Raw genomic sequence first — 106,264 nt, 5'->3', positions numbered from 1 at the left:
ATTAAAAAACCTTATCGCGGTGAAAAATTCCGCATCTTATTGAACCGATATCGGCTCGATATAGTGGCTCGCTTTCCCGCACGCACCGTCCGCGTGCGGCTGACACGCTGACAATCAGCAGGAGCCGCTTGATGACCACCGACGTCCGCTTCACCGCAATCGAGGATCTGATGCCCGCCGCCGGCGGGCTGCGCGAGATCCGTCACCACATCCATCACCATCCCGAACTCGCGTACGAAGAGCACGACACGGCCGCGCTCGTCGCGGACAAGCTCGAGCAATGGGGCTGGCAGGTGACGCGCGGGGTCGGCAAGACGGGCGTCGTCGGCACGCTGCGCGTGGGCGACGGCACGCGCAGCATCGGCATTCGCGCCGACATGGATGCGCTGCCGATCGTCGAGGCGACCGGCCTGCCGTATGCGAGCGGCACGCACGGCAAGATGCACGCGTGCGGCCACGACGGCCACACGACGATGCTGCTCGGCGCCGCGCAGCATCTCGCGAAGACGCGCAACTTCTCCGGCACCGTGCACCTGTATTTCCAGCCGGCGGAAGAGCACGGCGTCGACAGCGGCGCGAAGAAGATGATCGACGACGGCCTGTTCGAACGCTTCCCGTGTGACGCCGTGTTCGGCATGCACAACCATCCGGGCGCGGCGCCCGGCGTGTTCCTCACGCGGCGCGGCCCGTTCATGTCGGCCGGCGACAAGGCGATCATCACGATCGAAGGCGTCGGCGGCCACGCGGCGCGGCCGCACCTGACGGTCGATCCGGTCGTCGTCGCGGCGAGCATCGTGATGGCGCTGCAGACGATCGTCGCGCGCAACGTCGACCCCGCGCAGCCGGCGGTCGTCACGGTCGGCTCGATGCACGCGGGCACCGCGAACAACGTGATTCCGAACGGCGCGCGCCTCGAACTCAGCGTGCGCTCGTTCAGCCCCGAAGTCCGCGCGCTGCTCAAGCGCCGCATCGTCGAGTTGGCCGAGACGCAAGCCGCGAGCTATGGCGCAACCGCCAACGTCGAGTACATCGAAGGCTACCCGGTCGTCGTCAATTCGGATGCCGAAACGGATTTCGCCGCGCAGGTCGCACGCGAACTCGTCGGCGACGCGCATGTGGTCGAGCAGACCGACCTGCTGATGGGCAGCGAGGATTTCGCGTTCATGCTGCAGCAGCGGCCGGGCTCGTTCGTGCGGCTTGGCAACGGCGAAGGCGAGGATGGCTGCATGGTGCACAACCCGAAGTACGACTTCAACGATCGCAACCTGCCGATCGGCGCGGCGTACTGGACGCGTCTCGTGGAGCGTTACCTCGGGCAGTGAGCGTGGTGGCGGCGCGCGGCCGGCGCTTTCGGCCGCATTGAGAGGAGACGATAACGATGCAGAAAGACCATCTCGCGCTGCACTCCGCGTCGACGGGGGCCGCCGAAACCGGCGCGCCCGGCGCGCCTGCCGTCACGCGGCGCGGCGCGATCGCCGCGGCCGTGATCGGCAACTGGCTGGAGTTCTTCGATTTCACCGTGTACGGGTTCTTCGCGGTGCTGATCGGCAAGCTGTTCTTCCCGTCGAGCGACGCGACCACGTCGCTGCTGCTGTCGGTCGCGACGTTCGCCGCCGGCTTCTTCACGCGGCCGCTCGGCAGCGTCGTGCTGGGTGTCTACGCCGACCGCAAGGGACGCAAGGCCGCGCTGAACCTGACGATCATGCTGATGGCACTCGGCACGGGGCTGATCGCGATCGCGCCGACCTATGCGCAGGTCGGCGTGGCCGCGCCGCTGCTCGTCGTGTTCGCGCGGCTGCTGCAGGGCTTCTCGCAGGGCGGCGAATTCGGCGCGGCGACGACGACGCTGCTCGAACAGGGCGGCACGTCGCGCCGCGCGTTCCGCGCCAGCTGGCAGCTCGCGACGCAGGGCGGCGCCGCGCTGATGGGCTCGGGCTTCGCGGCGCTGCTGTCGAACACGATGACGAAGGACGCGCTGGAAAGCTGGGGCTGGCGGCTGCCGTTCCTCGTCGGCGTGCTGATCGCGCCGGTCGGCATGTATCTGCGCCGCCGGCTCGCGGACGACGCACCCGGCGAGAGCCATCACGGGATCGAGCGCGGTGTGCTGCATGAGCTGTTCTCGAAGCACACGCGCACGGTGCTGCTGCTGATGCTCACGGTGATGGGCGGCACGGTGTCGACCTATATCCTGACGTTCTACATGCCGACTTACGCGATCCACACGCTCGGCCTGCCGATGAAGCTGTCGATGTTCGTCGGCGTCGCGTCGGGTTGCGTGATGCTGGTCACATGCCCGCTGTTCGGCTGGCTGTCGGATACGCTCGGCAGCCGGCGCCTGCCGATCTTCGTCGGCCGCGGCGTGCTGGTCCTGCTGCTGTTCCCGGCATTCTGGCTGATGAACCATCACCCGACGCTGTCGGTGATCCTGCCGCTGACCGCGCTGATGCTGCTGTTCTATTCGCTCGGCTCGGCATCGGAAATGGCGCTGATGTGCGAGTCGCTGCCGCGCCACGTGCGGGCGACCGGCATCTCGATCGCGTATGCGCTCGCGGTGACGATCTTCGGCGGCACCGCGCAGCTGATCGCGACCTGGCTCGTGAAGACGACCGGCAGCAAGCTCGCGCCGGCCGGCTACGTGGCCGCGTGCGTGGTGCTGTCGCTGATCGCGGTCGCGATGCTGCGCGAGACGGCCCAGGAGTCGCTGGACTGACGTGTGAGGCGCGATGCGGGCGGCGGGGCGGCCCCGAGTGCTTACCGCCCGCGCACCATCCGCAGGTACGACGCGAGCATCGCTGCGAGTTCCTGCGCGGCCGGCGTCAGCGGCACGGCGGCGCGCTGCAGCAGGCAGATGTCCTGCGATTCGGCCTGCTCGCGCACGGGCACCTTCGCGAGCGCGCCGGCGAACGGCCCGTGGCGCGTGATGGCCTCGGTTTCGAGCGCGAGCGAATCGGTCTGCGTGACGAGCTGCAGCGTCTCGAACATCCCTTCGACGGTGGCGAGAACCTTCGGCGGCGGCTGGCCGTGTGCGTCGAAGTAGGCGAGCAGCCGGTTCACGACCGGGTCGGCGCTCAGGTTCGGCGAGCGCGTGGACACCCACGCGTAGCCGGCCAGCTCGGCGAGCGATTGCGCGTGCATCGCGGGATGCCCGTGGCGGCAGACGACCACCGGCGCCGATGCACGCAGCGGCGTGACCGCGAGATCGGTCGTGTCGGTCTGCTTCGCGACCAGCGCGATCGCGAAATCGACCGCGCTTTCGCGCAGCCAGCCGACCATCATCCGCGACGTACCGGTGCGCAGGTGCACGTCGACCTTGTCGAAGCGCGCGCGAAACGCGGTCAGCACCGGCGCGAACGCGTCGATCAGCGGCTCGGTCACGAGCCCGAGCGTGACGGTGCCCTCGTACGCGCCGCTCAGCTGACGGATTTCCCGCTCGACCTGTTCGCATTCACCGAGGATCGAACCGGAGCGCGCGAGCAGCCGCTGGCCGACGGCCGTCGGTACGATCCCGCGATTGGTGCGCGTGAGCAGCGTCGCGCCGAGCGTGGCCTCGAGGCTCTGCAACTGCTGCGTGACGCCGCTTTGCGCGAGATCGAGCGCGCGTGCGGCGGCGCGCAGGCTGCCGTGCTCGACGACGGCCTGGAAGATGCGGAGCTGGGACAGCGTGAACGCCATGGGCAAGCGGCGAGGCCGGTGATCGGAAATACCGATCATGATAAGGCAGTCGATGGTTCCGGCGGCGGCCGGTGCCGCCTACGATCGCAGGCAGTCCGGCTGATGCCGTTTGCCCTTCTTCCTGCCCTCCGTCGACCATGAAACGTTTTCTCGCCCCGCTCGTTTCCCTGTGCCTTGGCCTGGCTGCCACGTCCGCGTTTGCGCTCGACGCGCACGTCGTGCGGCTCGGCATCGACCCGACCTATCCGCCGATGGATGCGAAGGCACCCGACGGCAGCCTGAAGGGCTTCGACGTCGATCTCGGCAACGAGATCTGCCGCCGCGCACAGTTGCGCTGCCAGTGGGTCGAGCTCGAGTTTTCCGGGATGATCCCGGCGCTGCAGGCGCGCAAGATCGACGCGATCCTCTCGTCGATGGCGATCACCGAGAAGCGAGAGAAGCAGATCCTGTTCTCGTCGAAGCTGTTCCGCTTCAAGTCGCGGCTCGTCGCGCGGCCCGACCTCGGGCTCGGCAGCACGACCGCATCGCTGGCCGGCAAGCGCGTCGGCGTGCAGTCGGGCACGCAGTTCGAATCGTGGGCGCTCGCGCACTGGGCGACGGCCGGCGTGAGCGTGGTGCCGTACAAGAGCCAGGACGACGTGTTCGCCGATCTCGTGAACGGCCGCCTCGATGCCGCGCTGCTCGGCACGGTCGAAGCCGACTACGGGTTCCTGCGCCAGCCGCGCGGCAAGGGCTTCGCGTTCGTCGGTGCGCCGCTCGACATGGGCGATCGTGGCGTCGGCATCGGCATGCGGCAATCCGATACGGCGCTGAAGGCGTCGATCGACAGCGCGATCGCGTCGATGCTGAAGGACGGCACGTACGACCGGATCGCCAAGCGGTACTTCGATTTCAACCCGTACGGCGACTGAGCGCCGTGCAGGCCGATTCCTCCGATTCCCCTGTTTTCATCCGTTCGAGATCATCGATGCAGATTCGCACCACGCCGCTCCTGTCGCCGTCGATCGGCACGCAGCGCACGCTGACGAGCTTTCATTTCGGGCCGGCCGATTCCGGCCGCAAGATCTACCTGCAGGCCGCACTGCACGCGGACGAGACGCCCGCGATGCTCGCGGCGTTCGTGCTGAAGCAGCGCCTCGCGCAGCTCGATGCCGAAGGCCGGCTCGCGGCCGAGATCGTGCTCGTGCCGGTGTCGAATCCGGTCGGCCTCAATCATCATCTGCTCGGGCAGTTCATCGGCCGTTTCGACCTCGCAAGCGGCCGCAACTTCAATCGCGGCTTCCTGCCGCTCGCGGAGATCGCTGCGCGGGCGCGCGACCGGCTCGGCGACGACGGCGAACGCAATCGCGCGATCGTACGCGAATGCGTCGGCGCGGCGCTCGACGACATCGCGCCGCGTACCGAATTCGACGCGCTGCAGCTTGCACTGCTGAAGCTGTCGCACGACGCGGACGTCGTGATCGACCTGCATTGTTCGCTCGAAGCAGTGATGCACGTGTACACGAGCGATACCGCATGGCCGGACATCGAGCCGCTCGCGCGTTATCTCGGTGCGGAGGTGTCGCTGCTCGCCGAGGATTCGGGCGGACATGCGTTCGACGACGCGCATCACCTGCTGTGGTCGCAGTTGCGGCAGCATTTGCCGGAAGGCACGCCAATGGCGGCCGGCACGGTGGCCGTGACGGTCGAGTGCCGTGGTCAGCGCGACGTGACGTATGAATACGCTGAACGCGACGCCGGCGCGCTCGTCGACTATCTCGTGTGGCGCGGCGCGGTGCGCGGCGAACGCGCGCCGCTGCCGCCGCTGGCCGCACCGGCCACGCCGCTCGCGGGCAGCGAGCAGTTCTACGCGCCGGTGAGCGGGATCCTCGTGCATCGCGCGGCGATCGGCGCGACGATTCGTGCCGGCGATGCGCTGTTCGATATCGTCGATCCGCTGACGGATGCGATCACGACGATTTCGAGTGGTACAGATGGCGTGTTCTACATGCGCCGCGCGATACGTTTCGTGACGGCCGGCGCGCCGCTCGGCCGCGTGACGGGTACGGTGCCGGTGCGCAAGGGGATGTTGCTCGGGGCGTGACGAGCGGCGCGCGTGCCGAACCTGACCCGTACGAAAACGGCGAGGAATTCCGGATTCCTCAAATAATCACTCGCTGTTCGATGTCGGCTAGCGCCAGGTCGGCTGACTTTCCGCAGCCGGCGAGGTGGGCCGCATCGTTGGCGGAGGCAGTCATGACCCGCCGCGATGCCCCGCGGCACGCTTGCCGGACTTGCCGCGCGCCGTTGTCTTGCCGTTGCGTCCGCCCGCGTTCGAGAACATCTTCATGTCCCGCAGGATGCCGCGCAGCAACGTGTCGGCGGCCACGCCGAGCGTGCGTCCGGCCTTGACCAGCAGCCGCGCGTTGGCCGTTTCGAGCAATGGATGCACGACCGGCAGCGCGGCGAGTTCGCCGGCCTCCAGTTCGCGATACGCCGCGAAGGCGGCGAGCAGCGTGACGCCGTTGTTGCGCTTGACGAAGTGGCGCAGCACGGCAAGCGAGTTGGTGGTGAGTGTCGGGTGGATCTGGATGTTTTCCGCGTACGCGAGCATCTGCACGGCTTGTCCGAGACCGAACGCGGGCGGCATCAGCGCGAGCGGATACTCGGTCAGTTCGCGTACTTCGACGGCGCGGCCCCGCACGGCGAGCGGGTGCCCCGGATGCACGAGCGCCACCACCGGCTGCGGCGCGGTGGCGACGTATTCGATGTCCGGATGCGCCGGCGGATTGTAGGCAAGGCCGATATGCGCGCGGCTTTCGGCGACTTCCTGAAGCAGTGTGCTGACCGGAAGGATATCGACGGTAACGTCGAGCTTCGGATAGCGGGCGCAAAAATCGGTGAGCACCTCGTCCATCAGGCAGTCGATATAGCCTTCGCTGGTCGCGATGCGGATCTGGCCGTGTTGCAGTCCGTGCAATGCCTGAAGGCGGTCTTCGAACAGTTCCTGCTGGGAGCGGCAGCCGCGCCAGTATTCGAGCAGGTGCGCCGCGGCCTCGGTCGGCTGCACGCCGCGCGGCTGGCGTTCGAACAGCGGGGCCCCGATTTCTTCCTCGAGCAAGCGGATCTGCCGCGTGATGACGGATGGCGACGTATTGATGCTGTCGGCCGCACCGCGGATGGAGCCGTGCGTCAGGACTTCATGGAAATAGCGCAGGCGGCGCTGGTTCAGTTCGCGCATGGTGTCGGTCCGTTTGTCGGAGAAGTGTTGCTCATTGAGCAACAATAACTCGCTTAGGTTGCTCTTGCGCTGCTTTTTCGTCTCCTCGACGATTCGAACAGAGTCGAACATCGATGCGGGATTTGAAGCAATACGCCCTAAAGGAGAGCGCATGTCCGCCATTCCATCCCCTCAAGACCCGGTCGCGCCCGACAGCCCGGCCCGTCAGGCCCTGTACCGCAAACTGAACTGGCGCCTGCTGCCTTTTCTGCTGCTCTGCTACACGTTCGCCTATCTCGATCGCGTGAATATCGGGTTCGCCAAGCTCTCCATGCAGAGCGACCTCGGTATCTCCGATGCGGTGTACGGGCTGGGAGCGGGCATCTTCTTTCTCGGCTATGTCCTGTTCGAGATTCCGAGCAACCTGCTGCTGCCGCGGATCGGCGCACGCAAGACCATCAGCCGGATCATGGTGCTGTGGGGCCTGACCTCGGCGGGCATGATGTTCGTCCATGACGAGACCACGTTCTACGCGATGCGCTTCCTGCTCGGCGTGTTCGAGGCCGGCTTCGCGCCCGGGATGATCTTTTACCTGACCTACTGGTATGGCCAGCGCCGCATGGCCGGCGTGATGGCGGTCGTCATGCTCGCCGGCCCGATCGGCGGCGCCTTCGGGTCGCCGCTGTCGGCATGGCTGATGACCGGGTTGTCCGGTGCCCACGGCCTGGCAGGCTGGCAGTGGATGTTCGTCGTCGAAGGCCTGCCGTGCGTGTTGTTCGGCGTGCTCGCGCTCAAGGTGCTGTCCGACCGGCCGGCCGACGCGACGTGGCTGACCGACGACGAGAAGCGGATGCTCGCCGCCGAGCTGCACACACCCGGCGCCGGTCATCACTCGTTCAGGCAGGTGTTGCGCGACCCGCGCGTGTACCTGCTGGCGTTCGCCTATTTCACGATCATCTGCGGGATCTACGCGGTGAGTTTCTGGCTGCCGTCGATCCTCAAGGCCGACGGCGTGACCGATACCATGCAGATCGGGCTGTACTCGATGATCCCGTACGTCTGCGCCGCGATCGCGATGGTCGTCATCGGCCGCAGGTCGGACCGCCGCGGCGAGCGCCGTTTCCACAGCGCAGTGCCGGCCCTGATCGGCGCGATCGCGCTGGCCGTGGCGACGGCAGCCAACGGCAATCTCGTCATCTCGCTGATCGGCATGACGATCGCCACGTCGATGATCTGGGCCGCGTACACGGTGTTCTGGGCGATTCCGTCGCAATACCTGAAGGGCGACGCGGCCGCGGGCGGCATCGCGCTGATCAATACGATCGGCCTGATCGGCGGCTTCCTGAGCCCGACCATCATCGGTGCGATTCACTCGGCGACGGGCAGCATGGCAGCCGGCCTGCTGGTCATGGTCGCGCTGCTGGTCGCGGGTGCCGCGGTGCTCGTGGCGAACCGGCTTCCCGCACCGCACGACGCACTGGCGACGGCGTGAGATCGCGGGCGCGCAGGCGTCCGTGACACCTATCGCGGTGCGGGACTGACGGTGTTTCGTGCCGGTGCATTGACTCACTACTTCCGGAGACACGTTTTTGAACACGCGCATTTTGATCGCCGGCTTTCAGCATGAAACCAATACATTTGCGCCGTCGAAAGCCGCTTACGCAAACTTCGAGCGCGGCGAGGGCTTCCCGGCCATGGTGCGGGGCGACGACGTGCTTGCGCTGCGCGACGTCAATATTCCAGCGGGCGGATTCATCGTCGCGGCGGAACGGCGCGGCTGGACCCTGCTGCCGGTCATCTGGGCGGGCGCAAGCCCGTCGGCCCACGTGACCGAGGATGCGTTCGAGCGCATTGCCGGCGAAATCCTCGCGGCGGTTCGCAACGGCGGCTACGACGCGGTGTACCTCGACCTGCACGGCGCGATGGTTGCCGAGCATACCGACGACGGCGAAGGCACGTTGCTGGAGCGCGTGCGCGCCGCGGTCGGCCCGGACGTGCCCGTGGTCGCGTCGCTCGACCTGCATGCCAACGTCACCGGGAAGATGCTGCGCGAGGCCGACGCACTGGTCGCCTTCCGCACCTATCCGCATGTCGACATGGCCGAGACCGGCGAGCGCGCGGCCGAGCTGCTCGCGCGCCTGCTCGACCTGAAGGCGGCCGGCCGCCGCCCGCTGCATCGCGCGGCGCGCCGGCTGCCGTTCCTGATTCCGATCAATGGCATGTGCACGCTGCTCGAGCCCTCGCGCGGCATGTATGCGCAACTCGCGGCGCTGGAGACCGGGGCCGTGGCGTCGCTGTCGTTTGCGCCGGGATTTCCGGCGGCCGATTTTCCCGAATGCGGCCCGGTGATCTGGGGTTACGGCGATGACGCCGCGTCGGCCGAGGCCGCCGTGCAGGCACTCTACGACAAGATGCTGGCGGACGAGGCCGCGTGGCAGGTGCCGTTCCTGTCGCCCGATGCCGCCGTGCGCGAAGCCATGCGGCTTTCCGACGGGGCCGGCAAGCCGGTCGTCATCGCCGATACGCAGGACAATCCCGGCGCGGGCGGCGATTCGAACACGACGGGCATGCTGCGGGCGTTGCTGCGCAATGGCGCACGCGATGCGGCGATCGGCCTGATCTGGGATCCGGCGGCCGCGGCGGCGGCCCATCGCGCCGGTGTCGGTGCGTTCATCGACGTGGCGCTCGGCGGCGTCTCCGGCGTACCAGGCGACGAGCCGTATCACGCGCGTTTCGAGGTCGTGAAGCTGTCCGACGGCGTATGCCGGTACGACGGCCCGATGATGAACGGCATGCGCGCGGATATCGGGCCTGTTGCCTGCCTGCGGATCGATGGCGTGCTGATCGTGGTGAGCAGCGGCAAGGCGCAGATGCTCGACCGCAATCTCTATCGCGTGGGCGGCGTCGAGCCGGAAGCGATGCGCATCCTCGTCAACAAAAGCTCCGTGCACTTTCGCGCCGACTTCCAGGGGATCGCCGAGGCGGTGCTCGTTGCCGCGGCGCCGGGCCCGATGACGGCCGATCCGGCTGAGTTGCCCTGGACCCGGCTGGCCCCGGGCATCCGGATGAAGCCGGCGGGCGCGGCATTCACCGGCAACGGCTGAAGCACGGCACGCCGCCGACGCGCCGGTACGCCGGCGAGTGGGCGGCTGTTCCGGGCAATGCCGTCGCGGCGGCCAACACATGGCGCCGCGCGTCGTTTCACGCCGCGCGGCGTGGGCGTACCCGTACCCGGCACGGATCGGCGTTCACCCCCGCCGCGCCACCAGCTCCGACACCGTCTGCGCGGCCTGCTGCAGCGGCCCGAGAAACTCCTTCACCATCTGTTTCGCGGTGTGCCGCTGCGCGTTGCCGCTGATGTTCATCGCCGCGATGATCTGCCCGCGCCGGTTGCGGATCGGCGCGGACAGCGACATCAGGCCCACTTCGAGTTCCTGGTCGACCACGGCCCAGCCCTGCTGGCGCACCTGCGCGATCGTCGCCTTCAGTTCGCCGAGATCCGTGATCGTGCGCGGCGTATGCGCGCGGATGCCGCTCTGCGCGAGCGTTTCGTCGAGCGCAGCGTCGTCGAGCGCGGATAGCAGCACGCGGCCCATCGACGTACAGTACGCGGGCAGCCGGCTGCCGATCGACAGGTTGATCGTCATGATCTTGTGCGTCGGCACGCGCAGCACGTAGACGATCTCGGTGCGGTCGAGCACCGCGGCCGAGCAGCTTTCGTGGATCTGCGCGGACAGCTGCTCCATTACCGGATCGGCCAGATTCCAGAACGGCATCGACGTGAGATACGCGAAGCCGAGCTCGAGAATCTTCGGCGTGAGCCGGAACAGCCGGCCGTCGGCCTCGACATAGCCGAGCGTCTGCAGCGTGAGCAGGATCCGGCGCGCGCCCGCGCGCGTGAGCCCGGTGGCCGACGCGACTTCGGTGAGCGTCTGCTCGGGGCGTGTCGCGTCGAACGCGCGGATCACCGCGAGGCCGCGTGCGAACGACTGCACATAGGAGTCGCCGGGTTTCGTCTGAGTGTCTTCGGTTGTCATGAGCGCCAGGAATGTCGTGCAGCCGAGAAGATAGCGCATGGGGCCTGACACGCCAACCGCGCGGCGGACCGCGTGCTTGACAGGTCGTCCCTGCACTCCCTATGATGCGTTGAACGTTCGATACACGATCTTATGTTCGTATATAGAACATTTAAGCGCATCCCGGCGGGCAATGCAAGGGGCGCGCCCTGTTCATTTCCCAGCCTTCCTGGGACCGGAGACACTGATGACCGAAGCTTTTCTGTGTGATGCGATCCGTACGCCGATCGGGCGTTACGGCGGTGCACTGTCCGGCGTGCGCGCCGACGATCTGGGCGCCGTGCCGCTCAAGGCGCTCGTCGAGCGCAACCGCGACGTCGACTGGACGGCGATCGACGACGTGATCTACGGCTGCGCGAACCAGGCCGGCGAGGACAACCGCAACGTCGCGCGCATGTCGGCGCTGCTCGCGGGCCTGCCGCAGGGCGTGCCGGGTTCGACGATCAACCGCCTGTGCGGTTCCGGGATGGATGCGGTCGGCGTGGCCGCACGCGCGATCAAGTCGGGCGAAGCCGCGCTGATGGTCGCAGGCGGCGTCGAGAGCATGACGCGCGCGCCGTTCGTGATGGGCAAGGCCGCCAGCGCGTTCGCGCGCCAGGCCGACATCTTCGATACGACGATCGGCTGGCGCTTCGTCAATCCGCTGATGAAACAGCTGCACGGCGTCGATTCGATGCCGGAGACGGCCGAGAACGTCGCGGTCGACTACAACATCAGCCGCGCGGACCAGGATCTGTTCGCACTGCGCAGCCAGCAGAAGGCCGCGCGCGCGCAGCAGGACGGCACGCTCGCCGAGGAAATCGTCGCCGTCACGATTCCGCAGAAGAAGGGTGATCCGGTCGTCTTCTCGCGTGACGAGCATCCGCGTGAAACGTCGCTCGAAACGCTTGCGAAACTGAAGGGTGTCGTGCGTCCGGACGGCTCGGTGACGGCCGGCAACGCGTCGGGCGTCAACGACGGCGCCGCCGCGCTGCTTCTTGCGAACGAGGAAACGGCGAAGCGCTTCGGCCTGACGCCGCGTGCACGCGTGCTCGGCATCGCGACGGCTGGTGTGGCACCGCGCGTGATGGGCATCGGCCCGGCACCGGCCACGCAGAAGCTGCTCGCGCGGCTCGGGATGACGATCGACCAGTTCGACGTGATCGAGCTGAACGAGGCGTTCGCATCGCAGGGTCTCGCGGTGCTGCGCATGCTCGGCGTCGCCGATGACGATCCCCGCGTGAACCCGAACGGCGGTGCGATCGCGCTCGGCCATCCGCTCGGCGCATCGGGTGCGCGCCTCGTGACGACCGCGATGTACCAGCTGCATCGCACGAACGGCCGCTTCGCGCTGTGCACGATGTGCATCGGCGTCGGCCAAGGCATTGCGATCGCGATCGAACGCGTCTGATCGGCGTAACGTGGTGAAGCGGCCGGACATGTGCCGCTTCACCGCCGTTTTGCTTCGCAACGATGGGCGGCACGAGGAGTCTCGTGCCGCCCATCGTCGTTATCCGGATTCCGATAGCTGCCTGAGGCGCGCGTCGAGCGCATCGATCTCGGTGTCCGCGAACACCTCGATACCGTGCTCGCGCAGCAATGCCGCCGTCACCCCGGCGCCCGCATGCCGCCGGTTCGCGAAACTGCCGTCATAGATGAACGTGCTGCCGCACGACGGACTGCCGTCGGCGAGGATCGCGAAGCGGCAATCGTGCGCTTGCGCGAGTGCCAGCGCGGTGTGTGCGCCGGAGACGAACGGCGCCGTCACGTCGGTGCCGTTCACGTCGACGATGCGTGCGGCCCCCGACAACACCTGCTGCCCCGATTCGCCGCCGGCGATTTCGGCGGGCGGGCGCGGCACGCTGAAGCCGCCGGCCAGTTCCGGGCAGACGGGTACGAGACGCCCTTCGCGCTGCCACCGTTCGAGTGCGTCGTGCGCGGCGGTCTTGGCCGAGCCGTTGTAACGGACCGGATGGCCGACCACGCACATGCTGACGAGAATTTTCGGCGTGGCGTGCGGCTGCGAGTCGTTCTTCAATGTCGTGCTCCGTGATGGCTGACAACTGACGGCTGATGGCGGCTGCGGCAGAGCGGGAAATTCTACGCTTCATCCGCGCGCCGGACCGTCAGGCCGCCGGCCCTTCCAGATGAATGTCCTCGGGCTCGAGCGCGTAAAGCTCGGGGTCGGGCGAAGTGCTGACCGTGAAGCCGAGCCGCAGGTAGAAATCGATCGTGCGCTGCGACGGCGTGGCCGACACGTACAGGCGTTCGGCACCCATCGCGCGCGCCTGTGCCCGGGCTACGCTGTAGAGCTGCTCGCCGAGCCCGCAGCCGCGCCAGTCGTGGCTCACGTGCAGGAACTTCAGCTGCAGCATGTCGCGTTGTGGGCCGAGCGGCCGGCTGTCGATGATCACCGCCGCGACGAGCCGCGCCCCGTCGAACCTGCCGAGGAACCAGCCGCCGCGGTCGTGGCAGTCGAGCAGGAGCGGCGTGTAGTGGTCGGCTTCGCCGTCGGGCCAGCCGGCAACGTCGTAGAACTCGGGCACGAGGTGCAAAGCGCCGTCGCGCAGCACATACAGGTGCTCGATGATTTCGCGTCGGTCGATGGTCCACACGAGCGGCACATCGTCGCGCGCAAGCGGGCGGGCGGACAGCGCGTCGCGCTCGGCGGCGGTGCGGCGCGTCATGCAGCCACCCGGTGCGCGGCGATCGCGTACATCAGCGGCAGGCGCGGCATGCCGTCGGGCGGCACCATCCGGTGACCGTCCAGCTCGCGCATGCCGTCGAAGCCCTTCCAGCCGTTCGCGTACGGATATTCGTTCAGGCGGTCGATCGCGAGCCCGGCCGACACGAGCGCATTCACCACGTCGCCGATGCCCCACATGAATTCGTAGCTCGGATGCGGGTTCGCGAAAGCGACGACGCCCGGGTGGTCGTGCTGCGCGCCGAGCCCCGTGCCGGACGCCGCGACGTAATCGCCGACGCCGGTGGGCTCCTCGGTCGCATCGCGCCTGAAGTAGTCGTAGTGCGGCTGCCAGTGTTCATCGAAATACAGTGCGAACGGATGGAATTCGACCATCGCGAAGCGGCCGCCCGGTGCGAGCAGCGCGGCGATCCCGCGCGCCCACGCGTTCAGGTCGGACAGCCAGCAGATTGCGCCGTACGACGTGAACACGCGATCGAAGCGCTCGCCGCGCGCGGCCGCTTCCGGCATCCAGTCGAGCACGTCGGCGCGCTCGAACCGCGCGGGCAGACCCGCGTCGGCCGACAGTTGCCGTGCGAAGCCGATCGCCTCGTCGGAGATGTCGACGCCGGTGGCATCAGCGCCTTCGCGCACGAGGCTCAGCGTGTCCTGTCCCGCGTTGCATTGCAGGTGCAGGAGCCGCAGGCCCGCGAGATCGCCAAGCAGTTCCAGTTCTTCCGGAAACAGCGTCGAGCCGCCATCGCGGAAAAACGCAGCCTGATCGCCTTTATGGCTGTTATGCGCGACCGTCGCCGTATTCCACGACAGCCGGTTCAGTTCGTGCAATGCCTTTTTCATCGAATTCGAATTCCGGTGGAATGGAGCAGGATAGGTCAAATCGTTTCGCCGCGCGCAACGGATGCCGGCATTGGCACGCCGGACGGCGCGTCGTGACAGGCAGATAAACGCGCGCGGCGATTATCGCCGGTTTATTTGATCGAAATCATGGCAATGGCCGAGTTGCATATTTTATGCGCGGCGGAATTAAGGTTTTCCGCCGAATTGCCGACAGTAGGGACGAGAGTGTCGTAAAGCGATCAACCGTTTTTCGGCTACTGAGCGTGATTTCAGCGCGGCGCGGACAACAGATCCGCCTTTCGGAGCCTTGCATGCGCAATAACCAGCCCGTTACCCAACAGGAATTCGATTTTCCCGACGACGTCACGCTGATGTCGACGACCGATGCCGACAGCCATATCACCTACGCGAACACGACGTTCTCGCAGGTAAGCGGCTTCTCGAACGAGGAGCTCGTCGGCCAGCCGCACAATGCCGTACGCCACCCGGACATGCCGAAGGAGGCGTTCGCCGACATGTGGGCGACGCTCAAGCGCGGCGAGCCGTGGACCGCACTCGTGAAGAACCGTCGCAAGAACGGCGACCACTACTGGGTGCGCGCGAACGCGATTCCGGTGATGCGCAACGGCGAGCCGCAGGGCTACATGTCGGTGCGCACGAAGGCCCCGAGCGACGAGACCGCGGCCGCCGAAGCGCTGTATCGCGCGTTTCGCGAAGGCAAGGCCGGCCAGCGCCGCTTCCACAAGGGGCTCGTGATCCGCACGGGGCTGCTGCGCATCGCGTCGCTGCCGCAGACCATGTCGGTGCGCGCGCGCGTGCATTCGGCGCTGTGCGTGCTGGCGCCGGCCGTCGTCGGCGCGGGCTGGGCATGCGGGCTGACCGGCGGTGGGCTCGCGGCGTTCGCCGGTGCGACGGTCGGCGCGGCGGCCGCGGCCGGCTGGTGGCTCGATGCGCAGATCGTGCAACCGTTGAAGCGGTTGCACGAGCAGGCGCTGAACGTCGCGACCGGTGAAAGCCGGCGCGGCGTGCGGATGAACCGCGTCGACGAGATCGGCATGACGCTGCGCACGATCAACCAGCTCGGGCTGATGTTCCGCTGGCTCGTCGACGATGTCAGCGAGCAGGTGCACAACGTGCAGCGCGCGAGCAACGAGATCGCGCAGGGTAACAGCGACTTGAGCGCGCGCACCGAGCAGGCCGCGTCGAGCGTGCAGGAGACGGCCGCGTCGATGGCCGAGATGACGGCGACCGTGTCGAGCAATGCGGAGACGGCGCTGCAGGCGAATCAGCTGTCGGTGTCGGCGAGCGACGCGGCCGAGCGCGGCGGGCAGGCGGTCAGCGAGGTCGTCACGACGATGAGCGACATCACCGACAGCTCGCGCAGGATCGCCGACATCATCGGCGTGATCGACGGCATTGCATTCCAGACCAACATCCTCGCGTTGAACGCGGCAGTCGAAGCCGCGCGTGCGGGTGAACAGGGGCGCGGTTTCGCGGTGGTCGCCGGCGAGGTGCGTGCGCTCGCGCAGCGCAGCGCGAATGCAGCGAAGGAGATCAAGACGCTGATCGGCGCGAGCGTCGAGCGCGTCGAGTCGGGCGCACGGCGCGTGGACGAGGCCGGCAGGACGATGGAAGACATCGTCACCCAGGTGAAGCGCGTGTCGGACCTGATCGCGGAAATCAGTTCGTCGACGGCCGAACAGAGCACGGGCGTCGCGCAGGTCGACCAGGCGGTCGTGCATCTGGACAACATCACGCAGCAGAATGCGGCGCTCGTCGAACAAAGCTCGGCGGCATCGGAGAGCCTGAAGCAGCAGGCGACGCGGCTGGTGGATGCGGTGAACGTGTTCAGGTGATCGCTGCAAGCGTGCGCGACGGGCTGGCCCGATGGATGAATCCCGAACTGCGCGCGCAATACGCATTCTGATTTTTCGATTCAATTAAGTCTCGTCAAACGAGAAATATTCTTATTTATGATTTTCGTTTGTGCATTAAAACGAACCGACTGAATTGCAATCAATGGTCAGACGAATGTTCGTCAAACCGTTGTCCAGCATGGTGTTTCGTTTTATCCATAAACAAATAATTCGGTAAAGACAGGATGATGCATCTTTAATACATATTTTCCCGAATACACCATAATGTTTCCGGAAAATCTGCCGAAAGCGCAGGAGCCAGACCAGCGCGCATGCGGATCGACCGCCATGCGCGGGTCTCGAATCAATCGACAAGCGGACGCAAGATCCGTTACCCGGAGCTCCTCACCATGCGCAACAACCAGCCCGTCACACAACGCGAATTCGATTTTCCCGATGACGCGACGCTGATGTCGACGACCGATGCCAATAGCTACATCACGTATGCAAACGCGGCATTCATCCAGGTCAGCGGATTTTCTCCCGAGGAAATAGAAGGTCAGCCGCACAACGTCGTGCGCCACCCGGACATGCCGAAGGAGGCATTCGCCGACATGTGGGCGACGCTCAAGGGCGGCGAGCCGTGGACCGCGCTCGTGAAGAACCGCCGCAAGAACGGCGACCACTACTGGGTGCGCGCGAACGCGATTCCGGTGATGCGCAACGGCGAGCCGAAAGGCTATATGTCGGTGCGCACGAAGGCGACGCGCGACGAGATCGCGGCCGCCGAAGCGCTGTATCGCGAATTCCGCGAAGGCAAGGCCGGCAATCGCCGCTTCCACAAGGGGCTGATCGTCCGCACGGGCATGATGCGTGTCGCGTCGCTGTTCCAGACGATGTCGGTGCGGGCGCGCGTGCATTCGACGCTGTGCGTGCTGGCGCCGGCCGTCGTCGGCGCGGGCTGGGCATGCGGGCTGACCGGTGGCGCACTGGCCGCGTTTGCCGGCGCGGCGGCCGGCGTGACGGTGGCCGCCGGGTGGTGGCTCGACGCGCAGATCGTGCAGCCGCTTCGACAGTTGCGCGACGAGGCGCTGCGCGTCGCGACCGGCGAGAGCCGCAGCAGCGTGCGCATGAATCGCGTCGACGAGATCGGCATGACGCTGCGCACGATCAATCAGCTCGGGTTGATGTTCCGCTGGCTCGTCGACGATGTCAGCGAACAGGTGCTGAACGTGCAGCGCGCGAGCAACGAGATCGCGCAGGGCAACAACGACCTGAGTGCGCGCACCGAACAGGCATCGACGAGCGTGCAGCAGACGGCCGCGTCGATGGCCGAGATGACGGCGACCGTATCGAGCAACGCGGAGACGGCGCTGCAGGCGAACCAGTTGTCCGTTTCCGCGAGTGAAGCGGCCGGGCGCGGCGGGCAGGCGGTGAACGAAGTCGTCGCGACGATGAACGACATTACTGACAGCTCGCGCAAGATATCGGACATCATCGGCGTGATCGACGGCATCGCATTCCAGACCAACATCCTTGCGCTGAATGCGGCGGTGGAGGCGGCGCGGGCTGGCGATCAGGGGCGCGGCTTCGCGGTGGTCGCCGGCGAAGTGCGCGCGCTCGCGCAGCGCAGTGCAAACGCGGCGAAGGAGATCAAGACGCTGATCGGCGCGAGCGTCGAGCGGGTGGAGTCAGGCGCGCGGATCGTCGATGGCGCGGGCAAGACGATGGAGGACATCGTCACGCAGGTGAAGCGCGTGTCGGATTTGATCGCGGAGATCAGTTCGTCGACTGCAGAACAGAGCACGGGCGTGGCGCAGGTCGACCAGGCAGTCGTGCATCTGGACAACATCACGCAGCAGAACGCGGCGCTCGTCGAGCAGAGCACGGCGGCGTCAGAGAGCCTGAAGCAGCAGGCGACGCGGCTGGTGGAGGCGGTGAACGTGTTTCGGTGATCGGGGGACGTGCGAGGCAGGAGGAAGCCGGCCCGCATTGTGCGGGCCGGCGTGGGTGCGTCGCGCTACGTCATTGCGTTCTGGGTATGGGATTCAGGTTCGGGCAACAGTGGTTAGGGCATCCCGGACCGAATGTAATCTCGACGCGCCGCCCGTTGTCGTCGAACTCGCTCGCGGGAAACGGCAATTTGTAGATCCGCGCGATCATCGAATTACGTTCGCCCCGAATCAAGAATTGATCTAATGCGCCTTTAACGTTCACGGCACGTCGGTGCGCGAGCACTTGCGCGCTTCGTTCCGTCGGTTCGGCCAATCCGACAACTGACACCACATCGACAATGGGGAAGCGATTGCGCATGTCGTTCGACCATACGGAAAGCTTCGCCAGCTCGGAGGTGGATATGTCGCTTGAATTGTTGTCGAATCGAACATCAAAATCCCAGCCGGGCATGTTCGACGGACCGTCGCACGCGAACGCCGTATGTGCGCAGCTCAACGCGAGCGCGACGGCAGTGACGAGCCTATTCAATGTCGACGACGTACCCCGCGATGCTGTCGGCGTTGTTGATTGCCAAGTCGGGGTTTGACCGTCCCCAACCGGGGAGCAAGGGCGTAATCGTGTATTGATCATCGGTCGACGACATGGTGTCGTGAAAATGGGTGGCTTCGTGAATGATAGTTGACACGTGCGAATCAGCGTTCGCTGTCCACGGACGCATTGTGCAGAATCGCCCACTGATGGCGATCGTATGTGTTGCCGTGTCCGGCGCGCATACGTGGGCCGCTTCGTTTGTCGTTCCTCGTGGGTGAGGCGTGCAACCCGTCGCAAGATCGCCAGCGCTGCCGCTTCGAACCACATTGTTCTCGTTGAATGCTCGGACCACGGCAAGCACTTTCGTCAGGCCGGTGAGTAGGTGGATACGCGTGCGCTCGTCGTTTCGACCGAACCATTTGAATACCCGGACCTTGTCGACCTTCGACCACTTTTGCAAATCAGCAATGCGGATCGTCAATCGGTCAATCGCTCGCCCTTGCGCTACGGAAAAAACCTTGCGGAATTCCGAATTGGTCATGTTTTCGCAGATCGGTCGCAAATCAACATCCACGAATGTCTGAGATCCCGCGATGGTGTTTGTTGTCGTCTCGGCGACGGTAGTTCGGTTTCCCATCGTTCAGTCCTCGATCACAAGCGTCAATGTCTGCGCGCGTTCGGTTCGCACGCGCGCGGTACAACCGTGCCGATCACTCATGCCGGATGCAAGCACGCTCCCGGATCGATCCTTGATCCAATAGCGCACGTTGCTTAACGGTTGCTTCGTTCTCACGTCGCGGATCACAAATTGATCGTTGTGAATGTCAGATGCCGGTGCGTATCGTGTGGGTGCAAATGTCGAATATCCGGTGAAGGGGGGCGCCGAGCCATGGTCGCCGCTCCCAATGAAAAACGTGCAGTCGTTTCCCGCGATTAAAAGATTTTGCCCGCACGGACAAAGTACAGCGTCGCCTTCCACGGCTACGGCACGTCCGTTACCGACGACGGATACCGCGCTTCCTGCTATCGGAAACATTCCCTCGCAATTTCCACACGTCGCTTTGTCACCGTCCAAGGCAATGTGCTTGTTGTTCACGAATATGCTTGCAGTGCCAGCGATGACGATTCCGCCTGTCGTCGTTGCGTCACCGTTCCTGATTGCCCGTCGGCTCATGGCTATTTCCTCAATCCAAGTTGGCAAAGACCCAGTCGGCTCACTTCGGGCCATGAATCGCGTATTGATCGATCGTGACATCTTCAACTGCGATGATCGGCGGCGTTTGTGGTCGCTGCACCATCGCGCAAAGCCGGATCAACAAGTGAAGAAAGTAAGGGCAGGCGGCTTGTTCTTCTTTCATGGGCTCGGATGCCTCGTGTATGGACGAGCCATAGACAGTGGCCGGTACGATTTTCTCTGTCTATAGAACGAGTACGATTCTTGTTTTGGAGTCCAATGGAAGTGGGCGATGTGAGACGATCGTCGAGGCTGAAGCGAAGGGGGGCGAGCAGAACGTGGCTGAGCGGGGGCCCGCTCATACTTCATGCCGGCGATTGTTGCCGTGTGTCACGGCACCACCGGCTACAGCAGTGTCTGCGTGCGCCGACTCTGCACACACTGGGCCGTAGGCTGAAGTGTTCATGCGCGTGCAAACCGGATCGAGGCGAAACGCGCAATCTGGCGGCGTGCAGCGAAGTGAGAAACGAGACTTGACCGAGATTCGCGCGCGATATGGCGAATCGGCGGATACGGCGATCGAAATCGGCTACACAGAGCGGAACGATCTCGTGCGTATCAAGATGACGCGGGCACGACGGAGAGGGACGTCGGCCCGCGTCGGACCGCCCGGTTCCGGCCGGGCGGTCAGGGCCTGTCGCCGAAGCGGCAGGCCCTGAACCGTCAGACGGCGAGGCAGAGGTACTTGATCACGACGTAGTCGTCGATGCCGTAGTGCGAGCCTTCGCGGCCGAGGCCCGATTGCTTCACGCCACCGAACGGCGCGACTTCGTTCGAGATCAGGCCCGTATTCACGCCGACCATCCCGTATTCGAGCGCTTCGGCCACCTTCCACACGCGGCCGATGTCGCGGCTGTAGAAGTAGGCGGCGAGGCCGAATTCGGTGTCGTTCGCGAGGCGGATCACTTCATCGTCGCTGCCGAACTTGAACAGCGGTGCGAGCGGCCCGAACGTCTCTTCCTTCGCGACCTTCATCGCCGGCGTGACGCCCGTCAGCACGGTCGGCTCGAAGAAGCCGTGGCCGAGCGCGTGGCGCTTGCCGCCCGTCACGACGGTCGCGCCCTTCGCGAGCGCGTCCTCGATGTGCGCCTCGACCTTCAGCACGGCCGCTTCGTTGATCAGCGGGCCCTGCGTGACGCCCGGCTCGGTGCCGCGGCCGACCTTCAATTGGCCGACGGCTGCCGCGAGCTTCTGCGCGAACTGGTCGTACACGGCTTCATGCACGTAGAAGCGGTTCGTGCACACGCACGTCTGGCCGCTGTTGCGGTACTTCGACGCGATCGCGCCCTGCACGGCCGCATCGAGATCGGCATCGTCGAACACGATGAACGGCGCGTTGCCGCCAAGCTCCAGCGATACCTTCTTGACCGTTGCCGCGCATTGCGACATCAGCAGGCGGCCGACCGGCGTCGAGCCGGTGAACGACAGCTTGCGCACGATCGGGTTCGACGTCATTTCGCCGCCGATCGCCTTCGGGTCGCCCGTGACGACGCTGAACACGCCGGCCGGCACGCCCGCGCGCTCGGCCAGCACGGCCATCGCGAGTGCGGAGAACGGCGTGGCCTCGGCCGGCTTCACGACGATCGGGCAACCTGCCGCGAGTGCCGGGCCGACCTTGCGCGTGATCATCGCCGCCGGGAAGTTCCACGGCGTGATCGCCGCGCACACGCCGATCGCTTCCTTCGTCACGACGATGCGCTTGTCGCTCGCCGGCGTCGGGATCGTGTCGCCGTACACACGCTTGCCTTCTTCCGCGAACCATTCGAGGAACGATGCGGCATAGCCGATCTCGCCCTTCGCTTCGGCCAGCGACTTGCCCTGCTCGGTCGTCAGGATCAGCGCGAGGTCGTCGGCGTTTTCCATCATCAGGTCGTGCCACTTACGCAGGACGACCGCGCGTTCCTTCGCGGTCTTCTTGCGCCACGCCGGCCATGCGGCGTTCGCGGCTTCGATCGCGTGACGCGTCTCGGCCGTGCCCATCGCCGGCACGGTGCCGAGCAGGCCGCCCGTCGCCGGGTTGCGGACTTCGAACGTCTCGCCGTTCGTCGCGCCTTGCCATTCGCCGTTGACGTACGCCTGCTGGCGGAACAGCGACGGATCTTTCAGTGCCAGGGTTTCCTGAACAGTGCTCATATGAATCGCCTGCTTTGAAAAGGACGGGTAAAACGGCCGCCGCCGTCGTGAAGACGGCGGCGGCGCATTCAGTTGGAGTCGACGGGAACTCAGGCCGGCACGCCGACCGTTTCCTTCAGCACTTCCTCGAGGATCACGAGCGCTTCGTTGAACACGGCCTCGGGAATCGTCAGCGGGAACAGGAAGCGCACGACGTTCGAGTACACGCCGCACACGAGCAGCAGCAGGCCGCGCTCGAGCGCACGCGTCTGCACGCGCTTCGTGAACTCGGCATCCGGCTCGCCCGAACCCGGCTTCAGGAACTCGACCGCGATCATCGCGCCCGGGCCGCGCACGTCGGCGATCTGCGGCACGTCGGCCTGCAGCGAGTTCAGCTTCGCCTTCAGCGCGTCGCCGAGTTGCGTTGCACGGTCGCACAGCTTCTCTTCGTCGATAATCTCGAGCACGGCGTGGGCCGATGCGACGGCCAGCGGGTTGCCCGCGTACGTGCCGCCGAGGCCGCCCGGCGCTGCCGCGTCCATCACGTCCGCACGGCCGACGACGCCCGACAGCGGCATGCCGCCCGCGAGGCTCTTCGCCATCGTGATCAGGTCGGCGAGCACGTCGTAGTGCTGCATCGCGAACAGCTTGCCGGTACGCGCGAAGCCCGTCTGGACTTCGTCGGCGATCAGCAGGATGCCGTGTTCGTTACAGATCTTGCGCAGTGCGCGCACGAATTCGGCCGGCGCCGCGTAGAAGCCGCCTTCGCCCTGGACCGGTTCGAAGATGATCGCGGCGACGCGCTTCGGATCGATGTCGGCCTTGAACAGCATCTCGATCGCCTTGATCGAGTCGGCCGTCGTCACGCCATGCAGCGCGTTCGGGTACGGAGCGTGGAACACGTCGCCCGGGAACGGGCCGAAGTTCAGCTTGTACGGGGCGACCTTGCCGGTCAGCGCCATGCCCATCATCGTGCGGCCGTGGAAGCCGCCCGAGAACGCGATGACGCCCGGACGGCCGGTCGCTGCACGCGCGATCTTGATCGCGTTCTCGACGGCTTCGGCGCCGGTCGTGAAGAACGCAGTCTTTTTCGGGAAGTCGCCCGGCGCGCGGTCGTTGATCTTCTCGGCCAGCTCGACGTACGACGCGTACGGGACGATCTGGTAAGCGGTGTGCGTGAAGTTGTTCAGTTGGTCCGAGATCGCCTTGACGATCTTCGGGTGGCGGTGGCCCGTGTTCAGCACCGCGATGCCGGCGGCGAAATCGATGAAGCGGCGGCCTTCGACATCCCACAGTTCCGCGTTCTCGGCGCGGGCTGCGTAGAAATCGCACATCACGCCGACGCCGCGCGGGGTGGCGGCGTTCTTGCGGGCCTGCAGGTCGGCATTCTTCACGGTCATCTCCTTGATGTTCTTTCCGGTGAGTAGAAAATCGGGCGCTTCGACAGCCCATGGAGGCGACTATAATCACATTTGGCTCTGGCAATCAGAGCCATTTCAATAAATATTCAGGAGCCAATCATGCGCGCGAGCGTGTTGTCGGACTGGCTGGCGCAGCGCCTCGTGCGCGGCGGCGAACAGCCGATCTACCGGCAGCTTCACCGGCTGCTGCAACAGGCGATCCTGTCGCGCGAACTGCCGGCCGGCACTCGCGTGCCGTCGTCGCGGCTGCTGGCTGCCGAGCTCGGGATCGCGCGCAACACGGTCACGCAGGTTTACGAACAGCTTGCGCTCGAAGGTTATGTGAACTCGGCAACGGGTCGCGGCACCTTCGTCGCCGACAGCGCGCCGGACGAGATCGTCGGCGCAACGCCCGACGCGGCTGCGGGCCCGGCCGTCGTGACGACGTCCGCGCGGCGGCTTTCCGCGCGTGGCACGCGGCTCGTCGAAGGGGCCGGCGTGTCGAAGCGCCAGGGCGGCGCGTTCATGCCGGGCGTGCCCGATGTGTCGCGATTTCCGGCGCGCGTGTGGACCCGGCTGCACAACAAGTACTGGCGGCGGCTGCGCCCCGACTTGCTGACCTATGCGCCGGGCGGCGGGCTCGCACTGCTGCGCGAGGCGCTGGCCGACTACCTGCGCACGTCGCGCTCGGTGCGCTGCACGCCCGAGCAGATCGTGATCACGACCGGCATCCACCAGTCGATCGACCTCGCGGTGCGGCTGCTGACCGATCCGGGCGATGCGATCTGGACCGAGGACCCGTGCTACTGGGGCGTGCGCAGCGTGCTGAACGTGTCGGGGCTGACGACGCGGCCGATTCCGGTCGACGAAGAAGGCATCGCGCCGTCGGCCGCCGATCTCGCCGAACCGCCGAAGCTGATGCTCGTCACGCCGTCGCACCAGTATCCGCTCGGGATGGTGATGAGCCTCGCACGGCGGCGGATGCTGCTCGAATACGCGCGCCAGCACGGCTGCTGGATCATCGAGGACGACTACGACAGCGAGTTCCGCTACGGCAGCCGGCCGCTCGCGTCGCTGCAAGGTCTCGATACGGCCGGGCAGGTGATCTACGTCGGCAGTTTTGGCAAGACGCTGTTCCCGGGGCTGCGGGTCGGCTATCTCGTCGCGCCGGAGCCGCTCGCGGAAAGCTTCGCGACCGCGAGCGCCGAGCTGTATCGCGAAGGGCAGTTGCTGCAGCAGGCGGTGCTTGCGGAATTCATCGCGGAAGGGCACTTCGTGTCGCACATCCGCAAGATGCGCACGCTGTACGGGCAGCGCCGCGAGGTGCTGCTCGACGCGGTCGCTCGACGTTACGGCGACACGCTGCAGGCACTCGGCAGCGACGCGGGACTGCATCTGGTCACGCAACTGCCGGAAGGTGCCGACGATCGCGCGGTCGCGCAGGCCGCGCTCGAACGCAATATCGTCGTGCGGCCGCTGTCCGGTTACTACGCGGATCGCGAGCGCGCGGCGTCGGGGCTGCTGCTCGGTTATGCGTGCGTGCCGGAGGACGAGATCGCGACGGCGTTCGCGACGCTCGCCGAGGCGATCGACGAGCGGGCATTCGGCGGGGCGGTGGCGGTGGCTTGAACGGTGCTGCCGGTTGCGGCATTGCGTTGCGATGCCCGTCGCCACAGTCGGGCCAGGCAGGCTTCACGCGCCGCGCGCCGCCGAGCGCACGCACGTTCTGCCGTGCCTGTCGCAAACCTCAATACCCGATCCACACCGCGAACGTCAGCACGACGCACGACAACGCGAGCAGCGTCAGGAACAGCGGCAGCACGAAGCGGATCCACGCGCCGAAGTCGACGCGAGCCGTTGCGAGATACGCGAGCAGCATCCCGGACGTCGGCGTGACGAGGTTCGTCAGCCCGCCGCCGAGCACGAAAGCGAGCACCGACGTCTGGCCGCTCACGCCGGACAGCTGCGCGATCGGCCCGATGATCGGCATGCTCACCGCGGCCTTGCCCGACACCGACGGAATGAACACGTCGAGCACCATCTGCACGCCCATCAGCCCGTTCGCGACCCACACCGGCGACTGCCCGTCGGCGAGCCGCGTGAAGAAGTTGATCAGCGTGTCGAGCACGAGGCTGTTCTGCAGCAGCAGCTCGACGGAAGCGGCGAGCCCCATCAGCAGCGCGGCGAGCATCATGTTCTTCATCCCGTCGACGAACGCGTCGGCCGCGCTGCGCGAATCGAGCCCGCCGATGATGGCCGTCGCGATGCTCACGGCCGTGTAGAACGCCGCGAGTTCGACGTTGCCCCACTTGAGTTCGCGCGTGCCGTAGATCAGCATCGCGACCGCCGCGGCGAACACGAGCAGCGTGGCCTTGTGACGCAGCGACAGCTTCGCGGCGGTGTGCGCGGCCTGGCCCGCGGCGGTCTGCCCAGCGCGATAGCCGGTGTTGCGCACGTAGCGCAGCAGGTACAGGATTCCGATCGTCAGGAATACGACGAATACGGCCGCGCGCAGCGCGACGCCGCTGAACAGCGGCACGCCGACGAGCGGCTGGGCGACGGCCAGCGCAAGCGGGTTCGTGACCGACGCGATGTAGCCGATTTTCGCGGCGAGCGCGACGAGCGCGACCGCGAACAGGTCGGACAGGCCGAGGCGCCGGGCGATCACGACCACCATCGGAATGATCACGAGATACTCGGAGATGAAGCCGAGCAGCGTGCTGCCGAGCCCGATCAGGATCATCAGCATCGGCGTCAGCAGGTACGCGTTGTTGCCGGTGAGCTGCAGCAGCCGGTCGATGCCCGCATCGACGACACCCGTGCGGCGCATCACGCCGAACATCCCGCCGACGAACATCACCATCACGATCAGCGGCGCGTTTTTCAGCAACCCTTGCGGTACCGCGACGAACGCGGAGACGAGGCTTGCCGGCAGCGCCTGCGCTGACGTGCTGTGGCTGACGGCCGGCGCGACGAGCGTCGTGAGCGCGGTCGCCTTCGGCACCACGTGATAGGTGCCGGGCACGACGAGCCTGCCGTTGCGTGCGAACTGGCCCGAGTCGACGAGCCACGTGAGCGCGATCGCGGCGGCGAGCACCCACAGCATCATCACGACGGGGTGCAGCATCTTGCCGTGCGGATGCGGCGCTTGAGCGGCGGGCGCCGCCGGGGCGTCGGCCGCGCGTGCGGCGGTGTCGGCGCCGGGTGCGCCGGCCGGGTTCGGGGAAGAGGCGGACATCGGATCCTCGTCGAAGAAGGAGCGGGGCCGTCAGGCCGGTTGCAGCGCGGCGCGCGCCGGGACGTAGCCGAGTTCGGCGGAAATCGCGTGGCTGCACGCTTGCAGGCGTTCGAGATAGTCGGGGATGTCGGCGTGGCTCACGCGCACCTCGGGGCCCGTCACGCTGACCGACGCAACCGTCGCGCCCGTCAGGTCGCGCACCGGCACCGCGATGCCGACCGCGCCGGGCGTCACCTCGCCGCTGCTGACCGCGTAGCCCTTGCGCGCGACCGCGTCGAGTTCGCCGGCGAGTTTCGCCGGATCGTCGGCCAGCCCGTTGCGGCGCAGCTGCGCGAGATATTCGTCGCGCACGGCATCCGGCGCGAACGCGAGCAGCACCTTGCCCGATGCGCCGAAATTGATCGGCCGGCGGTTGCCGACCGAGCCGACGGTGCGCACCGCGTGCGTGGTTTCGCAACGCGCGACGCACACCGATTCGAGCCCTTCGCGCACGCGCAGCACGATCGTTTCGTTGATCGCCTGGTTGAGCGCGAGCATGTGCCGGTGCGCGGCGCGCACGAGCGCGTTCTGCTGCGACGCGGCCACGCCGATCACGAACGCCTGCGGGCCGAGCGCATAGGTGGACGTGCGTGCGTCCTGCACGACGAAGCGGTGCAGTTCGAGCGTGCACAGCATCCGGTACGTGCGCGACTTGTTGATGCCGAGTTGCGACGCCAGCTCGGTCACGCCGAGGTTCGGGTGCTCGGCCACGTAGGTCAGCAGCTTCAGCGCGCTGTCGACGGCATCGACGATGTAGGTCGTCATGCGGTATCTCCCTGTGCTGCGATGCGCGCGCGGACGTAATCGGCGAGCGCGTCGAGATACGCGTCTACCGAGCGCTTCAGCGCGGCGAAGCCCGCATGTTTCGCGAATGCGGCCTCGTCCATGTACAGCGCACGGTTGAATTCGATCTGGATGCTGTGGCGCTGCCGCGCCGGGTCGGCGAGCGCGGTCAGCAGGTCGCCACCCTGGTATGGGTCGTTGACCTGCACGCGATAGCCGGCGTCGGCGAACCATTGCGCGGTCCACGCGGTGAAGGCCGGGTCGGCGGTCGTGCCGCGCCGGTCGCTGACGACGACGTCCGGCCGCAGCGCACCCGCATCGACGTTCATCGCGTTGCCGCGCGACTTCATCGAATGGCAGTCGATGTGCCACAGCGCGCCATGCGCGGCATGCAGCGGCTCGGCGATGCCGGCCAGCGCGTGGCGGTACGGCAGGTAGTACGCGTCGATCCGGTGGCGTACTTCCGCGAGCGACAGCTTGCGGTCGTACAGCGGCACGCCGGGCAATGCGTCGCGCCGGATCAGTCCCATGCCGCGCTGCGTGTACGGCTGCGGCGCAAGCGGCGCGGGCCACGGCTCGGCGAGCAGCGTTTCGTCGATGTCGGTTTCCGCGCGGTTCGGATCGATGTAGGCGCGCGGGAACGTCGCGGCGAGCAGCGTGCCGCCGCGCGCGGGGGTGCCGGCCCACAGTTCATCGATGTAGGCGTCCCACGTCGTGCGGATCGCGTCGTCCGGCGCGACGGTCGCGAAGTCGGGCGGATACGTGATGCCGCTGTGCGGCGAATCGACGACGATCGGCAGCGCGGGTGCCGTCGGCTGCGCGATGAAATACGCGGGCGATGCGCCGGCGGTCGCGTTGTTGCAATTAAACGTCACCATGGGGATCAGGTTCTTTACCTAGTTTCTCGAAGCGTCTCGCTCGTTTGTTTTAATCATTAAAACAGCGTATCAATATTTCACAACGGCAGAAAATTGTGGTCAAGGGCTTTTTTCAATGCCGGCATTACGCGTTGAGATAAGCCTGTAAATCCCGTAGATATTGGGCTTGTTTCATTCTTCGAAACGCCTGTCGATCGAAGGCGTTTGAGCTCATCCGGGTGATTTTTGTCATCGCTTGACGCTTAAAATCGCCGAATTCAACAATTAATAAGACGATGTTTTATTCAATAAAACACGTCATGGGCGAAATAAATCGCTCCCCATATTCAGTCGACAAAAAGGGGTCGGAGATGAAGCAGAAAGGGATGGCGGTCGCGCTGGCGGGTATCGCAATGGCGGCAGGCGCGACACATGCGCAGGCGCAATCGAGCGTGACGCTGTACGGTGTGGTCGATTCGGGGATCACGTACACGAACAACCAGAACGGTCACGCCGCGTGGCAGGCGACTGGCGGCAACGAGCAGGGCACGCGCTTCGGACTGCTCGGCAAGGAGGATCTCGGCGGCGGCACGCGCGCGGTGTTCCGGCTCGAGAACGGCTTCAACATCGAGAGCGGCGCCGCGAGCCAGGGCGGCCGGCTGTTCGGGCGCCGCGCGTATGTGGGGCTGGAAAACGACCGCTGGGGCACGCTGACGATGGGCCGCCAGTACAACGCGGCGCAGGAAGTGCTGGAGCCGCTGCAGATCGGTGCGACCACCGCGCTCACGCAGTACGCGCTGCATCCGTTCGACACCGACGACCTGAACAACACGTTCCGCACCAACAACTCGGTGCAGTACCAGACGCCCACGTGGTACGGGCTGCGCGCGGTCGGCCTGTACGGCTTCTCGAATTCGACGTCGTTCGCGGAAAACCGCGTGTGGAGCCTCGGCGCGAGCTACGAGAACGGGCCGCTGCAACTCGGTGCGGCGTACGTGCGCGTCGATCACCCGGCGCTCGACACGACTGGCGCGGCGGCGTCCGACAACTACTACACGTTCATCAAGGGCGTGACGCGTCAGCAGATCTGGGGCGCGGGCGGCGCGTATGCGTGGGGAGCCGCGACGTTCGGCCTGCTGTACACGAGCTCGCTGTTCAACCTGCAGACGGGCGGCGCAATGCGCTTCAACAACTACGAGGGCAGCGTGCGCTACCTGATGACGCCCGCGCTGCAGTTCGCGCTCGGCGAAACCTATACGCAGGTGCTTGCGTCGCAGGGGCCGAAGCCGAGCTCGCATTACCTGCAGACGAGCGTCGGCGCGCAGTATTTCCTGTCGAAGCGCACCGACGTCTACGTGAATGCGTTCTACCAGCGCGCGTCGTCGAACGCGGTGGCCGCGATCGAAGGGATCTCGAACCCGTCGAGCACGCGTACGCAGATCGTCGCGGTGACGGGCATCCGCCACAAGTTCTGACGCGGCGGCAGGCCGCGGGCCGGGCGCGCCGCTTAGAGCCGGATCAGCGCCGCGCCCGCGACCACCAGCGCGCACGCGGCGAGCCGCTGCGCGCCGGGTCGCTCGCGCATCACGAACCAGCCGATCGCGACCGCGAAGATCGAGCTGGTTTCGCGCAGCGCCGACACGGTCGCGACCGGCAGGTGCCGGTACGCGACGATCACGATCCCGTAGGCGGCGAGCGAGATCGTGCCGGCGATCGCACCTTGCGTGAGCGCGGTGCGCGAGCCGAGCACCGCGCGCGGGCCGCCGCGCAGCATACAGACGAGCACGAGCTGCGGCACGCTCCACAGCAGGTACACCCACGCGATGTAGCCGAGTGCGCTGCCGGACATGCGCGAGCCGATCCCGTCGCAGATCGAATAGGCGGCGATGAACACGCCCGTGAGCAGCGCATACGGCACGCCTTCGCCGGAGAACCGGAAGCCGCGCCGCAGCGCGAGCGACATGATCCCGAACGACACGAGCACGATGCCCGCGAAGCCGAACGGTGTCGGCTGTTCGTGGAGGAAGGCGAACGCGAGCACCGACACGAGCAGCGGCGAGATCCCGCGCGCGATCGGATAGATCTGCCCGAACTCGCCGCTGCGGTACGCACGCGCCAGCGTGAAGCAGTACGCGACCTCGAGCGCGGCCGACGCGGCGATGTACGGCCACGCGGCGGGCGCCGGCGCGGGCAGCAGCGCGGCGCCGGCGACGCCGAATACGAGATACGGCAGCGACATCGTGCCGAGCTGCACGAGCCGGTCTTCGCTGACGTGGAGGAAGGCATTCCAGACGGCGTGCAGCAGCGCGGAGCACAGCACGAGGCCGATGAACAGGTGATCCATGAGCGAGGGTGTGGACGGGGGCGGGGAGAAGGCAGCGCCGCCAATTATGTGGGTATCCGGCGCGCTCGCGCGGAATTGTCGATAATAGAACGTTGTTATTCAACGGATGCCGACGATGACCGAAGCCACCCAAGCCCAGCCTGCCGTTCCGCGCCTCACGAGCCTGTCGCACGGGGGCGGCTGCGGCTGCAAGATCGCGCCGGGCGTGCTGTCCGAGCTGCTGAAGCGCGCGACGCCGCCCGCGCTGTTCCCGGACCTGCTGGTCGGCACCGAGACGTCCGACGACGCGGCCGTCTACCGGCTCAACGACGAGCAGGCGATCGTCGCCACCACCGATTTTTTCATGCCGATCGTCGACGATCCGTTCGACTTCGGCCGCATCGCGGCGACCAACGCGCTGTCCGACGTGTATGCGATGGGCGGCAAGCCGATCCTTGCGCTCGCGCTGGTCGGCATGCCGATCAACGTGCTGCCGCACGAGACGATCGCGGCCGTGCTGCGCGGCGGCGAATCGGTGTGCGCGGACGCCGGCATTCCGGTCGCGGGCGGCCATTCGATCGATTCGGTCGAGCCGATCTACGGGCTCGCGGCGATCGGCGTCGTGCATCCGTCGCGTGTGAAGCGCAATGCGGCCGCGCGCGCCGGCGACGTGCTCGTGCTCGGCAAGCCGCTCGGCGTCGGCGTGCTGTCGGCCGCGCTGAAGAAGAACCAGCTCGACGCCGACGGTTACGCGCAGATGGTCGCGACGACCACCAAGCTGAACCGGCCGGGCGCCGAGCTGGCCGCGCTGCCGGGCGTGCATGCGCTGACCGATGTCACGGGCTTCGGGCTGCTCGGCCATACGCTCGAACTGGCGCGCGGTGCGCAGCTGACCGCGCGCGTGCACTATGCGTCGCTGCCGTGGCTCGCCGGCGTCGAGGCATTCGTCACCGACGGCGTGTTCACCGGTGCATCGGGCCGCAACTGGGCCGCATACGGCACCGACGTGCGGCTCGCCGACGGCCTGCCGCCCGTCGCGCAGGCGTTGCTGACCGATCCGCAGACGTCGGGCGGCCTGCTGGTTGCGTGCGCACCCGAGGCCGTCGATGAAGTGCTCGCGTGCTTCCGCGCGGACGGTTTCGACCGCGCGGTCGTGATCGGCGAGATGGTGGACGGCCCCGCACGCGTCGACGTCGCCTGACGCCCACTTCATTCACCGGATCGTTTTGACGTCGCTAGAATCGGTGCCTTCCCTCGAAGGCATCGACGACCGATGAATGACTTTCTGTTCGGGCTGATGATCGCGCTGTCGGTCGGGCCCGTCGCGCTGATGATCGCGAACTACGGCATGCGTGCCGGCACGGCGACCGGCGTTCGCGCGGCAATCGGCGTTGCCGCGGCGGACGGCTGCTATGCAGTCGTCGCGTTCACGATCGGCGCGATGCTCACGAGCACGCTCGCGGCGCATCTGGCGCTGTTCCGTATCGTCGGTGCGCTCGTGTTGCTCGCGATGGGCGCGCGGATGCTGTGGCAGGCGTTGCGGGACCGCCGGCGCACGCTCGACGGCGACGCACCGCCGCCGGGCGCTCGCCCGTTCATGTCGATGTTCCTCGTCACGCTCGCGAACCCGCTGACCATCCTGCTGTTCTATGGCTATGCAACGGCTGCCGCCGGTGCGCACCGCCATTGGCTGATCGGTGCTGCGTGCGTGTTTGCGGGCAGCCTCACGGGGCAGCTCGTGTTTGCGTTCGGCGGCAGCGCGATCGGTCGTTTCGTGAAGTCGCCCGGGTGGCTCGCGGCGAGCCATGTGCTTGCCGCACTCGTCGTGCTCGGTTACGGCGTCGCGGGGCTGGTGCGCGTATAGCATGGCGCGAGGTGGCCGACGTCGCACGTGGCGACCAACCCGATAGTATTCCTGATGTTTGCAATGCAGTGGCGAACGCGCGAATTCCGTCACGCAACGCACGTCCATTCGCACGAAACACCGCTAGCCGTTTCGTAGTCGGGTTCCGCATCGCGTACGCCCGTTCTATACTCCCTCGCGCAGTCTCCGACAGCCGTTCTCACCCAACATCATCGAAACAAGGAACGCCGATGCTGACTCGCTCCATTCTTTCCGCCGCTGCATTTTCGCTCGCCGCCTGTGCGACCGCGCCGTCGATCGCGCAGGACAATCAGGGCAACAACGCGGGCAACAATGCATTCGCCGAGACCGGTGCACAGGGCCGCCCGGTCAAGGTCATGATCATCACGATGTTCGGTCCGGAGGGCCAGGCGTGGCTCGACCGGCTCGGCCCGTGGCGTGACATCGCCGTGCCGGGCCTGTCGCCCGACTACCCGAACGTTCATTGCAACAAGCAGGACGTGTGCGTCGTGACGACCGGCATGGGTTATGCGAACGCGTCGGCGACGATCATGGCGCTCACGTTCTCGCAACGCTTCGATCTGCGCCGCACGTATTTCCTGGTCTCCGGCATCGCGGGCGTCGACCCCGCGCAAGGCACGATCGGGTCCGCCGCATGGTCGAAATACCTCGTCGATTTCAGCTTGCAGTGGGAGCTCGATGCACGCGAGATTCCGGCCGGCTGGAATACGGGCTTTCTCGGCATCAACACGAAGAGCCCGAACGACAAGCCGCCGCTCGACTATCGCACCGAAGTGTTCCAGCTCAACCCGCAGCTGACCGACGCCGCGGTCGCGCTGTCGCGCAATGTCGTGCTCGCCGACAGCGCGCAGGCGCAGGCCGCGCGCGCGAAGTTCACGTATGCGCCGGCGAACCGGCCGCCGACGGTGATCCAGTGCGACACGTCATCGGGCAACACGTGGTTCTCGGGCACGCTGATCGGCGAGCGCGCGCGTCAGTGGACGAAGATTCTGACCGACGGCAAGGGGACGTACTGCATGACCGCGCAGGAAGACAACGCGACGTACGAAGCGCTCAAGCGCGCGGCGAGCGTGAAGCGGGTCGACCTGTCGCGCGTCGCGGTGCTGCGGACGGGTTCCGATTTCGACCGGCCGTATGCGGGCCAGACGAGTGCCGACAATCTGCTGAACTACGCGGATCAGGGCGGCTTCGCCCCGGCGACCGAAAACCTGTACCGCGCGGGCAATCCGCTCGTTCAGGACATTGTGACGCACTGGGGCGAATGGCGCGACGGCGTGCCGCGCCGGTGAGGGCCGGGCGACGGCTCAGCCGGTGGTCAATGCGAGTGCGGGGTCGAACGGAAAGGCGTCCAGACCGGCGTGGTGTCGTCCCAGTGATCGAGCGGCGAAGGAAGTTGGTCGTTCATGATGTTCTCCTGCAACTAACTGACTCAGCGAGTCGTCGATAGGTGTGTCGCGACGCCGCGCACGGGGCAACCCGCTGCGCGGCGTTGCGCGTTTACCGGCCTCCGCCGGCGAGCTGGTTGCTTTCCTGCATCGAGCGATACGGGCCTTGCGCGAGTTCGAGCCCTTGCGGATACGAAGTCGCCTTGCGCAGGTACGCGAGCGTGCCGTCCTTGCGCGCTTGCTCGACTTCCGCGTTTACTTCGGCGCGCGTGCGCGGGCCGTAGTGCTGCGAGTACCACGACGTGTTGCCGTAGTCGCCGGCATGCGGCGTGGCCGAATCGGCGAAGGCCGGTGCGGACATGGCGAGCGTGAGGGCGAGGGCGGAGAGAAGGTTGCGGCGGTTCATGGCGTAACTCCTATATTTCGGAGCTGGCGGCTGAGCGCTTACTCCGGTCCCATCAAGCGGGATCTGTTCGATGCGCAACGAGGTGCGCGACAGGGTTTACTCTAGGTATCTGTTCCGTCGCGATAAATGCGGCAGACGCGAATTGATTTGTCGTCGCAAAGGAACAATCGACATCCGCACGAACGGCAGGGTTATACGGAAATCGCCGGCAGCCCCGTGCAGCGGGGCTCGCGTGGATGCGGCGGCCACGCGCAACGATGCACGCGGGCGATTGCTGCTCGCGACACAAAGGTTTGCTGCGAAATCGGGAAGGATCGGCTGCGCCGCGCGGAATGGCGGCTTGAAGGCGGGCGAGGAGACGGTGAGGCGGCGGGACGACGCGCGAGCCTGGCGGCCCGCGCGCGCAGTTCAGACGATTATGCGACCCACTCGTTGATGACCGGCGTGTCGAGCGCCGGCGCGCGTTCGGCTTCCTCGAACGTACGCTTGCTGCACGTCGCGTCTAGGCTGCCCTTGCCGCTCAGCAGCGGGCAACGGTCGAACACTTCGGCCACCCAGTCGACGAACACGCGCACCTTCGGCGACAGGTGGCGGCTGTGCGGATACACGACCGAGATCGGCATCGGCAGCGGCTTGATGCCGGGCAGCACTTCCTTGAGCCGGCCTTCGCGCAGGTGCGGCAGCACCATGAACAGCGGCGGCTGGATCAGCCCGAAGCCTTCGATCCCGCAGGTCACGTACGCATCCGCATCGTTCACCGACACGATGCTGTCCATTTTCATCTCGACTTCCTTGCCGTCGGTCAGGAACGTCCAGTCGATCGTGCGGCCGGTGCGGCTCGAGAAGTAGTTGACGGCCTTGTGCTGGCTCAGGTCGTCGATCGTCTGCGGTTCGCCGTGGCGCTCGAGGTAGTCGGGCGATGCGACCGTCACGCATTCGAACAGGCCGACGCGGCGCGCGACGAGCGACGAATCCTGCAGCGCGCCGACGCGGATCACGCAGTCGACGCCTTCCTGCAGCAGGTCGACCGGCCGGTCGGACAGGCCGAGCTGCAGGTCGATGTCCGGATAGCGCGTATGAAATTCGCACAGCGACGGAATCACGAGCAGCCGCCCGATCGAACCGGGCATGTCGATACGCAACTTTCCGTGCGGCTTCCGGTTGTTGGCCTGGAAGCTTGCTTCGGTTTCCTCGACGTCCGCGAGGATCCGCACGCATCGTTCGTAGTACGCGGCGCCGTCCGGCGTGAGCGACAGCCGGCGCGTGGTCCGGTGCATCAATCGCACGCCGAGGAAAGCTTCGAGATTCTGGATGATCGTCGTGACGGACGCCCGCGGCAAGCTGAGCGTTTCTGCTGCCTTGGTGAAGCTGCTTGTATCGACGACGCGAGTAAACACCTGCATGGCCTGAAGCCGGTCCATCACAACCTCCGCAATCTAGGGTCTGCTTGTATATGGAACGCGCATGCGTTGCCACGAGAACGGCCGCTCGCGAGGCGCGCGACGACCAACGGAAGTCCCCGTGGGACGCCGCGAATACCGACGTATTCGCAAGGAGTGCAACGCGGCGAGCGGCCGTTCTCGTGGCAACCCCAAATTAAGAAATTCCTGTCACGGGAATGCCCGAAATCGCCCGTATGGCGGCGTCGCTCGTCGCTTGTTTGGCTCGGCCAAACGGCGCTCCTCACTTCTTGCCCTACGAGCGATTTCGGGCATTCGCATGTGCGTTCCATATACAAGCAGACCCTTGTGCCCCCGGAACAAAGAGGCTGCGCCACCTCGTGGGTAAGCGCAGCCTCGGATTGTTCGGGGGCGTTGAATTGTGTTGCCGGATTATAGGCATTTATCCCAATGTCTGCCGGACCCAGAATTCGTTCCATCTCGAAATGGATGCTGCATCGTCATGGACGCTTCTGAATTCAGCAAATTCCTGAAAGCCGCGCTGCCCGCGCAAGCCTTGGCAGGCGCGGCGCTGACGGTCGCCGAAGTGGAAATTCCCGGCTACGCGCAGGACATCGTGCTGCGCCTCTACCGCCGCCCGGACAAGACCGGGTTGCCAGTAGTGCTTTATTTCCACGGCGGCGGCTTTGTCCGCGGTTCGCTCGAAGACGCGGATTTCGCCGCGCGTTTTTTAGCAGAACGCTTACCAGCTCTCGTAGTGTCGGTCGATTATTCGCTCGCGCCGGCCTTTCCTTTTCCGGCCGCGCCGGAGGATGCGTATCGCGCGGCCGTGTGGGCCGCGACGCGTGCCCGCGCATTCGGCGGCAACCCGAAGAAGATCGGGGTCGCGGGCCACGACGCGGGCGGCCAGCTCGCGAACTGCCTGGCATTCATCGCACGTGACCGCGGTGAAGTGTCGATCGCCGCGCAGGCGCTGTTCGGGCCGATGCTCGACCCGAGCATGACGCGCATCGGCGACGCTGAACGTCTCGCATCCGACATCACCGCGCGCGAATGCGCGGCCTGTTATCGCGCGTATCTGCCGCAGGCCGCGCAGCGCATGCACCCGTACGCGGCGCCGCTTGAATCGGTGCGCCTGGCAGGCCTGCCGCCGACGCTCGTCGTCACCGCGCAGAACGACGTGCTGCACGTCGAAGCGGAGAAATATGCGAGCTGCCTGATCTCGTCGGGCGTGCTCACGCAGGTGATCCGCTATCCGGACATCACGCACGCCGCGCTCTCGACGCACGAAGGCGCCTTCGAGGAAGCCGTGCGCTTCTTCCAGTGCCGCTTCCAGGCGCGCCAGCCGAACCGTTCCGAATAACCAAAAAACCAATCCACGTTTACTGGAGATCCACATGGCCATCCTACGCACCTCCCGCTCGCGAATCGCCACGGCGGCGATCGTGACGCTCGCCGTCGTCGGCCTCGGCACGTTCGGCGCGATGCGCGTCAACGCAAACGCGCCCGAGAAATCGGCCGCGCCGCTGCCTGAAGTCGACGTCGCGACCGTCGTGCCGCAGACCGTGACCGACTGGCAAAGTTATTCGGGCCGCCTCGAAGCGGTCGAGAAAGTCGACGTGCGCCCGCAGGTATCGGGCACGATCGTCGCGGTGAATTTCAAGGACGGCGCGCTCGTGAAGAAGGGCGACGTGCTGTTCGTGATCGATCCGCGCCCGTACCAGGCCGAAACCGACCGCGCGGCCGCCCAGCTTGCCGCCGCGCAGGCGCGCAGCGGCTATGCGCAGACGGACTGGCAGCGCGCGCAGCGCCTGATCGGCGACAACGCGATCGCGAAGCGGGACTACGACGAGAAGCAGAACGCGGCGCGTGAGGCGGCGGCGAACCTGAAGGCCGCCGACGCCGCGCTGGAAACGGCGCGCATCAACCTCGGCTATACGCGGATCACCGCGCCCGTGTCGGGCCGCGTGTCGCGCGCGGAAATCACGCTCGGCAACGTCGTGTCGGCCGGCGCGTCGGCCGCGCCGCTCACCACGCTGGTGTCGGTGTCGCCGATCTACGCATCGTTCGACGCGGACGAACAGACCTACCTGCAATACATCAACGGCGCGCGCAGCGGTCGCAAGGTGCCGGTCGAGCTCGGCCTCGCGAACGAAACCGGCTACTCGCGCAGCGGCGAGATCGATTCGGTCGACAACCGGCTCGACACGTCGTCTGGCACGATCCGCGTGCGCGCACGCTTCGACAATGCGGACGGTGCGCTCGTCCCGGGCCTGTACGCACGCGTGAAGGTGGGCGGCAGCGCGCCGCACGAGGCATTGCTCGTCGACGATGCGGCGATCAACACCGACCAGGACAAGAAGTTCGTGTTCGTCGTCGACCAGCAAGGCCGCGTGTCGTACCGCGAAGTGCAGCAGGGGATGCAGCACGGCAACCGGCGCGTGATCGTGAGCGGCCTTGCGGCAGGCGACCGCGTGGTCGTGAACGGTACGCAGCGCGTGCGCCCCGGCGAACAGGTGAAGCCGCACATGGTCCCGATGACGGGCGGCGATGCGCCGTCCGCGCCGCTCGCGAACAACGCGAAGCCGGCCGCACCGGCGAAGGCGGATTCGTAAGCGGCCCGCCGCTTCGCATCCGCGTTCAACCAGACAGAGCCACACATGAACATTTCCAAATTCTTTATCGACCGGCCGATCTTCGCAGGAGTCCTATCGGTGATCATCCTGCTCGGCGGAGTGATCGCGATGTTCCTGTTGCCGATTTCGGAATATCCCGAAGTCGTGCCGCCTTCCGTGATCGTGAAGGCGCAGTACCCGGGCGCGAACCCGAAAGTGATCGCCGAGACGGTCGCGTCGCCGCTTGAAGAGCAGATCAACGGCGTCGAGGACATGCTCTACATGCAGTCGCAGGCGAACAGCGACGGCAACATGACGATCACCGTCACGTTCAAGCTCGGCACCGATCCGGACAAGGCCACGCAGCTCGTGCAGAACCGCGTGAACCAGGCGCTGCCGCGCTTGCCGGAAGACGTGCAGCGGCTCGGCATCACGACGGTGAAGAGCTCGCCGACGCTGACGATGGTGGTCCACCTGATCTCGCCGGACAACCGCTATGACATGACCTACCTGCGCAACTACGCGCTGATCAACGTGAAGGATCGCCTGTCGCGGATCCAGGGCGTCGGCCAGGTGCAGCTGTGGGGTTCGGGCGACTACGCGATGCGCGTGTGGCTCGACCCGCAGAAGGTCGCGCAGCGCGGGCTGTCGGCCGAGGACGTCGTGCAGTCGATCCGCGAGCAGAACGTACAGGTCGCGGCCGGCGTGATCGGCGCATCGCCGTCGCTGCCCGGCACGCCGCTGCAGCTGTCGGTGAACGCGCGCGGCCGTCTGCAGACGGAAGACGAATTCGGCGACATCGTCGTGAAGACGACGCCGGACGGCGGCGTCACGCGCCTGCGCGACATCGCGCGGATCGAGCTCGATGCATCCGAATACGGGCTGCGCTCGCTGCTCGACAACAAGCCGGCCGTCGCGATGGCGATCAACCAGTCGCCGGGCGCGAACTCGCTGCAGATCTCGGACGAAGTGCGCAAGACGATGGCCGAGCTGAAGCAGGACATGCCGGCGGGCGTCGACTACAAGATCGTCTATGACCCGACGCAGTTCGTGCGCTCGTCGATCAAGGCCGTCGTGCACACGCTGCTCGAAGCGATCGCGCTGGTCGTGATCGTCGTGATCGTGTTCCTGCAGACCTGGCGCGCGTCGCTGATTCCGCTGATCGCGGTGCCGGTATCGATCATCGGTACCTTCTCGCTGCTGCTGGCGTTCGGGTATTCGATCAATGCGTTGTCATTGTTCGGGATGGTGCTCGCGATCGGGATCGTGGTCGACGATGCGATCGTCGTCGTCGAGAACGTCGAGCGGAACATCGAGAGCGGGATGAACGCGCGGCAGGCGACCTACAAGGCGATGCAGGAAGTGAGCGGGCCGATCATCGCGATCGCGCTGACGCTCGTCGCCGTGTTCGTGCCGCTGGCATTCATGTCGGGCCTGACCGGCCAGTTCTACAAGCAGTTCGCGATGACCATCGCGATCTCGACGGTGATCTCGGCGTTCAACTCGCTGACGCTGTCGCCGGCACTGTCCGCGATCCTGCTGAAGGGGCATGGCGAGAAGGAAGACTGGCTCACGCGCGTGATGAACCGCGTGCTCGGCGGGTTCTTCCGCGGCTTCAACAAGGTGTTCCATCGCGGCGCGGAGAACTACGGCCGCGGCGTGCGCGGCGTGCTGTCGCGCAAGACGGCGATGCTCGCCGTGTACCTCGTGCTGGTGGGCGCGACCGTGCTCGTGTCGAAGGTCGTGCCGGGCGGCTTCGTGCCCGCGCAGGACAAGGAATACCTGATCGCGTTCGCGCAGTTGCCGAACGGCGCGTCGCTCGACCGTACCGAGAAGGTGATCCGCGACATGGGCTCGATCGCGCTGAAGCAGCCGGGCGTCGAGAGCGCGGTGGCGTTCCCGGGGCTGTCGGTGAACGGCTTCACCAACAGCTCGAGCGCGGGCATCGTGTTCGTCACGCTGAAGCCGTTCTCGGAACGGCATGGCAAGGCGTTGTCGGCGGGCGCGATCGCGGGTGCGCTGAACCAGCAGTACGGCGCGATCAAGGACTCGTTCGTCGCGGTGTTCCCGCCGCCGCCGGTGCTGGGCCTCGGTACGCTCGGCGGGTTCAAGATGCAGATCGAGGATCGCGGCGCGGTCGGCTATGCGCGGCTCGCGGATGCGACCAACGACTTCATCAAGCGTGCGCAGCAGGCGCCTGAACTCGGCCCGCTGTTCACGAGCTACCAGATCAACGTGCCGCAGCTCAACGTCGATCTCGATCGCGTGAAGGCGAAGCAGCTCGGCGTGCCGGTGACCGACGTGTTCAACACGATGCAGGTGTATCTCGGCTCGCTGTACGTGAACGACTTCAACCGCTTCGGGCGTGTGTACCAGGTGCGCGTGCAGGCCGATGCGCCGTTCCGTCAGCGCGCGGACGACATCCTGCAGCTGAAGACGCGCAACGACAAGGGCGAGATGGTGCCGCTGTCGTCGCTCGTCACGGTGACGCCGACGTTCGGCCCGGAAATGGTCGTGCGCTACAACGGCTACACGGCGGCCGACATCAACGGCGGCCCGGCACCGGGCTTCTCGTCGGGTCAGGCGCAGGCCGCGGTCGAGCGCATCGCGCATGAAACGCTGCCGCGCGGCGTGCGGTTCGAGTGGACCGACCTCACGTACCAGCAGATTCTTGCAGGCGATTCGGCGATGTATGTGTTCCCGATCAGCGTGCTGCTCGTGTTCCTCGTGCTCGCGGCGCTGTATGAAAGCCTGACGCTGCCGCTCGCGGTGATCCTGATCGTGCCGATGAGCATTCTGTCGGCGCTGACGGGCGTGTGGCTCACGCAGGGCGACAACAACATCTTCACGCAGATCGGCTTGATGGTGCTGGTGGGGCTGTCGGCGAAGAACGCGATCCTGATCGTCGAGTTCGCACGCGAGCTCGAACACGACGGCAGGACGCCGTTCGAGGCCGCGATCGAGGCGAGCCGGCTGCGGCTGCGCCCGATCCTGATGACGTCGATCGCCTTCATCATGGGTGTCGTGCCGCTCGTCACGTCGACGGGGGCCGGTTCGGAAATGCGCCATGCGATGGGTGTCGCGGTGTTCTTCGGGATGCTCGGCGTGACGCTGTTCGGGCTGATGCTGACGCCGGTGTTCTACGTCGTGCTGCGCACGCTGGCAGGCGGCAAGATCCACGTCGCCGGCAAGGATTCGGCGGGTTATGGCGTGCCGGCTCCCGATGCTTGAGGACAAGAAAATGACTGACTTGCACAACACGAACGGCCTGATGCGCTTCGCGAAGGTGGCGGCCGCGAGCACCCTGCTCGCGACGCTGCTCGCCGCTTGCGCGGTGGGCCCCGACTACAAGCGTCCGGATGCCGCGGCGCCCGCCGCGTTCAAGGAAGCGCCGACGCTCGCCGCCGGCGAGCAGGCCGGCACGTGGAAGACGGCCGAGCCGGCGGACGGCGAACACCGCGGCGAATGGTGGAAGGTGTTCGGCGACCCGGTGCTCGATTCGCTCGAGACCCAGGCGCTCGCCGCGAACCAGAACCTGAAGGCCGCGGCCGCGCGTGTCGAGGAAGCGCGTGCGGCGACGCGTTCGGCGCGTTCACAATGGTTCCCGCAGATCGGCGCAGGATTCGGGCCGACGCGCGAAGGGCTGTCGTCGGCGTCGCAGTTCCAGCCGCAAGGCACGGGCCCGACCAACGCGACGCTGTGGCGCGCGCAGGGCACGGTGTCGTACGAAGCCGACCTGTTCGGCCGCGTCGGCCGCAACGTCGAGGCGTCGCGCGCCGACCAGGCACAGAGCGAAGCGCTGTTCCGTTCGGTGCAGCTCGCGCTGCAGGCGGACGTCGCGCAGAACTACTTCGAACTGCGTCAGCTCGATTCCGACCAGGATCTGTACCGCCGCACGGTGGAGCTGCGCGAGCAGGCACTGAAGCTCGTGCAGCGCCGCTTCAACGAAGGCGACATCAGCGAGCTCGACGTGTCGCGCGCGAAGAACGAGCTGGCCAGTGCGCAGGCCGATGCGGTCGGCGTCGCGCGCCGGCGTGCGGCGTCCGAGCATGCGCTCGCGATCCTGCTCGGCAAGGCGCCGGCGGATTTCGGGTTCAAGGAAACGCCGATCGTGCCGGTCGCGGTGAAGATTCCGCCGGGCCTGCCGTCCGCGCTGCTCGAGCGCCGTCCGGACGTGTCGGCGGCCGAGCGCGCGATGGCGGCCGCGAACGCGCGGATCGGCCTTGCGAAGTCCGCGTACTTCCCGAAGCTCGATATCACGGGGGCGTTCGGTTATGAAGCGTCGACGCTCGGCAGCCTGTTCATGTGGTCGAGCCGCACGTTCCTGCTCGGGCCGTTCGCGGGCACCGCGCTGACGCTGCCGCTGTTCGACGGCGGGCGCCGTGCGGCCGGCGTGCAGCAGGCGCGCGCGCAGTACGACGAGCAGGTCGCGAACTACCGGCAGCAGGTGCTCGTCGCGTTCCGCGAGGTCGAGGACAATCTCTCGGACCTGCGCCTGCTCGACGACCAGATCCGCGCACAGGACGCGGCCGTCAACGCGTCGCGCCGTGCGGCGACGCTGTCGCGCACGCAGTACCAGGAAGGCGAAGTCGCCTATCTCGACGTGATCGACAGCGAGCGCTCGGTGCTGCAGTCGCAACTGCAGGCGAACCAGCTCACTGGCGCGCAGGCCGTGTCGACCGTCAACCTGATCCGCGCGCTCGGCGGCGGGTGGGGCGCGGCGCCGGCGGCGGTCGGCGATGCGGCGTCCGTCAAGGCGGAGGTCGCCGCGCGTTGAAGCAGCGGCCCGCCAAGGGCCGTTCAAGCCGGTAGCTGACTGAAGAGAAGAACCCCGGTCCGTGGCAACGCGGATCGGGGTTTTTTATTGGCCGCTCGTGCTCGTCATGGCTGCTCCCGGGGCTTCACGTCCGTGCGTTCGGCGATCACGACCGCGTAGCGGCCGACCGCATCGGCGATGCGCTGCGCCAGTTCGGGATCGCGCACCGCGCGCGCGAGCGTGACGCCGCCCGACAGCAGCGCGAGAAATGCGATCGCGCGGTCGTCGTCGGGTGTGTCGCCGAGCCCGGCCGACACGTCGTCGACGATCTGCCGCAGCGCCTGCTCATAGGCGTCGCGCGTGTCGTCGTCGGCGCGCATCACTTCGGGCGACAGGCTCGGCAGTGCACAGCTCTCGCCGAGTGCGCAGGTGCGCCGCGGCCCGAGGTAGAACGACACGAACGGGCGCCGCCAGCGCGCGCCGTGCTCGGCCTTGAACGTCGCGACGCCTTGCCGAAGCTGGTCGAGGCCATCAAGGACGACCTGGCGGAACGCTTCGCCCTTCGTCTTGAAATGCCCGTAGAACGCGCCGTTGGTGACGCCCGCCGCCTTCGTCAGCGGACCGATGCCGGAGCCGCCATAGCCCTCCTGGCGGAACAGGCGGCTCGCGGCTTCGAGAATGCGCGCGCGGGTTTCGTGCTTGTGCTCGACGGAATAACGCATGACAGACTCGCTTCAGAGCGATCGCTCTTTATCGCTTGCATAGAGAGCGATCAGTGTCTAATGTATAGAGAGTGACTGATATTTATATCACGTCACGAATCCGATGACCTGACCTGGAGAAAGTGCGATGCCGATTACGCTGACAGTATCCGAAGGGGTTTTCAAGGCGGACGACGAGGGGCCGGTGTTTGCCGAGCTGACCGATGCGCTGCTGGACGTCGAAGGATTGACCGGGAACGGGTTCCTGGCGCCGAACGTGGTGGGTACGCTCAACGTGCTGCCGCGAAACAGGACCTTCGTGCAGGGCCGCGCGGAGCCCGCCGCGTTCGTCGAGCTGAAGTTGCCTGCCGTGGCGCTCGCGGCGCCCGACAAGCAGCGGCAATTCGTCGAACGGGCGACCGAGATCGTGCTGCATCGAGCGGGTGGGCGGCTGACGCCGGCGCAAGTGTGGGTGAACGTCGTGCATGCCGTCGATGGCGGATGGGGCATTGCCGGGCGACGGTACGACAACGCGTCGCTCGTCGATTCGATCCAGAGTGCGGCGGCTGGTTCGCATTAATCGCAACTAACGGTCAAGCCATATGGCATCGACCGGCGGTGCGGCGGCGACCGCCGCCGCACCGGTTATCTGTCGCTGCCTGCAACCGGCCGCGCGTTGCTGCGTGTGCCCTGGTTCGTTGGCCGCGTTACAGCACCCTGCGTTCAGTCGGCAGACAGCCTGTCGCCGGCATCGATGCGATCCCCGGGAGACACGTCCCGGCAGATTCCTGTTTCCTTTCCCGCCACCCGCCACCCGCCACCCACCGAAACGACCTCGGCGCGGCCCTTCATCCGCCGCCGCTACTGGGGTTACTCGGTACGCAATTTCTCGACAGTCCGCAATAAGCCGATATCTCACCGCGGCACCGATCCCTACCATCCATCGATATCGAATCCGCCCGATTGACGGGCGGCCTGACGGAGCCACGACGTGTGGCGCGAACGCTGATGGAACGAAGCACGAGCATCGAGGCAGGGCGCCCGCTGCGGCGAAGCCGGGCGCCGGCATGGATCGCGATTGCGTTGACGCTGCTGCTGGCCTATGGCGTCGCGCGGCACGTGTCGCGAGCCTCACCGGCGCTGCCGGAGCGGCAGCATTTCTCCGTCTACGTGGACCGCGACAGGGCGCCGTGGGAGCGGCCCGTGATCGCGATCCGTGAAGGCGTGCCCGTGCATCTCGACGTGCATGCGCAGGAAGACGGCGTGCTGATGGCGCATGAAATACCGGGTGCGTTTGCGGCGTGCGCGTCCGGGCGTGCGCAGTCGCTGGACATTTTCCCGGTCGGTATCACCGGGCGTTTCTCGCTGCATTTCCACACCCGCACAGGCGACCCGATCGAAGTCGCCGTGATCGAAATCTATCCCGGGCCGTGACCGTAACGCAATTCCATTACGACAAACAAGACGGAAGGAGACAACGATGCAATTCCCGATTCGCGCAGCGATCGCGCTGTCGCTGGGCATGTTCGTGCTGGCCGGCTGCGGCGGAGAAGCCGACGACACGCCGGCGGCTTCATCCAACGTATCGGTGGCCGACTATGTCGTGCCGCGCGTGCCGAGCTGCAGCCCGGGCGATACGCCCGAGACCGCGCTGCAAGGGCAGGTGCCGGCCGCGCTTCGGCAGGCCGGATTCGGTGGCTTCAACTGCAACCTGAAGCGCGTCAGCCAGGTGCAGGGCGAAGGCGCGTCGTGGTCGGCCGCCACCTACACGGACAAGAAGGGCCAGACCTGCTTCTATCACGCGACGATGGGCGCCAATGCGCTGTTCAACAATCCCGACGCACCGCCGCGCGTGAACCCCGGCGTGCCGGTGATCGACATCACCAACCCGGCGCAGCCGGTGCGCGTGAGTTCGCTGACGTCCACGTCGATGATCGATCCGTGGGAGTCGCTGCGCGTGAACGTCGCGCGCGGGATCCTGGCCGCCGACAACGGGCTCGGCGGGGGTGGCGGCCCCGAGATCGACCTGTACGACATTGCTTCGGATTGCACACGGCCGCAACTGCTGGCCAGCGTGCCCGTCGGCACCGGCGCGGACGGCGGCATCGTGCCGGCCACCAAGCCGCTCGGCCACGAAGGCGGATTTTCGCCGGACGGGCTGACTTATTACGTCGGCGGCGCCTTCACGAAAGCCTATTACGCAATCGACCTGACCGTGCCGACCCGGCCGAAGATGATCTCCGCCATCAGCGTGGCGGATCTGGGCATGGGTAACATTTCGCACGGCCTGTCGGTGAGCCAGGGCGGAACCCGCGCGTACTTCGTCGCGTCGGGCAACGGCGGCACGGCCATCGGCATGGGTGCGCCGCCGCTGAACGACGCGAACGCGACCGGCGACAACGGTTTCTTCGTCGTCGATACCAGCGAAGTACAGAGCCGGCGCCCCAACGCGCAAATGCACCGGATCGCGACGGTGCCCGTGCGGGACGGCAGCATTGCACAACATACGATCTCGTTCGCCGTGGCGGGGAAACCGTATCTGATCGAAGTCGATGAAGGCGGGGCAGGCGGCCTGCAGGATCCCGGCGCCACGGCCGTCAAGGCTGCATGCAATGCCGGCGTGGCGCCGTTCCCGATGGGGCATATCTACGACATGTCCAACGAAGCCACGCCGAAGCTGGTGTCGGAACTCCGGCTCGAAACGCACGCGATCGCGAACTGCAGCAAGGTCATTCCCGATATCGCGGGCCTGACCACGTTCACGTACGGCGCGCACTACTGCAGCGTCGACAACCGGCAGAACGCGACCGCGCTTGCGTGCAGCTACTTCAACTCCGGCATTCGCGTGTTCGACATTCGCGACCCGGCGAAGCCCAAGGAAATCGCCTACTACAACCCGGCTTCCGCGAAGTCGCCGGGGGCCGGCTCGGCACATCTGATGTTCGGCCAGTACCGCGCGGGCGGGCCGGACTGGTGCGCGTCGCGCCTCGATTTCGACTTCGACCGCCATCTGCTGACCACGGCGTGCCAGGACAACGGCATGCTCGTCCTGTCGTTCGAGAGCGGCAGCTGGCCGTTCCCCGAAAGCACGAAGGCGACGGAGATCGGCAATTGACGCACCTCCGCCGTTGCCTGCTGGTCTGCGCGACTGCGCTCGCGATGCCGCTGACGTGTGCCGGTTTCGAAGCCGACGTGCACTTTGGCCTCACGCTGTGGCTCGCGCGGCAGGCCGGCTTCGCGCCGCGCGACGCCGAGGCCATGGCGCTCGCCGATCAGCGCATCGATGCGGGGTCGATCGAGTACATGACGTCGCCGCTGCAGTACGCGTGCCTGTCGCGCTTCGTCCCGGATGCCGACGATGCCCAGGCGCGCCACTATCCGGGCGGGCGCAAGGTGCCGGCCGACGCGCAGGCCAGGGCCGTCGTGCCCGGCGGGCCGGCCGCACTGGCGCAAGTCGACACGGCGCTCGGCAAGGCCGCCGGTGGCAAGGCCGCGTTCATGCTCGGCGAATTCGGCCGCGCGCTTCATGCGTGGCAGGATTCGTGGGCCCATCGCGGCACGCCTTCGGTGCCGGACTGGCGCCGCGACGGAATCGAATGCGATGGCGGTCTGGCGATGGCCGCGCCGCTCGATCAAGGCGCACCATCGAGCCACGCAGCGGATCTGACCTGGCGCCGGCCCGCCGACGTGGAAGAGATGGCGAAGGCAACCTATTTGCAGATGATCAGGTATCCGAAGATAGGCGATGCAGCCCGGCAGGCGGCTCCCTGGGATCAGGTCCGGCAACGGCTTCCGGTCTTTGTCGATGCACGAACGAAACGGGCCAAGTCGGACTGGTTCATCGCGAACGGCGTCGCGGATACGTCGTTTCTCGACGGCATCAGCCTGCCGGACGGGCCCGCGTGGAAAGCTGTCCGATGGCACGGTCGGCGCGACCTGCCGGCGCCGTTGCCACCGACGACGCAGGCTGGCGTCGACAAGGATCTCATCGACTTCTACACGCGCTTCTTCAACGACTGGGTCACGACATCGCCGGTCGACAGGCGCTGGCTGCCGGCTCTTTCGGTCGGGCGCGGGAACAAGCCCGACGATACGCTGGTCGACGCGCTCGTCGGATGGCGGTCGAGGGATCATGGCGGTTATCTGGCCATCGAGGGAACGTCGCATTCGGCGGCACGTTCTTTCGCATCGGCACGTGGCGGCGCATCGTTCGAGGTGTTCCAGTCATTGAATGACGCCGTGCTGCCACTGATCGTGGAGGGCGACAAGCCGTCTCCCGTCCTGCCTTTCCTGGTGTTTCCGCTACCGCGTTCGAGCGATGGCAGTCCGCGCGCCGTCGCACTGATCAAGTTGCTCGACGCACCGTACGACACCGTGGGGATCGTGTCGGAGAAGCGCGATGGAGCCGGCTGGAAGGTGACGGGATGGGTCTCGTCTGCGGACTACTAAGCGGGAAGACGTTGAAATGCCTGACGATAGCGCGCATGAATCGGCCCACGCGAGCGGCCGCCTCGAAGCCCCCGCGCGGCACGGAAAGGGATGGCCGACCGCATGGCTCGCGTGGTTTGTCGCGTGCATGCCGACTGCGGCGAGCGCCCACGCGTGGAATATTCCGTACTACCTGCCGGTGCCGTTGTGGCTCTATGCGTATGCCGCCACGGGCACGCTGATGGTGTCGTTCATGATCCTGGCGTTCGCATCGGGTACGCATGCGCCCGATTCGGCAGGGCGATCGGGAACATGGAACGCAGCGCTGCGCATCCCGGCTTCGCTCGTGAGCGCCGGGCAAGTCGCGAGTGCGGCGTTCGTCGCGCTCGTGATCGTCGCGGGCATGGCGGGAACCGCGAACCCGTTCCTGAATCTCGCGATGTCAGGCTTCTGGATCTGGTTCTATCTGGGCTCGCTGTATGTCAGCGCGATACTGGGCGACGTTTATGGGTTCACCAATCCGTTCGCGCTGCTGTTGCGAATCGCCGCGCGTTGTTTCCCCGTCCTGGAGCGCGGGCGCTATCGCTATCCGCAACGCCTCGCATCGTGGCCCGCGCTGGGCGGCTACGTCGCGCTCATCGCGCTGGAACTGTTCGGGGCGGGGCGGCCGCGAGACGTCAGCCTGTTCCTCGTCGCGTATGTCGCGTATGCGCTGATCGGTGCCTTCTGCTTCGGGCGCGAGCGATGGCTCGCCTGCTTCGATACGTTCGGCCTGCTGTGCAGGCTATGCGCGAAGCTGTCGCCGCTGAAGTGGCGTCGGGGCGAGCGCCGTCACGCGATCGTCGAACCGAGGAACCCGATCGCGGACATGTCGCGCGACGCACCGGCGGACACCAGCATCGTCGCCTTTCTGTCGTTCATGCTGTCGTCGACGGCCTACGACGGGTTGCACGATACGGCCCCGTGGAACACGTTCTTCTGGCGCAGCGTCTATCCGCACATCATCGATCTGCTTCCGTCGCTCGGGAAAAACTACGCGTATTCCGCGGAGATTCTGCTGGCGTGGCAATGGCTCGCATTCGCGGCCATCGGCGTCGCGTATTACCTGCTGTTCCGCGGTTGCTGCACGCTCGGCGCGATCAGCGCGCGGTCATCGTCGGGCGGCGCGTCATTCTCGCGGCAGTTCTGCCTGATACTGCTGCCGATCGCGTTCTTCTACAACGTCTGCCATTACTTCACGCTGTTCTGGGATCAGGGGCGGCAGGTCCTCCGGCTCGTGTCCGATCCGCTCGGGCTCGGCTGGAAGCTGTTGCCGGTGGCGGCCCTTGACGATCAGGTATCGGCGGCGCAAGCGCTCATCAACGTCGGATACATCTGGCATGCGCAGGTGCTGCTGATTCTCGCCGGGCACATCCTGAGCGTGATGCTGACTCACGCGATCGCCATCAGGCGCGGCCATCCCGCTGGCACGGCGATCGTCGGACAGCTGCCGCTTCTGGTCCTGACGATCGCATTGACGATCAGCGGCCTGTGGATTCTCTCGCTTCCTCTGGCATAACGATCGCGGATCGCGGCTTGAGCTCGGATGGCGACACGCCCCACCGTTTGCGGAACGTCGCCGAAAAGTGGCTGGCCGACGAGAAGCCGCAGTCGAGCGCGGCTTCCGTGATGTCGCATTGTCCGCGCTCGATCAGGGCGCGCGCCGCCTGCAGGCGGCTCTCGATGATGTATTGGTGCGGTGTCAGCCCGTTGGCCTTCTTGAAACTCCGGATGAACGAATAGAGATCGCCCGGGTAGCCGACGGCATCGGCCACCGTCATCAGCGTCAGCGGGCCCTGGAAGTTGTCGCGGATGTACTCGCCGGCCCTGCGCATCATGCCGGCATGCGCATACTGCTTCGCTTGCGGCCGCGACTCCAGGTGCAGCATGCGGTGCAACGCGGCGGATCCGAGCGCTTCCGCATAGGTCGGACCCTGCGGCATCCCCGCGACGGCGTCTTCATGGAGGCTGCGGACGATCTGCGTGAGCAGGTCGTCGATCACGTCCATCCGGAGCGCCGCCGACGCAAACCAGACGTCGCTCTGCAGGCCTGTCCGCGACAACCATGACGGGTCGAAGTGGACCGTGATCCACTCGATTTCGTCGGACCATCGGCCGGAACACGAAAATCCGGGCGGCACATAGGCCAGCGGCCCACGGATGCGGGTCGGCGCCCACCGGCCGCCGTTCGTTCGCAACTCGAGCGTTGTCGGTGCCTGCAGGTACATGCCGAGGATCGGGCCGGTCGTTTCCAGATCGATGACTTCCGTGGCGCCGGCAATGTAGTGCTCGATCGAGACCGCGGCGAACGAAGGCGCAACGGGCTGCCTTTTCCACTTCTGCGGCGGCTGCCAACTGACGCGGCTTCCGTTCGGCGCAATCGCGCAGACATCCCTCATGGCTGGCCGGCTGACCACGCGTTCTCCTTTCGTCTGATCTGGTGAGCGACAGCTGGAGTGCGGCCGATGCGGCCGCCGTGTCGCTTGAACGAACTCACTGTAGGCCGCGATGCTTACTCGATTCTTACCTGGCCACGAGGTGTGTGGTCGAGCCTGATGTGTGGGGCTAGGGCTGGTCGGCGGCCGCCCGCAGCGCGCGCACCAGTTCGCTCGCCGCCTTGCCGAGCCCCGTGTGCTTCTGGCGGCGCAGATAGACGGGCAACGGCAGCCCGTTGCGGATGTTCGCGAACACGAGCGGCGCGAGTTCGCCGTCGGCGACGTAGCGGCCGATCATCGATTCCGGCAAGTTCGCCCAGCCATGCCCGGCCTTCACGAGCGCGATCGCGGTCGCCATGTCGGTCACTTTCCAGGTGCGGTTGCCGATCAACGGCCGTACGTCGGTCAGCGGCCGTTCGGGATCGGCGATCACGATCTGCCGGAACCCCGACAGCCGCTCGATCGCCTCGGGTTGCGCGCATTCGGCGATGGCCGGATGGCTCGGCGCGGCGACGGCGACGAGTGTTTCGGTCCACAGCGCATGAATCTGTTCCTGCGGATGCAGGTCGAGCCCGCCGTATGCGACGCACAGATCGACGGCCGAACGATGCAGCGCGTCGACGATCGCGTCCTGCGGCGCCGTGACGATGCTGATCGCGAGCGCCGGATATTTCGCGGCCACGGCCGTCAGCGCACGGGCGACCGGCGCACCGTCGAGTTCGGCCGCGAGCCCGAGCCGCAACGTATCTTCGACGCCTTCCGACAAATGCTGCGCATGCGCACGCAGTGCATGCAGCCGTTCGGCGATCGCGCGTGCGTCGGGCAGCAGCGCGGCCATCGCGGCGGTCGGTGTCGGTTCTCGCGTGCCGCGATCGAACAGCACGAGGTCGAGTTCGGCCTCGAGGTTCGCGATCGCCATGCTGATCGCCGACGGCGTGCGGCCGAGCGCTCGGGCCGCGGCCGAGAACGAGCCTTTGTCGATGACGGTCAGCAGCATGTCGATGTGGTCGCTGGTCAGCATGCACGGGCCTCCTGTCAGAAAAATTGAAAGGACCTGACTTTTGCGGACGGGGGCCCGCTGATAGTCTCGCCACCTTGTTCGAGATGAAGGTGGATGGTCATGCAAGGGTGGAAGAGACGCATAGTGTATGTCGTGATGTTCGAGTTGCTCGGCATCCTGGTCGCATCGTCGGTGCTCGGCATGCTGAGCGGTGCGAGCGCCTCGGCAAGCGGCCTGCTGGGCGTGATGATCTCGACGACGGGCGTCACCGTCAATTTCCTGTACAACCTCGGGTTCGAGGCGTGGGAGCGGCGCAGCGCGGCAACCACGCGCACGGTCGGTCGCCGCGTGCTGCATGCGATCGGGTTCCAGGTCGCGCTCGTGACGTTCCTGATTCCGCTGATCGCGTGGTGGCTCGACGTGTCGCTGCTGCAGGCGTTCCTGTACGACGCGGTGCTGATCGTGTTCTTCCCGATCTTCACGTTCGCCTACAACTGGGCGTTCGACGCCGTGTTCGGTTTGCCGGATTCGGTCACGCGCAAGGCGCGGTCGGAGCCGGAGCCGGCCGTGTGGTAGGCCGCACGAGCCGAGCGATGCGACAACGAACGGCGGACGCGCAAGCGTCCGCCGTTTTTCGTTGGTGCGTCACATGTCATCGATGTCGGGCGCGTGACGAAAGAAATTGTAGAGGACTTCTAATGTCGTAATCGTCTGGTTATTTGTCGCGTCTTAACAAAACTGTCCGATTTCCCTTTCTAGAATCCAACAGATCGATGACACGCGCGGCGGGCAGGAGGGGGCCGTCGACGCGCCGCGCGCCTGTTCGGAACCGCATTGCGGCCCCGAGGCCGCGCATCGCCCGCACGCGGCGGATGCCGCCTGCACGACCATCCCCGTCCGGCCAGAAAAACGAGGAGGGATTGCCGATGTCGCGTATCGATCGCCGTACGTTCCTGACCCGCTCGGCGCAGGCGGCCGGCGCTGCCGCGCTCGCGGCGGCGTTGCCCGAAAGCATTCGCCGCGCGCTTGCCGTCGAGCCGGCCCGCGTGACCGGCACGATCCGGGACGTGGAGCACATCGTCGTGCTGATGCAGGAAAACCGCGCATTCGACCATTACTTCGGCACGTTCCCGGGCGTGCGCGGTTTCAACGATCCGCGTGCGGTCGCGCGCCCTGACGGCAAGGCCGTCTGGTATCAGAACTACAAGGGGCGCGACTACGTGCCCTGGCATCTCGACACGTCGAAGACGTGGGCGCAGTGGATGATGCCGGAGAACCACGAGTGGGATGCGTTCCACAAGCTGTGGAACGAAGGGCGTAACGACCAGTGGATGGCCGTGCAGTGGCCCGACGCGATGGGCTACTTCAAGCGCACCGACCTGCCGTACTACTACCCGCTCGCGAGCGCGTTCACGATCTGCGACGCGTATCACCAGTCGATGATGGGGCCGACCAATCCGAACCGGCTCTACCTGATGACGGGACGCTCGTCGCCGAACGCCGACGGCAGCCAGGTCGCGATGTCGAACTGGATGGGCGACCGTTCGGGCACGGTGTCGTGGAAGACCTTCCCCGAGCGGCTGCAGCAGGCCGGTATCGACTGGCGCGTGTATCAGGAAGGCGGCGTCGGCTCGTTCAACGTCGCGTGGAATTTCCTGTCGAGCCGCTACTGGATCGACAACACCAACAACTACGATTGCAATGCGCTCGCGTGGTTTTCGCAGTACAAGTCGGCTGCGTCGAACTCGCCGTTGAACCAGCGCGGGCTGACCGCGCGCGGCATCGCGTCGCTGCGCGACGACGTGCTCGCGAACCGGCTGCCGCAGGTGTCGTGGATCGTGCCGCCGTTCTCGTCGTCCGAGCATCCGTGGTGGGGGCCGTCGTTCGGCGAGGAATTCGTGTCGCGGATTCTCGATGCGCTCACGTCGAACCCCGACGTGTGGGCGAAGACGGTATTCCTGATCTGCTACGACGAAGGCGACGGCCGTTTCGATCACGTGAGCGCACCGGTGCCGCCGTGGAAGGCCGGCAAGGGGCTGTCGACGGTCAGCGTCGAAGGCGAGATCGAGCAGGCTTCCGGGCTGCCGATCGGGCTCGGCACGCGCGTGCCGCTGCTCGCGATTTCGCCGTGGTCGAAGGGCGGCTGGACCTGCTCGGAAGTGTTCGATCACACGTCGGTGATCCGCTTCATCGAGAAGCGCTTCGGCGACGATCATCCGGACGTCTACGAAACGAACATCACGCCGTGGCGTCGCGCGGTATGCGGCGACCTCACTTCGGCCTTCGACTTCGCGGGTGATGCGGACCGCACGGTGCCGCCGGCGGTGCTCGACCTGACCGCGACGAAGGCCCAGCTCGACAACGCGTACTGGGTGCAGTACTACCTCGCGAAGCCGAGCTATCCTTCGAGCTATCCGGCCGAGAACGCGCCGCTGCCGGTGCAGGAACCGGGGCAACGCAAGCTGCGCGCGGTGCCGTACGAGCTGTTCGTCGAAGCGGCGCTCGATACGCGCGCCGGCGTGCTGAACGTGAGCTTCGCGAACAACGGCAAGGCCGTGCCCGGCAACGCGGCCGGCACGTCGGCCGCGGTGTTCCATGTGCATGACGCGATCGCGCAGAACGGCCCGCGCTTCTACACGATCCAGAGCGGCCGTGTGCTGAGCGACCAGTGGTGGCCGGTGCGTGACACGCAGGGGCGCTACGACCTCGCCGCGTACGGACCGAACGGCTTCTTCCGCCGTTTCAAGGGCGGTGCGACGACGAGTGCGCCGCTGTTCGACGTGACGGTCGCGTATCGCCCGGACGGCAATCTCGCCGTGCGGATGCGCAATGGCGGCCGCACGCCGCTCGTCGCGACGCTCACGGACAACGGCTACGGCGCCGCGCCGCATTCGGGCACGGTCGCGGCGGGTGCCGCCGTCGACACGGTGTTGAACCTGTCGGCAAGCGGCGGCTGGTACGACTTCAGCGTGACGATCGATGCGGATGCGGGCTATCTGCGCACGCTGGCCGGCCATGTCGAAACCGGTGCGGCGAGCGTGACCGATCCGCTCTTCGCGCGTGTGACAGGAACCGCATGATGAACAGAACCATCATCGTCCGGGGCGCGGTCGCGCTGGCGGCAGGCGCCGTCGCGTCGGCCGCCGTGTGGTGGAGCGGCCGCCCGGGCGGTGCGCCGCAAGCCGCTTCTTCCATCGTTGTCAGCCAGGAATCCGCCATGACGAATCAAGCGGCCGCGTCGCCGGTCAATTTCCGCGCGCAGCTCGACGGCTATGCGCACGAACGCGATGCGCTGAACGCGTCCGACCGTCAGGCGCGCGCCCGTTCGTTGCTCGCGCAACTGCGTGCCGACGCCGATGCGGGCAAGCTCGATCCGCGCGAGGCGTCGGGCCTCGCCGATCTGCTGTTGCAGGATGCGGAACCGGATGCCGCCGCACGCCAGGCCGCGAGCGACGCGTTGCGCGACCACCTGCGCGAGCTCGCGATGGGCGAGCGGCCGGCTTCGCCCGCGCGCGAACGGCAGGATGCCGACTATGTCGCGCAGAGCCGCAAGATCATCGACGAGGTGGTGCGCACGGTGCCGGACCGCGAGCAGCAGCGCGTGGCGCTCGATACGCGGCTGGCGGAATTGCGCAGGCAGATCTACGGGACGGACGCGCCGGTGACGCACGGCGGTTGAGGAGGACGCGATGCGGAGCGTATCCGCATCGTCGTTGAACAGCGAGGAGCACGGGCGGCGCAGAAGCCGCCCGAAAGAACTTACGCGGCGACGAACTCGTGCACGTAACGGTTGAACACGGCGGGGCTCGCGGCGTTCATTCCGTGCGACGCGCCGGCGACGGTTTGTCGTTGCGCATTGCCGATCCACTGCGTCAGCGTATCGACGTTGTTGCGGAACATCTTCGGGCTGCGCTGGCCGTCGATCAGCAGCGTGCGGCACGCGATGTCGCCGGCCGTGTGCTGCGAATACGCGGGCAGCGGGTCGCGCAGTTGCTTCGGCAGCGTACTTGCGTTGTCGATCGCCATCGTGCGGAAACGCGACGTGCTTTTCTTCCACGCGCCCGGCAGGCTCACGGAATCGACGAACATCTCGAGGCCCGATTCGACGTCGCCTTGCCCGATCAGGTTCACGGCCTTCGTGCGCAGTGCGATCGCGGCGGCCGGCAGCGCGGCTTCGCGCACGCCCGGCTGTTGCAGCGGGCCGCCCGGATCGGCGAGCGTCAGCGATTCGACGAGGTGCGGATGCTGGCGCGCCACGTTGAACGCGACGCTGCCGCCGCGCGAGTGGCCGACCAGGTGCACGGGGCCGAGATCGAGCGCGTCGATGAATTCGGCGAGCTCGTCGACGTGGTTCTGCCAGCTGAACTCGTCCTGGATGCCCGCTTCGACGGCCGGCCAGTAATGGCTGAGGCTCGGCGCGATGCAGCGGTAGTGGGCCGACAGCGATGCGAGCTGCGGATCCCAGTAGCGGTAGTCGCACAGCGAGCCGTGCACGAACACCATCGGCGCACCGCTGCCCCGCTCGACATACGGCAGGCTGATGCCTGACGAAAGCGTCGCAAATTGCAGGTCGGGGTTCGCGAGCACGGACGGCTCGATTCGCATGTTCATGACTGAAGGACTCAAAGGTGCGTCAACACGACGCAACTATGCATCACGGCAACCTGCAAGGAAAACGCATAATTTTCATCGTGACGATCAATTTTATTGATGGCTGCGCCGGAAACCCTTGTCGTTGCGTGGTCATGTGTCGAAGCCTTCAATCGTCTGACGATTCATTTCGCAGATGAAAGGGCGTGCGGCGGCCTGCGCGCACGCGCCTTCGCAGCGAAAAAAGGGGCCGCGCGTCAGCGCACCGCCAGCGCGGGCGCGGTTTGAAGCGCGACGGGGAGGTCGTTGTCGGCGGCGAACTGCATCGCGAAATCGAATGCGTCCGCGCACACGGTGCGCAATTCGTCCGACACGAACAGGCATTTGACGTTGCCGTCGACCACCGGCATCGCGAGCCGCGACAGCGCACACGGATAGCCGGGCCGCCGCTCGCCGACGAACAGCGTGATGACGCCCGCGAGGCGCTCGGGCCAGTCGCTCGGGCGGAAGGTCTTCTGCGCGTGCGTGACGCCGCGGATCAGGTGGCCGGTGACGCGGCCGCGTTCGGTGACTTCGATGCGATCCATGCTGTTCTGCGTATCCTCGTTCGCGTCATTCGCCGCCGTCGGCCGTCGCGTCGCCGCGTGCGGGAATCCGCAGGTTGCGCAGCTTGTGATAGAGCGTTTTCTTCGGCATGCCGAGCGCGACGCTGGCATCGGCGACGTTGCCGTTGTGACGCTGCAGCATGTCCTCGATCAGCATCCGCTCGAAATACGCGAGCTGTTCCGCGAGCGTGTCGCCCACGGCCGGCGCGTCGCCGGACGACAGCAGGCTGTCGCCGGTCAGCCCGAGCACGAAGCGGTCGGCCACGTTCTGCAGCTCGCGCACGTTGCCGGGCCAGGCATGCGTCATCAGTTCGGACACCTGCGCAGCCGTGACGACCGGCGCCGGCTGCCCGAAGCGTCGCGCGGCCGCGAGCACGAAATGCTCGAACAGCAGTGGCACGTCCTCGCGCCGCTCGCGCAGCGGCGGCAGCTCGATCTGCGCGACGTTGAGGCGATACAAGAGATCCGCGCGAAAGCGCCCGTCGGCCGCAAGCTCGGCGAGATCGGCCTTCGATGCGGCCACCACGCGACAGTCGACCGGAATCAGCTCGTTCGCACCGAGTCGCTCGACCACACGCTCCTGCAGCACGCGCAGCATCTTGATCTGCAGCGGAATCGGCATCGTCTCGATTTCGTCGAGGAACAGTGTGCCGCCGTCCGCCCATTCGATCTTGCCGATGCGCTTCTTGATCGCGCCGGTGAACGCGCCGGCTTCATGGCCGAACAGTTCGCTCTCGAAGATCTGCTCGGGCAGGCCGCCGCAATTCAGCGCAACGAAATGGGCGTCGCGTCGGCCGCCGAAGTCGTGCAGGCTGCGCGCGATCAGTTCCTTGCCGGTGCCCGTTTCGCCGGTGATGAGCACCGACACCGACGTATCGGCGAGGCGCAGGATCTTCTTGCGCACGTCGGCCATCGCGGGCGACTTGCCGAGCACGAACGCCTCGATGCCCTGCCAGTTGTTCAGCGCCGCGCGTAGCCCTTGCACCTCGAGCGTCAGGCGGCGCTTCTCGACTGCGCGCGCGACGCGGCCGGCGATCACGTCCGACGAAAACGGCTTCTCGATGAAGTCGTAAGCGCCGACCTGCATTGCGCCGACGGCCGTCGAGATGTCCGCGTGGCCGCTGATCAGCACGACCGGGATCTGCGCGTCGATGGCCATGACGCGGTCGAGCAGCTGCAGCCCGTCGATGCCGGGCATCCGCACGTCCGACACGATCACCAGCGGCGCGCCGGGTGCGACGTGGGTGAGCGCGTCGGCGGCCGACGCGAATGCGTCGACCGGGAACCCGGCGAGCTCGACGGCCTGCTCGACGCCGATCCGGACGTTTTCATCGTCCTCGACGACCAGCACGCGAATCTCATCTTCCATGCTCTATCCTCTGTTGCGGCGTCGCCGCCGCGAATTCGATACTGAACTGCGCGCCGCCTTCGTCGCGGTTCGTCGCGGCGATCTTCGCGCCGAACGCCTCGACGATGCGCGACGTGATCGCGAGGCCGAGCCCGAGGCCCTGGCCGCGCGGCTTGGTCGTGACGAACGGCTCGAACAGGTGCGGCAGCACGTCGGGCGCGATGCCCGCGCCGCTGTCGGCCACCGTGAAGCGCACGTGGCCCGCGTCGTCCGGCCCGGTGGCTTCGATGACGATGCGGCGCACCGGCGCGTCGTGCACGGCGTCGAGTGCGTTGCCGAGCAGGTTCACGATCACCTGCTGCAACTGGCTCGATTCGGCCGACACCGTCGTGCCGGGCGCGATGTTCACGTCGAGGCGCACGCCTTCGTCGCGGATCCGCGCGTCGTAGATCAGCCGCGCATGCGCGACGGCCTCGTTCAGCGACACCGCGACGCGCTCGACGTCGGGCTTGCGCGCGAAGGTCTTCAGCTCGCCGGTGAGCACGGCCATGCTGTCGACCAGCTTGCCGATCCGTTCGAGGTTCGCGAGCGCCGGCGCCGGCTGGCCGCGCTCGAAGAAGGTGCGCGCGTTGTCGCACAGCGTGCGGATCGCCACCAGCGGCTGGTTCAGCTCGTGCGTGAGGCCGGCGGCCATCTGCCCGAGCACCGCGAGCTTGCCCGCATGCACGACCTCCTGTTGCGACGCGCGCAGCCGCTGCTCGGTGCGCTCGCGCTCGACGATCTCGCGCTGCATCCGCTCGTTGGTCGCCGTCAGCGCGGCCGTGCGTTGCACGACGGTCAGTTCGAGCCGGTCGTTCGCGCGGCGCAGCGCGTCCTGCGCGTTCAGCCGCGCGACGATGGCCCGGCGGCGCTGGATCGCGTAGCCGGCCAGCAGCGCGGCGATCAGGAACGCGCCGGTGACGAACACGAACGCCGTTTGCTGCTGGCGCCGCGCGCCCGCGATGTCGAGCAGCACCATCAGCGAATCGCCGGCCTGCGGCGCGGGGCGCGACATCACGAGATAGCGCGTAGTGCGGCCGGTGTGGCGCGGATCGGGGAACGTGCCGAACCACGCGGCCGAGCTGCGGTCGCCGATGCGGCGGTACGGCAGCGCGTCGACGGTGCGGCCCGCGTATTGGCGCGACGCCTGGATGTCGCGCTGCTGCTGCGCGGTGATCGTGCGCAGCGAGGTGAATTTCCATGCGGGCTCGGTCGAGATCACGACCACGCCGTTGCTGTCGACGACCATCGCGGCGACGCCCGGCGCGCGCCATGCCGATTCGAGCGAATCCACGCTGATCTTCACGGCGGCCACGCCGATCGGCACGCCGTCGTCGCGCACCGCGCTCGCGAAGTAGACGCCCGGCACGCCCGTGTTGGTGCCGATGCCGAAGAAGCGGCCACTGCCGCGCGCGAGCGCGTCCTTGAAGTACGGCCGGTACGACACGTTGGTGCCGACGAAGCTGATCGTCTCGTTCCAGTTGCTGGCGGCGATCACTTCGCCCTGCAGGTCGATCACGTCGACCGCGCCGCTGCCCGCGTCGCGGTTGACGGCTTCGAGGTAGGTGTTCACCGAGTGCACGAGTGCGGGCGCATCGTGCGGTGCGGCCTTCAGCATCGCGCGCACGCCGTCCTGCCGTGCGACCAGGCCCGGCAGGATCTCGAAGCGGCCGAGTTCGCTCTTCAGGCTCGACGCATAGAGGTCGAGCCGGTGCGCGCCGGTTTCCTCGAGCGCGTCGATCGCGCGTTCCCACGCGAAATCGACGGCTGCGCCGGCCACGCCGACATACAGCGCGGCGGCCGATGCCCAGCCCCACCACGGGATTCCCTTGAAGCCTTTTTGCACGTTCGCCCTCATCGAAGCCCGCTACCGGCCGTCCGTCGCCGGCCGCCCGCTACCGGTCGTCCGTCGCCGGCCGCCCGCTACCGCCTGCCGTAACGACGCGCGCCGCGCGCCGGCAAGGCCGGCGGCGGCGCGTGCGAAGCAGCCTGCGCGACGGTGCGCGCGGCCGCGCATCATCCGAAGTGCGCGACCAGGATCAGCGTCACCGTGACGACGATTGCGCCGCCGATCCGCGTTGCGATCTGCGCGAACGGCATCAACTGCATCCGGTTCGCGGCGGTCAGGATCGCGACGTCGCCGGTGCCGCCTTGCCCGCTGTGGCAGGCGTTCACGATTGCGGTGTCGATAGGGTACATCTTCAGCAGGCGGCCGACCACGAAACCGGTGCCCATCAGCGTCGCGACGGTCGACACGATCGTGACGACGTTGACGATCGTGAAGGCGGCGGTCAGCTTGTCCCACGGCGTCATCGCGACGCCGATCGCGAACAGCAGCGGATACGTGACGGCGGTCGAGAAGAACTTGTAGACGACAAACGCGCCTTCCTGCAGCGGCGGCGACACGGCGCGCGCGAGCTTCACGAGCACCGCGAGGAACAGCATCGCGACCGGCGCGGGCAGGCCGAACAGCTTGAACGCCATCAGGCCGACGAGGTACAGCGTGATCGCCGTGATGCCGGCGCCCGCGATGTGCGTGACGTCGACGTGGCCGCGGATCTCTTCGCTTGCCGGCGTCATGTCGCCGCTTTCGCCGACCTGCAGGCGGCCGTTGCCGGTCAGGTGCGGCAGGCGCTTGCCGAGCATGTCGAGCGCGCCCGACAGGATGATCGCGGTCAGGCTGCCGAGCATCACCGGCGGCAGCACCATCGCGAACATTTCGCCCTGCGGCAGGTGCATCAGTTCCGAATAGCCGATCGACAGCGGAATCGCGCCTTCGCCGACGCCGCCGGCCATGATCGGCACGACGATGTACAGCAGCGTGTGGCGCGCGCCGAGGCCGAGTGCGGTGCCGACGGCCGTGCCGACGATCGCCGCGGCGACCGAGCCGGCCGCGAGCGGAATGAAGATCTTCACGAAGCCCTGGATCAGTACGCGGCGGTCCATGCTCAGGATACTGCCGACGATGATCGATGCGATGAACAGGTACAGGAAGTTGGTCGACTTCGTGAATTCGACCGTCAGGTTCAGCACCGGCTTCGGCAGCAGGTGGTAGTACGTGAGCGCCGACGGCACGAAGGTCGCGAAGATCGCGGCCGCGCCGATGTTGCGCAACAGCGGCAGGCGCTTGCCCAGTTCCGCGCAGGTGAAGCCGAAGAATGCGAGCACGGCGATCGCCATCGAGATCTCGCCGGGCACCTTGCCGGTGACCGAGAAGCCGACGATCAACGCGAGCAGGATGAAGTAGACGGGCAGCGGAATGATGCCGATGCGGATTTCCATCAGTTTCCACCAGCCTTCCGGCCAGAAACGCTCGCGCGGGGTGGCGACGGCGTTGGAAACCGGCTCCGGATGGGACGGGGTATGGATAGAGGTCTGCAAGACGTGTCTCCTGATGTTGGAATGCCTGCATTGCTTCGCGGCATCGTGTGCCGTCTATTACGCAACCCCCGTGCCAGAAATCCGGCCTGCCGGAATATTTCCAGTGCATTGATTTATAAGGAATTTGTTTCGTCTGCGGAAAGGGTTGGCCGATCGGCTGGCCGAGATTTCGGAATTCGCCCGGCGCCCAGGCCGAGATTTCGGCCAGATGGCCGGCCAGGGGGCCGGTCCAGCCTCCGATCCAGCCCGGCCGCCCGCCATATCGCCGCGCGCGATTTTCTTCGCACAATCGCTTCGTAGACCGCCCCCGCGCCGCTCTCTATCATCGGCTGATCCTTTTCCGATGCGACGACGACTGTCCGGAGAACGCCCGCGCGTTCGCCGCGGCGTCGCTCATCCGTCGATACCGTCTTTGGACAGGAGAGTGGTTTCATGCTGCATCCCGTTTTTACCGCCCGCTTTTCCGCCGGTCGTGCGGCCCGCGTGCTGATGGCCGCGTTGCTCGGCGTCGTGCTGCTCAACGGTGCGCGCGCCGACACCGCGCCGCTGAAGGTCGGCATCTCGACGAGTCCGCAGATCGAGGCGCTGAAGATCGCCGCGAAGGAGGCGAAAGAGCAGGGTCTCGACGTGAAGATCGTCGAGTTCACCGACTGGAATACGCCGAACGCGGCGCTCGCGAACAAGGACATCGACGTCAACTACTTCCAGCACATCCCGTTTCTCGAGAACGCGAAGAAGCAGGGCGGCTACAACTTCATCTCGATCGCCCCCGGCACGATCATGAAGATCGGCCTCTATTCGAAGAAGGTGAAAAGCTTTGCCGAGCTGAAGGATGGCGCGCGCGTCGCGATCGCGAACGATCCGGTGAACGGCGGGCGCGGGCTGTTGCTGCTGCAGCGCGCGGGGCTCATCACGCTCAAGCCGGGCACCGACTACCGTGCGACCACGCACGACATCGTGGCCAACCCGAAGCACCTGAAGATCATTCCGCTCGAAGCGTCGCAGCTCGCGCGCTCGCTCGACGACGTCGATCTCGCGCAGGGCTACCCGAGCTTCATCAAGCTCGCCGGCACGACCGACCCGAACAGCGCGCTGCTGTTCGACGGCACCGAGAACAAGAGCTTCGCGATCCAGTGGGTCGTGCGCCCCGAAAGCGCGAACGATCCGCGCATCCGCAAGTTCATCGCGATCTACCAGCACTCGCCGGCCGTGCGCAAGGCGCTCGACAACGCGTTCGGCTCGCTGTACGCGATCGCGTGGTGACGGAGGCAGGCATGACGACGGCGAACCGCAAGAAGATCCTGCTCAACGCGTTCAACATGAACTGCGTCGGGCACATCAACCACGGGCTGTGGACGCACCCGCGCGACCGCTCCGCGCACTACACCGATCTCGACTACTGGGCCGACCTCGCGAAGACGCTCGAACGCGGCAAGTTCGACGGGATCTTTCTCGCGGACATCGTCGGCGTGTACGACGTATTCGGTGGCGGCCCCGACGCCGCGCTGCGCGAATCGGTGCAGGTGCCCGTCAACGATCCGCTGCTGCTCGTGCCCGCGATGGCGCAGGTCACGCGGCATCTCGGCTTCGGCGTGACCGCGAACCTGACCTACGAGCCGCCTTACCTGTTCGCGCGCCGCATGTCGACGCTCGATCACCTGACGAAAGGGCGCGTGGGCTGGAACATCGTCACCGGCTACCTCGACAGCGCCGCACGCGGGATGGGCCTCGCGCAGCAGATCGGCCACGACGACCGCTACGAGCGCGCAGACGACTACATGGACGTCGTCTACAAGCTGTGGGAACAGAGCTGGGACGACGACGCGGTGATCCGCGACGCGCAGGCGCGTGTGTTCGCGCAACCGGGCAAGGTGCGGCGCGTGAAGCACGACGGGCCGTTCTATTCGCTCGATGCGATCCATCTGAGCGAGCCGTCGTTGCAGCGCACGCCGGTGCTGTACCAGGCCGGTTCGTCCGCGCGCGGCGTCGAGTTCGCGGGCCGTCACGCCGAATGCGTGTTCGTGAACGGGCAAAGCAAGGCGGCCGCGCGCGCGGCGGCGCTCGACATCCGTGCGGCTGCCGCTCGGCAGGGGCGCGACCCGGCATCGATCAGGATCTTCGCGGGCGTGAGCGTGGTGACGGCGGAAACCGAACGTCTTGCACGAGAGAAGTTCGACGAATACCGGCGCTATGCGAGCCCGGAAGCCGGCCTCGCGCATTTCGCGAGCTCGACCGGCATCGACTTCGCGCAGTACGGCCTCGACGAGCCGATTTCGTACGTGAAGACCGATTCGATCCAGTCGGCCGTCGACGCAATCTCGCGCAAGAGCACCACCGGCACGTGGACCGTGCGCCGCATGCTCGAACAGATGTCGCTCGGCGGGCGCTATGCGCCGATCGTCGGCTCGCCGTCGCAGGTCGCGGACGAACTGCAATCGTGGATCGACGAGACCGGCATCGACGGTTTCAACCTGACGCGCACCGTGATGCCCGAGTCGTTCGAGGATTTCGTCGACTGGGTCGTGCCCGAGCTGCAGAACCGCGGCGTCTACAAGGAAGACTACGATCCCGCGCCGACGCTGCGCGAGAAGCTGTTCGGCGCCGGCCCGCGCCTGCCTGCGTGGCACACCGGCGCGCAGCACCGGCCGGCAGCCGTATCCGAACCCGCGCATCCCGCGCATGCCTGAACGTGACGGAGCGAAGCGATGACGCAATTGTTCGATACGCTGGGTTTCATCGAGCCGTCGGCCGTGCTTGCCGGCGCGGGGGCAACGACACGTGAGGAAGCGGCCGTGCATTCCGGCGGCGCGGCCGTGTTGCTGGAGCAGGTCGGCAAGGTATTCGCGACGCCGCGCGGCCAGGCTGCCGCGCTGCGCGACGTGACGCTCGACGTGCGGCGCGGCGAGGTGTTCGGGATCATCGGCCGCAGCGGCGCGGGAAAGTCGACGCTGCTGCGGCTCGTGAACGGCCTCGAACGGCCGAGCTCGGGCCGCGTGCGCGTGCAGGGCGTCGATGTCGGCGCGCTCGACGAGGACGGGCTCGTCGCGCTGCGCCGCCGCACCGGCATGGTGTTCCAGCATTTCAACCTGCTGTCCGCGAAGACGGTGTTCGAGAACGTCGCGCTGCCGCTGAAGATCGCCGGCGTGCCGAAGGCCGAGCGCGTGCGCAAGGTCGAGGCGCTGCTCGACCTCGTCGGGCTCGCCGCAAAGCGCGACGCGTACCCGGCGAGCCTGTCGGGCGGGCAGAAGCAGCGCGTGGGCATTGCGCGCGCACTCGTTCACGATCCCGAGGTACTGCTGTGCGACGAGGCGACGTCCGCGCTCGATCCCGAGACGACGCAATCGATTCTCGCGCTGCTCGCCGACATCAACCGCCGTCTCGGACTGACGATCGTGCTGATCACGCACGAGATGGAAGTGATCCGGGCGGTGTGCGACACGGTCGCGGTGATCGAACAGGGTGAAGTCGTCGAAACGGGCCCCGTGTGGCGCGTGTTCGGCGATCCGCGCCACGGCGCGACGCGCGCGCTGCTCAGCACGCTGCAGCACGACCTGCCGGCCGAACTGGCTGCGCGCGTGCAGCCGTTGCCCGAGCAGGCCGCGCTGCCCGACGGCGCGCAGGTCGTGCTCGACGTTCGTTATACGGGCGAGAGCGGCGGCGAGCCGGACGTCGGCGCGCTCGCGGCGGCGCTCGGCGGGTCCGTGCGATTCCTGCACGGCGGGATCGAGCGTATTCAAGGTCATGCGCAGGGGCGGCTCGTGATCGCGGCCGCGCCCGGCGTGGACGACGGGGGCGCCCGGCATGCGCGCGATGCAGTCGCCGCGCTGCTCGAACGTGCGCGCCGCCACGCGAATCATGCCGAGGTGCTCGGCTATGTTTGAACTCTGGTGGCCCGAACTGCTCGACGCGATCCGCGACACGCTGTCGATGGTCGCCGCGTCGGCCGTGATTGCGGCGCTGATCGGCATTCCGCTCGCGGTGATCCTCGTCACGACCGCGCCCGGCGGCATCTACGCGCGCCGCGGCGTGAACGCGGTGCTCGGCGCACTCGTCAACGTGTTCCGCTCGACGCCGTTCATCATCCTGCTCGTCGCGCTGTTGCCGTTCACGCGCGTGCTGATCGGCACGACGATCGGCGTGTGGGCGGCCGTCGTGCCGCTGTCGATCGCCGCGATCCCGTTCTTCGCGCGGATCGCCGAAGTGAGCCTGCGCGAAGTCGATCGCGGGCTGATCGAGGCCGCGCTCGCGATGGGCGCGAAGCGCCGCCATATCGTGTGGCACGTGCTGCTGCCGGAGGCGCTGCCCGGCATGCTCGGCGGCTTCACGATCACCGTCGTCGCGCTGATCGGCTCGACGGCGATGGCGGGCGCCGTCGGCGCGGGCGGGCTCGGCGATCTCGCGATCCGCTACGGCTATCAACGTTTCGACACCACTGTCATGGCGACCGTGATCGTGATCCTGATCGCGCTCGTCTCGGCCGTGCAAATCACGGGCGACCGCCTGGTCCGACGCGTGACCCGGCGTACCTGAGCGACGCCACAAGCGTCCGCTCGCTTCATTCATGATCCTGAGAGAACAAAACCCATGACCTTTCCCATCGGCGCACCGCGCGAATGGAACGGAGCATTCGAGGAAGCGCTGTTTCTCGACGTGGCGCGACGCCATCGTCCGGGCTTCCCGGCCAAGCTCGCGACACCGCCGCGCGAGCCGCGCAATGACGACGAACTGGCCGCCGTCGCCGACTACTACACGAAGATGGCGTCGCACGACCTGTTCATCGTGCAGGTCGTCGCGAAGGCGATCGACACGCTGTTTCGCGACGATCCGCATTTCCAGCTGATCCTGTCGCGCCAGCTCGGCGACGACGGCGCGCACGCGGTGATCGGCCGCGAACGCGTGACTGAACTGACGGGGCGCGATCCGCTGCCGGAAATCGACCGGCTCGTCGCCGCGCACTGGGCGCGCATCGGCGACATCGCGGTACGCGACGTCGCGGGTTTTCTCGCATTCGAATGGCATTACGAGCTGCACATCCTCGCGAAGCTGTGGATCCAGCGCAAGACGGGCCGCATCGGCGACGGCGCGATGCGCGAGCACGGCGAGAACCGGATCCGGCCGGACGAGGAGTGGCATCGCGTGCAGATCGTCCAGTGGTGGTTCGATACGCTGACGGCGTTGCCGGCCACCGAACGCGACGCGCTGATCGATCGCGTGATCGCGGCGGACGAGGAAACGCAGGCGCGGCTCGACGGTTATCTGCATGACGAGTATGCGCACACCGCACACGTGTTCGGCGCGGACATCGACGAATACCGCGCGATTTACGACGACTGGCGGCGCGAGATCCTGTCGCGGCTGACCGGCCGGCCGCTCGGCGCGCTCGTGCCGCTGTCGGGTGAAACCGTTGCACAGGAAGCCATTGCATGAACGATCCACGCGGCCCGGCGACCTTCGCGCCGGAAACCGATGCACCGGCCGTCGATCGCGAGGCGCTGGCGCGGGTGATCGACGCGCTGCGCGCGACCGCCGCCGCGCGCGACCGCACGGGCGGCCACGCGGCGCAGGAGAAACAGTGGCTTGCCGACGCGGGCTTGCTGACGCTCGCGGTGCCGCGCGCGTTCGGCGGGCAGGAAGCGGGGTGGCCCGCGATCTACGACGCGATCCGGCAGGTCGCGCGCGTCGACAGCGCGCTCGCGCATCTTGTCGGGTTCCAGTGCCTGCAGGTCGTGAGCGTCGACGTATGGGGCAGCGCCGCGCAGCGCGAACGTTATCTGCGCGGCACCGTCGAGCACGGCTGGTGGTGGGGCAATGCGGTCAATCCGCTCGACCCGCGGCTCGTGGCCACGGCGACGCCCGATGGCGGCTATCGGCTCGACGGCGTGAAGGGTTTCTGTTCGGGCACGCGCGGGTCGCAGCGGATGACGGTGTCCGCGCACGATCCGGCAACGGGCCGCACCGTGTTCGGCGTCGTGCCGACCGATCGCGCGGGGATCACGGTCAACGAAGACTGGGATCCGATCGGCCAGCGCCAGACCGATAGCGGCAGCGTGCACTTCGACGGCGTGACGCTCGCGCCGGACGAGGTGCTGCACCGTTCCGAGACGCCGCCGACACCGCGCGCGACGCTGCGCACGCTCGTGTCGCAACTCGTGCTGACGAACCTGTTCGTCGGGCTCGCGGAAGGTGCGCTGGCCGAGGCGCGCGATTACGTGCGGCAGCGTGGCCGCCCGTGGATTCATGCGGACGTCGCGCAGGCAGAAGACGATCCGTACACGTTGCAGCGCTTCGGCGACATGCACGTGCGGGCGATTGCCGCGGCGGCGCTGGCCGATCGCGCGGCCGATGCGTTGCAGCGCGCGTGGGCGCGGCAGGATGCGCTGACGGCCGACGAGCGTGCCGAAGTCGCGCTTGCGGTATCGGAAGCGAAGATCGTCGCGCAGCGCGCGGCGCTCGACAACGGCGAGGCGCTGTTCGATGCCTGCGGCGCGCGCGCGACGGCCGCGTCGCTCGGCCTCGATCGCTTCTGGCGGAATGCGCGCACGCATACGCTGCACGATCCGCTCGACTACCGGCTGCGCGATGTCGGCCGGTTCGCGCTGACCGGCGAACTGCCGCCGGCGTCGCTCTATACGTAAGTGAGCGCGCGCTCCGTCTGCGTCATTGATCGCCGGGAGGCGGGCCTTCCAGCGGTGCGGAGGCATGTGCGGGCGCGGCGGCCAACGGCGTGCCGGTGTCGGTGCCGGCGCGCTTGTACGACGCCAGTTCGTTCGAATAGCGCGCCGTCCGCACGCCGTTCGTGTCGTAGTACTCCTCGACCGACTTGACCCAGCGGCCTACCGCCGGCACGTACCAGAACGCCTTGTAGGTCTTGCCGGTCTGTTCCGCCGTGCCGTTGTTGTGGCTCTGCATCACGATCGTCGACCCGCCCGCGTTGCGGGATACGCCGGACGTGATCGACTGTCCCGGCGCGGCCTGCGCCTTCCACGTGCCTTCGGCCTCGATCTTGATCGCGTCGAACTTGCCGCCCGTCACGGTGACGGTATCGGGGCCGACGACCTTGTAATGCGTGTCGTACGCTTCCGACGCATGCTGCGGATTCGGGTGTGCTTCGCTGTACTTGATCGTCCAGGTCTTGCCGACCGTCAGTGGAAACGCCAGCGGGCGGTTCACGACGGTTTCGGTGCCGTTGACGCTGCGCGAACGGCTCCAGTCCGAATCGACGATCAGCTCGCGCGGCGCCTGCGTCGCGCCGCTTTGCTGCGTTTCGACATAGATGTGGTCGGACGTGGTGCGCTGCACGGAAATCTGGTCGCGCGTCTGGCGCCAGCCGTTCGGGCCGATCTCGACGGTGTTGATGTAGGTCCAGGTATCGCCCGGCTTCAGCGCCGGGGCCGCGATCGATTGGGCGAGCGCGATGCCGGGCAGCACCGCGCAGAGCGACAACACAGCAAGGTTTTTGTTTTTCATGGTCGGGTGTGGGCAAGCCAGCGGTCTCGCCGCCGAGCTTATCAAGCGCACCTTTCATTCGGCATGACATGCGCGGCGCCACGGCCGCTTTCCGTTCGCGTCGAACCGGCGCCCGACGGGGTCATGAATCGCGCACCGGACAACCGGCGTGCTGGACGCCTGAAATGATATGTTATATCGTTGCGATACAATATATCATTCGTTCCTCGACGTCCTCTACCGGAATCGCCCGATGCGTACCGCACTTCATCCGTCCACGCGGCTTCCCGTGACCGTCCTGTCCGGCTTCCTCGGCGCGGGCAAGACGACGCTGCTCAACCACATCCTCAACAATCGCGAGGGCCGGCGCGTCGCGGTCATCGTCAACGACATGTCCGAGGTCAACATCGATGCGGCGCTCGTCCGCGACGGCGGCGCGGGCTTGTCGCGTACCGACGAGAAGCTGGTCGAGATGAGCAACGGCTGCATCTGCTGCACGCTGCGCGAGGACTTGCTGATCGAGGTCGACCGGCTCGCGCGCGAAGGGCGCTTCGACCAGCTCGTGATCGAGTCGACCGGCATCTCCGAGCCGCTGCCGGTGGCCGAGACGTTCACGTTCGAAGGCGAGGACGGCCGCAGCCTCGGCGAAGTCGCGCGCCTCGACACGATGGTGACGGTGGTCGACGCATTCAATTTCCTGCGCGACTACGCGTCGCGCGACAGCTTGCAGTCACGCGGCGAATCGATGGGCGAGGAAGACGCGCGCACGGTCGTCGATCTGCTGATCGACCAGATCGAGTTCTGCGACGTCATCGTGATCAACAAGATCGACCTGATCGACGGCACCGCGCGCGAGCGGCTGGTGGCGCTGCTGCGCGGGCTGAACCCGCGTGCGCGGATCGAGATCGCCGAGTTCGGCAAGGTGCCGCTCGAGCGCGTGCTCGACACGGGCCTGTTCGATTTCGACGCGGCGTCGCGCGCGCCGGGCTGGCTGCAGGAGATGCGCGGCACGCACACGCCGGAGACCGACGAGTACGGGATCCGCAGCTTCGTCTACCGCGCGCGGCGGCCGTTCCATCCGCAGCGCTTCTTCGATCTCGTCGAAAGCGAGTGGCCGGGCGTCGTCCGCTCGAAGGGGTTCTTCTGGCTGGCCACGCATCCGACCGTCGCCGGGTCGTGGTCGCAGGCCGGCGCGGTCGCGCGGCACGGGCCGGCCGGTCACTGGTGGGCGGCCGTGCCGCCCGAGCGCTGGCCGCAGGACGCCGAAGCCGTTGCACAGATCCGCGCGCGCTGGGACGAGCGTGTCGGCGATGCGCGCCAGGAACTCGTGCTGATCGGCATGGACATGGACGAGCCCGCGCTGCGCGCGCGCTTCGACGCGTGTCTGCTGACCGACGCCGAGATGGCCACCGGCCCCGAACACTGGACCACGTGGGACAACCCGTTTCGCGACTGGTCCTGACCTGAACGCGCGCTTCCTGCATCGATCCGGATGGAGAAGGCGCTCCACCGGATTCCGAGCATGAATGCACCCCTTCCCGATGTTTCCCTGACCGATGCCGCGCCGGGCCGACACCCGCTCGAATGGGTCGGCATGCAGGGTATCGACCTGCCCGTCGTGGTGGCCGAACCCGGCTGCCGGCGCGACGTGCATGCGCGCGCCGACGTGCAGGTCGATCTGCCTGCGCCGCATGTGAAGGGCATTCACATGTCGCGTCTGTACTGGCTGCTCGACTGGCTCGCCGACGGCGAAGCGTTGTCGCCGGCCGGCCTGCTGCGTGCGTTGCGCGCGATGGTCGACAGCCATCGCGATTGCGACACGCGCAGCGCGCGCGTGCGGCTGCGCTTCGACCTGCTGGCCCGCCGCCCGGCGCTCGTCACCGAAGGGCTGGCCGGGTGGAAGGCGTATCCGGTTCGGATCGACGCGACGCTTGCCGGCGACGCGTTCGAGCTGCGCGCACAGGTCACGGTCGCCTATTCGTCGACGTGCCCGTGCTCGGCCGCGCTGTCGCGGCACTGGGTCGAACAGGCGTTCCTGACGGCGTTCGGCCGCGAGGATCGCGTGGAGCCGGCGGCGGTTGCCGCATGGCTGAAACAGCATGGATCGGCCGCCACGCCGCACAGCCAGCGCAGCGAAGCCGTCGTCAGCGTGGCGCTGCCCGCCGATGGCGCGACGCTCGGGTTGATCGACCTGATCGATCGCGTCGAGCACGCGCTCGGCACGCCGGTGCAGACCGCCGTCAAGCGCGCGGACGAACAGGCGTTCGCGGTGCTGAACGGCGGGAACCTGATGTTCGTCGAAGATGCCGCGCGCCGCGTGCAGGCCGCGCTGGAAGGTCGTCACGCGAGCCCGCGCATCCGCGTGCGCCATCTGGAAAGCCTGCACCCGCACGATGCGGTCGCCTGGGCCGCGCCCGTTCGAGAAGGCGCCGACGCATGCTGATCCGCAAGCTGTTCCGGTTCGAGAACGCGCACATCGTGCGCGGCTGCAGCACGCGGCGCTGCTCTCATTCGATCCACGGCCATTCGTATCGCGTCGAGCTGCTGCTCGAGGCGCATGCGCTGGATCGCGGGCAGATGGTCTACGACTTCGGGCTGCTCAAGGGCGACGTGCGCGACCTGATCGATGCGTTCGACCATGCGGTGACACTGTGGGCTGACGACGATCCGCGCTACGTCGAGAGCATGCGCCGCCATTCCGAACGCTGGGTGTTGCTGCCCGTGTCACCGAGCGCCGAACAGTTCTCGCGCGTGTTCTTTCGTCTTGTCGACGCGGCGTTGTCCGGCACACGCATGTCGAACGGCGAAGCCGACGTGCGGCTGCATTCGGTCATCGTGCACGAGACCGAGACCGGCTACGCGCAGTGCTTTCGCGACGATGCCTTCAATCCGTGCATGGGCCGCATCGACCTCGACGCGATCGTGTTCGCACCGGCCATCGCCGCGCAGTGGCGCGATCCGGGCCTGTTCGAGCGGCTCAAGCGCGGCCCGCTCCTTTCCCGGCAGGAATCCTCATGATCCGAAAGAACCCGCGCGGCGACCTGCCGCGGATTCATCCGAACGCGTTCGTCGACCCGACCGCCATCCTGTGCGGGCTCGTGATCGTCGAGGAGAACGTGTTCATCGGCCCGTACGCGGTGATCCGCGCCGACGAAACGGATGCCGACGGCCAGATCGCACCGATCGTGATCGGTGCGCATTCGAACATCCAGGACGGCGTCGTGATCCATTCGAAGTCGGGTGCGAGCGTGACGATCGGCCGGCATACGTCGATCGCGCATCGCGCGATCGTCCACGGGCCGTGCAAGGTCGGCGACGGTGTGTTCGTCGGCTTCAACAGCGTGCTGTTCAACTGCACGATCGACGACGGCTGCGTCGTGCGCTACAACGCGGTCGTCGACGGCTGCCACCTGCCGCCGGGCTTCTACGTGCGTTCGACCGAACGCATCGGGCCGGAAACCGACCTCGCCGCGTTGCCGCAGGTAACGGCCGACGCGAGCGATTTCTCCGAGGACGTCGCGCGCACGAACAATGCGCTGGTGCTCGGCTACAAACACATCCAGAACGAGTTCTGAGTCATGGGCGAGTGGATCGGGCGTGAAGCAACCGATGCGCCGAAGCGACGCCACGTCGACCTGCTCGTGCAGGGCGGCATGGTGATGACGCCCAACGGCGCAGAACGGATCGACGTCGCGTGCGCGGAGGGCCGCGTGGTCGCGCTGGGCGCGTTGCACGGTACCTGGAGCGCCGACGTCGTGCTCGATGCGCGTGGATTGCATGTGCTGCCGGGCGTGATCGACAGCCAGGTGCATTTCCGCGAACCGGGGCTGACCCACAAGGAGACCATCGAGGCCGGCACGCGCGGCGCGGTGCTTGGCGGCGTCACGACGATCTTCGAGATGCCCAACACGCATCCGCTGACGCTGAGCGGGCAGGATCTGCAGGCGAAGCTCGATCTCGCGCGCGGCCGCGCGTGGTGCGACTACGCGTTCTATATCGGCGGCTCGGCCATGAACGCCGAACGGCTGCCGGCGCTCGAGCGCCTGCCCGGCTGCGCGGGCGTGAAGGTCTTCATGGGGAGTTCGTTCGGCGATCTGCTGGCCGACGACGAAACCGTGTTGCGCCGGATCCTGCGCAGCGGGCGGCGGCGCATGGCCGTGCACGCCGAGGACGAGGCGCGGCTGCGCGAACGCAAGGCGATCGTGGAAGCGAGCGGCGACGTGCGCGACCATCCGCGCTGGCGCGACGAGGAAAGCGCGCTGGCCGCGACACGGCGCATCGTCGGGCTCGCTGCCGAGACAGGCCGTCGATTGCACGTGCTGCATGTCTCCACGGCGGACGAAATGGCATTTCTTCAACAGCACCGGCGGCGCGTGACGGTCGAGGTCACGCCGCATCACCTGAGCCTGCATGCGCCCGATTGCTACGAGCGGCTCGGCACGTTCGCGCAGATGAATCCGCCCGTGCGCGACCGGCATCATCAGGAGGCGCTGTGGCAGGCTGTCCGCAACGGCGTGGTCGATGTGATCGGCAGCGATCATGCGCCGCATACGCGTGACGAAAAGCGCCGCCCGTATCCGCAGTCGCCGAGCGGGATGACCGGCGTGCAGACGCTGTTGCCGCTGATGCTCGATCATGTGCATGCGGGCCGCCTGAGCCTCGAACGGCTGGTCGACCTCACCTGCGCCGGTCCGGCGCGCATTTTCGGCATCGAAGGGAAGGGGCGCATCGCGGCCGGCTACGACGCCGATTTCAGCATCGTCGACCTGCGCGCGCAGCGGATCATCCGCGACGAGTGGATCGCCAGCGTGAGCGGCTGGACGCCTTACGACGGATGCGCGGTCACCGGCTGGCCCGTGCATACGGTCGTGCGCGGACAGGTCGTCGTGCGCGACGGTGCGCTGAACGGGCAGCCGGCCGGGGAGGCCGTGACGTTCCTCGACGCTTAAATCGGCAGGCGAACCGTCTGCTTGATGCGCTTCAGCGGAATCTCGGTCTCGACGTTGCGGACGCCTTCGATCTGCGTGAGCGTCTCCATCTGGAAGCGTTGGTAATCGTCGAGATCCCGCGCGATCACGCGCAGCAGATAGTCGTAGCTGCCGGCCATCAGATGACATTCGAGCACTTCGGGCGCCTGCTCCATCTCGCGCGCGAAGCGTTCGACCGTCGTCTTGTCCTGGCGCTCCAGCGTGACACGCACGAACGCGGTGAATCGCAGGTCGACGGCGGCGGGATTCAGCAGCGCGACATAAGCGTCGATCACGCCCTGTTCCTCGAGCAGATGCACGCGGCGCAGGCAGGGCGTGGCCGACAGTCCGGCCTGTTGCGCGAGTTCGGCATTCGTCTGATTCGAATTCCGTTGTAACGCACGCAGAATCCGCCGGTCGATCGCGTCCAGTTTGGTTGACATTTCTGACTACCGAAATCGTGAAGACTAGAGAATAACTCCAAGTCGACTGTCTGAAATAGCCAAATACGCATCCAATCTCCACGGAAGGACGCCGATAATCTGACGACCGGCCGGGCGATTCCCGCCCGTCGGCCATCCCGTTCAGGAGCTATCCCATGTCGCATCTATCCTGGCTACCGTTCATCGCAACGTCGCTTCTGATCATCGTCACGCCGGGCCAGGACATGGTGCTCGTGATGTCGCGCACGCTGTCCGGCGGCACGCGCGCCGGCCTCGTGACGGCCGCGGGCGTCAGCGTCGGGCTGCTCGTGCATACGATGCTCGCGACGCTCGGGCTCGGCGCACTTCTTCAGGCATCCGAATGGCTGTTTACGGCGCTGAAGGTGATCGGCGCGCTGTACTTGTTGTACCTCGGCATCACGTTGCTGCGCTCGTCGGGTGAGCTGACGCTCGCGAGCGGCAGCGACGGCGCGCAGCCATCGCGGCTTCGCACGTTTGCGCAAGGTGCACTGTCCAACGTGTCGAATCCGAAGGTCGCGCTGTTCTATCTGGCGTTCCTGCCGCAATTCGTGCCGGCGGGCGCCGCGCATCCGATGCTGTCGCTGTTCGTGCTCGGCGCGACGTTTGCCGGCCTGACGTTTCTCGTCAAGGGGCCCGTCGCGTTGTTCGCCGGCCTGCTGTCGGCATCGATCCGCCGCAACCCGCGCATCCTGACGCGCATGCATCGCGTCAGCGGGGTGGTCCTGCTGGGGCTTGGCGTGAAGCTGGCGCTCGAGCGCCGCTGATCGACGTCCCCTCTACGCGTGCCGCCGGTGCGATGGCGCCGACCGCACGCGTTACTGCGCCGGCAATGCGTCCGCCAGTGCACGCATCGCGTCCACCGTCTCCGGATTCGCCGGAAAGAATGCCTCGATCGCGAGTTCCGACAGCGTCACGTCGACCGGCGTGCCGAACACCGTCGTCGTGCTGAAGAAAGTCAGCTCGCCGGCCGCCGTGCGCAGCCGCAGCGGCACGGCGATATCCGCGAAGTCGGCGCGCGCCGGCGGGTCCCCGGGTTGCCCGGCCGGCGCCGGATACGCGGCCAGTTCGTCGCGCAGCGCATGCAGCGTGCGGTCGCCGCTTGCATCGATCTGCCGCTGCAGACGATGCAGGATGTGCGCGCGCCACTCATGCCAGTTGACGATCCGCGACGCGATTCCATCCGGATGAAGGCTCAGCCGCAACACGTTGACGGGCGGCTGCAGCAGCGCCGGATCGGCCTGCGCGACCAGCGCGCCGAGCATCCGGTTCGCGGCGAGCAGCGTCCAGTGGCGGTCGACCGCGAGCGCCGGGTACGGCTCGTGGCCACGCAACACGGCTTCCACGGCGTGGCGCGCGGCGTCGAGCTGAGGATCCGAAAACGGCCGTTCGCGAAACAGCGGCGCGAAGCCTGCCGCGACGAGCAGCGCGTTGCGTTCGCGCAGCGGCACGTCGAGGCGCTCCGCAAGATGCAGCACCATCTCGCGGCTGGGCTGTGCGCGGCCCGATTCGACGAAGCTCAGGTGGCGCGCGGAGACTTCCGCGTCGAGTGCGAGCGCCATCTGGCTCAGGCGTCGGCGCTGGCGCCACGTGCGCAGCAGCGGGCCGATGCCGGATGCGCGGCTGGCGGACGGGGAGGGCGAATGGACGGCGGCGGTCGAGTTCATGACGCTGATGATAGGCAATCCCGCGCACCTTGGGCATTACCTGCCAGGTAAGCGTCGCGCCGTTCCCCGGGCGTGTCGCCGCGCTGCGTTACCATAGCCCCCGTGCCAACTGAGAGACGACGCCGGACCCGCGATTGAAAACGCATGGGCCGACGCCGTGCATATTTACGACAAGGCATTCCAGGGGAATCCAACAATGAAAAAACTTGCCGTCCGGCTCGCCTGCGTGGCGACGCTCGCACTCGCCGCGACCAGCGGCCACGCGCAGACCGAAGCTGCACAGGTGGAAATGAGGGCCGCTGCCGCGGCCGCCAACGAAGCGGTCGTGAAAGGGCCGACCGACATCGACGTGAAACACGAAGCCGTGCTGAAGCTGAAGGCCGGCGAGTCGTTCGTGCCGGCTGCCGAAGCCGGCCGCTACCTGCGCTCGATGGGCAACTCGATCGACGAATCGAAGCTGGTCGGCCTCGTGCTGCCCGACGATCCCGAGGCCGACTGGATTTCCGTCGTGTCGTTCGAGCCGAGCGGCTATATCCGCGACGACGACGCGAAGGACTGGAAGCCCGACGAACTGCTGAAGAGCCTGCAGTCCGGCACCGAGGAAGACAACCCCGGGCGCAAGGAACGCGGCCTGCCTGAAACCGAGGTGGTCGGCTGGGCGAAGGCGCCCGCGTACGACGCGGCCACGCACCGGCTCGTATGGTCCGCGATCATCCGCGACAAGGGTGCGGCGCCGAACGCCGAGAATGACGGTGTGAACTACCGGACGCTCGTGCTGGGCCGTGACGGCTACCTGTCGCTGACGATGGCGTCGACGCTCGCCGACCTGCCGAAATACAAGGCATCGGCCGACGACCTGCTGTCGAACATCAGTTTCAACGACGGCAAGCGCTATGCCGATTTCAACAAGTCGACCGACCACGTCGCCGAGTACGGCCTCGCGGCGCTGATCGTCGGCGTCGGCGCGAAGAAGCTCGGCCTGCTCGCGCTGATCGGCGCGTTCGCGGTGAAGTTCTTCAAGATCGGCGCGGTCGCGCTGCTCGCCGGCGGCGCCGCGCTGAAGCGCTTCTTCGGGCGCAAGCCGAAGGCGGCCGCGGTGCCGGCCGTCGCCGACGCATCCGACGCGGAGCGCAAGGAATGACGAAGCTGTTGCTGCTGATCTTCGGCGGCCTCAAGCTCGGCAAGGTGCTCGTGTCGGCGGGCACCATGCTTGCGTCGATCGCGGTTTACGCGGTGTTCTACGGCTGGCGGTTCGCGGCCGGGTTCGTCGCGCTGCTGCTGGTGCACGAAGCGGGTCACTACCTCGCCGCGCAGCGGCGCGGGCTCGACGTCGGGCTGCCGACCTTCATCCCGTTCGTCGGCGCATGGATCCAGCTGAAGGAGATGCCGCACGACGCGGAAACCGAGGCGTACGTCGGTCTCGCCGGGCCGTTCGTCGGCACGCTCGGCGCGCTGGCCTGCTATGCGGCCGCGCGCCACTACGACAGCAACCTGCTGCTCGCGCTGTCGTACACGGGCTTCTTCCTGAACCTGTTCAACATGATTCCGCTGTCGCCGTTCGATGGCGGGCGGATCACCGCGGTGCTGTCGCCGCGAATCTGGTTCGCGGGCGTGCCCGTGCTGATCGCGCTGTTCGTGTATCGCCCGAGCCCGTTGCTGATCGTGATGGCGATCCTCGCGCTGCCGCAGCTAAGGCGCGCGTGGCGCTACGATCCCGATGCGCCCGAAAACCGCGTGTATTACGCGACGTCGATCGAGACCAAGACGACTTACGCGCTCTGCTACGTCGGCCTGCTCGCGTTCCTCGCGCTGATGACGTCCGGCGTGCACGACATGCTGCGCGTCGCGCATTCGTCGACCTGATGCAAAAACGGCGGCCGTTTTCTCGGCCGCCGTCGTTTTTCTTTTCCCTCCTTTTCGTCGAACCTCAGGCGTCGCGATGGCGCAATTCGACGCGCTTGATGTCCTTCACGATCACGAGATAGCTGAACACGGTGACGAGCGCGTTCAGCCCGACGAACACGAGCGCGCCGTTGAACGAGCCGCTCGCGCCGACGAGGTAGCCGATCGCGATCGGCGCGACGATGCCGGCCGTGTTGCCGAACATGTTGAACAGGCTGCCCGACAGGCCGATCGCTTCCTTCGGCGCGGTATCCGCGACGACGGCCCAGCCGAGCGAGCCGATGCCCTTGCCGAAGAACGACACGGCCATCAGCACGATCACGAGTGCTTCGCTGTCGACGTAGTTGCAGCCGATGATGACCATCGACAGCGCCATCCCGCCGACGATCGGAATCTTGCGCGCGAGCGTCAGCGACACGCCGCGCCGGATCAGCGCGTCCGACAGCATCCCGCCGAGCACGCCGCCGAGGAACCCGCAGATCGCGGGCAGCGACGTCATGAAACCGGCCTTCAGCAGCGACATCCCGCGCGCCTGCACGAGGTAGATCGGAAACCACGTGAGGAAGAAGTAGGTGAGCACGTTCACGCAGTACTGGCCGAGATATACGCCGATCAGCATCCGGTTCGACAGCAGCTGGCGCACGTAGTACCAGCCGGCGACGCGGCTGCTTTCCGAGCGCAGGCCGCCGGTGCCGCGCGCGGTCGTGCGCACGAGGCCGCCGCCCTGTTCGATATGGTCGAGTTCCGCGCGGTTCACGGCCGGATGGTCGGCCGGGTCCTTCATGACGCGCAGCCACAGGAACGCGAGCGCGATGCCGGCCAGGCCGAGCCACAGGTACACCTGGTGCCAGCCGTACGCATGCGTGAGCCACGCCATCAGCGGCGAGAACACGACGGCCGCGAAGTACTGCGCGGCGTTGAAGATCGCCGACGCGGTGCCGCGCTCGGCGGTCGGGAACCAGCTCGCGACGACTTTCGCATTGGCGGGGAACGCGGGGGCCTCGGCGATGCCGACCGCGAAGCGCATCGCGAACAGCGCGGCGACCGCGAACGCGGCGCTGCCGCCGAGGCCGATCGTGCTCTGCAGCAGCGTGAACGCCGACCACAGGAAGATGCTCGCCGCATACACGCGCCGCGCGCCGAAGCGGTCGAGCAGCCAGCCGCTCGGCAGTTGCGCGAGCACGTACGCCCAGCTGAACGCCGAGAAGATGTAGCCCATCGTCACCGGATCGATGCCGAACGCCTTGCGGATCGGCGTGCCGGTGATCGACAGCGTCGCGCGGTCCGCATAGTTGAGCGTCGTGACGACGAACAGCATCGCCAGGATCCAGTAGCGCACGGCGGTCCGGCGCGCGGTGCGCGCGAGATCGAGCGGAAGATCGCGAGGGGTGGTCTGATTAGGCACTTTAATGTACGTCGTCGTATGACATGGGCCGAAGTTTATGAGCAATAACCGGACGCAGAAACCTCGGGTTTTCCCTCTGGAGGATGACGCGAGACGGTCAGAATTTCGCGGTTAGACTGGCAGCATAAGGATCTTTGGCCTGTCGGCAGTCGCCCGGCCGGCGGTCCAAAACATGAAATGATGTCGGCAGACATCGTATCTTTTGGGCTACAATGAGCAATCCATTCCCGAACCACGGAGCACACCCCATGCAACTGACAGGAGAGATGCTGATCGGCGCCGACGCGGTGGCCGGCTCGGCCGGAACCTTGCGCGCGTTCGACCCGACGAAGGGCGCGCCGATCGACGCGCCGGCATTCGGCGTCGCGACGCAGGCCGACGTCGACCGCGCGTGCGAACTCGCGCGCGACGCGTTCGATACGTACCGCGCGCAGCCGCTCACGGCCCGCGCGGCGTTTCTCGACGCAATCGCCGATGAAATCGTCGCACTCGGCGACGCGCTGATCGAACGCGCACACGCCGAAACGGGCCTGCCCGTCGCGCGGCTGCAGGGCGAGCGCGGCCGCACCGTCGGCCAGCTCCGGCTGTTCGCGCGCGTCGTGCGCGACGGGCGCTTCCTCGCCGCGTCGATCGATCCCGCCCAGCCCGCGCGCACGCCGCTGCCGCGTTCGGACCTCCGTCTGCAGAAAGTCGCGCTCGGGCCCGTCGTCGTGTTCGGCGCGAGCAACTTCCCGTTGGCGTTCTCGGTGGCCGGCGGCGATACGGCGTCGGCGCTCGCGGCCGGCTGCCCGGTGATCGTGAAGGCGCACGAGGCGCACCTCGGCACGTCCGAGCTGGTCGGCCGTGCGATCCGCGCCGCCGTCGCGAAAACCGGCATGCCGGCCGGCGTGTTCTCGCTGCTGGTCGGCCCCGGCCGCGTGATCGGCGCGGCGCTCGTCAGCCATCCGGCGGTCCAGGCCGTCGGCTTCACCGGTTCGCGGCAGGGCGGCATGGCGCTCGTGCAGCTCGCGAACGCGCGCCCGCAGCCGATTCCCGTCTACGCGGAAATGAGCAGCATCAATCCGGTCGTGCTGTTCCCGGCCGCGCTCGCCGCGCGTGGCGACGCGATCGCGACGGGCTTCGTCGATTCGCTGACGCTCGGCGTCGGCCAGTTCTGTACGAATCCGGGCCTGGTGCTGGCGATCGACGGCCCCGATCTCGACCGCTTCGAAACCGTCGCCGCGCAGGCGCTCGCGAAGAAGCCGGCCGGCGTGATGCTCACGCGCGGCATTGCCGATGCGTACCGCAATGGCCGCGGCAAGCTGGCCGAACTGCCGGGCGTGCGTGAAATCGGCGCGGGTGAGCCGGCGCAGACCGAATGCCAGGCGGGCGGCGCGCTGTACGAAGTCGGCGCGCAGGCTTTCCTGGCCGAGCCGGCGTTCAGCCACGAGATGTTCGGGCCGGCGTCGCTGATCGTGCGCTGCAGCGATCTCGACGAAGTCGCGCGCGTGCTGGAAGCGCTCGAAGGCCAGCTGACGGCCACGCTCCAGATGGATGCCGACGACAAGCCGCTCGCGCGCCGGCTGCTGCCGATTCTCGAACGCAAGGCCGGGCGCCTGCTCGTCAACGGCTACCCGACCGGCGTCGAGGTGTGCGATGCGATGGTGCACGGCGGGCCGTTCCCCGCGACGTCGAACCCGGCCGTCACGTCGGTCGGCGCGACGGCGATCGAGCGTTTCCTGCGGCCCGTGTGCTATCAGGACTTCCCGGACGACCTGCTGCCGCAAGGGGTGCAGGAAGGCAATCCGCTCGCGATTCCGAGGCTGCGGGACGGGAAGGCGGAGTGACGGACGGGGACGACTGAGCGCGCGATTTTCGGCGGCCGGTGCGTCGGGGGCGGAGCCAGCACGCAGACACCAAAAGGCGGAAGTAGCCGGTGGGCCGGTTCCGCCTTTTTTGCATGACGGGTTTCGGTGCTGCGGGGTTGGTTCGGTCAGTGAGCGGGGTGGGCGGCGAGTTGCAGGCGTTCGGCCGCAGCCAGCAGACGGCGGTCGCGTGTCCACAGCTTGCTGCCGCTGGTCAGTCGAACCGACGCGAGCAGGTGGGCATCGACGTAACCGATGCCGAGCCCGTAAAGCGGTGCGACGTCGATCATGCGTTGAACTTCGTCATCGGTTGCTGCCGCGGCGGCGGGGAGGTCGCGTAGCGCATCCAGCACGGTTTCGCGATCACGCAAGCTGCCGAGCGCAAGTTCGCCGACGACGAACGGATGGATCAATACCCGTTCGGCTTCCAGCAGCGTGGTGAGCGTTGCATCGCCAGCTCTCAGGTGATCGATCCAGACAGAAGTGTCGACAAGAATCATGCTGGCTCCGATGGGCGGCGCGGAACGGATTCGAGATCGGGTTCGGTGCCGCCGAGGCGAGCCAGCCGTCGTGCGCTTTCACGGGCAATCAGCGCGCGCAGCGCTTCTCTGACCAGCGCCGATTTTTCGGTGACGCCGGTCAATTGCTGCGCTTTCGCAAGCAGGGCGTCGTCCAGCGATAAGGTGGTGCGCATGATCGGCTCCGAAAAGATCGAGACATCAATTATGTCACCGATTGATGTCGATTGTGATGCGGTGCGCCAATAAGATGGCGAGCAGGCGTGGTGTCGGATCGGGGGGCGGCGTGGCGGTACCGAGTGCAAAACGGTCGCAAATGGCGCCTTCCCCGTCTCCCGAATTTCTCCTACAGTAGCGATGCCTCGGGCCGCCCGGCCCGCAGGCGAGCCTGAGAGACCGACAAAAGACAACGAGGGGCCCCTCCAATGAACATCAACAAGCGTGGCGATCACCTGTTCGCGGCCGGATTGTGGAAAGCGATCGGCGACGTCGCGAAATCCGTGCGCACCCAGATCGGCCAGTACAGCGAAGGACGCGTGCTCGCGAACGCGCTGCAGGAATTCCAGCGCGACCTTGGCGGCAGCGAATTCGACGTGACGATCAACCAGGGGCGGCTCGTCACCGGCGCCGACGCACATTCGCTCGTGTTCGGGCAGGCCGTCCGCCGTTTCCGGCAGGACATGGAGGCGCTGGTGTTCGCGCTCCAGTACCGGCGCGGCATCGACGAACGCGACCCGAATCTGCGCACCGAAGCGCTGATGCAGGCGAACAGCCAGCTCGCGACCGCGAAGCAGTCGGCGACGATCACGGTCGGCCGGTTCTTCGATGCGGTCGTCGACCGCGACGTGCTCGGGCAGATCCTCGACGGCGAATCGAATGCGCGTGCCCGCACGGGGGCGCAGGGCCAGATCGAGGCGACGCGTGTGAAGCTGGGGAACGTGCGCTACCGGATCGTCGGGATCATCGCGCAGATGTGACGGCGACGGCATGCATCGCGGCGGATGCGTGCGTCATGGTGGAAAGGAAAGGCAAGGGAAGGCGAAAACGATCGCGGCCGGCGCGTGCCGGCCGCGATGCAGGACTGCCGGCGGCGGCGCCGATGAAAGCGCGCGCCGCCGGCGATACCCGCTTACTGCGGGCCCATCTTCTTGATCAGCACGTCGAGCTCGGCCGCTTCGGCTTCGGTGAGGTCGATGAGCGGCGCACGCACCGGGCCCGCGTCGTGACCGACGAGCTTCGCGCCCGCCTTCACGATGCTGACCGCATAGCCCGCGCGGCGGTTGCGGATCTTCAGGTACGGCAGGAAGAAGTCGTCGATCAGGCGGCCGACCGTCGCGTGGTCGTCCTTCGCGATCGCTTCGTAGAAGTCCATCGCCGTCTTCGGGATGAAGTTGAACACGGCCGACGAGTACACCGGCACGCCGAGCGCCTTGTACGCGGCCGCATAGACTTCCGCCGTCGGCAGGCCGCCGAGGTAGGCGAAGCGGTCGCCGAGGCGGCGGCGGATCGTGACCATGCTCTCGATTTCGCCGACACCGTCCTTGAAGCCGATCAGGTTCGGGCAACGGTCGGCGAGGCGCTCGAGCATGTCGGCGTTCAGCTTCGAATTCGCGCGGTTGTACACCACGACGCCGATCTTCAGCGCGCGGCACACCTGCTCGACGTGATCGGCGATCCCTTCCTGGCTTGCTTCGGTCAGGTAGTGCGGCATCAGCAGCACGCCGCTCGCGCCGAGGCGCTCGGCTTCCTGCGCATACTCGATTGCGACGCGCGTTGCGCCGCCCGCGCCGGCGAGGATCGGCACCTTGCCCTTGCAGGTTTCCGTCGCGACGCGGATCACGTCCGAATACTCGCGCTGCGTGAGCGAGAAGAATTCGCCAGTGCCGCCGGCCGCGAACAGCGCGCTCGCGCCGTACGGCGCGAGCCATTCGAGGCGCTCGGCATAGGTGCTCGGGCGGAAGCTGCCGTCGGCGTCGAAATCCGTCAGCGGAAACGACAGCAGGCCGTGGGAGATGATCTGTTTGAGTTCTTGCGGTGAAGTCATGGTTGGGGTCGTCCGTCTAGCGCGAGTGCTGGGTTCGTCGGGAACGGCATACGAGCCGAATTGGCGATGTCGTTGTATGTCATCGTACAACGGGGGAAGGGGTGGCGCAAGCGGTTTGCTGGTCGTTCAAGGGTAGGGTCTTTCCGGATAAGGGTTTACGCAGCATCGCCGGTTGAGGTTGAATGTCGTATGATGACTAACGATATGGCCGATAGCCCCCAGGAATTGCAATGACTGCTTCCCCTCTCTACATCCGCGTGCACCCGGACGACAACGTCGCGATCGTCGTCAACGACGGCGGCCTGCCCGAAGGTGCGACGTTCGCCGACGGGCTGACGCTGTGCGAAGGCGTGCCGCAGGGGCACAAGGTCGCGCTCGTCGATCTCGCGGCCGGCGACCCGGTCGTCCGCTACAACGTGGTGATCGGCTACGCGCTGACCGACCTGCGGCGCGGCAGCTGGGTCAACGAGCGCACGATGCGCATGCCGGAGCCGCCGGGGCTCGACGACCTGCCGCTCGCGACGCGCGCAGCGCCGCCGCTCGAGCCGCTCGAAGGCTATACGTTCGAAGGTTTCCGCAACGCCGACGGCTCGGTCGGCACGCGCAACATCCTCGCGATCACGACGACCGTGCAGTGCGTGTCGGGCGTCGTCGAGCACGCGGTGAAGCGGATCAAGGACGAACTGCTGCCGCGCTACCCGAACGTCGACGACGTGGTCGGGCTCGAGCACACCTACGGCTGCGGCGTTGCGATCGACGCGCCCGACGCCGACATCCCGATCCGCACGCTGCGCAACATCAGCCTGAATCCGAACTTCGGCGGCGAAGTGATGACCGTGAGCCTCGGCTGCGAGAAGCTGCAGCCCGAGCGCCTGCTGCCGCCGGGCGCGATTCCGGTGACCGCCGACGGCGCGGCCGACAACGGCGGCGTCGTGTGCCTGCAGGATGCCGCGCACGTCGGTTTCAACTCGATGATCGACTCGATCATGAAGATGGCCGAATCGCATCTCGAGCGCCTGAACCGCCGCCGCCGCGAGACGTGCCCGGCATCGGATCTCGTCGTCGGCGTGCAGTGCGGCGGCAGCGATGCGTTCTCGGGGCTGACTGCCAATCCGGCCGTCGGCTTCGCGGCCGACCTGCTGGTGCGGGCAGGCGCGACGATCATGTTCTCGGAAGTGACCGAAGTGCGCGACGGCGTCGCGCAGCTCACGTCGCGTGCGGCGAACGAGGACGTTGCACGCGAGATCATCCGCGAGATGGACTGGTACGACCGCTATCTGGAGCGCGGCCGCGTCGACCGCAGTGCGAACACGACGCCCGGCAACAAGAAGGGCGGCCTGTCGAACATCGTCGAGAAGGCGATGGGGTCGATCGTGAAGTCGGGCAGCGCGCCGATCGCGGGCGTCGTGCGTCCCGGCGATCGTGCGCGGCAGAAGGGGTTGCTGTACGCGGCGACGCCCGCGAGCGATTTCATCTGCGGCACGCTGCAGCTCGCGGCGGGGATGAACCTGCACATCTTCACGACCGGCCGCGGTACGCCGTACGGCCTCGCGCAGGTGCCGGTGATCAAGGTCGCGACGCGCAGCGATCTCGCGCGCCGCTGGCACGACCTGATGGATCTCGATGCGGGGCAGATCGCGACCGGCGCGGCGACGATCGAGGACACGGGCTGGGAGCTGTTCCGGCTGATGCTCGACGTCGCGAGCGGCAAGCGCCGCACGTGGGCCGAGCAATGGAAGCTCGCGAATGCGCTGACGCTGTTCAATCCGGCGCCGGTGACCTGACCCGCGCGGGCGTGGCTGGCAAGACGATGCGGGCGCTTTCGGGCGCCCGTTTTCATTGCGGCGGCGCAGGCGTGCCGGTCGTGGCCGGTGCGATTTCCTTACCTGTCACGTAATCGACCGCCCGCGCGAGACCGGCGACGATGACTGCACGCGAATACGAAACACGCAACGTTCGCGACCTCGCCCCCTCATCGACACAAGGAGCCTCGCCATGAACACCGCCCAGTCCGCTTCGTCCGTTCACGCCGATTTGATCGACCGCTACTTCGACGCATGGAACGAATCCGACGTCGCGCGCCGCCGCGCGCTGATCGATGCGACCTACGCGAGCGACGCGGCGTATCGCGATCCGCTGATGGCTGGTGACGGCCACGCGGGCATCGACACGATGATCGCGGCCGTGCAGGAACGCTTCCCTGCATACCGTTTTCACCGCACGACCGACGTCGACGCGTTCGACCAGCACCTGCGGTTCTCGTGGGCGCTCGTGTCGCCCGACGGCGCGGCGATCGTGAAGGGTTCGGACTTCGGCACCGTCGACGCATCGGGCCGCCTCGCGACGGTCACGGGTTTCATCGACGAAATGCCGGCCGCAGCGTCGTGACGCGAGCGGTGCGTGCACAACTGCCGCCGGGATCGGGTAACGTTATGCGGTTTGTTCCTGATCCCGGAGACTAGCCGACATGCTGAAGAATCTCGACCCGCTGCTGCACGCCGACATCCTGCACACGCTGCGCGCGATGGGCCACGGCGACGACATTGCGATCTGCGACGCGAATTTCCCGGCGGAATCCGTCGCGGAGCATACGGTGGTCGGCCGCGCGCTGCGGATCGACGGCGCCGATTCGGCGCGCGTCGCGCGCGCGGTGCTGTCCGTGCTGCCGCTCGATACGTTCGTCGACACGCCGGCATGGCGGATGGAGGTCGTCGGCGACGCGGCCGCGGTGCCGCCCGTGCAGCGCGAGGTGCAGGCCGAGATCGATCGCGCGGAAGGGCGTGCGGTGCCGCTCGCGGGCATCGACCGATTCGCGTTCTACGAGCGCGCGCAGCAGGCCTACGCGGTGATCGTCACCGGCGAGTTGCGCGGCTACGGCTGCTTCATCTTCAAGAAAGGCGTGTTGTTGAGCGACGCGGGCTAAACGCGGCTTTTGCCGCTTTTTCGTGGCGCTGCCGGCGGGCCGTGCCGCCGCCGCCGTGTAAAGATTTGCTACAACCTTTTTCTTGGACACGGCCGAAAGACCCTCTATGCTGGCCCATTTGCCGCGGGCCCCGCAGGGCCGTGCGGCGCCGAGCCGGATGGGCGCGCCCCGTGCGGCCGGCCGAATTGCATACGAGGAGAGAGGCATGACGCGTTCCGTCGATTCCGGCGTCATTTTTTTCGCACGCCTGGCGCTGGCGGCGTTGTTCCTGTGGGGCGGCGTGATGAAGCTGCTCGGCTACAGCGATTTCGTTGGCTACCTGCACGGGCTGAACGTGCCCTATCCGCAGGTGATCGGGCCGATCGTCGTCGCGATCGAGGCGCTCGGCGGGCTGCTGCTGATCGTCGGCTACAAGGTGAAGCCGCTGGCGCTGCTGATGGCGTTCTATACGGTCGCGACCGCAATGGTTGGACACAATTTCTGGGACGCGACCGACGCTGCGGTCCAGCACGACATGGTGATCCATTTCTGGAAGAACATCGCGATCGCCGGAGGGTTCCTGCTGCTGTACGTGACCGGCGCCGGCGGCGCGAGTATCGATGGCCTGCGCCGGCCGAGTTCGTCGTACGGCGGCCTGCGCTGATCGCACGCGCACCGTTACGCTGAAGCAAAAAGAAAAGGGCCGAATCCCGCGGGATTCGGCCCTTTGTTCATGGTACGGGCGCCGGCGCCGGCGTTCCGCTCAGTGTGCGTCCTTCACGTCCTTCGCATCCTTCGAGAACTGCACGGCGATCGCGCCGAGTACGCAGATCGCCGCGACGTACACGACCGGCGCGAGCGGATTCGACTTCATCATCAGCGACACGATCACCGGTGTGAGACCGCCGAAGATCGCGTAGGCGACGTTGTACGAGAACGAGATGCCCGAGAAGCGCACGACGGCCGGGAAGCTCTTGACCATCACGAACGGCACCGCGCCGATCGTGCCGACCATGAAGCCCGCGATTCCGTAGTAGAGCGGCAGCGTCGATGCGTCGGCCGCGACCTGCACGAACAGCAGGTAGTAGCACGCGGCGAGCCCGAGGCCGCCGATGGCGAGCACGCGCTTCGCGCCGATCCAGCCCGCGAGCGAACCCGCGGTGATGCAGCCGACCGTCAGGCACAGCGTCGCGACGCTGTTCGCGAACAGTGTCGTCGCGGGCGTCAGGTGGAACTGCTTCTGCAGCAGCGCGGGCGTCATCAGGATCACGACGACGATCGCGGCCGACAGCATCCACGTGAGCAGCATCGACACGATCACCGCGCGGCCGTGGTCGCGCAGCACGGCCTTCAGCGGAATCTCGGCCGCGAGCGCCTTCTTCGCCTTCATCTCGGCGAACACCGGCGTTTCGTGCAGCCAGCGGCGCAGGTACACGGAGAACAGCCCGAACACACCGCCCAGCAGGAACGGGATGCGCCACGCGAACGCGCCGACTTCGGCGGCCGAGTAGCGGCTGTTGATGCCGGCGGCGACGAGCGAGCCGAGCAGGATGCCGGCCGTGAGGCCCGCCGTCAGCGTGCCGCATGCATAGCCGATGTGGCGCGACGGCACGTGCTCGGACACGAACACCCACGCGCCCGGCACTTCGCCGCCGACGGCCGCGCCCTGCAGCACGCGGAACAGCAGCAGCAACACCGGTGCGAGGATGCCGATCGAGTCGTAGGTCGGCAGCAGGCCCATCAGCAGTGTCGGCACCGACATCATCAGCACGCTCAGCGTGAACATCCGCTTGCGGCCGAACAGGTCGCCGAAGTGCGCCATGATCACGCCGCCGAGCGGGCGCGCGAGATAGCCGGCCGCGAAGATGCCGAACGTCTGCAACTGGCGCAGCCAGTCGGGAATGTCGTGCGGGAAGAACAGTTGCCCAATCGCCGGCGCGAAGAACACGAAGATGATGAAGTCGTAGAACTCGAGGGCGCCGCCGAGTGCGGCGAGGCCAAGGGTCTTGTAGTCGCTGCGCGTGAGCGCGCGTTCGGCGGCGCGAGGCACGCCGCTCAATTCGGAAGCTTGCATGGTCAGGACGATCGGTTTTCGAATGTTGTTGTCGGTGCTGCGTCTCCAGGGCCCGCTATCGGCATGGACTGACAAGGCGCGGCTTGCGTCGTCGAAGCGTGCCGCGTGCCGGGTGAGGCACGAAACACGCGCCGCCGCACCGGGATGGGGCGCGGCGGAGACGAAGCGTCAAAGCGGGTTGGGGGATTCTACAGGAGCGCGAAATGCCTGCGCGCGAGTGCGTGCCGAGGCGGGCTTCGAACCATGCAGCCGAAGCGTGTGCGGCGGGGCGGCCGGTGAGCCGCCCGCGCGCCGTGCGAGAGGGAGGTCGCGGATCAGCCGGCTCAGTTTCCGGCGATCGTATCGACCGGCTTGAACGCGCCGTGCTCGACCTTGTAGATCGTCACCGGCGCATCCCTGAGGTCGCCCTTCGGGTCGTACGCGATGCTCGGGGCCGACACGCCCTTGACCGACACCTTGCCGAGATACGGCGTGTACACCTTCGGATCGGTCGAGTTCGCGTCCTTCATCGCGGTGAGCAGCGCGATCGTGCCGTCATACGAGTATGGCGAGTAGGTGATCACGTCTTCGTTGAAGCGCGCCTTGTAGCGTGCCGCGTAGCCTGAGAAGCCCGGCATCTTTTCCTTCGGCAGCCCGCCCATGTAGACGATCGCGCCTTCGGCCGCTTCGCCGCCGACCTTCAGGAACGTCGGCGAGCGTGACATCTCGCCCGTCACGAATGCCGACTTCATCCCGAGCTGGCGCATCTTGCGGATCATCGGCGACGATTGCGCGTCGCCGCCGCCGTAGAAGATCGCGTCCGGGTTCATCCCCTTGAGGTTGGTCAGGATCGCGGAGAAATCGAGCGCCTTGTCGTTCGTGAAGTCGCGCTTGATGATCGTGCCGCCCGCCGCCTCGACGGCCTTCGCGAATTCGTCGGCGATGCCCTGGCCGTAGGCCGTACGGTCGTCGATGATCGCGATACGCTTGAAGCGCAGCGTCTTCACCGCGTACGTGCCGACGATGCGGCCGGCCTGCGCGTCGCTTGTCAGCAGCCGGTAGGTCGTCTTGTAGCCGCGCGCCGTGTATTGCGGCGACGTCGCCATCGAGATCTGCGGCAGCCCGGCGCGATCGTACAGGTCGGAGGCCGGAATGCTGGTGCCCGAGTTGAAGTGGCCGATGATCCCGCGGACGTTGTCGTCGATCAGCCGCTGCGCGACGGTCGTGCCGGTGCGCGGGTCGGCCTGGTCGTCCTGCGAGTCGAGCTGGAACGTGACGGGCTTGCCGCCGATCGTCGGATGCGTCGCGTTGAAATCGGCGATCGCGAGCTGCACGCCCTTCTGCATGTCCGTGCCGTAATTCGACTGCGGGCCGGTCAGCGGTGCGGCGAAACCGATCTTGACGACGTCGGCGGCGATGGCGTGCGCGCCCGACAGTGCGCCGGCAACGGCCAGCGCGACGTGCGATACCTTCAGCTTCACTTTCACTTCCCCTTGATGGCGTGGTTGGGCCGCCGCCGGCATGCGGGCCGGCGCCGGTAAACCGGGCGAGACGTATCGGTCGGCAGACCGATGCGATGGCGGTGCAGGTTCGCCGCGTGCCGCCCGCGCTGTGCCGGAATCGGCGTGCGCCACGGCGGATGCGCCGGGCCGTGCGTGCCGATTGCTGCAGCGTCGGGATGTCGTCTCGTGACCGTGAAGCAAAGTCTAGGTAGCGAAAATGCGGGCGTCTTGCGCGTTCGGTGCGCAGCCGGCGACGATATCGGCATATCGTCGATAACCCTGATATATGCCGAAATCGTCACGCCGAATGCGCAATCGCGCCAAGACGCGGGGCGTCCGCACTTTTTAGGATGGTGGATTCGGCGGCGTGTTGCCTGTACGCCGGCGCGGCACGCCGGCAGCAAGCGAAGGCGTAACCGTGGCCGGTCGCGCATACGTGTCGCAGTGGTTGTGCGCGCAACCTGTATCGCGGACCGATGCTTGCCGATCATGATGTGCGATGCCACTGTCCGTCTGCCTGGCCGTCCAGCATCCGGCGCGCCGCGATCGGAGGGGCGCTTCTATAATCGACGTCATCTGCCACTCGCTTCGCGGTTGCCGGGATGACGACCTTGCTTGCCGTACCGCCCATGAGCCTGTCCGAATCGTTGCGCTACCAGCCCGACAACGCCGATCTCGGCGCGATGCTCGTGCACTTCCGCCTGCTCGAACCGGTGTTCGATGCGCTGCCGGACGTCGCGTTCTTCGTGAAGGATGCGAGCGGCCGCTACGCGATCGTCAACCGCACGCTGGCGATGCGCTGCGGCTACAAGGACAAGCGCGACCTGCTCGGCAAGACCGCCGACGAAGTATTTCCGCGCCGCTTCGGCCGCAGCTATTTCGAGCAGGACATGGCGACGATCAACGCCGGCCAGCAACTGATGGATCAGCTCGAGCTGCACTTGTATCCGGGCCGCCAGCCGGGCTGGTGCCTGACCTGCAAGGAGCCGCTGCGCGACGCCGCGGGCAGGGTGGTCGGCCTCGCGGGCATCTCGCGCGACCTGAAGGCGCACGAGGGATCGCACCCGGCGTACAGCCGGCTCGCCGACGTGGTCCAGCACATCCAGGATCACTACGTGCAGCCGCTGAACCTCAAGCAGCTCGCGCAGATGGCCGGGATGTCGGTCGCGCAGCTCGAACGCTACTTCCACAAGGTGTTCCACCTGACGCCACGTCAAGTGCTGCTGAAGACGCGGCTCGATGCGGCCACCGCGCTGCTCGTCACGCACGACAAGGTCACTGACGTCGCGGCGCTATGCGGCTATACGGATCACAGCGCGTTTACGCGCCAGTTCAAGGCAACGGTCGGCGTGACGCCGACGGAATACCGGTTGATGTTGCAGGAGCGGGCAGGGTGACGCGATTCGCCGGCCGGGCCGGCGCATCGCAGGGATCGGGGGGACTGCGGGGTACTGCAGGAAACGGGGATGCCGTGAAAACGGCGGCTCAGCGGTAGCCGAGCCCTTTCAGGACGGCCGTGCCGTCTTCGGTCAGCCGGAAGCTCGGGGCCGTATCGGGGTCGAGCTTGACCATCTCGACGAGACCGGCTTCCTGCAGCGCAGGCAGTTCGGGTTTGGCGTTTGCGCCGATCGGTGCATGCAGCAGCACGAGCAGCGTCGCGATTTCATGATGACTGAGCAGGCGGCGCAGCATCGTCTTCTTTGCAGGGGGCGCGGCCGGGCGGCCCGCGGGTGCTTCTACGGCGCTCATCGCTTTCCTCCTTTTCGAGATAACCATCGGGTACTGGTTGCGGATGGTGCCGTCGAAGACTTAAGCGATTCTTAAAACCGTGGCGGGCGGCGGGATGCTGCACTGCGGTACGGGTTACGGGATGTAACGCCATGCGCGGCGCGGCTCCCGGCCCGATCGCGGTCAGCCGCGCGGGCTGGTCCGCGGCCGTCTGATTCATCACGATGGTGCGCGCGGGATGCGGCCCTTTTCATCAATGGCGGATCCCGTCCACGGTTCGGCCCGCGATGCCCGATTCGCTTCCTTCCCTTATTTCCTGCGCTGCGCTTGCGCGGCGAGCCGCACGGCCGCGTTCGTCGCGCCGTAGCCGTCGTATCCGCCGCGCCGCTCGACGATTTCGAGCGAGAAGCGGTTGTCGACCAGTTCCGTATACGCGTGCAGGAATTCGCCGCCGTGCTCGTCGCGGTCATACAGCAGGTGGTGCGCGCTCAGCGTGTCGATCAGCTCGTCCGGCAGCGCGTAACGCGCGGCGAGATCGTCGTAGTAATTGGGCGGAATGCGCAGGAACGGTACGCCGTCGGCCGCGAACGCCGCAACCGTCTTCACGATGTCGTCCGTGCGGAACGCGACGTGGTTCAGCCCCGTGCCGTGATACCGGTCGAGCGATTCGGCGACGGCCGTATGACGGTCGACCGACGCGTTCAGCGCGATCCGCACCGAGCCGTCGGCGCTGCGCACCGCGCGGCTGCGCATCAGTCCGTACGGGTCGGGCACGAGCCAGCTGCGCTCGGCCTCGAAGCCGAATGCCGTCTTGAAGAACAGGATCCACGTGTCGAGCGCGTCGGCCGGCAGCGCGAGGCACACATGGTCGATGCCCGTCAGCGGACCGACTTCGCTCGGGCCGTCGATGTCGGTCAGCACGAAGTCCGATTCATACAGCGTCGGCGCGTTCGGCGCTTCATCGACGAAATACTCGAGGCTGCCGTCCGGCGCCTTTACGCTCGGCAGCACGCGTTCGCTCGGCCCGACGCGGCCGGAGAACGGCGCATAACCGAAGCCGGCCGCGCGCTCGAACGCCACTTCCGCGTCGTCGACGCGGAATGCCGACGCACACAGCGACAGCCCGTGCTGCTGGAAGAAAGCGTCGGCGAACGAGTCGCGCTCCGCGTTCAGCACGATCGACGCGGCGCCGTGCTGGAACAGCGTCACGTCCTTCGAGCGATGCCGGCCGGCGAGCCGGAAGCGCATCCGGCCGAGCCATTCGCCGACGGTTGCCGCCGCCTGCGCGTCCACCGCGAATTCGATGAACTGGAACCCGACGTGCGCGGGCGGCGCCGGCGGCGCGAACAGCGGCTGGCCGGCGGCCGGCGCGCGGCCGTCCTGCGCGAGCCGCTCGCGCGTCAGTTCTTCCAGATAGAGCAGCGAGCGATGGCCGTCGGCGGCGGTGGCCGTGGTCGGCGCGGCGCGGAAGCCGTCGTTGAAGATCTCCAGCGACAGCGGCCCCGTGTAGCCCGACTCGATCACCCGCGCGGTGAAGCGCGCGAGGTCGAAATCGCCCTGGCCCGGGAACGAGCGGTAGTGGCGGCTCCATTCGAGCACGTCCATCGCGAGCTTCGGCGCGTCGGCGATCTGCACGAACGCGATCCGGTCGCCGGGGATGTCGGCGATCGCGTCCGGCGAATCGTCGAGCGACAGCGTATGGAAGCTGTCGAGCGCAAGGCCGAGGTGCGGACTGTTCACGGCATTCACGAGTTTCCACGCATGGCCGTACCGCTTCACGACGCGGCCCCAGGCGAGCGCTTCGTACGCGGCGACCACGCCGGCCTGCCGCGCCGCTTCGGCGAGTACGCCGAGCTGGTCGACGAGCAGCCCGTCGTCCGCGATCGTGTCGGCCGACACATTGCTGCAGACGAGGATGCGGTCGGTGCCGAGCGCGTGCATCACGTCGAACTTGCGTTTGATCCGGTCGAGGTTGCGCGCGAGCTGGGCCGCGCTGACGCCCTCGAAGTCGCGAAACGGCTGGAACAGCACGATGTCGAGGCCGAGGTCGGCGGCCATGCGCCGGACGTCCGCCGGCGATCCGTCGAAGTAGACGAGGTCGTTTTCGAAGATTTCGACGCCGTCGAAGCCCGCGGCCTGGATGGCGGCGAGTTTCTCGGCTAGCGTGCCGGACAGTGACACGGTGGCGATCGAGCGCTGCATGGCGATTCCTGCGGATGAGCGGGGCATGGCGTCGGTCGAACCGGCCCTGAATGAACCAGTCGTTGAGTTCCGGGCGAACGCCATATCCCGAATTTACTGGGGTAGTGGCGTGTATTGTACAAACTAACTAGGTGGTACAAATTAGCGAAAACCCGAAAAGACAGCGCGCTTTCACGGGCGCACACTAGCGCCAAATTCCGATGTCTTCGGGGCGAGGCCGGTCACGGTCCGCCCCTGTTTTAGGAGCAGAATCACCATGAGCAAGCACAAGGTGCTGGTGCTGAACGGCCCGAACCTGAACCTGCTGGGGACGCGCGAGCCCCATATCTACGGCGCGGAAACGCTCGCCGACGTCGAGCAGCGCTGCCGTACGGCGGCCGAAGCGCTCGGGCTGGAAATCGAGTTCCGCCAGTCGAACGCCGAGCATCAGCTGATCGACTGGCTGCATGCCGCGCGCCTCGACGCGGACGGCATCGTGATCAACCCGGCTGCCTATACGCATACGTCGGTCGCGCTGGCCGACGCGCTTTCCGCGATCGCGAAGCCGGTGATCGAAGTCCATATTTCGAACGTGCATCGCCGCGAGGCGTTCCGCCACCATTCCTATGTGTCGGCGGTTGCCGAAGCCGTGATCTGCGGCTGCGGCACCGAAGGCTACGTGTTCGCGCTGCAGCGTCTGGCGACGCTGTTTGCGCAGGGAGCCGCACGATGAGCCGCCCGTCGTTTCTGATCGGCCTGATCGGCCAGGGCATCGGCGGTTCGCTGTCGCCCGCGATGCACGAGGAAGAAGGATTCCGCCAGGGGTTCGGCTACGTGTACCGGCGCATCGATCTCGACGCGCTCGGCGTGACCGTCGACGCACTGCCGCAACTGCTCGATGCCGCCCAGCGGATGGGCTACAACGGGCTGAACATCACGCATCCGTGCAAGCAGCGCGTGATCGAACACCTCGACGCGTTGTCGGACGACGCGCGCGCGCTCGGCGCGGTGAACACCGTGCTGTTCAAGGACGGCAAGCGGATCGGGCACAACACCGACTGGTCGGGTTTTGCGAAATCGTTTCGCCGCGGGTTGCCCGACGCCAGGCTCGACAGCATCGTCCAGCTCGGCGCGGGCGGCGCCGGTGCGGCCGTGGCGCACGCGGCGCTGCAGATGGGCGCGGCCGAACTGACGATTTTCGATGTCCACGGCACGCGTGCCGCCGCGCTCGCGGCCGAACTGCAGCAGCGTTTCCCCGCCGCGCGGGTCGTGCCGGGCGGCGATCTCGCTGCCGCGATGCGCGCCGCGACGGGCCTGATCCACGCCACGCCGACCGGCATGGCCAAGCATCCGGGTCTGCCGCTGCCGGCCGAGCTGCTCCACGCGGGCATGTGGGTGGCCGACATCGTGTATTTCCCGCTCGAAACCGAACTGATCCACGCCGCGCGCGCGGCCGGCTGCGCCACGCTGCCGGGCGGCGGGATGGCCGTCTACCAGGCCGTCGACGCGTTCGAGATCTTCACCGGACGCACGCCCGACGCCGAGCGGATGTTCGATCACTTTCAGTCGCTCGTCGCGCGCTGACCCCTTACAGAAAGAGACCAGGAGACGACCATGCAGCACACCACCCACACGAGCGCCGCGCCGGCGCAGGCCGGCACGGTCCGGCGCACCTCGGCGCGCTACAAGATTCTCGCGCTGCTCGCGATCGGCACGATGATCAACTATCTCGACCGTACCGTGCTGGGGGTGGCTGCGCCGCAGCTCACCAAGGAGCTCGGCATCAACGCGGCCGTGATGGGCATCATGTTCTCCGCGTTCTCGTGGACGTACGTGGCGGCGCAGGTGCCCGGCGGCCTGTTTCTCGACCGCTTCGGCAGCAAGGTCACCTATTACTGGTCGATGACGCTGTGGTCGCTGTGCACGTTCCTGCAGGGTTTCGTGCCGGGCATCGCGACGCTGCTCGCGTGCCGCCTCGGGCTCGGCGTCGCTGAAGCGCCGTGCTTCCCGACCAATAGCCGCGTCGTCGCGACGTGGTTCCCGCAGAACGAACGCGCGATGGCGACGGGCACCTATACCGTCGGCGAGTACATCGGCCTCGCGTTCTTCAGCCCGGTGCTGTTCGCGCTGATGGGTGCGTTCGGCTGGCGCTCGCTGTTCTGGGTCGTCGGTGCGGTGGGCATCGTGTTCGGCCTGGTCTGGTGGAAGTTCTATCACGAGCCGCGCAACCATCCGGGCGCGAACTCGGAGGAGCTTGCGTATATCGAGGCGGGCGGCGGTCTCGTGCACGGCGCGCGCAAGGACGGCGAAAAAGGCGGCAAGGGCGAGCAGAAGTCGTTCAGCTGGGCGATGGCCGGCAAACTGCTGAAGAAGCGCCAGCTCGCGGGCATCTGCCTCGGCCAGTTCGCCGGCAATTCGACGCTCGTGTTCTTCCTGACCTGGTTCCCGACCTACCTCGCCACCGAGCGCCACATGGGCTGGCTGAAGATCGGTTTCTTCGCGGTGATGCCGTTCATCGCCGCGTCGGTCGGCGTGATGTTCGGCGGGATCTTCTCCGACTGGCTGCTGCGCCGCGGCAAGTCCGCGAACCTCGCGCGCAAGCTGCCGATCATCGCGGGCCTGCTGCTCGCGTCGACGATCATTCTCGCGAACTACGTGAAGAGCAACGAAGCCGTGATCGCGATCATGTCGGTTGCCTTCTTCGCGCAGGGGATGGCCGCGCTCGGCTGGACGCTCGTGTCGGACATCGCGCCGGATGGCCTGCTCGGCGTGACCGGCGGCATCTTCAACTTCGCGGCGAACCTCGCGGGCATCGTCACGCCGCTGGTCGTCGGTTTCATCGTCGCGTCGACCGGCTCGTTCGTCGGTGCGCTGGTGTTCATCGGCGTGATCGCGCTGGTCGGTGCGCTGTCGTACATCTTCGTCGTCGGCGATATCAAGCGGATCGAGCTGTAAGCACTGCCTCCACGCACATCCAGTGCGTTAGCCCGGTGGCCAATCGGCCGCCGGGCTTTTTTGTTTGCACGCGCCGGCGGATTCGCCGGCTGGCGCAGTGCCGCGCTTACGCGCGCTGCACGGCGATGCCGAGCGATTCGACGGCCTGCGCGATCGCCGCGACCGCACGCCGGATATCGCCCGAATCGATCGCGCCGATGCAGCCGACTCGGAACGTCTCGAGCTGCGTGAGCTTGCCCGGATACAGGATGAAGCCTGCGTCGCGCACCGCGTCGTAGAAGCGGCGGAAATCGTAGGCCGGATGGTCGGGCGCATGGAACGTGACGATCACCGGCGCCTGCACGCTCGCGTCGAGGAACGGCACGAAGCCGAGCGCGCGCATCGAGTCGACCAGCGTCCGGCAGTTGTCCACGTAGCGCGCACCACGCGCCGGCTGCCCGCCTTCGGCGAGGTACTGGTCGAGCGCGGCGCGCAGCGCGGCGATCACGTGCGTCGGCGGCGTGAAGCGCCACTGGCCCGTCTTGCGCAGGTACGCGTACTGGTCGTGGAGGTCGAGCGCGAGCGACGGCGAGTTGCCTTCGCACGCGTCGAGCGCGTCGCGCCGCACGATCGCGAACCCCATCCCCGGCACGCCTTCGAGGCATTTGCCGCTCGCCGAGACCAGCGCATCGATGCCGCTGTCCGCGAGCGCGATCGGCAATGCGCCGAACGAGCTCATCGCGTCGACGATCAGCCGCTTGCCGTGGCGCCGGCATGCGGCTGCGATCGCATCGAGCGGATTCAGGATCCCGGCGCTCGTTTCCAGATGCACGAGTGCGACGTGCGTGATGCGCGGCTCGCGCGCGAATGCGGCCTCGACCGCCGCCACGTCGACGGCCGCGTCCTCGCCGAACGGCAACGCGATCGCGTCGATGCCGAGCCGGCCGAGGATCTTCAGGATGCGGGCGCAATACGCGCCGTTGTCGGGCACCAGCACGACGCCGTCGCGCGGCACCAGCGTGCCGAGCGCGGCTTCGACCGAGAACGTGCCGCTGCCCTGCATCGGTACGCACACGTACTCGTCGCCACCTTTCGCGATCGCGACGAGGTCGGCACAAACACTGGCCGTCAGTTGATTGAAAGCGGCATCCCACGAGCCCCAGTCATGTTGCATTGCGTGGCGGGTTGTGGCGGACGTGGTGAGCGGGCCGGGCGTGAGCAGAATCGGGTCGGACATGGCTTTTCTCCAGCAGAGGTCGAACGAAACGCCGGGCGGCATTTCTGAATGACTTGCATGATATTGGCAAAATGTGTCATTTTTTGGAAATTGTGGCATTCGTCACGGGTTTGTCATCGAACGCTGTGATCCTTCGGTTGCCGCGCGAAACCAACCGCAGCGCGGCGGCGAGGCGGGCCGTCGATCGGCCTGCCCGGAGATAACAGGAGAGCCGGATCGTGCCCCGGCCGTTTGGTGTTCCGCCTACGGAGAAGTGAGATGACACTGCAGAATTCCTCGCGCGCCGCTGCCGGCGCGTTCCGCAAGCTTGCGCTGGCCGCCAGCGTCGCCGGCCTGATGGGCGCCGCGTTGCCCGCGCATGCGGCGAGCGCGGTCGTGCTGTATACGGCGGACGGTCTCGAGAACCTCTATCGCGATGTGCTGCCGGCCTTCGAGAAGAAGGAAGGCGTCAAGGTCAACATCGTGACGGCAGGTAGCGGCGAGGTCGTGAACCGCGCGAACATCGAGAAGAATTCGCCGAAGGCCGACGTGATCGTCACGCTGCCGCCGTTCATCCAGCAAGCCGGCCAGATGGGCCTGCTGCAGCCGTACCAGAGCGTGAACTACAAGAACGTGCCGGCCATCGCGAAGGCGGAAGACGGCACGTGGGCGACCTTCGTGAACAACTACTTCTCGTTCGCGATCAACCCGGACGTCGTGAAGAACCAGCCGAAGACGTTCGCCGACCTGCTGTCGCCGGCCTACGCCGGCAAGGTCGCGTACTCGAACCCGGCCACGGCCGGCGACGGGATGGCCGTGCTGATCCTGACGACGTCGCTGATGGGCGAGGACAAGGCGTTCGACTACCTCGCGAAGCTGTCGCAGAGCGTGAAGTTCCACACCAAGGGCACGGGCTACCTGAACGTGCTGCTCTCGCGTAACGAAATCAGCGTCGCGAACGGCGACCTGCAGATGGACCTCGACGACGCCGAACACGGCGCGCTGTCCGTCAAGCCGATCTTCCTGGCGGCGAAGGACGGCGACCAGGCGACCACGTTCCAGCTCCCGTACGGCATCGGCCTGATCAAGAGCGGCCCGAACCAGGACGCCGGCAAGAAGCTGATCGACTACCTGATGTCGACGGACGTGCAGTCGAAGGTGCCCGACATGTACGGCATCCCGGGCCGCACGGACGTGCCGCTGGCCGGCAAGAACGGCGAAGCGGTCAAGAAGGCGATCGCGGGCGTGAAGCTGATCCCGGTCGACTGGACCCAGGTGATGGCGAAGAAACCGGTGTGGATCGAGCGCTGGAAGAAGGACGTGATCGGCAGCTCGGGCAAGCAGCTCGACGTCGTCAAGCCGAAGTGATCGGCGCACGCCGCCTGTATTAGTGAGCAAGAGGATGAACCCGGTGGAAACCACCCTGACCCATCCCGGCGCATTCGGCGCCGCCGAACCGCACGCGACGCTGCGGTCCGGCGCGCCGGGCGGCGTGCAGATCGAACACCTGAGTGTGCGCTACGGCGCACGCACGGTGCTGGAAGATCTGTCGCTGTCGATCGGTGCCGGTGAATTTCTGACCGTGCTCGGCAAGAGCGGCTGCGGCAAGACCACGCTGCTGCGCTTCATCGCCGGGTTCGTGAAGGCCGACGGCCTGACCGGCACGCTGACCGTTGCCGGACGTGACCTGACCTATGCGCCGCCGCACAAGCGCAACCTCGGTCTGCTGTTCCAGAATTACGCGCTGTTCCCGCACCTGTCGGTGTTCGAGAACGTCGCATTCGGGCTGCGCGCACGCGGCATGGCGTCGTCGGAAGTGACACGCCGCGTCGCCGACGCGCTGAAGCTCGTGCAGCTCGGCGATGCGGGCCATCATCTGCCCGCGCAGCTGTCGGGCGGGATGCAGCAGCGCGTCGCGCTGGCGCGCGCGCTCGTGATCGAGCCGGACGTGCTGCTGCTCGACGAGCCGCTGTCGGCGCTCGACGCCAACCTGCGCGCCTCGGTGCGCAGCGAACTGAAGGCGCTGCACGAGCGCTTGCCGAACCTGACCGTTGTCTGCGTGACGCACGACCGCGACGACGCCCTCGTGCTGTCCGACCGCGCGCTGCTGATGCGCGACGGCCACATCGCGCAGCTCGGCACGCCGCAGCAGTTGTACGACGCGCCGCAGGACGGCTACGTCGCACGCTATCTCGGCCCGGCGAACCTGCTGCCGCCGCATGTGATCTTCCCGCTCGGCGATCCGCGCCACGACGTGCGCGGCAAGGTCGCGTGCGTGCGCCCCGAGCGCCTGACCGTGATGCCGCCGGCGGCCGGCGGCCTGCACGGCACGGTGGCGTCGGTCGAATGGCAGGGCGCGGACCTGTCGATCGCGGTCGTGATCGATGCGGCGCCCGACGAACCCGTGCGCGTCACGATGCAACGCGGCCGCGGCGCGGCCCCCGAGCGCGGTGCGCGCGTGTCCCTGCAATGCGAGGCAGACGATGTCGTCCTTATCGAGCCCTGAAGCCGGCCTGCCGCCGCACGTGCTCGCGTCGGCCGCCGCGCACGCTGCCGCCGCGCGGCGGCGCAAGCGCATGGGCGACCTGCACCTGGCCGCGCTCGCGATCGTCGTGCTCGGCCCGCTCGTCGTCTATCCGCTGGTGCGGCTCGTGCTGCTGAGCGTGTCGGGCGATCACGGGCTGAGTTTTGCCGCGTACCGTACCTTCTTCGGCAACCCCGACACGCGCAGCGTGCTGATGACGACGCTCGGCGTGCTGTTCGCGAGCGCCGGCACCGCGTCGGTGCTCGGCGTGCTGCTGGCCGCGCTGCTGTTCTTCAAGCCGTTCCCGGGCGCATCGCTCGTCACGCGCTTCCTGGAGCTGTACGTCGCGTTCCCGTCGTTCCTCGTCGCGTTCACGCTGATCTTCCTGTACGGCTCGCAAGGGTCGATCAGCATCGCGCTGCAGCACCTGTTCCATCTCGAGAACCCGCCGCTCGATTTCCTGTTCGGCATCGGCGGCGTGATTCTCGCGCAGACCGTGTTCTATACGCCGTTCGTCGTGCGGCCGACGCTCGCGTCGTTCGCGACGCTCGACCTGCGTCTGATCGAAGCCGCGCGCAGCCTCGGCGCGCCCGGCTGGATGCTCGCGCGTCGCGTCGTGCTGCCGATCGCGTGGCCGGGTATCGCCGCCGGCACCGTGCTGTGCTTTCTGCTGACGCTGAACGAGTTCGGGATTCTGCTCGTGCTCGGCAGCGCGCGGCTCGTCACGCTGCCGGTCGCGATCTACAGCAGCGCGACCGTCGATCTCGACTTGCCGACCGCGTCGGCCGGCGCGGTCGTGATGCTGGCGTTGTCGCTGGCGCTATATGCGGTTTATCGCCGGGTGAACCGGCGTGCGACGGGAGGGAACGATGTCCGCTGAATTTCATATCGGGCAAGCCGTGCCGCGCCACCAGATCGGCTGGAGCGACGCGCTGCTCAAGCATGCGTCGCGTGCCGCGCTCGCGCTGGCCGCATTCGCATGCTTCTGGTTGTTCGTGCTGCCGGTCGTCGTCGTCGCGCTGTCGAGCGTGTCGACCCAGTGGTCGGGCACGATCTTGCCGGCCGGCTACAGCCTGCGCTGGTTCGAACGGCTCGGGTCGCCGGAGTACGACGCGCTGCTGACGAGCCTCGAAATCGGCTTCGGCGTATCGGCGATCGGCACGATCCTCGGGCTGTGGCTCGCGCTGGCGCTCGAAGGGCGCGACCGGCGTGGCCTCGGCGCAGTGGTCGACGCGCTCGTGATGGTGCCGAACGGTGTGCCGAGCGTCGTGCTCGGGCTCGCGGTGCTGATCGCGTATCACCAGAAGCCGCTCGACCTGTCGAGCTCGGCGGCGATCGTCGTGCTCGTGCAGCTCGCGCTGATCCTGCCGTTCTGCTATCGCTGCGCGGCCGCCGCGTTGCGTCCGGAACTGACCGTGCTGCGCGAAGCCGCGGCGAGCCTCGGTGCGCCGCCCGCGATGGTGCTGCGCCGCGTGCTGCTGCCGCAGCTCGTGCCGGCGCTGCGCGCGAGCCTCGCACTCGGCTTCGCGTTGTCGCTCGGCGAGCTCGGCGCGACGCTGACGGTGTATCCGCCGGGCTTCGCGACGGTGCCGATCGTCGTGATCGGCCAGGTGGAGCGCGGTTACTACCTTCCGGCATCGGCGCTGTCGCTGCTGATGCTCGGCGCGTCGCTCGCGGCGCTGCTGCTGATCGCTGCGCGCGTGCCGCGCGGCAAGCGGGCGGCATCATGAACGCCGCGTTCGCATTGCGCCAATCCGGTGACGCGTCGGCGGCCGGCACCTCGACGGGGCTTGCGGGTCGCTCGGTCGACGTCAACGGCCGGCACTACCGGCTGCCGGTCGAGCCGACCGTCGTCGTCTGCGTCGACGGCTGCGAGTACGACTATCTCGAACGGGCAGTGGAAGCGGGCGTCGCGCCGTTCATCGGCCGGATGATTGCGGAAGGCACGGCGTGGCGCGGCGATTGCGTCGTGCCGACCTTCACCAACCCGAACAACCTGTCGATCGTCTGCGGCGCGCCGCCGTCGGTCCACGGGATCTGCGGCAACTATTTCTGGGATCCGGCCGCCGACGGCGGGCGCGGCGCCGAAGTGATGATGAACGACCCGGCCTACCTGCGGGCCGGCACGCTGCTCGCGGCGGCGTCCGACGCCGGCGCGCGGGTGGCCGTCGTGACCGCGAAGGACAAGCTGCGCCGGCTGCTCGGCTGGCAACTGAACGGCATCTGCTTTTCGGCCGAGAAGGCCGCGCAGGCGAATCTCGCGGAAAACGGGATCGTCGATGTGCTCGACTGGGTCGGCCTGCCGTCGCCGGACGTCTACAGCGCGGCGCTGTCCGAGTTCGTGTTCGCGGCCGGCGTGCGGCTCGCGCAGACGCGCCAGGTCGACCTGATGTATCTGTCGACCACCGACTACGTGCAGCACAAGTGCGAGCCGGGCAGTGCGGGCGCGAACGCGTTCTACGCGATGATGGACGGCTACCTGGCGCAGCTCGACGCGCTCGGCTGGGCGATCGGCCTCACGGCCGACCACGGGATGAACGCGAAGCACGATCCCGCGACGGGCCGTCCAAACGTGATCTATCTGCAGGACGCATTCGACGGCTGGTACGGCGCGCAGGCTGCGCGCGTGATCCTGCCGATCACCGATCCGTACGTCGTGCACCACGGCGCGCTCGGCTCGTTTGCGACGATCTACCTGGCGCCGGGTGTCGACCGGGCCGAAGCGATGTGGCGCGTCGGCGGCCTCGACGGCGTCGAGCTCGTGCTGGACAACGCGGAAGCCGCCGCACGTTTCGAACTGCCGGCCGACCGGATCGGCGATCTCGTCGTGATCGGCCGCCGCGACATGACGCTCGGCACGCGCGAGCGCGAACACGACCTGTCGGGCCTCACGGTGCCGCTGCGTTCGCACGGCGGCGTGTCGGAGCAGGAGGTGCCGCTGCTGTTCAACCGGCGTATCGAGCGGGACGATCCCGCGCGTCGCCCGCGCAACTTCGACGTGTTCGATTTCGTGCTGAACCGGGTCACGACATGATGGCGCATCCCCGGCAAGATCATCCGGCGTTTCGCGCGGAGGCGTTGCGCTGGTGCGGTACACGCGCGACGCGCGAACGCACGCTCGACGTCACGGACCCGTACACGGGCACGCGCGTCGGGACGGTGCCACTTGCGAGCGTCGACGACGTGCGCGCGGCGTTCGACTACGCGATGGCCTACCGGCCGAAGCTCACGCGCTACGAGCGGTCACATATCCTCGAACGTGCGGCCGCGCTGCTGCGCGAACGCACCGAGGAAGCGTCCGACCTGATCACGCTCGAATCGGGGCTGTCGAAGCAGGATTCCCGTTACGAGATCGGTCGTGTCGCCGACGTGCTGAAGTTCGCGGCGATCGAGGCATTGCGCGATGACGCGCAGAGTTTCTCGTGCGACCTGACGCCCCATGGCAAGGCACGGCGCGTGTTTTCGCAGCGGCAGCCGCTCGACGGTGTGATCGTCGCGATCACGCCGTTCAATCATCCGATGAACCAGGTGGCGCACAAGATCGCGCCGGCGATCGCGACCAACAACCGCGTGATCGTGAAGCCTTCGGAGAAGGTGCCGCTGTCCGCGTTCTATCTGGCGAACCTGCTTTACGAAGCCGGGCTGCCCGAGCCGATGCTGCAGGTGCTGACCGGCGACCCGGCCGAGATCGCGGACGAACTCGTCACGCATCCCCATGCGTCGCTGATCACGTTCACGGGCGGTGTGGCGATCGGCAAGGCGATTGCCGCGCGGGCCGGCTACCGCCGCATCGTGCTGGAGCTGGGCGGCAACGATCCGCTGATCGTCCTCGACGACGCCGATCTCGAACGCGCAGCATCGCTGGCGGTGCTCGGCTCGTACCGGAATTCGGGCCAGCGCTGTACGGCCGTCAAGCGGATGCTGGTGCAGCGTTCGATCGCACCCGCATTCACCGAATTGCTCGTCGAGAAGACGCGTGCATGGACGTACGGCGATCCGTTCGATCCCGCAAATGAAATGGGCACGGTGATCGACGAGGCGGCGGCGCGGCTGTTCGAGGCGCGCGTCGAAGAGGCGGTCGCGCAGGGCGCGCGCCTGCTGACCGGCAACGTGCGGCGCGGCGCGCTGTATTCGCCGACCGTGCTCGACAACGTCGATCCGTCGATGACGATCGTGCGCGAGGAGACCTTCGGGCCGGTGTCGCCGGTGATCACGTTCGATACGATCGACGATGCGATCCGGATCAGCAACGGAACGGCGTTCGGGCTGTCGTCGGGGGTGTGTACCGACAGCACGGCGGCGGTCGTGCGGTTCGTGAACGAACTGAACGTCGGCACGGTGAATGTATGGGAAGTGCCCGGATACCGGATCGAGCTGTCGCCGTTCGGCGGGATCAAGGATTCGGGGCTCGGTTACAAGGAAGGCGTTCAGGAGGCGATGAAAAGCTTCACGAACCTGAAGACGTTTTCGCTGCCTTGGGAGTAAGCAGATGGCATTGACGGTGGAAGATATCCACGGGCTGTATCGCGAGCATGGCCATGTGGCCTATAGCGGTGAACCGGTTACGCAGCTCGAGCATGCGTTGCAGAGCGCCTTGCTGGCGGAAGAGGCGGGCGCGGATGAAGCGCTGGTCGCGGCGGCGTTCCTGCACGACCTCGGCCATTTGCTGAATCGCCAGGGCGAGACGCCGAGCGCGCGCGGGATCGACGATCTGCATCAGTATTACGTGCTGCCGTTCCTGCGGCCGCTGTTTTCCGACGCGGTGCTGGAGCCGATCCGGCTGCATGTCGACGCGAAGCGCTGCCTGTGCCGCACGGACGCCGGCTACTTCGAAAGCCTGTCGCCGGACTCGGTGCGCAGTCTCGCGTTGCAGGGCGGCATCTTCAGTGAAGAGGAGACGGCGGCGTTCCTGCAGCGCCCGTTCGCGGAGGACGCACTGCGTCTGCGCCGCTGGGACGACACGGCGAAGGAGGAAGGAAAAGTGACGCCGGATCTCGATCACTATATGGAGATCGTCGCGCGCCAGGTGCGCACGGCCTGACGGTTAAACGGCTTCTGTATAAGGCCCCGCACGCGGCAGCGTGCGGGGCCTTATATTTTTTTGAGAAACCCCTTGCGCGATTGCCGATGGATGCATAGAATCACGCCTCTTTCGCGCTAC

95 protein-coding genes are annotated in these 106,264 nt (G+C 66.9%); 57 read left to right on the top strand and 38 right to left on the bottom strand.

Going from position 1 to position 106,264, the window contains the following annotated elements; all coding sequences use genetic code 11:
- Positions 1–131: 131 nt before the first annotated feature.
- A complete protein-coding gene (locus U5809_RS30205) occupies positions 132–1,322 on the top strand; it encodes a M20 aminoacylase family protein (protein WP_322089190.1) in 1,191 nt (396 codons plus the stop codon).
- A 56-nt stretch (positions 1,323–1,378) separates the two neighbouring features.
- Positions 1,379–2,710 carry an MFS transporter gene (locus U5809_RS30200; protein ID WP_322089189.1) on the top strand — a complete coding sequence of 444 codons (1,332 nt, stop codon included), beginning with the start codon at positions 1,379–1,381 and terminating at the stop codon, positions 2,708–2,710.
- A gap of 41 nt (positions 2,711–2,751) precedes the next feature.
- Here the strand turns inward: U5809_RS30200 and U5809_RS30195 are convergent, their stop codons facing one another.
- Positions 2,752–3,672, bottom strand: coding sequence for a LysR family transcriptional regulator (locus tag U5809_RS30195; RefSeq protein ID WP_322089188.1), 921 nt, complete (start codon positions 3,670–3,672; stop codon positions 2,752–2,754).
- Positions 3,673–3,809: 137 nt separating this feature from the next.
- On the opposite strand from U5809_RS30195, the gene U5809_RS30190 reads away from it, so the two are divergent.
- Together U5809_RS30190 and U5809_RS30185 are read left to right on the top strand one after the other, a co-directional pair.
- Positions 3,810–4,583, top strand: a complete 774-nt coding sequence (locus U5809_RS30190) for a transporter substrate-binding domain-containing protein (protein WP_322089186.1) — start codon at positions 3,810–3,812, stop codon at positions 4,581–4,583.
- A gap of 56 nt (positions 4,584–4,639) precedes the next feature.
- Complete coding sequence (locus tag U5809_RS30185; RefSeq protein WP_322089185.1) at positions 4,640–5,755, top strand: succinylglutamate desuccinylase/aspartoacylase family protein; 1,116 nt, start codon at positions 4,640–4,642, stop codon at positions 5,753–5,755.
- A gap of 150 nt (positions 5,756–5,905) precedes the next feature.
- Here the strand turns inward: U5809_RS30185 and U5809_RS30180 are convergent, their stop codons facing one another.
- Positions 5,906–6,892, bottom strand: coding sequence for a LysR family transcriptional regulator (locus tag U5809_RS30180; RefSeq protein ID WP_322089191.1), 987 nt, complete (start codon positions 6,890–6,892; stop codon positions 5,906–5,908).
- A gap of 151 nt (positions 6,893–7,043) precedes the next feature.
- Between U5809_RS30180 and U5809_RS30175 the strand changes: the two genes are divergently transcribed.
- Together U5809_RS30175 and U5809_RS30170 are read left to right on the top strand one after the other, a co-directional pair.
- Positions 7,044–8,363, top strand: a complete 1,320-nt coding sequence (locus U5809_RS30175) for an MFS transporter (protein ID WP_322089184.1) — start codon at positions 7,044–7,046, stop codon at positions 8,361–8,363.
- Between the two features lie 97 nt (positions 8,364–8,460).
- The gene (locus U5809_RS30170) at positions 8,461–9,975 is read left to right on the top strand and encodes a M81 family metallopeptidase (protein WP_322089183.1); all 1,515 of its coding nucleotides are present in this window, start codon (positions 8,461–8,463) and stop codon (positions 9,973–9,975) included.
- Positions 9,976–10,119: 144 nt separating this feature from the next.
- On the opposite strand, the gene U5809_RS30165 is transcribed toward U5809_RS30170, so the two are convergent.
- Complete coding sequence (locus tag U5809_RS30165; protein ID WP_176047587.1) at positions 10,120–10,908, bottom strand: IclR family transcriptional regulator; 789 nt, start codon at positions 10,906–10,908, stop codon at positions 10,120–10,122.
- Positions 10,909–11,134: 226 nt separating this feature from the next.
- On the opposite strand from U5809_RS30165, the gene pcaF reads away from it, so the two are divergent.
- Entirely contained in the window at positions 11,135–12,337 is a 1,203-nt protein-coding gene (gene pcaF, locus U5809_RS30160) for a 3-oxoadipyl-CoA thiolase (RefSeq protein WP_322089182.1), read from the top strand.
- Between the two features lie 99 nt (positions 12,338–12,436).
- On the opposite strand, the gene U5809_RS30155 is transcribed toward pcaF, so the two are convergent.
- The 3 genes from U5809_RS30155 to U5809_RS30145 form a co-directional block, all read right to left on the bottom strand.
- Positions 12,437–12,916: a DUF523 domain-containing protein gene (locus U5809_RS30155; protein WP_415877972.1), complete on the bottom strand. Its 480-nt coding sequence runs from the start codon at positions 12,914–12,916 to the stop codon at positions 12,437–12,439.
- Between the two features lie 136 nt (positions 12,917–13,052).
- Positions 13,053–13,613, bottom strand: coding sequence for a GNAT family N-acetyltransferase (locus tag U5809_RS30150; RefSeq protein ID WP_322089180.1), 561 nt, complete (start codon positions 13,611–13,613; stop codon positions 13,053–13,055).
- Complete coding sequence (locus tag U5809_RS30145; RefSeq protein ID WP_322089179.1) at positions 13,610–14,467, bottom strand: class I SAM-dependent methyltransferase; 858 nt, start codon at positions 14,465–14,467, stop codon at positions 13,610–13,612. The genes U5809_RS30150 and U5809_RS30145 overlap by 4 nt, the downstream gene beginning before the upstream one ends.
- 311 nt (positions 14,468–14,778) lie before the next feature.
- On the opposite strand from U5809_RS30145, the gene U5809_RS30140 reads away from it, so the two are divergent.
- On the top strand, positions 14,779–16,323 hold the full coding sequence (locus tag U5809_RS30140) for a methyl-accepting chemotaxis protein (protein ID WP_322089178.1): 1,545 nt from the start codon (positions 14,779–14,781) through the stop codon (positions 16,321–16,323).
- A gap of 410 nt (positions 16,324–16,733) precedes the next feature.
- Positions 16,734–18,278, top strand: a complete 1,545-nt coding sequence (locus U5809_RS30135; RefSeq protein WP_322089177.1) for a methyl-accepting chemotaxis protein — start codon at positions 16,734–16,736, stop codon at positions 18,276–18,278.
- A 70-nt stretch (positions 18,279–18,348) separates the two neighbouring features.
- Here the strand turns inward: U5809_RS30135 and U5809_RS30130 are convergent, their stop codons facing one another.
- The 6 genes from U5809_RS30130 to U5809_RS30105 all read right to left on the bottom strand — a co-directional run bounded on the left by U5809_RS30130 (position 18,349) and on the right by U5809_RS30105 (position 23,556).
- Positions 18,349–18,729 (bottom strand): hypothetical protein, encoded by a 381-nt coding sequence (locus U5809_RS30130; RefSeq protein ID WP_322089176.1) that lies wholly within the window; start codon positions 18,727–18,729, stop codon positions 18,349–18,351.
- Between the two features lie 70 nt (positions 18,730–18,799).
- The gene (locus tag U5809_RS30125; RefSeq protein WP_322089175.1) at positions 18,800–19,447 is read right to left on the bottom strand and encodes a M35 family metallo-endopeptidase; all 648 of its coding nucleotides are present in this window, start codon (positions 19,445–19,447) and stop codon (positions 18,800–18,802) included.
- 3 nt (positions 19,448–19,450) lie between these two features.
- Complete coding sequence (locus tag U5809_RS30120; RefSeq protein WP_322089174.1) at positions 19,451–19,984, bottom strand: PAAR domain-containing protein; 534 nt, start codon at positions 19,982–19,984, stop codon at positions 19,451–19,453.
- A gap of 40 nt (positions 19,985–20,024) precedes the next feature.
- Positions 20,025–20,168 carry a hypothetical protein gene (locus tag U5809_RS30115; protein ID WP_322089173.1) on the bottom strand — a complete coding sequence of 48 codons (144 nt, stop codon included), beginning with the start codon at positions 20,166–20,168 and terminating at the stop codon, positions 20,025–20,027.
- Positions 20,169–20,707: 539 nt separating this feature from the next.
- On the bottom strand, positions 20,708–22,177 hold the full coding sequence (gabD, locus tag U5809_RS30110) for an NADP-dependent succinate-semialdehyde dehydrogenase (RefSeq protein WP_174933328.1): 1,470 nt from the start codon (positions 22,175–22,177) through the stop codon (positions 20,708–20,710).
- An 89-nt stretch (positions 22,178–22,266) separates the two neighbouring features.
- Positions 22,267–23,556, bottom strand: a complete 1,290-nt coding sequence (locus tag U5809_RS30105; RefSeq protein ID WP_322089171.1) for a 4-aminobutyrate--2-oxoglutarate transaminase — start codon at positions 23,554–23,556, stop codon at positions 22,267–22,269.
- A 120-nt stretch (positions 23,557–23,676) separates the two neighbouring features.
- Between U5809_RS30105 and U5809_RS30100 the strand changes: the two genes are divergently transcribed.
- The gene (locus U5809_RS30100; RefSeq protein WP_322089170.1) at positions 23,677–25,185 is read left to right on the top strand and encodes a PLP-dependent aminotransferase family protein; all 1,509 of its coding nucleotides are present in this window, start codon (positions 23,677–23,679) and stop codon (positions 25,183–25,185) included.
- 118 nt (positions 25,186–25,303) lie between these two features.
- Here the strand turns inward: U5809_RS30100 and U5809_RS30095 are convergent, their stop codons facing one another.
- Genes U5809_RS30095 through U5809_RS30085 form a run of 3 tightly spaced genes read right to left on the bottom strand, consistent with a single transcriptional unit; the run spans position 25,304 to position 28,494 of the window.
- Complete coding sequence (locus U5809_RS30095; RefSeq protein ID WP_322089169.1) at positions 25,304–26,794, bottom strand: YfcC family protein; 1,491 nt, start codon at positions 26,792–26,794, stop codon at positions 25,304–25,306.
- A 30-nt stretch (positions 26,795–26,824) separates the two neighbouring features.
- Positions 26,825–27,598: an IclR family transcriptional regulator gene (locus U5809_RS30090; RefSeq protein WP_282508428.1), complete on the bottom strand. Its 774-nt coding sequence runs from the start codon at positions 27,596–27,598 to the stop codon at positions 26,825–26,827.
- Complete coding sequence (locus tag U5809_RS30085) at positions 27,595–28,494, bottom strand: N-formylglutamate amidohydrolase (RefSeq protein ID WP_322089168.1); 900 nt, start codon at positions 28,492–28,494, stop codon at positions 27,595–27,597. Before U5809_RS30085 ends, U5809_RS30090 begins: the two co-directional genes overlap by 4 nt.
- Positions 28,495–28,844: 350 nt before the next feature.
- Here U5809_RS30085 and U5809_RS30080 point away from each other — a divergent pair, with 350 nt between their 5' ends.
- Positions 28,845–29,948, top strand: a complete 1,104-nt coding sequence (locus U5809_RS30080) for a porin (RefSeq protein WP_322089167.1) — start codon at positions 28,845–28,847, stop codon at positions 29,946–29,948.
- Positions 29,949–29,980: 32 nt separating this feature from the next.
- Here U5809_RS30080 and U5809_RS30075 read toward each other — a convergent pair whose 3' ends face one another.
- Complete coding sequence (locus U5809_RS30075; protein ID WP_322089166.1) at positions 29,981–30,817, bottom strand: DMT family transporter; 837 nt, start codon at positions 30,815–30,817, stop codon at positions 29,981–29,983.
- A gap of 115 nt (positions 30,818–30,932) precedes the next feature.
- On the opposite strand from U5809_RS30075, the gene selD reads away from it, so the two are divergent.
- The 3 genes from selD to U5809_RS30060 all read left to right on the top strand — a co-directional run bounded on the left by selD (position 30,933) and on the right by U5809_RS30060 (position 33,970).
- Positions 30,933–31,997, top strand: coding sequence for a selenide, water dikinase SelD (gene selD / locus U5809_RS30070; RefSeq protein WP_322089165.1), 1,065 nt, complete (start codon positions 30,933–30,935; stop codon positions 31,995–31,997).
- A gap of 72 nt (positions 31,998–32,069) precedes the next feature.
- Complete coding sequence (locus U5809_RS30065; protein WP_322089164.1) at positions 32,070–32,660, top strand: LysE family translocator; 591 nt, start codon at positions 32,070–32,072, stop codon at positions 32,658–32,660.
- Positions 32,661–32,890: 230 nt separating this feature from the next.
- On the top strand, positions 32,891–33,970 hold the full coding sequence (locus U5809_RS30060) for a purine nucleoside permease (RefSeq protein WP_322089163.1): 1,080 nt from the start codon (positions 32,891–32,893) through the stop codon (positions 33,968–33,970).
- A gap of 208 nt (positions 33,971–34,178) precedes the next feature.
- Here U5809_RS30060 and U5809_RS30055 read toward each other — a convergent pair whose 3' ends face one another.
- Positions 34,179–34,472 carry a DUF4148 domain-containing protein gene (locus tag U5809_RS30055; RefSeq protein ID WP_322089162.1) on the bottom strand — a complete coding sequence of 98 codons (294 nt, stop codon included), beginning with the start codon at positions 34,470–34,472 and terminating at the stop codon, positions 34,179–34,181.
- A 416-nt stretch (positions 34,473–34,888) separates the two neighbouring features.
- On the bottom strand, positions 34,889–35,893 hold the full coding sequence (gene ceoR / locus U5809_RS30050) for a putative multidrug efflux transcriptional regulator CeoR (protein ID WP_322089161.1): 1,005 nt from the start codon (positions 35,891–35,893) through the stop codon (positions 34,889–34,891).
- Positions 35,894–36,374: 481 nt separating this feature from the next.
- On the opposite strand from ceoR, the gene U5809_RS30045 reads away from it, so the two are divergent.
- The 4 genes from U5809_RS30045 to opcM are packed head-to-tail and all read left to right on the top strand — an operon-like array spanning position 36,375 to position 43,264.
- The gene (locus tag U5809_RS30045) at positions 36,375–37,235 is read left to right on the top strand and encodes an alpha/beta hydrolase (protein WP_322089160.1); all 861 of its coding nucleotides are present in this window, start codon (positions 36,375–36,377) and stop codon (positions 37,233–37,235) included.
- Between the two features lie 34 nt (positions 37,236–37,269).
- Positions 37,270–38,487 carry a multidrug efflux RND transporter periplasmic adaptor subunit CeoA gene (gene ceoA / locus U5809_RS30040; protein WP_322089159.1) on the top strand — a complete coding sequence of 406 codons (1,218 nt, stop codon included), beginning with the start codon at positions 37,270–37,272 and terminating at the stop codon, positions 38,485–38,487.
- 45 nt (positions 38,488–38,532) lie between these two features.
- Positions 38,533–41,718, top strand: coding sequence for a multidrug efflux RND transporter permease subunit CeoB (ceoB, locus tag U5809_RS30035; RefSeq protein ID WP_322089158.1), 3,186 nt, complete (start codon positions 38,533–38,535; stop codon positions 41,716–41,718).
- A 10-nt stretch (positions 41,719–41,728) separates the two neighbouring features.
- Positions 41,729–43,264 carry a multidrug efflux transporter outer membrane subunit OpcM gene (gene opcM / locus U5809_RS30030; RefSeq protein WP_322089157.1) on the top strand — a complete coding sequence of 512 codons (1,536 nt, stop codon included), beginning with the start codon at positions 41,729–41,731 and terminating at the stop codon, positions 43,262–43,264.
- A gap of 104 nt (positions 43,265–43,368) precedes the next feature.
- On the opposite strand, the gene U5809_RS30025 is transcribed toward opcM, so the two are convergent.
- Entirely contained in the window at positions 43,369–43,965 is a 597-nt protein-coding gene (locus U5809_RS30025; RefSeq protein WP_322089156.1) for a TetR/AcrR family transcriptional regulator, read from the bottom strand.
- A gap of 127 nt (positions 43,966–44,092) precedes the next feature.
- On the opposite strand from U5809_RS30025, the gene U5809_RS30020 reads away from it, so the two are divergent.
- From U5809_RS30020 to U5809_RS30000, 5 genes are all read left to right on the top strand, one after another.
- On the top strand, positions 44,093–44,524 hold the full coding sequence (locus U5809_RS30020) for a Tautomerase enzyme (RefSeq protein ID WP_322089155.1): 432 nt from the start codon (positions 44,093–44,095) through the stop codon (positions 44,522–44,524).
- Between the two features lie 428 nt (positions 44,525–44,952).
- Positions 44,953–45,378 (top strand): hypothetical protein, encoded by a 426-nt coding sequence (locus tag U5809_RS30015; RefSeq protein WP_322089154.1) that lies wholly within the window; start codon positions 44,953–44,955, stop codon positions 45,376–45,378.
- A gap of 46 nt (positions 45,379–45,424) precedes the next feature.
- Positions 45,425–47,059, top strand: a complete 1,635-nt coding sequence (locus U5809_RS30010; RefSeq protein ID WP_322089153.1) for a hypothetical protein — start codon at positions 45,425–45,427, stop codon at positions 47,057–47,059.
- A complete protein-coding gene (locus tag U5809_RS30005; protein WP_322089152.1) occupies positions 46,969–48,393 on the top strand; it encodes a DUF6765 family protein in 1,425 nt (474 codons plus the stop codon). Before U5809_RS30010 ends, U5809_RS30005 begins: the two co-directional genes overlap by 91 nt.
- Before the next feature lie 16 nt (positions 48,394–48,409).
- Positions 48,410–49,930, top strand: a complete 1,521-nt coding sequence (locus tag U5809_RS30000; protein ID WP_322089151.1) for a hypothetical protein — start codon at positions 48,410–48,412, stop codon at positions 49,928–49,930.
- Here the strand turns inward: U5809_RS30000 and U5809_RS29995 are convergent.
- Both U5809_RS29995 and U5809_RS29990 read right to left on the bottom strand, forming a co-directional pair.
- On the bottom strand, positions 49,893–50,810 hold the full coding sequence (locus U5809_RS29995) for an AraC family transcriptional regulator (RefSeq protein ID WP_322089150.1): 918 nt from the start codon (positions 50,808–50,810) through the stop codon (positions 49,893–49,895). The two genes, U5809_RS30000 and U5809_RS29995, sit on opposite strands and share 38 nt — an antisense overlap.
- Positions 50,811–50,976: 166 nt before the next feature.
- On the bottom strand, positions 50,977–51,867 hold the full coding sequence (locus U5809_RS29990) for a LysR family transcriptional regulator (RefSeq protein WP_322089149.1): 891 nt from the start codon (positions 51,865–51,867) through the stop codon (positions 50,977–50,979).
- Positions 51,868–51,966: 99 nt separating this feature from the next.
- On the opposite strand from U5809_RS29990, the gene U5809_RS29985 reads away from it, so the two are divergent.
- From U5809_RS29985 to plcR, 3 genes are all read left to right on the top strand, one after another.
- Complete coding sequence (locus U5809_RS29985) at positions 51,967–52,422, top strand: PACE efflux transporter (protein WP_322089148.1); 456 nt, start codon at positions 51,967–51,969, stop codon at positions 52,420–52,422.
- 350 nt (positions 52,423–52,772) lie between these two features.
- On the top strand, positions 52,773–54,926 hold the full coding sequence (locus tag U5809_RS29980; protein ID WP_322089147.1) for a phosphocholine-specific phospholipase C: 2,154 nt from the start codon (positions 52,773–52,775) through the stop codon (positions 54,924–54,926).
- Positions 54,926–55,525 (top strand): phospholipase C accessory protein PlcR, encoded by a 600-nt coding sequence (gene plcR, locus U5809_RS29975; RefSeq protein WP_322089146.1) that lies wholly within the window; start codon positions 54,926–54,928, stop codon positions 55,523–55,525. Before U5809_RS29980 ends, plcR begins: the two co-directional genes overlap by 1 nt.
- An 80-nt stretch (positions 55,526–55,605) precedes the next feature.
- Here plcR and U5809_RS29970 read toward each other — a convergent pair whose 3' ends face one another.
- From U5809_RS29970 to U5809_RS29950, 5 genes are all read right to left on the bottom strand, one after another.
- The gene (locus U5809_RS29970) at positions 55,606–56,457 is read right to left on the bottom strand and encodes an alpha/beta fold hydrolase (protein WP_282508446.1); all 852 of its coding nucleotides are present in this window, start codon (positions 56,455–56,457) and stop codon (positions 55,606–55,608) included.
- Between the two features lie 236 nt (positions 56,458–56,693).
- On the bottom strand, positions 56,694–57,023 hold the full coding sequence (locus U5809_RS29965) for a DUF3579 domain-containing protein (RefSeq protein WP_322089145.1): 330 nt from the start codon (positions 57,021–57,023) through the stop codon (positions 56,694–56,696).
- 25 nt (positions 57,024–57,048) lie between these two features.
- A complete protein-coding gene (locus tag U5809_RS29960) occupies positions 57,049–58,410 on the bottom strand; it encodes a sigma-54 dependent transcriptional regulator (RefSeq protein WP_322089144.1) in 1,362 nt (453 codons plus the stop codon).
- The gene (locus tag U5809_RS29955; protein WP_322089143.1) at positions 58,400–60,286 is read right to left on the bottom strand and encodes a sensor histidine kinase; all 1,887 of its coding nucleotides are present in this window, start codon (positions 60,284–60,286) and stop codon (positions 58,400–58,402) included. Before U5809_RS29955 ends, U5809_RS29960 begins: the two co-directional genes overlap by 11 nt.
- A gap of 158 nt (positions 60,287–60,444) precedes the next feature.
- Positions 60,445–61,809, bottom strand: a complete 1,365-nt coding sequence (locus tag U5809_RS29950) for a 2-hydroxycarboxylate transporter family protein (RefSeq protein ID WP_322089142.1) — start codon at positions 61,807–61,809, stop codon at positions 60,445–60,447.
- 432 nt (positions 61,810–62,241) lie between these two features.
- Here U5809_RS29950 and U5809_RS29945 point away from each other — a divergent pair, with 432 nt between their 5' ends.
- Genes U5809_RS29945 through U5809_RS29920 form a run of 6 tightly spaced genes read left to right on the top strand, consistent with a single transcriptional unit; the run spans position 62,242 to position 68,444 of the window.
- A complete protein-coding gene (locus tag U5809_RS29945) occupies positions 62,242–63,072 on the top strand; it encodes a MetQ/NlpA family ABC transporter substrate-binding protein (protein WP_415877971.1) in 831 nt (276 codons plus the stop codon).
- An 11-nt stretch (positions 63,073–63,083) separates the two neighbouring features.
- On the top strand, positions 63,084–64,496 hold the full coding sequence (locus U5809_RS29940) for an LLM class flavin-dependent oxidoreductase (protein ID WP_282508449.1): 1,413 nt from the start codon (positions 63,084–63,086) through the stop codon (positions 64,494–64,496).
- Positions 64,497–64,514: 18 nt separating this feature from the next.
- Positions 64,515–65,690: a methionine ABC transporter ATP-binding protein gene (locus U5809_RS29935; protein ID WP_322089141.1), complete on the top strand. Its 1,176-nt coding sequence runs from the start codon at positions 64,515–64,517 to the stop codon at positions 65,688–65,690.
- A complete protein-coding gene (locus tag U5809_RS29930) occupies positions 65,683–66,339 on the top strand; it encodes a methionine ABC transporter permease (protein ID WP_152849614.1) in 657 nt (218 codons plus the stop codon). Before U5809_RS29935 ends, U5809_RS29930 begins: the two co-directional genes overlap by 8 nt.
- Before the next feature lie 54 nt (positions 66,340–66,393).
- Positions 66,394–67,236, top strand: coding sequence for a hypothetical protein (locus U5809_RS29925; protein ID WP_322089140.1), 843 nt, complete (start codon positions 66,394–66,396; stop codon positions 67,234–67,236).
- A complete protein-coding gene (locus U5809_RS29920) occupies positions 67,233–68,444 on the top strand; it encodes an acyl-CoA dehydrogenase family protein (protein ID WP_322089139.1) in 1,212 nt (403 codons plus the stop codon). The genes U5809_RS29925 and U5809_RS29920 overlap by 4 nt, the downstream gene beginning before the upstream one ends.
- 22 nt (positions 68,445–68,466) lie before the next feature.
- Here the strand turns inward: U5809_RS29920 and U5809_RS29915 are convergent, their stop codons facing one another.
- Positions 68,467–69,276 carry a hypothetical protein gene (locus U5809_RS29915; protein ID WP_322089138.1) on the bottom strand — a complete coding sequence of 270 codons (810 nt, stop codon included), beginning with the start codon at positions 69,274–69,276 and terminating at the stop codon, positions 68,467–68,469.
- A gap of 232 nt (positions 69,277–69,508) precedes the next feature.
- Between U5809_RS29915 and zigA the strand changes: the two genes are divergently transcribed.
- The 5 genes from zigA to U5809_RS29890 are packed head-to-tail and all read left to right on the top strand — an operon-like array spanning position 69,509 to position 74,204.
- Positions 69,509–70,717 carry a zinc metallochaperone GTPase ZigA gene (zigA, locus tag U5809_RS29910; RefSeq protein ID WP_282508454.1) on the top strand — a complete coding sequence of 403 codons (1,209 nt, stop codon included), beginning with the start codon at positions 69,509–69,511 and terminating at the stop codon, positions 70,715–70,717.
- A gap of 60 nt (positions 70,718–70,777) precedes the next feature.
- Positions 70,778–71,698, top strand: a complete 921-nt coding sequence (gene folE2 / locus U5809_RS29905) for a GTP cyclohydrolase FolE2 (RefSeq protein WP_322089137.1) — start codon at positions 70,778–70,780, stop codon at positions 71,696–71,698.
- Positions 71,692–72,273, top strand: a complete 582-nt coding sequence (locus tag U5809_RS29900) for a 6-carboxytetrahydropterin synthase (protein WP_322089136.1) — start codon at positions 71,692–71,694, stop codon at positions 72,271–72,273. The genes folE2 and U5809_RS29900 overlap by 7 nt, the downstream gene beginning before the upstream one ends.
- On the top strand, positions 72,270–72,830 hold the full coding sequence (locus tag U5809_RS29895; protein ID WP_322081710.1) for a carbonate dehydratase: 561 nt from the start codon (positions 72,270–72,272) through the stop codon (positions 72,828–72,830). The genes U5809_RS29900 and U5809_RS29895 overlap by 4 nt, the downstream gene beginning before the upstream one ends.
- A gap of 3 nt (positions 72,831–72,833) precedes the next feature.
- Positions 72,834–74,204 carry a dihydroorotase gene (locus U5809_RS29890; RefSeq protein WP_322089135.1) on the top strand — a complete coding sequence of 457 codons (1,371 nt, stop codon included), beginning with the start codon at positions 72,834–72,836 and terminating at the stop codon, positions 74,202–74,204.
- On the opposite strand, the gene U5809_RS29885 is transcribed toward U5809_RS29890, so the two are convergent.
- The gene (locus U5809_RS29885) at positions 74,201–74,665 is read right to left on the bottom strand and encodes an Lrp/AsnC family transcriptional regulator (protein WP_282508459.1); all 465 of its coding nucleotides are present in this window, start codon (positions 74,663–74,665) and stop codon (positions 74,201–74,203) included. The two genes, U5809_RS29890 and U5809_RS29885, sit on opposite strands and share 4 nt — an antisense overlap.
- A 155-nt stretch (positions 74,666–74,820) precedes the next feature.
- On the opposite strand from U5809_RS29885, the gene U5809_RS29880 reads away from it, so the two are divergent.
- Positions 74,821–75,450: a LysE family translocator gene (locus U5809_RS29880; RefSeq protein ID WP_282508460.1), complete on the top strand. Its 630-nt coding sequence runs from the start codon at positions 74,821–74,823 to the stop codon at positions 75,448–75,450.
- A gap of 51 nt (positions 75,451–75,501) precedes the next feature.
- On the opposite strand, the gene U5809_RS29875 is transcribed toward U5809_RS29880, so the two are convergent.
- Positions 75,502–76,350, bottom strand: coding sequence for a helix-turn-helix transcriptional regulator (locus tag U5809_RS29875; protein WP_322089134.1), 849 nt, complete (start codon positions 76,348–76,350; stop codon positions 75,502–75,504).
- A gap of 196 nt (positions 76,351–76,546) precedes the next feature.
- Here U5809_RS29875 and U5809_RS29870 point away from each other — a divergent pair, with 196 nt between their 5' ends.
- On the top strand, positions 76,547–77,491 hold the full coding sequence (locus U5809_RS29870) for a DUF2167 domain-containing protein (RefSeq protein WP_322089133.1): 945 nt from the start codon (positions 76,547–76,549) through the stop codon (positions 77,489–77,491).
- Entirely contained in the window at positions 77,488–78,213 is a 726-nt protein-coding gene (locus tag U5809_RS29865) for a site-2 protease family protein (RefSeq protein ID WP_322089132.1), read from the top strand. The genes U5809_RS29870 and U5809_RS29865 overlap by 4 nt, the downstream gene beginning before the upstream one ends.
- A gap of 64 nt (positions 78,214–78,277) precedes the next feature.
- Here U5809_RS29865 and U5809_RS29860 read toward each other — a convergent pair whose 3' ends face one another.
- Positions 78,278–79,657: an MFS transporter gene (locus U5809_RS29860; RefSeq protein WP_322089131.1), complete on the bottom strand. Its 1,380-nt coding sequence runs from the start codon at positions 79,655–79,657 to the stop codon at positions 78,278–78,280.
- Positions 79,658–79,905: 248 nt separating this feature from the next.
- Here U5809_RS29860 and U5809_RS29855 point away from each other — a divergent pair, with 248 nt between their 5' ends.
- Complete coding sequence (locus tag U5809_RS29855; protein ID WP_322089130.1) at positions 79,906–81,483, top strand: aldehyde dehydrogenase (NADP(+)); 1,578 nt, start codon at positions 79,906–79,908, stop codon at positions 81,481–81,483.
- A 146-nt stretch (positions 81,484–81,629) separates the two neighbouring features.
- Here the strand turns inward: U5809_RS29855 and U5809_RS29850 are convergent, their stop codons facing one another.
- Together U5809_RS29850 and U5809_RS29845 are read right to left on the bottom strand one after the other, a co-directional pair.
- A complete protein-coding gene (locus U5809_RS29850; protein WP_060343311.1) occupies positions 81,630–82,001 on the bottom strand; it encodes a type II toxin-antitoxin system VapC family toxin in 372 nt (123 codons plus the stop codon).
- On the bottom strand, positions 81,998–82,195 hold the full coding sequence (locus U5809_RS29845; RefSeq protein WP_006752328.1) for a type II toxin-antitoxin system VapB family antitoxin: 198 nt from the start codon (positions 82,193–82,195) through the stop codon (positions 81,998–82,000). Before U5809_RS29845 ends, U5809_RS29850 begins: the two co-directional genes overlap by 4 nt.
- A 249-nt stretch (positions 82,196–82,444) precedes the next feature.
- Here U5809_RS29845 and U5809_RS29840 point away from each other — a divergent pair, with 249 nt between their 5' ends.
- Positions 82,445–82,996, top strand: a complete 552-nt coding sequence (locus tag U5809_RS29840) for a hypothetical protein (protein WP_322089129.1) — start codon at positions 82,445–82,447, stop codon at positions 82,994–82,996.
- Between the two features lie 152 nt (positions 82,997–83,148).
- Here the strand turns inward: U5809_RS29840 and kdgD are convergent, their stop codons facing one another.
- A complete protein-coding gene (gene kdgD, locus U5809_RS29835) occupies positions 83,149–84,063 on the bottom strand; it encodes a 5-dehydro-4-deoxyglucarate dehydratase (protein WP_282508467.1) in 915 nt (304 codons plus the stop codon).
- A 230-nt stretch (positions 84,064–84,293) separates the two neighbouring features.
- Here kdgD and garD point away from each other — a divergent pair, with 230 nt between their 5' ends.
- The 4 genes from garD to U5809_RS29815 all read left to right on the top strand — a co-directional run bounded on the left by garD (position 84,294) and on the right by U5809_RS29815 (position 87,629).
- Positions 84,294–85,847, top strand: coding sequence for a galactarate dehydratase (gene garD / locus U5809_RS29830; protein ID WP_322089128.1), 1,554 nt, complete (start codon positions 84,294–84,296; stop codon positions 85,845–85,847).
- Between the two features lie 211 nt (positions 85,848–86,058).
- Entirely contained in the window at positions 86,059–86,451 is a 393-nt protein-coding gene (locus tag U5809_RS29825) for a nuclear transport factor 2 family protein (RefSeq protein ID WP_322089127.1), read from the top strand.
- A 79-nt stretch (positions 86,452–86,530) separates the two neighbouring features.
- Positions 86,531–86,986, top strand: coding sequence for an RbsD/FucU family protein (locus U5809_RS29820; RefSeq protein ID WP_322089126.1), 456 nt, complete (start codon positions 86,531–86,533; stop codon positions 86,984–86,986).
- A 205-nt stretch (positions 86,987–87,191) separates the two neighbouring features.
- Complete coding sequence (locus U5809_RS29815) at positions 87,192–87,629, top strand: DoxX family protein (RefSeq protein ID WP_176047526.1); 438 nt, start codon at positions 87,192–87,194, stop codon at positions 87,627–87,629.
- Between the two features lie 99 nt (positions 87,630–87,728).
- Here U5809_RS29815 and U5809_RS29810 read toward each other — a convergent pair whose 3' ends face one another.
- Both U5809_RS29810 and U5809_RS29805 read right to left on the bottom strand, forming a co-directional pair.
- Entirely contained in the window at positions 87,729–89,039 is a 1,311-nt protein-coding gene (locus U5809_RS29810; protein ID WP_282508472.1) for an MFS transporter, read from the bottom strand.
- A gap of 323 nt (positions 89,040–89,362) precedes the next feature.
- Positions 89,363–90,541 carry a branched-chain amino acid ABC transporter substrate-binding protein gene (locus U5809_RS29805; protein WP_415877970.1) on the bottom strand — a complete coding sequence of 393 codons (1,179 nt, stop codon included), beginning with the start codon at positions 90,539–90,541 and terminating at the stop codon, positions 89,363–89,365.
- Positions 90,542–91,122: 581 nt separating this feature from the next.
- Between U5809_RS29805 and U5809_RS29800 the strand changes: the two genes are divergently transcribed.
- Positions 91,123–91,917, top strand: coding sequence for an AraC family transcriptional regulator (locus U5809_RS29800; RefSeq protein WP_322089125.1), 795 nt, complete (start codon positions 91,123–91,125; stop codon positions 91,915–91,917).
- 88 nt (positions 91,918–92,005) lie between these two features.
- On the opposite strand, the gene U5809_RS29795 is transcribed toward U5809_RS29800, so the two are convergent.
- A complete protein-coding gene (locus U5809_RS29795; protein WP_006489463.1) occupies positions 92,006–92,269 on the bottom strand; it encodes a hypothetical protein in 264 nt (87 codons plus the stop codon).
- 288 nt (positions 92,270–92,557) lie between these two features.
- Positions 92,558–94,450 carry a bifunctional sugar phosphate isomerase/epimerase/4-hydroxyphenylpyruvate dioxygenase family protein gene (locus U5809_RS29790; RefSeq protein ID WP_322089124.1) on the bottom strand — a complete coding sequence of 631 codons (1,893 nt, stop codon included), beginning with the start codon at positions 94,448–94,450 and terminating at the stop codon, positions 92,558–92,560.
- 256 nt (positions 94,451–94,706) lie between these two features.
- On the opposite strand from U5809_RS29790, the gene aroQ reads away from it, so the two are divergent.
- Genes aroQ through U5809_RS29775 form a run of 3 tightly spaced genes read left to right on the top strand, consistent with a single transcriptional unit; the run spans position 94,707 to position 97,384 of the window.
- Positions 94,707–95,162 carry a type II 3-dehydroquinate dehydratase gene (aroQ, locus tag U5809_RS29785; RefSeq protein ID WP_322089123.1) on the top strand — a complete coding sequence of 152 codons (456 nt, stop codon included), beginning with the start codon at positions 94,707–94,709 and terminating at the stop codon, positions 95,160–95,162.
- Complete coding sequence (locus tag U5809_RS29780; protein WP_322089122.1) at positions 95,159–96,013, top strand: shikimate dehydrogenase; 855 nt, start codon at positions 95,159–95,161, stop codon at positions 96,011–96,013. Before aroQ ends, U5809_RS29780 begins: the two co-directional genes overlap by 4 nt.
- Positions 96,014–96,043: 30 nt before the next feature.
- Complete coding sequence (locus U5809_RS29775; RefSeq protein WP_322089121.1) at positions 96,044–97,384, top strand: MFS transporter; 1,341 nt, start codon at positions 96,044–96,046, stop codon at positions 97,382–97,384.
- Positions 97,385–97,490: 106 nt separating this feature from the next.
- On the opposite strand, the gene U5809_RS29770 is transcribed toward U5809_RS29775, so the two are convergent.
- Entirely contained in the window at positions 97,491–98,600 is a 1,110-nt protein-coding gene (locus U5809_RS29770; RefSeq protein ID WP_322089120.1) for a 2-aminoethylphosphonate--pyruvate transaminase, read from the bottom strand.
- Between the two features lie 258 nt (positions 98,601–98,858).
- On the opposite strand from U5809_RS29770, the gene phnS reads away from it, so the two are divergent.
- The 7 genes from phnS to U5809_RS29735 are packed head-to-tail and all read left to right on the top strand — an operon-like array spanning position 98,859 to position 106,144.
- Complete coding sequence (gene phnS / locus U5809_RS29765) at positions 98,859–99,947, top strand: 2-aminoethylphosphonate ABC transporter substrate-binding protein (RefSeq protein WP_322089119.1); 1,089 nt, start codon at positions 98,859–98,861, stop codon at positions 99,945–99,947.
- Between the two features lie 34 nt (positions 99,948–99,981).
- Positions 99,982–101,085: a 2-aminoethylphosphonate ABC transport system ATP-binding subunit PhnT gene (gene phnT / locus U5809_RS29760; RefSeq protein ID WP_176047517.1), complete on the top strand. Its 1,104-nt coding sequence runs from the start codon at positions 99,982–99,984 to the stop codon at positions 101,083–101,085.
- Entirely contained in the window at positions 101,063–101,983 is a 921-nt protein-coding gene (gene phnU / locus U5809_RS29755; RefSeq protein ID WP_322089118.1) for a 2-aminoethylphosphonate ABC transporter permease subunit, read from the top strand. The genes phnT and phnU overlap by 23 nt, the downstream gene beginning before the upstream one ends.
- Positions 101,973–102,833: a 2-aminoethylphosphonate ABC transport system, membrane component PhnV gene (gene phnV / locus U5809_RS29750; RefSeq protein WP_322089117.1), complete on the top strand. Its 861-nt coding sequence runs from the start codon at positions 101,973–101,975 to the stop codon at positions 102,831–102,833. The genes phnU and phnV overlap by 11 nt, the downstream gene beginning before the upstream one ends.
- Positions 102,830–104,137 carry a phosphonoacetate hydrolase gene (gene phnA / locus U5809_RS29745; protein ID WP_322089116.1) on the top strand — a complete coding sequence of 436 codons (1,308 nt, stop codon included), beginning with the start codon at positions 102,830–102,832 and terminating at the stop codon, positions 104,135–104,137. The genes phnV and phnA overlap by 4 nt, the downstream gene beginning before the upstream one ends.
- Entirely contained in the window at positions 104,134–105,588 is a 1,455-nt protein-coding gene (phnY, locus tag U5809_RS29740) for a phosphonoacetaldehyde dehydrogenase (RefSeq protein WP_322089115.1), read from the top strand. Before phnA ends, phnY begins: the two co-directional genes overlap by 4 nt.
- Before the next feature lie 4 nt (positions 105,589–105,592).
- Positions 105,593–106,144: a phosphonate degradation HD-domain oxygenase gene (locus tag U5809_RS29735; protein ID WP_322089114.1), complete on the top strand. Its 552-nt coding sequence runs from the start codon at positions 105,593–105,595 to the stop codon at positions 106,142–106,144.
- Positions 106,145–106,264 lie beyond the last annotated feature (120 nt).

The organism is Burkholderia sp. BCC1999 (assembly GCF_905339975.1).
In the GTDB taxonomy this organism is placed as follows: Bacteria; Pseudomonadota; Gammaproteobacteria; order Burkholderiales; family Burkholderiaceae; genus Burkholderia.
The sequence above is the reverse complement of the archived record's forward strand: the minus strand, read 5'-3'. Positions and strand labels throughout refer to the sequence as shown.

Excerpts from the sequence above, each read along its gene's own strand:
- U5809_RS29880 (WP_282508460.1), top strand. The coding sequence starts at position 74,821 with ATGTCGCATCTATCCTGGCTACCGTTCATCGCAACGTCGCTTCTGATC.
- phnU (WP_322089118.1), top strand. The coding sequence starts at position 101,063 with ATGTCGTCCTTATCGAGCCCTGAAGCCGGCCTGCCGCCGCACGTGCTC.
- kdgD (WP_282508467.1), bottom strand. The coding sequence starts at position 84,063 with ATGACTTCACCGCAAGAACTCAAACAGATCATCTCCCACGGCCTGCTG.
- plcR (WP_322089146.1), top strand. The coding sequence starts at position 54,926 with ATGAACAGAACCATCATCGTCCGGGGCGCGGTCGCGCTGGCGGCAGGC.
- gabD (WP_174933328.1), bottom strand. The coding sequence starts at position 22,177 with ATGAGCACTGTTCAGGAAACCCTGGCACTGAAAGATCCGTCGCTGTTC.
- U5809_RS29900 (WP_322089136.1), top strand. The coding sequence starts at position 71,692 with ATGCTGATCCGCAAGCTGTTCCGGTTCGAGAACGCGCACATCGTGCGC.
- U5809_RS29960 (WP_322089144.1), bottom strand. The coding sequence starts at position 58,410 with ATGGAAGATGAGATTCGCGTGCTGGTCGTCGAGGACGATGAAAACGTC.
- U5809_RS30055 (WP_322089162.1), bottom strand. The coding sequence starts at position 34,472 with ATGAACCGCCGCAACCTTCTCTCCGCCCTCGCCCTCACGCTCGCCATG.
- U5809_RS29945 (WP_415877971.1), top strand. The coding sequence starts at position 62,242 with ATGCTGCATCCCGTTTTTACCGCCCGCTTTTCCGCCGGTCGTGCGGCC.
- U5809_RS30095 (WP_322089169.1), bottom strand. The coding sequence starts at position 26,794 with ATGTCCGCCTCTTCCCCGAACCCGGCCGGCGCACCCGGCGCCGACACC.
- U5809_RS30145 (WP_322089179.1), bottom strand. The coding sequence starts at position 14,467 with ATGAAAAAGGCATTGCACGAACTGAACCGGCTGTCGTGGAATACGGCG.
- pcaF (WP_322089182.1), top strand. The coding sequence starts at position 11,135 with ATGACCGAAGCTTTTCTGTGTGATGCGATCCGTACGCCGATCGGGCGT.
- phnY (WP_322089115.1), top strand. The coding sequence starts at position 104,134 with ATGATGGCGCATCCCCGGCAAGATCATCCGGCGTTTCGCGCGGAGGCG.
- U5809_RS29810 (WP_282508472.1), bottom strand. The coding sequence starts at position 89,039 with ATGCAAGCTTCCGAATTGAGCGGCGTGCCTCGCGCCGCCGAACGCGCG.
- selD (WP_322089165.1), top strand. The coding sequence starts at position 30,933 with ATGACCGAAGCCACCCAAGCCCAGCCTGCCGTTCCGCGCCTCACGAGC.
- U5809_RS30075 (WP_322089166.1), bottom strand. The coding sequence starts at position 30,817 with ATGGATCACCTGTTCATCGGCCTCGTGCTGTGCTCCGCGCTGCTGCAC.
- U5809_RS30120 (WP_322089174.1), bottom strand. The coding sequence starts at position 19,984 with ATGAGCCGACGGGCAATCAGGAACGGTGACGCAACGACGACAGGCGGA.
- ceoB (WP_322089158.1), top strand. The coding sequence starts at position 38,533 with ATGAACATTTCCAAATTCTTTATCGACCGGCCGATCTTCGCAGGAGTC.
- U5809_RS30065 (WP_322089164.1), top strand. The coding sequence starts at position 32,070 with ATGAATGACTTTCTGTTCGGGCTGATGATCGCGCTGTCGGTCGGGCCC.
- U5809_RS30205 (WP_322089190.1), top strand. The coding sequence starts at position 132 with ATGACCACCGACGTCCGCTTCACCGCAATCGAGGATCTGATGCCCGCC.
- U5809_RS29940 (WP_282508449.1), top strand. The coding sequence starts at position 63,084 with ATGACGACGGCGAACCGCAAGAAGATCCTGCTCAACGCGTTCAACATG.
- U5809_RS29805 (WP_415877970.1), bottom strand. The coding sequence starts at position 90,541 with ATGCCGGCGGCGGCCCAACCACGCCATCAAGGGGAAGTGAAAGTGAAG.
- U5809_RS29915 (WP_322089138.1), bottom strand. The coding sequence starts at position 69,276 with ATGAAAAACAAAAACCTTGCTGTGTTGTCGCTCTGCGCGGTGCTGCCC.
- U5809_RS29965 (WP_322089145.1), bottom strand. The coding sequence starts at position 57,023 with ATGGATCGCATCGAAGTCACCGAACGCGGCCGCGTCACCGGCCACCTG.
- U5809_RS30010 (WP_322089153.1), top strand. The coding sequence starts at position 45,425 with ATGCAATTCCCGATTCGCGCAGCGATCGCGCTGTCGCTGGGCATGTTC.
- U5809_RS30085 (WP_322089168.1), bottom strand. The coding sequence starts at position 28,494 with ATGGTGACGTTTAATTGCAACAACGCGACCGCCGGCGCATCGCCCGCG.
- U5809_RS29775 (WP_322089121.1), top strand. The coding sequence starts at position 96,044 with ATGCAGCACACCACCCACACGAGCGCCGCGCCGGCGCAGGCCGGCACG.
- U5809_RS30200 (WP_322089189.1), top strand. The coding sequence starts at position 1,379 with ATGCAGAAAGACCATCTCGCGCTGCACTCCGCGTCGACGGGGGCCGCC.
- U5809_RS29850 (WP_060343311.1), bottom strand. The coding sequence starts at position 82,001 with ATGATTCTTGTCGACACTTCTGTCTGGATCGATCACCTGAGAGCTGGC.
- U5809_RS29825 (WP_322089127.1), top strand. The coding sequence starts at position 86,059 with ATGAACACCGCCCAGTCCGCTTCGTCCGTTCACGCCGATTTGATCGAC.
- phnT (WP_176047517.1), top strand. The coding sequence starts at position 99,982 with ATGAACCCGGTGGAAACCACCCTGACCCATCCCGGCGCATTCGGCGCC.
- U5809_RS29795 (WP_006489463.1), bottom strand. The coding sequence starts at position 92,269 with ATGAGCGCCGTAGAAGCACCCGCGGGCCGCCCGGCCGCGCCCCCTGCA.
- U5809_RS29955 (WP_322089143.1), bottom strand. The coding sequence starts at position 60,286 with ATGAGGGCGAACGTGCAAAAAGGCTTCAAGGGAATCCCGTGGTGGGGC.
- U5809_RS29990 (WP_322089149.1), bottom strand. The coding sequence starts at position 51,867 with ATGCTGACCAGCGACCACATCGACATGCTGCTGACCGTCATCGACAAA.
- zigA (WP_282508454.1), top strand. The coding sequence starts at position 69,509 with ATGCGTACCGCACTTCATCCGTCCACGCGGCTTCCCGTGACCGTCCTG.
- U5809_RS29925 (WP_322089140.1), top strand. The coding sequence starts at position 66,394 with ATGACCTTTCCCATCGGCGCACCGCGCGAATGGAACGGAGCATTCGAG.
- U5809_RS30180 (WP_322089191.1), bottom strand. The coding sequence starts at position 6,892 with ATGCGCGAACTGAACCAGCGCCGCCTGCGCTATTTCCATGAAGTCCTG.
- U5809_RS30045 (WP_322089160.1), top strand. The coding sequence starts at position 36,375 with ATGGACGCTTCTGAATTCAGCAAATTCCTGAAAGCCGCGCTGCCCGCG.
- U5809_RS29840 (WP_322089129.1), top strand. The coding sequence starts at position 82,445 with ATGAACATCAACAAGCGTGGCGATCACCTGTTCGCGGCCGGATTGTGG.
- U5809_RS30135 (WP_322089177.1), top strand. The coding sequence starts at position 16,734 with ATGCGCAACAACCAGCCCGTCACACAACGCGAATTCGATTTTCCCGAT.
- U5809_RS29800 (WP_322089125.1), top strand. The coding sequence starts at position 91,123 with ATGACGACCTTGCTTGCCGTACCGCCCATGAGCCTGTCCGAATCGTTG.
- U5809_RS29875 (WP_322089134.1), bottom strand. The coding sequence starts at position 76,350 with ATGAACTCGACCGCCGCCGTCCATTCGCCCTCCCCGTCCGCCAGCCGC.
- U5809_RS30100 (WP_322089170.1), top strand. The coding sequence starts at position 23,677 with ATGCGCGCGAGCGTGTTGTCGGACTGGCTGGCGCAGCGCCTCGTGCGC.
- opcM (WP_322089157.1), top strand. The coding sequence starts at position 41,729 with ATGACTGACTTGCACAACACGAACGGCCTGATGCGCTTCGCGAAGGTG.
- U5809_RS30185 (WP_322089185.1), top strand. The coding sequence starts at position 4,640 with ATGCAGATTCGCACCACGCCGCTCCTGTCGCCGTCGATCGGCACGCAG.
- U5809_RS30090 (WP_282508428.1), bottom strand. The coding sequence starts at position 27,598 with ATGACGACCTACATCGTCGATGCCGTCGACAGCGCGCTGAAGCTGCTG.
- U5809_RS29845 (WP_006752328.1), bottom strand. The coding sequence starts at position 82,195 with ATGCGCACCACCTTATCGCTGGACGACGCCCTGCTTGCGAAAGCGCAG.
- U5809_RS30155 (WP_415877972.1), bottom strand. The coding sequence starts at position 12,916 with ATGTGCGTGGTCGGCCATCCGGTCCGTTACAACGGCTCGGCCAAGACC.
- U5809_RS30000 (WP_322089151.1), top strand. The coding sequence starts at position 48,410 with ATGCCTGACGATAGCGCGCATGAATCGGCCCACGCGAGCGGCCGCCTC.
- ceoR (WP_322089161.1), bottom strand. The coding sequence starts at position 35,893 with ATGGACCGGCTTCAGGCCATGCAGGTGTTTACTCGCGTCGTCGATACA.
- U5809_RS30105 (WP_322089171.1), bottom strand. The coding sequence starts at position 23,556 with ATGACCGTGAAGAATGCCGACCTGCAGGCCCGCAAGAACGCCGCCACC.
- phnV (WP_322089117.1), top strand. The coding sequence starts at position 101,973 with ATGTCCGCTGAATTTCATATCGGGCAAGCCGTGCCGCGCCACCAGATC.
- U5809_RS30195 (WP_322089188.1), bottom strand. The coding sequence starts at position 3,672 with ATGGCGTTCACGCTGTCCCAGCTCCGCATCTTCCAGGCCGTCGTCGAG.
- U5809_RS30150 (WP_322089180.1), bottom strand. The coding sequence starts at position 13,613 with ATGACGCGCCGCACCGCCGCCGAGCGCGACGCGCTGTCCGCCCGCCCG.
- folE2 (WP_322089137.1), top strand. The coding sequence starts at position 70,778 with ATGAATGCACCCCTTCCCGATGTTTCCCTGACCGATGCCGCGCCGGGC.
- U5809_RS29890 (WP_322089135.1), top strand. The coding sequence starts at position 72,834 with ATGGGCGAGTGGATCGGGCGTGAAGCAACCGATGCGCCGAAGCGACGC.
- ceoA (WP_322089159.1), top strand. The coding sequence starts at position 37,270 with ATGGCCATCCTACGCACCTCCCGCTCGCGAATCGCCACGGCGGCGATC.
- U5809_RS30060 (WP_322089163.1), top strand. The coding sequence starts at position 32,891 with ATGCTGACTCGCTCCATTCTTTCCGCCGCTGCATTTTCGCTCGCCGCC.
- U5809_RS29935 (WP_322089141.1), top strand. The coding sequence starts at position 64,515 with ATGACGCAATTGTTCGATACGCTGGGTTTCATCGAGCCGTCGGCCGTG.
- U5809_RS30080 (WP_322089167.1), top strand. The coding sequence starts at position 28,845 with ATGAAGCAGAAAGGGATGGCGGTCGCGCTGGCGGGTATCGCAATGGCG.
- U5809_RS29815 (WP_176047526.1), top strand. The coding sequence starts at position 87,192 with ATGACGCGTTCCGTCGATTCCGGCGTCATTTTTTTCGCACGCCTGGCG.
- U5809_RS30125 (WP_322089175.1), bottom strand. The coding sequence starts at position 19,447 with ATGGGAAACCGAACTACCGTCGCCGAGACGACAACAAACACCATCGCG.
- aroQ (WP_322089123.1), top strand. The coding sequence starts at position 94,707 with ATGAGCAAGCACAAGGTGCTGGTGCTGAACGGCCCGAACCTGAACCTG.
- U5809_RS29995 (WP_322089150.1), bottom strand. The coding sequence starts at position 50,810 with ATGAGGGATGTCTGCGCGATTGCGCCGAACGGAAGCCGCGTCAGTTGG.
- garD (WP_322089128.1), top strand. The coding sequence starts at position 84,294 with ATGACTGCTTCCCCTCTCTACATCCGCGTGCACCCGGACGACAACGTC.
- U5809_RS30130 (WP_322089176.1), bottom strand. The coding sequence starts at position 18,729 with ATGCCCGGCTGGGATTTTGATGTTCGATTCGACAACAATTCAAGCGAC.
- U5809_RS30115 (WP_322089173.1), bottom strand. The coding sequence starts at position 20,168 with ATGAAAGAAGAACAAGCCGCCTGCCCTTACTTTCTTCACTTGTTGATC.
- U5809_RS29930 (WP_152849614.1), top strand. The coding sequence starts at position 65,683 with ATGTTTGAACTCTGGTGGCCCGAACTGCTCGACGCGATCCGCGACACG.
- U5809_RS29790 (WP_322089124.1), bottom strand. The coding sequence starts at position 94,450 with ATGCAGCGCTCGATCGCCACCGTGTCACTGTCCGGCACGCTAGCCGAG.
- phnA (WP_322089116.1), top strand. The coding sequence starts at position 102,830 with ATGAACGCCGCGTTCGCATTGCGCCAATCCGGTGACGCGTCGGCGGCC.
- U5809_RS29985 (WP_322089148.1), top strand. The coding sequence starts at position 51,967 with ATGCAAGGGTGGAAGAGACGCATAGTGTATGTCGTGATGTTCGAGTTG.
- U5809_RS30025 (WP_322089156.1), bottom strand. The coding sequence starts at position 43,965 with ATGCGTTATTCCGTCGAGCACAAGCACGAAACCCGCGCGCGCATTCTC.
- U5809_RS30015 (WP_322089154.1), top strand. The coding sequence starts at position 44,953 with ATGGAACGAAGCACGAGCATCGAGGCAGGGCGCCCGCTGCGGCGAAGC.
- U5809_RS30165 (WP_176047587.1), bottom strand. The coding sequence starts at position 10,908 with ATGACAACCGAAGACACTCAGACGAAACCCGGCGACTCCTATGTGCAG.
- U5809_RS30020 (WP_322089155.1), top strand. The coding sequence starts at position 44,093 with ATGCCGATTACGCTGACAGTATCCGAAGGGGTTTTCAAGGCGGACGAC.
- U5809_RS29920 (WP_322089139.1), top strand. The coding sequence starts at position 67,233 with ATGAACGATCCACGCGGCCCGGCGACCTTCGCGCCGGAAACCGATGCA.
- U5809_RS29870 (WP_322089133.1), top strand. The coding sequence starts at position 76,547 with ATGAAAAAACTTGCCGTCCGGCTCGCCTGCGTGGCGACGCTCGCACTC.
- U5809_RS29820 (WP_322089126.1), top strand. The coding sequence starts at position 86,531 with ATGCTGAAGAATCTCGACCCGCTGCTGCACGCCGACATCCTGCACACG.
- U5809_RS29980 (WP_322089147.1), top strand. The coding sequence starts at position 52,773 with ATGTCGCGTATCGATCGCCGTACGTTCCTGACCCGCTCGGCGCAGGCG.
- U5809_RS29970 (WP_282508446.1), bottom strand. The coding sequence starts at position 56,457 with ATGAACATGCGAATCGAGCCGTCCGTGCTCGCGAACCCCGACCTGCAA.
- U5809_RS30175 (WP_322089184.1), top strand. The coding sequence starts at position 7,044 with ATGTCCGCCATTCCATCCCCTCAAGACCCGGTCGCGCCCGACAGCCCG.
- U5809_RS30190 (WP_322089186.1), top strand. The coding sequence starts at position 3,810 with ATGAAACGTTTTCTCGCCCCGCTCGTTTCCCTGTGCCTTGGCCTGGCT.
- U5809_RS29780 (WP_322089122.1), top strand. The coding sequence starts at position 95,159 with ATGAGCCGCCCGTCGTTTCTGATCGGCCTGATCGGCCAGGGCATCGGC.
- U5809_RS29855 (WP_322089130.1), top strand. The coding sequence starts at position 79,906 with ATGCAACTGACAGGAGAGATGCTGATCGGCGCCGACGCGGTGGCCGGC.
- U5809_RS29770 (WP_322089120.1), bottom strand. The coding sequence starts at position 98,600 with ATGTCCGACCCGATTCTGCTCACGCCCGGCCCGCTCACCACGTCCGCC.
- U5809_RS29895 (WP_322081710.1), top strand. The coding sequence starts at position 72,270 with ATGATCCGAAAGAACCCGCGCGGCGACCTGCCGCGGATTCATCCGAAC.
- U5809_RS29735 (WP_322089114.1), top strand. The coding sequence starts at position 105,593 with ATGGCATTGACGGTGGAAGATATCCACGGGCTGTATCGCGAGCATGGC.
- phnS (WP_322089119.1), top strand. The coding sequence starts at position 98,859 with ATGACACTGCAGAATTCCTCGCGCGCCGCTGCCGGCGCGTTCCGCAAG.
- U5809_RS30140 (WP_322089178.1), top strand. The coding sequence starts at position 14,779 with ATGCGCAATAACCAGCCCGTTACCCAACAGGAATTCGATTTTCCCGAC.
- U5809_RS29885 (WP_282508459.1), bottom strand. The coding sequence starts at position 74,665 with ATGTCAACCAAACTGGACGCGATCGACCGGCGGATTCTGCGTGCGTTA.
- U5809_RS29865 (WP_322089132.1), top strand. The coding sequence starts at position 77,488 with ATGACGAAGCTGTTGCTGCTGATCTTCGGCGGCCTCAAGCTCGGCAAG.